The organism is Amycolatopsis sp. NPDC114505, assembly GCF_055633615.1.
The window spans coordinates 221,706-333,080 of the sequence record NZ_JBVKDV010000002.1 but is presented as its reverse complement, the minus strand read 5'-3'; the positions used below and the strand labels follow the sequence as shown (position 1 = coordinate 333,080).

Genomic DNA, 111,375 nt, shown 5'->3' with positions numbered 1-111,375 from the left:
CCGCGAGGACGCCCATCGCCAGCAGCAGCCCGCCACCGCCGAAGTCGCCGACGAGGTTGAGCGGCGGCACCGGCCGCTCGCCCGCGCGCCCGATCGGCTCGAGCGCGCCGGCGATGCCGATGTAGTTGATGTCGTGCCCCGCCGCGGTCGCCAGCGGACCGTCCTGGCCCCACCCGGTCATCCGGCCGTAGACCAGCCGCGGGTTGCGGGCGTGCACGACGTCGGGGCCGAGCCCGATCCGCTCGGCGACGCCCGGGCGGAACGGCTCGATGAGGACGTCGGCGGTCTCGCACAGCTTCAGCACCAGTTCGACGCCCTCGGGGGTCTTGGTGTTGATGCCCACCGACCGGCGGCCGCGGCCGAGCGGGTCGGCCGGGATGCCGAGCACGTCCTCCCCCGGCGTCGCGCGGTCCACGCGGACCACGTCGGCGCCGAGGTCGGCGAGGATCATCGTGGCGAACGGCCCGGGCGCGAGCCCGGCCAGCTCCACCACCTTCAGGCCGCCGAGCGGACCTGCCTTCATGTCGGGTCCTTTCAGAGCGAGCGGGAGATGATTTCCTTCATGATCTCGCTGGTACCGCCGAAGATCCGCGAGATCCGGACGTCGGCCCAGGCCCGCGCGATCGGGTACTCCGTCATGTAGCCGTAGCCGCCGAAGAGCTGCACGCAGTCGTCGATCACCTTGTTGACGCGCTCGGTGGTCCACAGCTTCGCCATCGCCGCGCCCTGGACGTCGAGCTCGCCCTTGAGGTGCCGTTCGATGCACTGGTCGAGGAACGCCCGCGCGACGGCGGCCTCGGTCGCCGCCTCGGCGAGCTTGAACTTGGTGTTCTGGAAGGAAAAGATCGGCCGGCCGAACGCCGTGCGCTCCTTCGTGTACTCCAGCGTGAGGTCGACCGCCGCCTCCAGCCCGGCCACCGCGGTGACGGCGATGATCAGCCGTTCCTGCGGCAGCTGCAGCATCAGCTGGAAGAAGCCCTGGCCTTCGGCGTCGCCGAGGAGGTTGGCGGCGGGCACGCGGACGTCGTCGAAGAACAGCTCGGCGGTGTCCTGGCCCTTGAGGCCGACCTTGTCGAGCACGCGGCCGCGGCGGAAGCCCGGGGTGTCGGTCTCGACGACGATCAGCGAGACGCCCTGCGCGCCCGCGTCCGGGTCGGTCTTGCACGCGACGACGACCAGGCCGGCGTGCAACCCGTTGGTGATGAAGGTCTTCGCGCCGTTGATGACGTAGTGGTCACCGTCGCGCACCGCGCGGGTCTTGATGCCCTGCAGGTCGGAGCCGGTGCCGGGCTCGGTCATCGCGATCGCGCCGACGAGCTCGCCGCTGGCCATCTTCGGCAGCCACTCGCGCTTCTTCTCTTCGGAGGCGTACGCGCTCAGGTAGTGCGCGACGATTCCGTTGTGGACGGTCACGCCCCACGCGCTGTCGCCCGAGCGGGCCTGCTCCTCGTAGAGCACGGCTTCGTGGGCGAAGGTGCCGCCGCCCCCGCCGTACTCCTCGGGGATGGAGAGGCAGAGCAGGCCGACGTCGCCGGCCTTGGTCCACAGCTCGCGGTCGACCTTCTTCTCGGCCGCCCAGCGTTCCTGGTGCGGCACGGCCTCCTTCTGCAGGAACGACCGCGACAGCTCGCGGAGGTCTTCGAGCTCGGTCGTGCTCCAGGAGCTCTTCGGGAGTTGAAGCGGCACGGGACCCTCCTGCTGGAAAACATGACGAACAGCATGTAAGTTCTCTGCGGAATGTACATCCGTACCGGCCTGTAGGTAAAGCAGGGAGGCCGAAGTGACCTCGACGGCGCACCGGACCCAGGCGCAGCGGCGCGAACAGACCCGCACGGCGCTGCTCGACGCCACCATCGACTGCCTCGTGGACGTCGGGTACGCGCGCACGTCGGTGCAGGAGATCTGCGCCCGCGCCGGCGTCTCGAAGGGCGCGGTGCAGCACCACTTCACCGCGAAGGCCGAGCTGATGGCGGCCGCCGTCGAGCACCTCACGACGAAGCTGCGCCGCCAGCTCGCCGCGTCGCTCGACGACCTGCCCAGCGGCGGCACGGGTGTCGCCGCGGCGATCGACCTGCTCTGGACCGGCTACTCCGGCACGCTGTCGACCGCCGTCACCGAACTGTGGGTCGCCGCCCGCACCGACCCCGAGCTGCGCGCGGCCATCCGGCCGGTCGACCGCGCGCTCGGCCGGGCGACGCTCGAACACGTCACCCAGGTCGCCGGCGAACTGCCGCCCGAGCGCGCGGAGATGTTGTTCTGGCTCACCGTGAACCTGACCCGCGGACTGGCGCTGGACGCCGAGCTCGGCGGCGACCCGAACCGGCGGCGGCAGCTGCTCGAGGAGTGGAAGCGGATCGCGGTCCTGCTCTACCAGGACGCAGCCACTGCGCCAAGCTGACCAGCCGGGCACCGCAAGGGCGGTAATGCCCCTTATCCCGCAGGCGGATTCGTGGTCCAATCCCCGGAAAGAGGGGAGCTTCCATGACCGCGAGCCCGTACCAGAACCCGTACGGCCCTCCCCCGGTACAGCAGCAGCGACCGCCAGGGCAGCCGGCCGACGCCGGCGCGCGCCTCCGGCTGATCGCCGGGATCGTCGGCGCCGTCGCCGCGGTGGTCGTGCTGGCCGGGTCGTTCCTCCCGCAGACGAAGTTCGAGCAGGCCGTCGGCGGCAAGACCGAGAGCAGCCAGACGATCAGCGCCTGGACGCGCTCGTTCGGCGTCGAACCCAGCGAGGAGGCGAAGAAGTTCTACGAGAACACCCACGTCGCGCGCTACGGGATCCCGCTGTCGGCCGGCGCGCTGGTGCTGCTGGCCGGGGCCGGTCTGGCGTTCGCGGGGGCGCGGCGTTCGGCGGGCACCGGGGTGCGCGCGGGCGCCCGGACGGCACTGGTGGCCGGCGGCGCGGGGGTGGCCGCGGCCGTGTGGATGCTCGGCATGGACGTCTCGGCGACCTTGAGCTACGAGTCCGACGACGACTCGCTCACCTCGCTCTACTCGACCGGCATCGGGTTCTGGATCCTGCTCGGCGGCGGCGCGCTCGCCGCCGTGACGCTGGTCCTCGCGACGCTCGCCGGACGGCGGCCGGCCGCCGGACCGCCGGGACCGCCGCCGGGGCCGTACGGCCAGCCCTACCAGCAGCAGCAGTCGAGGCCGTATCCCGTTCCGCCGCAGCAGTTCGCAGGGTATCCGGGTGCGCCGCCTTACCCGGGCGGGCCGCAGCCGTACCCGGGCGCGCCGCAGTCGCAGCCGTTCCCGGCGCAGGGCGGCCCGGTTTCGCAGCCCTTCCCGGCGCAGGGCGCGCCGGCCTCGCAGCCCTTCCCGGCGCAGAGCGGGCCCGCTTCGCAGCCGTTCCCCGCGCAGTCCGGCGAGGTGCCGACGCCCGCCGACTCCGGGCTGTCGCCGCGGCTCGACGATCCCTACGGCGGCGCGACGCAGGCCCATCCGCCGCCCAGCCGGCAGGAGCCGTCGCCGACCGAACCGACCTACCAGCTCCCGCCGCTGAACCCACCCAATACGTGAAACTTTTTCACATCAGACTGGACAACTGACGTACCGACGGTATGGTGTACTCGTCGGTAACCTCTGCGCGGCATCGCGCGGACTCCGGACGCCGCGGAACGGAGACGTCATGACCAGCACCACCCCCGCGAACGCCGTCGAGGACACGCCTTTGCCGCCGACGGTCGGCGGCATCGCCGGGGCGCCCGGCTCGGCGCGGGCGGCCGAGCTCGTCGCCCGCGCGGCCGGTGGCGCGGACTCGGCACCCATCCGCATGAACGCCCCCTTCACCGGACTGCCGATCGCGACGCTGCCCCAGGCCACTGACGCCGACGTCCGCGCGGTGTTCGCCGGCGCGCGGACGGCCCAGCGGGCCTGGGCGGAACGCTCCCCCGCCGAGCGCGCCCGCGTCCTCACCCGGCTGCACGACCTGGTGCTCGCCCGCCAGGACGAGGTGCTCGACCTGGTCCAGACCGAGGCGGGCAAGGCGCGGCTCGACGCGTTCGACGAGGTCAGCGCGACCGCGCTGGTCGCGGCCTACTACGGCAAGCACGCCGCCAAGATCCTCGCTCCCCGCCGCGTCGCCGGCGTCATCCCGGGGCTGACCCGCGCCGGCGAGATCCGGCACCCCAAGGGCGTCGTCGGCGTCATCTCGCCGTGGAACTACCCCCTGGCGCTCACCGCGATGGACGTCTTCCCGGCGCTGGCGGCCGGCAACGCCGTGGTGCAGAAGCCGGACAACCAGACCGCGCTTTCCGCGCTGTGGCTGCACGAGCTCGCCGAGGAGGCCGGGCTGCCGGCCGGGACCTGGCAGATCGTGCTCGGCCGCGGCTCGAAGATCGGCACCGCGCTGGTCGAGGAGTCGGACTACCTGTGCTTCACCGGGTCCACGCCGACCGGCAAGGAGCTGGCCGGGCAGGTGGCGAAGCGGCTGACGTCGTACTCGCTGGAGCTCGGCGGCAAGAACCCGATGATCGTGCTGCCCGACGCCGACGTCGCGAAGGCCGCGACGGGCGCGGTGACGGCGTGCTTCTCCTCGGCCGGGCAGCTGTGCGTGTCGGTCGAGCGGATCTACGTCCACGAGGACATCCGCGACGAGTTCACCCGTGCGTTCGTCGCGCGGACCGCGGCGGTGAAGCTCGGCGGCGCGCTGGACTACCACGCGGGGATGGGGTCGCTGACGTCGGAGGATCAGCTCGCGACGGTGTCGGCCCACGTCGAGGACGCCCGCGCGAAGGGCGCGTCGGTGCTCACCGGCGGCCGCGCCCGCCCCGACCTCGGCCCGCTGTTCTACGAGCCGACGGTGCTTTCCGGCGTCACGCCGGACATGCTGCCGTTCGCGGAGGAGACGTTCGGGCCCGTGGTCTCGATCTACGGCTACACCGACGTCACCGAGGCCATCGACCGGGCCAACGACACGCCGTTCGGGCTCAACGCCAGCGTCTGGTCGCGCAACGGCCGCGCGGGCTGGGAGGTCGCGGCGCGGCTCAAGGCCGGGACGGTCAACGTCAACGAGGGCTACGCGGCGACGTTCGGCAGCGTCGGCGTCCCGATGGGCGGCATGAAGGACTCGGGCGTCGGCCGCCGCAACGGCGCCGAGGGCCTGCTGAAGTACACGGAGTCCCAGTCGATCGCCCTGCAGCGCGGGCTGGCTTTGCGGCCGCCTCGCGGGGTTTCGGGTTCGCTGTGGTCCCGCGGCATGACCCTCGGCCTCAAAGCCCTCCGCCGCCTCCCCCGCTGACGGGCATCACGCGTGATCAGGCGGGCATCACGTGTGATTGCAGGGGCATCACTCCCGATGCCCGGCCCATCACGCGTGATGCCCCGCTGATCACGTGAGATGCCTCTTTCGTCACGCGTGTTCGGCGGTGGGGGCGGTCAGGAGGCCGCGGTCGTAGGCGATCGCGACCGCTTCCGCGCGGCGGCTCGCGCCGAGTTTCGCCATCACGCGGGACAGGTGGACGCTGACCGTCTTCTCGCTGATGTACAGCTCTTCGCCGACCTGGCGGTTCGTACGGCCCAGTGCCACGCGCTCGAGGACGTCGCGCTCGCGGTCGGTCAGCGGGTCGGTGACCGCGCGGACCGGCGCCTGCGGTTCGACGCCCGGCAGCTCGACCCGGGCACGGTGCGCCAGGTCGCGGACGGCGTCGCGCAGCGGGACCGCGCCCAGGCGCATCGCCACCGCGTGGGCCGCTTCGAGCGCCGCGCGCGCGTCTTCGTCCGCGGCCAGCAGGGCTTCGGCCTCGTGCCAGTGGCAGATCGCCTGCTCGTACACGGCGCCGTAGCCGAACGCCTCCGCCGCGGCGGCCCACAGCTTCGCGTCGCCCCGGCCGGTCAGGCAGGTCGCCGCCGCCTCCAGCCGGGCCAGCCACGCCTGGCCCTCCGGCCCGAGCGTCCCCGACCGCGGCTGCCCGACGACCGAGCTCATCCGGCCGTGCGCCAGCATCCGCTCGCCCGCGGCGATGGCGGCTTCGGCCGCGGCCTGGTCGCCGCGGACGCGGGCGTCGGCGGCCTGCGCGGCCGCGGCGGTCACGCCGACCGCGGCCACCCGGATTCCGGCCAGCAGGCCGGGTTCGATCCGCTCCAGCCAGCCGATGAGGTCCTCGGTGCGGCGCACCGCCTCGGCGTGGTCGCCCCGCCAGTACGCCAGCTGGATGCCGGCGTCCCCGACCGACAGCGGGATCTGCATGTCGGCCGTCCAGTGCTGACGCAGCCCGGTGACGAGCTTCGCGGCTTCGTCGAACCGGCCGCGCGCGACGACGAACAGCGACCAGATCGCCAGGATCCGCGCGGCGACCGCGCTGGACACCCCGCGCCCGGCCCGGCTCGCGCTCTCGTCCGGCCAGTCGCCCATCAGGTACCGCAGGGTCAACTGCCGCGCGCGCAGCTCCAGCCCGTAGACGCTCCAGCTGAGCCCGGCCGCTTCGGCCCGGGCGACGCCGCTCGCGACGTGCTCCAGAGCTTCGGCGAAGTCGGCGTGGTCGTCGTAGCTCAGCGCGAGGAAGTAGGTCGCGCGGATCTCGGTGTTCGGCGCGTTCGCGTCCCGCGCCTTCCGCTGCGCCTTGCGCAACCATTCACGCGCCTCGGCGGGATCGCCCGCGGAGTCGGCGAGCGTGCCCAGGGTGATCAGGGCCGCGGCCTCGGCGGCCGCCGCCCCCACCGCCTGTGCGTCGGAGACCGCCGTGCGCGCGCTCTCCAGCGCCGCCTCCGGCTGTTCGAGGATCCGGAGGAATCCGGCGCGGCCCGCGAGCACCCAGGCGCGCGTCCCGCTCGGCTCGCTGTCCTTCACCAGGTCCCAGGCCCGGTCGATCGCCGCGGTCGCCTCGTCGAGGGTGCCTTCCAGCGCCAGCAGGGCCTCGGCCAGCCGCCGCCACGTCTTCGCCGCGCGATCGGCCGCCGTGTCCGGCTTCAACGCCTGCGTGGCCGACCGCGCGAAGGCCGCTGCGCGCTCGGGCTCACCGGACGTGCCCGCGAAGTAGGACGCTTCGTGCAGCAGCCGCAGCTCGTCGAACCCCTCGGGCCGATCCGCCGCCGCGACGGCGTCCCAGATGGACAGTGCCTGTTCGACGTGCTGCAGCGCCGACCCGGGCGCGCCGAGCTTCTCGGCCTCGTCCATCGCGCGCAGCAACGCCGGCAGCGCGGTGACCAGGTCGCTGCTCTGCATCGAGTGGTAGGCCAGCTTCGCGTCGTGGCCGCGGCCCTGCGGCCGCGACTGGATCCGGGCCGCGTACGCCGCGTGCGTGCGCGACCGCTCCCCCGGCAGCAGGTCGCCGTACACCGCTTCCTGCAGCAACGCGTGCCGGAACGTGTAGGAGCCGTCCGGCAGCACCACTAGGACGTGGTGCTGGACGGCTTCGCGCAACGCCTCGTCGAGCTCCAGCTCCCCGACGCCGGAGACCTCGGCGAGCGCGGCGTGCATGACCGGCTCGTTCGCGACCGAGATCACCCTGGCCACGCGGCGGGTGTCCGGCGAGAGCCGCTCGAGCCGGGACAGCAGCACCTCGGCGAGCCCGGCGGGCAGGTCGTTGCACTCGGTCTGGGTGGCGAGGAGCTCCTCGGCGAAGAACGGGTTGCCCTCGGACCGGGCGACGATGTCGGCCACGACGTCCGCCGGCATCGGCTCGTCGGCCAGCGCCTCGACGAACTTCCGGGCGTCGGCGGCGCCGAAGGGGTGCAGGTCGACGCGCTCGACGGTGGCGAGCCGGACCAGCTCCGACAGCACGCCGCGCAGCGGGTGGCGCCGGTGGACGTCCTCCTCGCGGTAGCTGCCCACGACCAGCAGCCGTTGCGCCCGCAGCCTGCTGAGCAGGAAGGACAGCAGGTTGCGGGTCGAGGCGTCGGCCCAGTGGAGATCCTCCAGCAGGATCACCACCGGGCGCGCCTGGGCGATCTCGGTCAGCACCCCCAGTACCGCGTCGAACAACTGCAGCTGACCGAGATCCTGCTCGGGCCGGGGACGCACCATGGTCTCCCGGTCGTTCGAGGTCATCGGCGGGTGTTCCACCTCGCGGGGCTCCTCGACACCCGCGCCCTGCGGCAGCAGCCGCCCGAGCGCGGGCCGGAGCCGCACCGCGGCGGCCACCGCCTGGTCCGCCGAGCTGCCCAGCGGGGCGAGCGCTTCGGCGAACGGAAGATAAGGAAGACCGCCTTCGCGGACGTCGATGCAGCGGCCGGTCAGCAGCAGCCCACCGCCCGCCTCGACGTGCTCGCCGAGCGCGGTCAGCAGCCGGGTCTTGCCGACCCCGGCGTCCCCCGAGAGCAGCACCGCGCCGGCCTCGCCACGTTCAGCCCTGGCGAAGGCGGCGCGGAGCCGCCGCATCTCGTGGGTACGGGCGACGAGCGGGATTCCGGAGCCGAGTCGGGGCACAAGGAGCATTCTGACCTACCCCACCGACATATTTTCGGGGGTTCGGGTGGCGAAGCCCCCGACCTGGGGCGATGCCCCAGATGTCACCGACAAGTTCCGCACGCTTATCGCCTTGGACACCATCACCCGCCCCTACCGGGCGGTCTCGCCGACACCGGCGGTTTCCCGCGCGGCTTCGCGGCGCTCCTGCGCCGGCACGTCGACGTCGGTGCGCGCGGCCCGCAGGTGGCGGACGGCGCGACGGGCGCGGGCGGCCCAGACGCTGCGCCCGGCCTTCCGCAGTTCCTCGGCCCGGTAAGCCGCTTCGGCCCGGACCGCGTCGAGCATCAAATCGCTGTGCATCGTGTTCCCCTGGTTCCCGAGTTCTCCGGTTGGTAGCACTCAGGTTCGTCCTGAGGGGACACCTCAGGCATCGGGTGATCACGCAGCCCTGACCGTGAAAAGACCCCTTACTCCCGGCCGAGCCCAGCTCGGCGGGGGTAAGGGGTCTTCGAAACCGCCTCAGTCGTGCGCCGGGCCGCCGGGCCGCACCGCGGCCAGCAGCCCCCGCCAACCGGATGCGGGCAGGCGGAACGCACCACCCTCGGGGTCCTTCGAGTCGCGCAGCGCGGCGCCCCCGGCGACGAACGCGACCTCGACGCAGTCGTTCCCGCCGCCGCTGTGGCTGCTCTTGCGCCACCGCAAGCCGGACAGCGACTCCGAGAAATCGTTTTCCATGGTCCCCAACTCCCTTACTGTGTTCTCGGTTCCAGGTGGTGCACCGGAGCCGGTACGGCCGCCTGTTCGGCGAACCGCCCGGCCGCCTCGGCGATCAGCTCCACCGAGTCGTCCGGTTTCAGTGCGGCCGCGCGCAGATGGTCGAACATCAGCCCGTAGCGCCGCACGTCTGTGGGTTCCTCCAGGTAGAGGCCGCTGGACGTGCTGTCGTCGACGTAGACGACGTCCGGGTCGGCCTGCTCGGGGAAGCCCATGATCAGGAAGGGACCCTCCATGCCGGGGTGCGCGCCGGCTCCGAACGGCACGACCTGGATGGTCACGTTCGGCTTCTCGGCGACCGCGAGCATGCGGTAGAGCTGCTCGGCCATCACCTCGGGACCGTCGACGACCCGGCGCAGCACGGCTTCGTCCATCACCGCCCAGTACTCCGGCGGCGGGGTGTCGGACAGCAGCTCCTGGCGCGCCATGCGGGCGGCGATGCGACGGCGGATCTCGGCGTCGTCGGCGTCCGGCCGCAGCGCCCGGATCACCGCGCGGGCGTAGCGCTCGGTCTGCAGCAGGCCGGGGACCAGCAGCGCCTGGAACGCGCGCAGCGAGCTGGCGTCGGCCTCGAGCCCGACGAACGTCCCGGTGAAGACTTCGTTGTAGGCGTGCCACCAGCCGCGTTTGCGGGCCTCCCTGGCCAGCTGGACGAGCGCCTCCTGCTCGTCGCCGGTGATGCCGTAGAGGGCCAGCATGTCCCGCGCGTCCCGCGGGGTGACCCCGACGTGGCCGGTCTCGATGCGGCTGACCTTCGACGCCGAGCACTCGAGTTTCTCGCCCACCTCGTCGATGGTGAGGTCCGCGGCTTCGCGCAGCCTGCGCAGCTCTCCCGCGAGCCGCCGGCGGCGAACCGTGGGGCTCTGTCCCCTTGCCATCGCGCACCTCCGGATGTCGACGGCGCCGTAGCCGTTCGCTTGCTCCCAGTATCTAACAGGGACGTTCGAGTAATCGCACGGTACCGATTACCGCCACGCGACCCGCGTCGTATCTGCAATTTGCAGAATGCTTCTGTATGCTCGCATCCTGCACTGCGACAGGACGCGGCAAGTGCGGGCCGGGCCTCGGCCTCCCCCGCTGCCGGAAGCCTGTGAGCAGGGTAATCGATGACTTCGCGGTCCGCCGCGTGGTCGTCGGGAGAAGAGGTCCGGGGCCGTCCCCCGATCGGCCCCGGCCCTCTTCCGCAAGTCAGCCGCCCTATTGGCAGATTGATTATTCCGCCATTCGTCGCCCGCAAGGGTGATTTCCGGACGGACTTTTCAGAGGACCCGCAGAAGTCCTTCTTGGACGACCGTCGCGATGAGGGTGCCGTCCGCGCCGAAGAACCGGCCCGTGGCGAGGCCGCGCGCACCGGAGGCGGTCGGCGACGCGCTGTCGTAGAGGAACCACTCGTCGGCGCGGAAGGGCCGGTGGAACCAGAGCGCGTGGTCGAGGCTCGCGCCGAGCACCTTGTCGGTGTCCCAGTAGACGCCGTGGCGCGCGAGCACCGAGTCGAGCAGGGTCATGTCCGAGGCGTAGGTCAGCACGCAGACGTGCAGCAGCTGCTGGTCGGGCAGCTTCCCGTCGGCGCGCATCCACACCTGGTTGCGCGCGGGCCGCTCCCCCGTCTCGCGGGTGACCCACGGCGGCTCGTTGACGTACCGCACGTCGATCGGGCGCGGCCGGCTGTGCGCGCCGATCGCGTAGCCCTCGGCGCGTTCCATCAGCGTCGGCAGCGTTTCGGGCGCCGGGACGCCCTCGGGCATCTCCTCGGCGTGCTCGATGCCCGGTTCGTCCTTCTGGAACGACGCCGACAGCGAGAAGATCGCCTTGCCGTGCTGGATCGCGATGACGCGGCGCGTGGTGAACGACCGGCCGTCCCGGATGCGGTCGACCTCGTAGATGATCGGGACGCTCGGGTCGCCGCCGCGGATGAAGTACGCGTGCAGCGAGTGGACCCGGCGTTCCTCGGGGACCGTGCGCCCGGCCGCGACCAGCGCCTGGCCGGCGACCTGCCCGCCGAACACCCGCACCGGCGAGTGGGCGGGCGATACGCCGCGGAAGATGTTCTCTTCGATCTTCTCCAGGTCCAGCAGCGCGATCAGGCGGTCCAGCACCGGCTGGCCGCCACCCGGGATCTCCAGTTCGGTGGCGGCCGTCCTGGCCATTTCAGTCATGGCCAGACCCTATGTGCTGCGGGGGCAGGACGTCCCTTATGCGTGGTCGTCTTCACCGAGGCGGTGCACGTGGATCAGGTTCGTCGAGCCCACGGTGCCCGGCGGGGAGCCGGCCACGATGACGACCAGGTCGCCCTTCTGGTACTTGCCCATCTCGAGCATCGCGTGGTCGACCTGCTGGATCATCTGGTCGGTCGAGTCCACCCGCGGCACGATGTGGGTGTTGGTGCCCCACGTCATCGACAGCTGGCTGCGGACGCAGTCCTCCGGCGTGAACGCCAGCAGCGGCAGCCGCGTGTGCAGCCGGGCCAGGCGGCGCACGGTGTCACCGGACTGGGTGAACGCGACCAGCGCCTTCGCGTTGAGCCGCTCGCCGATGTCGCGGGCGGCGTAGGAGATCACGCCGCGCTTGGTGCGCGGGACGTGCGTCAGCGGCGGCACGATCGGCGAGTCGGTCTCGACCGCCTCGATGATCCGGCCCATCGTCTGGACGACCTCGATCGCGTACCGGCCGACGCTGGTCTCGCCGGACAGCATCAGCGCGTCGGCACCGTCGAGGACCGCGTTCGCGACGTCGGAGGCCTCGGCGCGGGTCGGCCGGGAGTTGTTGATCATCGACTCGAGCATCTGCGTCGCGACGATGACCGGCTTCGCGTTCTCGCGGCAGATCTGGATGGCGCGCTTCTGGACCAGCGGGACCTGCTCCAGCGGCAGCTCGACGCCCAGGTCGCCGCGGGCGACCATCACCGCGTCGAAGGCCAGCACGATGGCCTCGAGGTTGTAGACGGCCTCGGGCTTCTCGATCTTGGCGACGACCGGCAGGCGTCCCTTGCCGACGCGGTCCATCACCTGGTGGACCAGGTCGATGTCGGCGGGCGAGCGGACGAAGGACAGGGCGATGAAGTCGACGCCCAGCTCGAGCGCGAACTCGAGGTCCTCGATGTCCTTCTCGGACATCGCGGGCACGGACACGTCCATGCCGGGCAGCGAGACGCCCTTGTTGTTGCTGACGGGACCGCCCTCGGTCACCTCGCAGACCACGTCCGGGCCCTCGACGCCCTTGACCACCAGGCCGACCTTGCCGTCGTCGACGAGCAGGCGGTCACCGGGCTTGGCGTCCTTCGCCAGGCCCTTGTAGGTGGTCGAGACGCGGTCGTGGGTGCCGGCGACGTCCTCGATGGTGATCCGGACGATGTCGCCGTTGTGCCACTCGACCGGGCCACCGGCGAACGTGCCGAGACGGATCTTCGGGCCCTGCAGGTCGGCGAGGATGCCGACCGCCCGGCCGCTCTCGGCGGCCGCGGCCCGGATGAGGTCGTAGACCTCCTTGTGGTCGCCGTGGCTGCCGTGGCTGAAGTTCATCCTGGCCACGTCCATGCCAGCGTCGACGAGGGCCCGCATCTTCTCCGGCGTTGCGGTGGCAGGGCCCAGGGTACAAACGATCTTCGCGCGTCGGCTCACGTTCGCACAGCGTAGTCCCTCCCCGCGCGTTCGTCTGTACCGATCCCGAAAAGTTCAAGAAAACTGTTCAGAAACCTGCGGGGTCAGATCCCGCTAGCGGCGCGGCTGTTCACTGGGTCCGACCCGGTCACGGGCCCATTCGTTGAACTCGCGCAGCTGCCGCCAGGCCTTCCGGACCCGTTCGAGGGTGCCCCGCTCGTGCAGGACGTCGTCCGGCTCCCAGACGCGGACCGCGTACACCGAGCGGTAGCGCAGCAGGTCGAGGCGGGGGTGGTCGGCGTCGAAGCCCCGCGGCTTCGACTTCAGCCGGTCACCCCGGACCTCCCAGCCGGCCTTCTCGAGCTTCTTGATGATCTTCGCGAGCGCTTCGCCGTGCAACTCGGTGTCGACGGCCGAGCGGAAGCGGGCGATCTGGTCGGACGCGAGGTGGAAGCAGCCGCCGCCGGCGCGCAGCCCCTCCGGGCCGACCTCGACGTAGTACGCGCCGCCGCCGCGGCCCTGCTCGATCACGGCGCCGCAGTGGGTCTTGTACGGCGTCTTGTCCTTGGCGAAGCGGACGTCGCGGTAGGGGCGGAACACCTTGGGCTCGCCGAAGCCGTCGGAGAACTCCGGGGCGAGCTCGGCGAGCAGCGCCTCCATCGGGGCCCGGACGTCGGTCTTGTAGGTCTCGACGTGGTCGTCCCAGTAGGGCTTCGAGTTGTCTTCCACGAGGCCGTCGTAGAAGTCGACGGCGTACTCGCCGAATCCGCTGAACGTCACGGGGTGGACCCTAATCCCGCGCACCGACAGGAATTGTCGGTCCCCCGGCGTAGCGTCCCGCCGCATGACGCACGAGGAGTACTTCGCGGCGCTCGCCGAACCTCGGCGGGGCGAGCTGCGGGCGTTGCACGCGTTGATCCGCGAGTCGGCGCCGGATCTGGCGCCGACGATGGAGTTCGGCCTGCCCGGCTACGGCCGCTACCACTACCGGTACGCCTCGGGCCGGGAAGGCGATGCGGCGACCGTGTCGCTGGCCAGCCGCAAGAACCACATCTCGCTGTACGTCTCGTGCGTGGCCGGCGACCGGTACCTGCCGGAGCTGTTCGCCGACCGGCTCACCGGGGCGTCGGTCGGGAAGAGCTGCGTCCGGTTCAAGCACCTGTCCGATGTGGACATCGGCGTGCTCGGGGAGCTGCTGCGGGCCGCGGCGGAGACGCCACCCGCCGGGGCGGTGTGAAACCCGGTGCGACCGGCACGCCGCGCGCGGCCGGTCGCACCGGGAGCCCTTACTTCGCGACGGCGCCGATCAGCTCGCCGTCGGTGGTGTCACCGGAGAGCTCCCAGAACATCGCGCCCCCGAGCCCCTGCTGCTTGGCGTAGTCCACCTTGCCGCCAATGGTCGACGGGGTGTCGTAGCTCCACCAGTCGTTGCCGCACTTGGCGTACGCGGTGCCGGCGACGGTCCCGGTCGACGGGCACGACGTCTTGAGCACCTTGTAGTCCTCGATGCCCGGCTCGTACTTGGCCGGCGCCGCACCGGTCGCGGTGCCGCCCGGGGCGTCCTGGGTGACGCCGGTCCAGCCGCGGCCGTAGAAACCGATGCCCAGCAGCAGCTTGCTCGCCGGGACGCCCTTGCTCTTGAGTTTCTGGATGGCAGCGTCGGAGTAGAAGCCGGCCGTCGGGATGCCGTCGTAGCTCGTCAGCGGCGAGTGCGGGGCGGTCGGGCCCTGCGCGGCGAACGCGCCGAAGTAGTCGTAGGTCATCACGTTGTACCAGTCGACGTACTGCGCGGCACCCGCGTAGTCGGCCGCGTCGATCTTGCCGCCGTCGGTGCCGTCCGCGGTGATCGCGGAGGTGACGAGCTGCGAGCCGAACTTGGCGCGCAGGGCGCCCATCAGGTTCTTGTACGCCGCCGCGCCGCTGGTGTCGCAGCTCAGGCCGCAGGCGTTGGGGTACTCCCAGTCGATGTCGATGCCGTCGAAGACGCCGGCCCAGCGCGGGTCGTTGACCAGGTTGTAGCAGGAGTCCGCGAACGCCGCGGGGTTCTGCGCGGCCTGCCCGAAGCCGCCCGACCAGGTCCAGCCGCCGAACGACCAGATCACCTTGAGGCCGGGATGCTTGGCCTTGAGCTTCTTGAGCTGGTTGAAGCTGCCGGCGACGGGCTGGTCCCAGGTGTCGGCGACGCCGTCGACACTGCCCGCGGCGTCGTAGGTCTTCTGGTAGTCGGCGTAGGCGTCGCCGATCGAGCAGCCGCCGTTCGTCACGTTGCCGAACGCGTAGTTGATGTGGGTCAGCTTGCTCGCCGAGCCCGACGTCTCGATGTTCTTGACGTGGTAGTTGCGGTCGTAGACCCCCCATTCGGTGAAGTAGCCGACGACCTTGCCGACGGAGGCCTGCGCGGTCTCGGTGGCGGCGGTGGCCGCCGGGACGGTCGCGGCTCCCGCGACCAGGCCCGCGGCGGCCGCCACGGTCAGCAGCGCCGAGAAGCTCTTCCTGCGAAAACGGGACACGCCTGCTCCCTCCGGAGAATTACTCACGGCCACGGTGCCGGAGTGGTGGGGACCACACCACCGTAAGTGGACTAGACCATTAGGTCAATGGTTCAGACCAAGAAGCTCTAGGCCGAGCGGCCCAGCGGGCCGGTCGTGCGTGCCTTGACAGGAATATGCCGTCCGGAGCACATTTCAAGGGTGATGCAGACCTTCGAGGTGCTGGCCGAGCCCCGCCGCCGCACGATCCTGGACCTGCTGCGCGCCGGCGAGCGCTCGGTGGGCGAGCTGGTCGACGAGCTGTCCCTCAGCCAGCCCGCGGTGTCCAAGCACCTGCGGGTGCTGCGGGAGGCCGGGCTCGTGACGGTGCGGGTGGCGGCCCAGCGGAGGTGCTACGCGCTGCGGCCGGAGCCGCTGGCCGAGGTCGATGCCTGGCTGGCGCCCTACCGCGCGTTCTGGGAGGGCCGGCTGGACGCGCTGGAGCGCCGTTTGGACGAGACGGACCCGCGCTAGACCTCCGGCTCGAACGTGATCCCCGCGTCCGCCGCGCGGCGCTCGCCCCACTCGTACAGCGCCGTCAACGCCGGGCGCAGCTCCTCCCCCACCTCCGTCAGGTGGTACTCGACGTGCGGCACCCGGCCGTCGAGCTCGAGGCGCCGGACGATCCCGTCCGCGGCCAGCTCGCGCAGCTGCTGCGTCAGCATCTTCTCGCTCACCCCCGGCATCCGGCGCCGCAGCTCGCCGTAGCGGTGCGCGCCCTCCTTCAGGTGCGCCAGGATCACCGGCTTCCACTTGCCGCCGATCAGGTCGACCGCCAGCTCCACCGCGCAGTGGTACCGCTTCATCCCATTCCCCCTACGCACCGGAAAGTACGTGGTTGCCCGGCCGGAGCACCACTGGTTGCCTGACCGGGTGATCGTGCCAGAAAACCCACCCGCGACCCCGACCCTCTACGACTGGGCCGGCGGCCGCGAAGCCCTCGTGAAGCTGCTGACGATCTTCTACGGCCACGTCCTCGAAGACCCGCTGCTCGAACCGGTGTTCCGCGGCATGGACCCGGACCACCCGAAGCACGTCGCGGTCTGGCTCGGTGAGGTCTTCGGCGGGCCGGCCGACTACTCCGCGAGCCACGGCGGCCACGCCCACATGGTCGGCCGCCACCTCGGCCGCGCCATCACCGAGCAGCAGCGCCGCCGGTGGGTGACCCTGCTGCTCGACGCCGCCGACGAGGCCGGCCTGCCCGGCGACCCCGAGTTCCGCGCCGCTTTCGCCGGTTACCTCGAGTGGGGCAGCCGCCTGGCCGTCGTGTTCTCGGCGCCCGGAGCCGAGCCGAACCTCCACGAACCGGTACCGCATTGGGACTGGCCGATGCCGCCCTGGCAGCCCCCCGCGCCCTAGCCGCATAGTGAGGGCAGCCGGAAAGGAGGCTGCCCGTGATCCGGGTCGACGGCCGGACCCTGCGGTGCGCGGACGTGGTGACCGCGGCGCACACCGGGGGCCCGCTGCGCATCGACGTCTCGATCGCCGCGCTGCGCGGTGCCGAGAACGCGTGGAAGCTCGCCGAGGAGCTGAGCACCCGGCGGCTGGTCTACGGCCGCACGACCGGCGTCGGGGCCAACAAGGACGACACCGTCGAGAGCTCGCGGGAGCACGGCCGGCGCCTGCTGCGCAGCCACGCGGGCGGCAGCGGCGACCCGATGCCGCCCGGCCAGGTGCGCGCGATGATGCTGATCCGCCTGAACCAGCTGCTGGCCGGGCGGTCCGGGATCAGCCCCGAGCTGATCGGCGCGCTGGCCGAAGCGGTCCGGGTCGGCGCGCTGCCGCTGGTGCACCGGCTCGGCGCGATCGGCACCGGCGACCTCGCGCCGCTGGCCGAGACGGCGCTCGCGCTCACCGGGGAACGCGCGTGGGTCGAGGGGCACGTGCCGCCGGTGGCGGTGCACGCCGGCGACGCGCTGGCGTTCATGAGCAGCAACGCCGCGACGCTCGCCGAAGCGACCCTCGCGACGATGCGGCTCGACGCGCTGACCCGGGCGAGCCACGCGGTCGCGGCGCTGACGTACGTCGCGCTCGACGGCAACCCCGAGGCGTACGCGACGCCGGTGCACGAAGCGCGTCCGCACGCGGGCCAGGTCGCGTGCGCGGCGGAGATGCGGCGCCTGCTCGGCATGCACCAGACGCCGAAACCGGGCCGGCGGATCCAGGACCCGTTCGGGCTGCGGGCGTTCCCGCAGGTGCAGGGCCCCGCGCTGGACGCGATCCACTACCTGCGCGACGTCCTCGCCGTGGAGATCAACGCCAGCACCGAGAACCCGATGATCTCGACGGTCCACGGCGACGCCTACCACCACGCGCACTTCCACACGGCGTACGTCTCGACGGCGCTGGACCAGGCGCGGGCGACCGTGCACCAGGTGGCGGAGCTGTCGGTGGCGCGGCTCGGCGACCTGGTCGAGCCGGAGTTCACCGGGCTGCGGCCGTTCCTCGCGGCGGGCCCGGCGGGCAGCTCCGGCGTGATGATCCTGGAGTACGTCGCCCACGACGCGCTCACCGAACTGCGCCAGGCGGCCCTCCCGGCGACGCTCGGCACGGCGGTCGTCTCCCGCGGCATCGAGGACCACGCGAGCTTCTCGACGCAGGCGGCCCGCGCGGCGACGGCGGCGTGCTCGGCCTACCAGCAGGTGCTGGGCTGTGAGCTGGTCGCGGCGGTCCGCGCGCTGCGGATGCGGGACGCGGACCTGGTGGACCTCCCGGTCCGCGACGCCTTCGAAGCGGCGTCGGCGGTGCTGGACCACAGCGTCGACGACCGGCCGCTCACCGACGACATCGCCGCCGCGGTCGGCGTCCTGGACACCCTCGCCCGGATCTAGCGTGAACCCGAACCGCCCGATCCGCCAATAACGGGAGCAGGTGGCGGACGACAGGCAGGCGGTTCATGAGCTCACCAGGCGCGGCCGACGCGGAGATCATCGCGGCGTCACTGCGGCACCCCGAGCGGTTCTCGGCGGTCTTCGACCGCCACGCCGCGCACATCCACCGGTATCTGGCCCGCCGGCTCGGCGGCCAGCTCGCCGACGACGTCCTGGGCGAGACGTTCCTGATCGCCTTCACCGGCCGCGGCCGCTACGACCCGGCCTTCCCGGACGCGCGGCCGTGGCTCTACGGAATCGCCACCAACCTGGTCGGCAAGCGCCGTCGCGAGGAGGCGCGCGAGTACCGGCTGCGCGCCGCGCTCGGGCCGCCCGCCGCCCAGGAGGGTCACGCGGACCGGGTGGCCGCGCGGGTGAGCGCGCAGGCGATGAACGACCGGCTCGCCGCCGCGCTGGCCGGGCTCTCCCCCGGCGATCGCGACGTCCTGCTGCTGATCGCCTGGGAAAGCCTGGCCTACGACGAAGTCGCGGCCGCGCTGGGCATCCCCGTCGGCACCGTCCGGTCGCGCCTGAACCGGGCTCGCAAGAAGGTCCGCGCGGAGCTCGCGCCCGCCGAGGAGGTTTCGAACCGTGGATGAGATGCAGCTGCTGCGCGACTTCGCCGGGCCGGCGGAGCTCCCGGCGCGTGACGACCTGGCCCGGCGGCGAGCCGATCTGCTCGCCGCCACGACCGCGCGACGACCGCGTCGGCGCCGGGTGTGGGGCTCGGTCGCCGCCGCCGGGCTCGCCGCGGCCGCCACCGCCGTCTTCACGCTCACCCCGACCGTCCCGGAGGCTCCGCCGGCGGTCGCCGGCCCCGCGGAAATCCTGTACCGGGCCGCCGCGGCGGCGCGCGCCCTGCCGGACGTCGAGCCGCGGCCGGACCAGTTCCTCTACAGCAGGACGCGGCTCGCGGACGGCCGGGAGAACGAGAGCTGGGCGTCGGTGGACGGGACCCACGACGGGCTCCGGATCCTCTTCGGTCACGAGACCGAGGTGGCGGGCTGCCGCGACGGGAAGCGGGTGCAGAAGGAGGGTCACGGGCGGACGGTGACCAGCCGGTGCGAGCCGCGTCCGGCCGTCCACCCGGACCTGCCCACGGACGCCGACGCCATGCTCGCGTACCTGCACAAGAGCACGTACGGCGAAGGCGACACCCTGCACGACCTCGGCACCGAGGTCGTCGGGCTGGCCGGAGACCACCTGCGTCCCGCGGCGCGGGCCGCGCTCTACGAAGCCGTCGCGAAGGTGCCCGGGCTGGTCGCCCGCGCGGACGCGAAGGACGCCGCGGGCCGGGCCGTCCTCGGGATCACCTGGGACAGCACGACCGCCCACGCGATCGGCAACCAGGACGAGTTCCTGTTCGACCCGGTGACCTTCGCCTACCTCGGGTCCGGGACGACCGGCGCGGTGGTGAGCCAGGGCGTCGTCGACGCCGTGCGGCAGCGGCCCTGAACGCACGAAGGGCCGCTCCGGAGTTCCGGAGCGGCCCTTCGTGGCAGAGACTCAGCCGAAGAAGACTTCGGCTTCCTGGTAGCGCTCGGCCGGGACCGTCTTCAGCTCGGCCGTCGCCTCGGACAGCTTCACGCGGACGATGTCCGTGCCCTTCAGCGCCACCATCACGCCGAAGTCGCCGTCGGCCACCGCGTCGACCGCGTGCAGGCCGAAGCGGGTCGCGAGGACGCGGTCGTACGCCGTCGGAGTGCCGCCGCGCTGGACGTGGCCCAGGACCACCGCGCGGGACTCCTTGCCGGTGCGGTGGGCGATCTCGTCGGCCAGCCAGGTGCCGATGCCGCCGAGGCGGACGTGCCCGAAGGCGTCCTTCTCGCCGGTGAGCAGCCGCTCCTCGCCGCCCTCGGGCAGCGCGCCCTCGGCGACGACGATGATCGGCGCGAACTCCTTCTCGAAGCGGCTCTCGACGTAGGAGACGACCTGGTCGACGTTGAAGTGCCGCTCCGGCACCAGGATCACGCTCGCGCCGCCGGCGAGGCCGGAGTGCAGCGCGATCCAGCCGGCGTGGCGGCCCATGACCTCGACGACCAGCGCGCGGTGGTGCGACTCGGCGGTGGTGTGCAGCCGGTCGATCGCTTCGGTCGCGATGGAGACCGCGGTGTCGAAGCCGAAGGTGTAGTCGGTGGCGCCCAGGTCGTTGTCGATCGTCTTGGGCACGCCCACGACGCCGATGCCGTCGTCGGTGAGCCGCTTCGCGACGCCGAGGGTGTCTTCGCCGCCGATCGCGACCAGCGCGTCGACGCCCTGGTCAGCCAGGACCTGCTTGATCTTCTCGACTCCACCCTCGACCTTGTAGGGGTTGGTGCGCGAGGACCGCAGGATGGTGCCGCCGCGGGTGAGGATGTCTTCGACGTCGTTGAGGCCGAGCGGACGGCTGTCCCCGGTCAGCGGGCCGTTCCAGCCGTTGCGGAAGCCGACGAGGTCCCAGCCGTGGACCTCGATGCCCTTACGCACCACCGCGCGGATGACCGCGTTGAGCCCCGGGCAGTCGCCGCCGCCGGTCAGCACACCGACACGCATGAGAAGCCTCCGTCTGTTCTCTGGAGATGACAGTCACATTTCGTCGTCCGCCAGAGTAGCGGCTCTCGTCTTGATCGGTGCAGCCCGTACCACCTGCCGAATCGGTCCGGCTCCGGTGTGTGCTAACTTGGCCACGTGCAGCGCTATTACTGGTTTACGAAGCCGGCCCCGGGTGGGCACGGCGGCGTGAACCTGCGCTGACCTCCACCCCCGAGCCGGATTTCCAACCGGCTCGGCGAGGGTCCCCCGCGCGGGTCGGTGTCCACCAGGAAGGAACACCCCCGCGATGACGCTCTCCGCCGGACCCGCCACCATCGGCGACCTCGACGCCGCGCGCACCACGTCGATCAGTCCGCTCATTTCGCCCGCGATGCTGCGCGAAGACCATCCCGCCGACGCCGCCGTCGCCAAGGTCGTGCGGCAGGGCCGCGCCGAGACGGTCGACATCCTCGACGGCCGGGACGACCGGCTGCTCGTGGTCGTCGGCCCGTGCTCGGTGCACGACCCCGAAGCCGCGCTCGACTACGCCCGCCGGCTGGCCGCGAAGGCCGAGGAACTGCGCGGCGAGCTGCACATCGTGATGCGCGTGTACTTCGAGAAGCCGCGCACCACGCTGGGCTGGAAGGGCCTGATCAACGACCCGGACCTCGACGGCACGTTCGCCGTCAACAAGGGCCTGCGGATGGCGCGGAAGCTGCTGCTCGACGTCTCCGCGCTCGGCCTGCCGGTCGGGTGCGAGTTCCTCGACCCGATCACGCCGCAGTTCATCGCCGACATCGTGACGTGGGGATCGATCGGCGCGCGGACCGCGGCGAGCCAGGTGCACCGCCAGCTGTGCAGCGCGCTGTCGATGCCGGTGGGCATCAAGAACTCCACCGAGGGCGACGTCCAGGTGGCGGTCGACGCGACCCGCGCGGCCGCGGCGAGCCACGTGTTCCCGGGCATCAACACCGACGGCCTGGCGGCGCTGCTGACGACGTCGGGCAACCCGGACTGCCACGTGATCCTCCGCGGCCACAACGGCGGCCCGAACTACGACGCCGGGACGGTCACCGACACCCTCGCCCGCCTGGCGAAGTCGGGACTGCCGGAGCGCGTGATCATCGACGCATCGCACGGGAACAGCGGCAAGGACCACGTGCGGCAGGGTGAAGTGGTGCGCGAGCTGGCCGCGCGGATCGGCGGCGGCGAGCGCGGGATCGCCGGGCTGATGATGGAGAGCTTCCTGGCGGCGGGGAGGCAGGAACTCGACCTGGGGCACCCGGAGAAGCTGACGTACGGCCAGTCGATCACGGACGCGTGCCTGGCCTGGGACGACACGGCCCCGCTGCTGGACGAGCTGGCCGCCGCGGTCCGCGCGCGCCGCTGAGAGGTCCCCGGCCAGGGGGTCCCCCGGATTTCACGTTACCGGGGAGGTCCGACAGTTCCGGGCCTCGCGGAGGCCGGCGGCGCGAACGGTCCGTTCGCGCCGCCGGCGCCGGGAAAGATGCGGGCAATCGTGCGGCTGCGATGGCACAAACGGCCCGGGCCGGTCCAGATCGGCGGCCGGCTCGGCCTGCCCACATCCACGGTGCACGGCGGTCTTGGTGCGCTGCCGGATCAACCGGCTCACGCGTCTCGACCGGACGTGAACGGCGAACGCGTCCTGTCCGACAACGGCTCCGCCTACCGATCCCACGCCGGGCACGAGGGCCGCACGAGCCAAGAACAGGCCCGGCGGCAAGCCCACCGGTGGGTCAGCGCAGCAGCGGAAGCGACCCGACCAGCCGGTCGACGCGCTTGCGTGGGCCGTGCAGGGCGACGCCGACGCTGTCGAGGTCCGCCGTGGCCGTGGCCGCCATCCGGGCTGTGTACTCGTCGTACGTCCGGCAGCTCTGGGCCAACGCACTGAAAGCGACGAAGAAGAGCTCGCCGTCTTCGGTGGCCGCCCGGACGATGGCCGCCACGTCCGCGCGCGGGGCCTTCAGGATCGGCAGGGGCACGTTGATGATCCCCGGGTGCGCGACGCCGTCGGCGTCCGCCACGTCGGCGCCGACCAGGCCGCCGATCCGGTGCCCGAGGGTCACCGAAAGCACCCCCGCGGCGTTGGCCGCCAGGCCCGCGGGTAGCTCCGCGCCGACCACGACCGCACACTTGTCTGCCATCGCTTCCTTCGTTTCCGTCGACCGACGGGTTTCCGTGATCATGGCGCGAGCCTAAACAGCGAACGAGGAGATCCCGACGACTGCCGTGGCGGATTCGGTAAAATAAACCCAACACCGAATTCTCCACCACCGCGGAAGGACCGAACAGCCCGATGGACGAACTGGATTCGGCGTTGCTGACCCTGCTGCAGGAAGACGCCAAGCAGACCAACAAGGAGCTCGCCGCCAAGCTGCACATCGCGCAGTCGACGTGCCTCGAACGCGTGCGGGAGCTGACCCGGCGCGGGATCGTGCGCGGGCACCACGTCGACGTCGACCTGAAGAAGATCGGCCGGCCGGTGCAGGCGATGGTCGCGGTGCGGCTGCGCCCGCCCGACCGCGCGGTCATCGAGTCGTTCCGCGCCTTCGTGGCGGGGCTGCCCGAGGTGCTGTCGGTGTTCGTGATGTCCGGCAGCGACGACTTCCTGTTGCACATCGCCGTCGCCGACAACGATCACCTGAGCGGCTTCGTCCTCGACCGGCTGACCCAGCGCAAGGAGATCGTCGACGTGCGGACGTCGGTGATCTTCAACCACTTCCGCCGCACGGTCGTCACCCCGGTCGAATAAAACTCAGCGGCGCCGGAAGTACTCCTCGATGATCTCCCAGCGCGCGAGGTTGTGCTTCGCGTCCGCGAGGGCGTCGTGCTGGTCGGTGGGGGCCGACGGCAGCTTCGGCTTGCCCGCGTCCTCCCACCGCTGACGCAGGTCGCGCGTGAACCGCGGCAGCTGCCGCGGCAGGGCCGGCATCGGACCCCACAGCTGGGCGAGCGCGACGTGGTCGTACGCGGCGAACCACGCCCACAGCTCGATCCCGCCCGGCGGCTTGCCGAAGAACTCCAGCAGGTCGGCGCGGATCTTCTCGCGGCTGCGCCACGCGCGGTCGGCCGGCGACGGCAGCTTGTTCAGGACGTTGTCCCGGACCCATTGGCCGGCCTTCGCCGGGTCGAACTCGGTCGAGACCGCGTAGAACTCGCGGCCCCGTTCGTCAACGACACCGATGGACACCAGATCGATGGTCACGCCGTCTTCGATGAATTCGGTGTCGTAGAAAAAACGCACTGGTGAACAGTAGTGGGTCAGCCGACCTTCGTTTCGGGCACCCGGGCCGCGTCCGATGCGGACGGCTGCACCGGCACCTTCGGCTTGACCCCGGCGGCCTCCGCGGCCAGCAGTTCCTTGGCCTTCGCCGCGTAGATGTCGACGTACTCCTGGCCGGACAGCTCCATGAGCGCGTACATGATCTCGTCGGTGATCGACCGCTCGATGAACCGGTCGCCCGCGAGGCCCTCGTACCGCGAAAAGTCCAGCGGCTTGCCGAAGCGGACCTCGAGCCGGCGCGGCCACCACATCTTGGAGCCGATCGGGTTGACCTTGTCCGTGCCGATCATCGCCACCGGGACGACGACGCCGCCGGACTCCAGCGCGATCCGGGCGACGCCGGTCTTGCCCTTGTACAGCCTGCCGTCCGGGGAGCGCGTGCCCTCGGGGTAGATGCCGAGCAGGTGGCCGGCCTTGACCAGGCGGGTCGCCGTGTCGAGCGCGGCCTGGGCGGCGTTGCCGCCGGAACGGTCGATCGGGAACTGGCCGACGCCGGTGAAGAACCACTTCTTGAGCAGGCCCTTGAAGCCGGGCTCGGTGAAGTATTCGGACTTGGCCGGGAAGGTCACCTTGCGCTTGACCCGCAGCGGCATGAAGAACGAGTCCGCGACCGCCAGGTGGTTGCCGGCCAGGATCGCGCCGCCGTCCTCGGGGATGTTCTCCGCCCCCACGACTTTCGTCGGCCACAGCGTCTTGAGCAGCGGACCGATGAAAATCCACTTCATGACCCAGTACAGCACCGGCGCCTCAGCCCTCCATCGCAGCTCAACCCCTGTAACCCGCGCCGAACAGCCTACGAACCCAGGTGGCCGCCGCACAACGGAGACCACCCGGTTACCACCCGGCAGCGATCGATCTCACAGCGAAGTCCGGGTCCGGGCGGAGCCCCACAACGTCCGCGAGCCGTGAGAGCATGGACGAATCCACCGCTCACACGGAAGGCGATCGCATGGGCGTGCTCGCCGGCGCGGAACCGTTCGGCCACACCGGTTCGGCCGACACCGGGTTCCTGCTCTGCCACGGGTTCACCGGTACTCCGGGGAGCATGCGGGCCTGGGGTGACCACCTGGCCGGGGCCGGGTTCACGGTGCGCTGCCCGCTGCTGCCGGGCCACGGCACCCGCTGGCCGGACCTCAACCGCACGACGTGGGAAGACTGGTACGGCGCCGTCCGCGAGGCGCTGCTCGAGCTGCTGTCCACGTGCAAGACCGTGTTCGTCGGCGGCCTCTCGATGGGCGGGACGCTCACCCTGCGCCTCGCCGAGGAGTTCGGTGACCGGATCGCCGGGATCGTCCTGGTCAACCCGTCGGTGACGCGGCTGAAGTGGGACACGAAGCTGCTGCCGGTGCTGGGCCGGATCGTGCCGTCGGTGCCGGCGATCGCGAACGACATCAAGAAGCCGGGCGAGAAGGAGCTGGCCTACCCGCGGACCCCGGTGCGGGCCGCGGCGAGCCTGGCGAAGCTGTGGGCTCTCGTGCGCGCGGACCTGGGCAAGGTCACGCAGCCGGTGCTGCTGCTGCACTCGTCGGTCGACCACGTCGTGGAGCCGGAGAACTCGCGGCTGGTGCTGGCGGGGGTTTCGAGCACGGACGTCACCGAGGTGGTGCTGGAGAACAGCTACCACGTCGCGACGCAGGACAACGACGCCGAGGTCATCTTCACGCGTAGCGTCGAGTTCGCGAAGGCGCACGCCACCCAGCCTGAGGAGACCGCATGAGCCGGGGGAAGGACGGGCCGGAGGACGTCGACGCGACGTTCGCCGAGATCGTCGCCGACCTTCGGGCCGACGGGTTCGGGCTCCCCGAAAGCGACACCGCGGACACCGCCGACACGACGGGAAGCGCCGGCGGTGGCGTGGGGTCGTCCGGAGCCGGCGCGGAGACCGAGTCGCGGCGGAAGCCGGACCGGCCCGCCGAGCCGCCGGCCGTGGACACCCCGCCGGAGCCCGGCTGGCGGTCCGGGGGCACGTCGTGGGACGCGACGATGTTCTCCGACGACCCGGCCGGCGATGACGAGCACTACGTCCCGCCGGAGCCGCCGCCGCTGCCGCGGCCGAAGATGGGCGCGTTCCTCATCCTGCTGCTGTTCCTGGCCGGGCTGTTCCTGCTGATCCTGCCGAACGCGATCGGCGTGGGCCCGACGGTGGCGACGCCGCTGGGCATCCTCGCGCTCGCGACGTCGATCGCGTTGCTGCTGCTGCGCGTCCGGCAGGGCCCGCCGCCCGGCGCCGACCCCAGCAACGGCGCCCAGGTCTGATCCGACGGCGATGAACATCGAGTTCAGCCCTTCGCGGCGATCGACCGTCGGCGCGGAATGGGAGCTCGGCCTGGTCGACCGGCGCAGCGGCGAGCTGTCGTCGGTCGCCGGGCGGATCCTCGAGGCGGTCCGCCCGGACGGCGCGGCCGAGCACCCGAAGATCAAGCAGGAGCTGCTGCTCAACACCATCGAGATCATCACCGGCGTCTGCACGACGATCGCCGAGGTCAAGGCCGACCTGGCGGAGTCCCTCGACGTCGTGCACGGCGTCGCCGACCCGCTCGGCGTCGAGATGTTCTCGGCCGGGACGCACCCCTTCTCGAACTGGTACCAGCAGAAGGTCACCGATAAGGAGCGGTACGCCAAGCTGATCGACCGGACCCAGTGGTGGGGCCGCCAGATGCTGATCTACGGCGTGCACGTCCACGTCGGGGTCGACCACCGCGACAAGGTGCTGCCGATCCTGGACGCGTTGCTGAACTACGCGCCGCACCTGCAGGCGCTGTCGGCGTCGTCGCCGTACTGGGGCGCCGAGGACACCGGGTACGCGTCGAACCGGGCGCTGATGTTCCAGCAGCTGCCGACGGCCGGGCTGCCGTTCCAGTTCCGGAAGTGGGCCGAGCTGGAGGCCTACACCGAGGACATGTTCACCACCGGCGTGATCGACTCGTTCTCGGAGATCCGCTGGGACATCCGGCCGGCGCCGCACCTGGGCACGATCGAGATGCGCGTCTGCGACGGGCTGCCGACGCTCGAGGAGGTCGGCGCGATCTCGGCGTTGACGCAGTGCCTGGTCGACGACTTCAGCGAGCGCCTCGACGACGGCGAGATCCTGCCGTCACTGCCGCCGTGGCACGTCCAGGAGAACAAGTGGCGCGCGGCGCGCTACGGCACCGACGCGATCGTCATCCTCGACGCGGCCGGCCGCGAGCGGCTGGTCACCGAGGACATCGCCGACCTGCTCGACCGGCTGGAGCCGGTGGCCCGCCGGCTGGACTGCGTGACCGAGCTGCGCGACGTCGAAACGATCCTGCGGTACGGCCCGAGCTACCGGCGGCAGCGAGCGGTCGCGGAGGCGCACAAGGGCAGCCTGAAGGCCGTGACGGCGTCGCTGGTCGCCGAGATGCGCGACGGCATCCTGAAGGGCTAGAGCCGGTCAAGCTGGGTGCGAAGCGTGCCGGGGCCGAGGATCGACGCGCCGAGGGCGGTCACCCGCCCGCGCAGTTCGCGGTCGGCCGTCACGACCAGGACTTTGGCTTTCTGCTGCGCGACGACCTCGACGATCTTCGAGTCGCCGTCGGTGTCCGCGGCGACGACCTCCACGCCCGGGACACCGGTGACGTGCTTGGCCTTGCCTTCGACGACCAGGACGATCCGCGGCCACCAGGTGACGGCGGCGTCGTCCGGGTCCGGCACGCCGGCCTCGGCGAGTTTCGCGAGCTGGTCACGGAGACGTTCGGCGGCACCGTGCCGATCGCGCCACCAGCCGTCCGGCCGCGAGCCGACGACGTTGGCGCCATCGACGACGAGCACCAGCTCCTGCCCGACGCGATCGCGCAGGTCCGGCCAGGCGGCGGCGAAGTCGCGGTGCAGCCGGTAGGAGGGCACGTCATCGGGGTCCACCCAGCGCACCTCCGCACTTTCTGTGTTGGCAACCCGCGCCTCTGCCCCATCGGCCAGGGCGAGAACGGTGGTGTAGCTCCACTCCCCATGGTCCACCAAGGACGCCGACACCGCGCGGAAGGCCTCAGCCGGAACGGAGGCTTCTTCGAACGCTTCGCGGGCGGCGGCGGTCACCGCGGTCTCACCGGCTTCGATGGCACCACCGGGCAAGGCCCAGGTCCGACCGTGGTGCACCCACCAGGCCCGGCGCTGGAGGAGGACGCCGCGAGCGGGATCGACGAGCAGGAGGCCGGCAGCGCCGTACCGGCCCCAGTGCAGGTGCCCGCAGGAGCACTTGACGAAGACGCTGGCGGAGAGGGCACTCACCAGTCCAGCCTGTCACAGGTCGCCGCGGATCACGTCTCAGCGGAAGCCGACGCTCGCTCCCGGCGCCGCGAGCGAAGAGCAGCGGGAAAGGCCACGGCAGCAGACAGACCGCAACATGAACGGGGCCCACACCCCCCGCAACCCCGATCCGAAGCCAGAACCCGGCCGGCAGTGCCGGGTCAAGGCATCTTTCCCGCCTTGACGCGGTGCGGCCGGCCGTAGTCACAATCAGGCTTCGGGGTGGCGCGGAAGACCACCGAAGGAGGTCGGCGACGAACGACGTCAAACCGGTGTCTTGGCCGCTTCCAAAGCCAGCGCAGCGGCACCCACGATCGCCGTGTCGTCACCCAGGTGCGCGGTCCGGATCCGAGCCAACGGCCGGTGCCGAGCCCCCGTGATCGCGCCCGCGTAGTGCTCGCGGGCCTCGTCCAGGAAAAGCGGAGCCGACTCCGACACTCCCCCACCGATCACGATGATCTCCGGGTCGAACACATCCGCCACCAGGGCCAGGCCCTCACCCAGCCACTTGGCCAGCTCGGCCATCGCCAGCTGTGCGATCGGGTCGCCATCACGCGCCGCGCCGGCCACCCGGCGGCCGGTCACCGAGCCCGGGTCGCCCGCGACCTGCGGGGCCAGCACCGTCGAACGGCCCGGGTGGCGGGCCAGCAGCTCCACCGCCGTCGCCGCCAACGCCGTTCCGCTGCAGTAGCGCTCCCAGCAGCCGTACTTGCCGCACGGGCACGGCCGCCCGCCGCGGACCACCGTCAGGTGCCCCAGCTCCGGGGCCACGCCGTACGCGCCGCGGAACAGCTTGCCGTCCAGCAGCAGGCCCGCGCCGATGCCCGTGCCCAGCGCCACCAGCGCCGCCACGTGGGCGCCGCGGGCCGCGCCGAAGCGGTGCTCGCCGACCATCGCCGCGTTGACGTCGTGCTCCAGCAGCACCGGGAGGCCGACGCGCTTCTCGATCCGGTCGGCGACCGGCGCGCCGCGCCACGCCAGGTGCGGCGCGAACATCACCGACCGGCGGTCGCGCGCCACGAACCCGGCCACGGCCAGCCCGACGCCCACCACCTCGTGCCGGTTGCGCAGCCCCTCGACGACGCCCGCGATGGCGTCCTCGAGGGCGCCCTCCTCGCTCGGCGTCGCGACGCGTGCCGTGTCGAGCAGCGAACCGCGCTCGTCCACCACGCCGGCCCGGACACTCGTCCCGCCGACGTCCACCCCTATCGTCCGCAAGTCAGCTCTCCCACTCGTCGCGCCGGCGGACGGCGATGTGCTGCACCCGCACCGACGCGGTGGCGTCCACCGGTGGCCGCGGCGCGGGCCGGAACCCGGGCATGTGGACGCCCTCATCCGGTTCCCAGCGGTCCGCGAGCACCGCTCGGAGCAACGCCACGAGCTGCGCCAGCTGTTCCAGCAAGCGGGCGACGAACTCCGGGCGTTCACCCTGCACCACGGCGACGATCGCACACAGCGGGCACCAGCCGCACGCCGAGCCGTCCGGTTTCGCCTGGTCAGGGTCCCCGTGGCCGGCGGCGACGACCCCTTCGAGCCACGGCGCCGCCTTCTCCACGACCATCTCGGCGAGCAGGCGGATCTCCTCCGCGAGCCGCGGTCCGGCCGCCTCGTCCTCTTCGCTCACCCGCGTCCCCGGTTCCCGGCCAGGTTCACGACCAGGCCGTCGGCGTCGGATTCCGCGCCGGTGATCCGGCACGGCCGCAGCGACTCCGGCAGGGCGATGAGCCTGCGGAAGCCGTCCACGGTGATCGCCAGGTCGTCGTCGACGCGGGCGAGGTCGACCTCGGTGTCCCGCGCGAGCGGGATCGCGATGCGCAGCGTGTACCCGTCCGGCGCCGGGCGGACGCGCAGCAGCGGGGTGACCGGGGTGCCGTCACCCGCCAGGGGGTCGCCGTCGCGGTAGAGCTCGGCGGCGATCTCCAGCAGGGCGGGCAGCCCGACCGGTTCGACGGCCCGGTGCTCGACACGCGACACCGCCTTGAACCCGGCACCGGAGAGCTCGGCCAGCACGGCGTCCTGCTGTGTCCGGCGGGTGCGCAGCCACGTCCCGGCGCCGCCGCGCCAGAACCCGGGCGCGGGCATCAGCCGGTTGGCGATCAGGCCGTCGACGGCGATCCCGCGCAGGGCCAGGGAGCTGAGCGTGCGCCGCGCTTCGGCGACGACCACCCGCTCGGGGGTCAGGACGAGCCGGACGGTGGTCACCGATGGCTCGGTGAGCAGCGCGCGCAGGCCGTCGAGGTGGGTGCCGAGGCGGCGCACCGACTCGGTGACCCGGCCGCGGCGGCCGAAGACGCGGGTCAGGTAGCCGGAGACGGCTTCGGGCAGGGCGAGCAGCCGCAGCGTCTCGGCCGTCGGCCCGCAGTCGACGACGATGGTCTCCCACGGCCCGTCTTCGGCGAGCCGCCGGACTTCGGTGAGCGCGAGCAGCTCGTCGACGCCGGGCAGCACGGTCAGCTCTTCGGCGTCCAGGGTGTCGAGCCCCGCGCCGGACAGGGCCGCCTGCAGCTCGGCCCGCAGCCGGTGCCAGGTGGTGTCCACCAGCGTCCGCGAGTCGATCTGGACGGCGGAGAGCAGAGCGTCCACTTCGGACGGTTCGGCGCCGAGGCCGCGCCCGAACGCGTCGCCGAGCGAGTGCGCCGGGTCCGTGGACACGACGAGCGTCTTCCTGCCGCGGGCGGCCAGGGCGGCGCCGGTGGCCGCGGCCAGCGTGGTCTTCCCGACACCCCCCTTGCCGGTGAACAGCAGGATCCGCACGCGGCTACCCCTCGGCCCGCTTCTTGAGCTCCTTCAGCGCGGTGTCCATGACCATCTTCTCGGCCTTGCGGCGCAGCAGGCCGATCATCGGCAGCGCCAGCTCGACCGACAGCGTGTAGGTGACCCGGGTGCGGCCACCGAGGTCCTCCAGCGCGTAGCGGCCGTTCTGCGCCTTCTGCATCTGCCCCTTGACCAGGTGCCAGCTGACGCCGAGGCCGTCCGCGTCCCAGTCGTACTCCAGGGTGTAGACGTCCTTGATCGGGCCCGCGTCGAGGGTGAGCTTGACCTGCTTGGCCCGCCCGTCACCGTCGGTGTCGAGGACCTCGGTCTGCCGGACGGCCTTGGCCCATTCCGGGTACGCGGGGAAGTCGGCGATCACGGCCATCACCCGGCTGGGCTCGGCGTCGACCTCGATGGACTGTGTGGACTGCTCGGCCATGGGACGAAGCGTAGCCGCCGCGGTCGGTCACCAGCGCAGCACGTACGGCTGCCCGGTCTCCTTGAAGTGACCGACGTTACGGCACTCGGTCAGGCCGACCCGGGCGCGCGGCGCCAGGGGCTGGTGCACGTGCCCGAACACCGACCAGCGCGGCCGCTGGGCGTGGATCAGCTCCAGCAGCGCCGTCGAGCCGATCTCGCTGCGGCGCGCCACGACGTCGTAGGTCAGCTCGGGCAGCGCCGGCGGGCCGTGCGTGCAGAGGACGTCGACCTCGGTGAGCTGGGCCACGCTCGCGTCGTAGTCCTCGCGAACCCGCAGGTAGGGACGCCAGGCGGCACCCGGGCGCGGGCGCGGGACGACACCGTCGGGCAGCAGCGCGCCGCCGACGAACCCGAACCGCAGGCCGCCGATCTCGGCCACCTCGCCGTCGAGCACCTGGATGCCCTCGCCGGCGAACTCGGGCCAGAGCGCCGGGGTGTCGACGTTGCCGGGGGTGGCGTAGGTGGGCGCGGTCATCGCCGAAAAGAGCGCCGCGTACTGGGTGCGGATGGCCTCGTCGACGGCGCCGGCCGGGTCGTCGAGGCTCGCCCAGAGCGTCCGCGAGAAGGCAACGGTTTCGTCACGGGTGCCCTCGCGGCGCAGGCGGGCGAACTCGGCCACCTTCTCCGGGCCGAACAGGGCGCCCATGATGCCCTTCTCGTGGTCGCGATAGTCGACGAAGTCGACCAGGTCGCCGAGCACGACCAGGGCGTCGGCCCCGTCCCCCGCGCGCTTCAACCCGTCGACGTTGCCGTGCACGTCCGAGACGACGTGTACCCGCACCCCTGGCCCCCTCTAGCTTTCGCGCGGAGGAACGCCGGGCTCGCGCCCGTCCTCCAGGATCTCCTTGAGCCCGAGTGCGATCACCTTCGCCGCGCGGGCCCGCCGGTCGAACTCCCGGCGCAGGTCGCGTGGCGCCAGCACCCGGGGCGTCCCGGCCGCGTCGGCGGGGGTCGCCCGCAGGAAGTAGTGCAGCAGGGTGCCGTCGAGCACCGGCTCGAGCCAGACCTCCATCGTACCGACGAGCGCGCCCCGCACGGTCCAGCGCAGGCCCTTGTCGCCCCGGTCGGTGTAGACCTCGAGCACCAGGTCGGGCCAGTAGCGCCGCCAGGAGGCCGGTTCGGCGAAGACCGCGGCCACGGTGGCCGGCGGAACGGCGAGGAACGTCTCGTCGACGACGTCGAGTGAGGGTGGCGCGTTCACGTGCGAAGAATGTCACGCCCTCGCCGTGCGACGGCGATCAGCATGGTCTTAAGGTGCTCACCACGCTAAGTTGACTGGCGGGTAACAGCGGTGTCGCCCACCGCACGCGTTGAACACGGAGGTCCACGTGCGCGAATACAGCGCTCCCGCCGGCAAGCCGGTGGCCGACGACGAGAACATGTCCGACGTCGTCTGGGCGAACGCCGAGCGGTTCTCGGATGTGGTGAGCTTCCGCCGCCAGGTCGACGGAACCTGGCTGGACGTCACGGCCAAGGAGTTCGCCGGCCAGGTGCTGGCGGTGGCCAAGGGCATGGCCCAGGCCGGGATCGGCCGCGGCGACCGCGTCGCCATCATGTCGAAGACCCGCTACGAGTGGACGCTGATCGACTTCGCGATCTGGGCCGCGGGCGCGGTGACGGTGCCGATCTACGACACGTCGTCACCCGAGCAGGTGTACTGGATCCTCTCCGACTCGGCCGCGAAGGGCGTGTTCGTCGAGACGAACGCCCACGCCGGGGCCGTCGACGAGATCCGGGACCGGCTCACCGAGCTGGACCACACCTGGCAGATCGAGGGCGACTCCCCCGCCGTCGAGGAGCTGGCCGCGATCGGCGCGCAGCTCTCCGACGACGAGCTGCACGAGCGCCGCCGCGAGGTGCGCGCGAGCGAGCTCGCCACGATCGTCTACACCTCGGGCACCACCGGCCGCCCCAAGGGCGTCGAGCTGACCCACCGCAACCTGCTGGCCGAGATCCGCGCCGACATCGAGGCGTTCCCGCAGCTCATGGAGCAGGGCAACTCGCTGCTGGTGTTCCTGCCGCTGGCGCACGTGCTGGCCCGCGCGATCGCGGTGACCGCGCTGTCCGCGCGGGTGACGCTGGGGCACACCCCGGACGTCAAGAACCTGGTCGCCGACCTGGGCACGTTCCGGCCGACGTTCGTCGTCGCGGTGCCGCGTGTGTTCGAGAAGGTCTACAACTCGGCGAAGCAGAAGGCCCACGGCGACGGCAAGGGCAAGATCTTCGACGCCGCCGAGGCGGTCGCGGTCGCCTACAGCGAGGCGCAGGACAAGGGCGGCGCCGGGGTCGGGCTCAAGCTCAAGCACCTGGCGTTCGACAAGCTCGTCTACGGCAAGCTGCGCGCGGCCCTCGGCGGCCGTTGTGTCGCGGCGGTGTCCGGCGGCGCGCCGCTGGGTGCGCGGCTGGCGCACTTCTTCCGCGGCATCGGCGTCCCGGTGTTCGAGGGCTACGGCCTGACCGAGACGTCCGCGGCGGCGAACGTCAACACGCAGACGGCGTTCCGCGTCGGCACGGTCGGCAAGCCGGTCAACGGCACGTCGGTCCGCATCGCCGACGACGGCGAGGTCATGCTCAAGGGCGACGTCGTGTTCGGCGCGTACTTCAACAACCCGCAGGCGACGGCGGAGTCCCTCACCGACGGCTGGTTCCACACCGGCGACCTGGGCGAGCTCGACTCCGAAGGCTTCCTCAAGATCACCGGCCGCAAGAAGGAGATCATCGTCACGGCGGGCGGCAAGAACGTCGCCCCGTCCGGCCTCGAGGACACGATCAAGGCGGCCCCGCTGGTGAGCCAGGCGATGGTGGTCGGCGACCAGCGCCCGTTCATCGCGGCGCTGGTGACGGTGGACGAGGAGTACTTCCCGTCCTGGAAGTCCCAGCACGGCAAGCCCGCCGCCGCTTCGGTCGCCGACCTTTCCTCGGACGCCGACCTGCTGGCCGAGATCCAGGCGGCGGTGGACGAGGCGAACAAGCAGGTGTCCAAGGCCGAGGCGATCAAGAAGTTCACGGTGCTGGCCAACGACTTCACCGAAGCCGGTGGCGAGATCACGCCGAGCCTGAAGCTGAAGCGCAACGTGGTCACGAAGAACTACGCCACCGACATCGAGAGCCTGTACAAGAAGTAGGTCAGCCGAGCCGCTGGGCCGCGATGTGGTCGCGGTACCAGCGGAAACTCGCCCTCGGCGTGCGCTCCTGGGTCGTGTAGTCCACGTGCACCAGCCCGAACCGGTGCTTGTACCCGTGGGCCCACTCGAAGTTGTCCAGCAGCGACCAGCAGAAGTACCCCCTCAGGTCCACCCCCGCCGACGCCGCCGTGCGCGCCGCCTCGATGTGCTCGTTCAGGAACGAAATGCGCTCGTAGTCGGCGAAATCGCTTCGGTCCGCGTACACACATCCGTTCTCGGTCACGTACATCGGCGGCAGCCCCGGATAACGGTTGTGCAGGCCGACCAGGGCTTCCGTCAGGCCCTCCGGCTCCACCGGCCAGCCCATGCCCGTGCGCGGGACCGCCGGCTGGCGCGTCGTGTCCACGCCGATGTCGGTCACCGTGCGGCGCGCCGGGTCCGGCTCGCGGTGGGGCGCGTCCGCGACGTGCAGCCGGTAGTAGTAGTTGACGCCCAGGTAGTCCAGGCGCGTGCCGATCGTCTCCAGGTCGCCGTCGTGGCGGAACGAGAAGTCCGAGACGCCGTCGAACATCACCGCAAGCCCCGGTGCGTACCGGCCGCCGAACAGCGGGTCGGTGAACTGGCGGCGCAGCAGCGTGTCCTGGCGGGCCGACGCCGCGGCGTCGGCGGCCGAGTCCGTCACCGGCACCGTCGGCGACTGGTTGAGCACGATCCCGAACTGGTGCTGCGGCGCGGCCTGCGCGCGCATCGCCCGCACCGCCAGGCCGTGGCCGAGCAGCAGGTGGTGGGCGGCGGCGAGCGCGCCGTGCCCTTCCCGCGCACCCGGGGCGTGCCGACCTTCGCCGTACCCCGCGACCGCGCACGGGTACGGCTCGTTCAGCGTCGTCCAGTGGTCGACGACGTCGCCGAGCTCCGCGTGCACCAGCGCCGCGTACTCGGCGAAGCGCGACGCCGTGTCGCGCGAACGCCAGCCGCCGTCGTCCTCGAGTGCCTGCGGCAGGTCCCAGTGGTACAGCGTGAGGAACGGCTCGATGTTCTGCTCCCGCAGCGCTTCCACCAGCCGCCGGTAGAAGTCGAGGCCCCGCTGTTCGGCGCGCCGGCCGTCCGGCTGGATCCGCGGCCACGACACCGAGAAGCGGTACGAGTCGACGCCGAGGTCGGCCAGCAGGTCGAGGTCGGCGCGCCAGCGGTGGTAGTGGTCCGCCGCCGGCTCGCCGGTGTCACCCCCGGCCACCGCGCCGGGGACCGTCGCGAAGGTGTCCCAGATGGACGGTCCGCGGCCGTCCGCGGTGGTGGCGCCCTCGATCTGGAACGCCGAGGTGGCGACGCCCCAGCGGAAGCCGGGCGGGAAACTGGTGGTCACGGTCATCTCCGGGAGGTCAGCCCTTGAGCGCGCCCTGCATGATGCCGCCGACGATCTGGCGGCCGAACAGCAGGAACACGAGGAGGACGGGGACGGTGCCGATGGTGGCGGCGGTGAGCACGAGGGTGTAGTCGGTCGTGTAGCCACTGGCCAAAGTGGACAGTGCGGTCTGGACGGTCGGGTTCTCCGGCGTCAGCACGACCAGCGGCCAGAAGAAGTCGTTCCACGCCTGCATGAACGTGAACAGCCCGAGCACCGCCGCGGCCGGGCGGGCGGCCGGCAGCGCGACGTGCCAGAACAGCCGCAGCGAGCCGCAGCCGTCCATCCGCCCGGCTTCGAGCAGCTCCAGCGGCAGCGCCCGTTCGAAGTACTGGCGCATGAAGAACACGCCGAACGCCGTGACCAGGCCGGGCACGATGACCGCCTGCAGCTGCCCGGCCCAGCCGAAGTCGGCCATCATCATGTAGAGCGGCACGACGCCCAGCTCGGTCGGGATCGCCTGGGTGGCGACCACGAGCAGCAGCAGGAACGTCCGGCCGCGGAACTTCATCTTGGCGAAGGCGAACCCGGCCAGCGTCGAGAACAGCACCACGGACACGGTGATCGTGCCCGCGACGATCACCGAGTTCGCCAGTGCCAGCGCGAACTCCGACTCGTCGAAGACGCGGGCGATGTTCTCGAACAGGTGCCCGCCCGGAACGAGCACGGGCGGGACGCTGCCGACGGCTTCCGTCGTCTGCGAAGCCACGACGAACGACCAGTACACGGGGAACGCCGAGCCGGCCAGGATCGCGATCAGCGCGGCGTAGGTCCACGGGCTCGCGACCCGGCGCACGAGGCGCCGGGCCCGCCCGGGTGCCGCCGGCGGCGCGGGCGCGGCCGGGGTCAGCACGGTGGTCATGTCCGCTCCTCAGTCCGTTTGGATGCGCCGGGTCACCAGGTACGACAGGCCCGCGACGAGCATCGTGACGACGGCCAGGATCAGCGCGATCGCCGAGCTGTACCCGAAGTCGTACTTGGTGAAGCCCTGCTCGTAGAGGTAGAGCGCGGCGGTCTGGAACTGCCGGTCCGACCCGCCGGTGGCCGCGGCGGTGCCGGGGTTGAACAGCAGCGGCTCGGCGAGCAGCCGCATGTTCCCGGTCGTCGCGATCACCGTCGAGAAGATGATCTGCGGGCGCAGCAGCGGCACGGTGATCCGCCAGAACTGCTGCCACCCCTTGGCGCCGTCGAGGGTGGCCGCCTCGTACATCGTCGAGGGGATCGCCTGCATCGACGCGAGGAAGATCAGCGCGTGGTAGCCGGTCCAGCGCCACACCACCATCGCCGCGATGGCGGTGTGCGAGCTGGCCGTGCCGGCCTGCCAGTCGACGTGCCCGCCGCCGAACCAGCTCAGTACCCAGTTCACCAGCCCGAAGTCCCGGCCGAAGAGCTGCGCGAAGATGATCGTCACCGCCGCCACCGAGGTGATGTTCGGCAGGATCATCCCCATCCGGAACAGCGTCCGCCCGCGCAGCCTGCGGTTGAGCAGGTGCGCGATGCCGAGCGCGAACAGGATCTGCGGGATCGTGGTCAGCAGCCACAGGCTGACCGTGTTCCCCATCGAGTTCCAGAAGTACGGGTCGTGGAACAGCAGCTGCTCGTAGTTGCCGAACCCGATGAACGTCGCGCCGTCGGCGTCGAGCAGGTTGCGCTTCTGCAGCGACACGAAAGCCGTGTACAGCAGCGGGAACAGCCCGAAGACGCCGAAGATCAGGAAGTACGGGCTGATGAAGCCGAACGGCGACAGCTTGACGTCCCACTTGTGCCGCCGGTCGGCGAAGGTGAGGGCCATTACTTGATCTTCGCGACGTCACCGACCAGCTGCTGCCAGGCCGCCGCGCCGTCCTGCTTGCCCTGCTCGACGCGCTGCATCGCGTTGCCGAACTCCGTCTGGACGTCGCCGGCCTTCGGGCCCTGGTACTGCGGGTTCAGCTTCTTCGCCGCGTCGGTGAAGAGCTTGCCGACGGGCGCGTTGTTGAAGAACGGGTTGGTGTAGGCCGTGATCTTCGGGTCGGTGTAGAGCGACGGCGTCGACGGGAGCAGGCCCTGGCTGGTGAAGACCTTCGCCTGCTGCTCGGGCGCGGTCAGCCACGCGGCGAGGTCGGTGGCTTCCTTGGTGTGCTTGCCCTGCTTGGGGACGGTCAGGTACGAGCCGCCCCAGTTGCCGCCCCCGCCGGGCACGGCCGCGACGTCCCACTTGCCCGAGGTGTCCGGCGCCTGGTCCTTGATCTTGGTCATCATCCAGGCCGGGCAGGTGACGGTGGCGAACTGGCCCTGGGTGAAGCCGGTGTTCCAGGTCGGCGTGCTGTAGAGCAGGCCGGCGGAGAGGTTCGCCTTGACGGCGTCGACGACCTGGTCCCAGCCGGTCCGCAGCGCCGGGTTGCTCGCGACGACGATCTGGTCGCTCTGGTCGTAGTAGCCGACCGGGGCCTGGCCGAAGATCGCGTTGAGCACGGTCGGGCCGCCGTCCATCCACTTGACGCCGTTGGGCGCCTTGGCCTGGAAGCGCTTGCCCGCGTCGAAGAACGCCTGCCAGGTCGGCCAGAGCGCGGAGACGGCGTCGCGGTCGGCGGGCAGCTGGGCCTGCTCGAACAGGTCACGCCGGTAGCAGATGGCCAGGCCGCCGACGTCGGTGCCGTAGCCGATCTGCTGGCCGCCCTTGGCCAGCGAAGCCGACCACTTCCAGCTCAGCCAGCGGTCCTTGAGCTTGTCGCCGCCGACGGTGTTCAGGTCGACGAACTTGTCCGGCGTCGCCTTGAACTGGGCGACGTACCCGGTGTCGATCGCTTCGATGTCCGCGGCGCCGCCGCCGGTGGCCAGGTGCGCGGCGAGGTTCTTGTGGTGGTCGGAGTAGGACGCCGTCCGCTCGGTGATCTCGATGTCCGGGTGTGCGGCCTGGTATTCCTTGATCAGGTCGGTGTAGCCGAAGTTGCCGAAGAGGCCGAGGCTGAGCTTGACCTTCCCGCCGCTGCCGGCGTCGCTGCTGCCGCAGGCGCTCAACGCGGTGACCGCGGCGAGGCCGGCGCACACCGCGCCGGCGATCAGGCGGAACCGGCGGGTTGTCGTTTTCGGGCGCATGAGATCTCCGTTGTTCTGCGGGCCGATCGGAAAACGCGGGACCTATGAGAGCGCTCCCAGTACTCATTCGTCAAGTAACGAAATAGTAACGCGACTCGGCGTTTATCCAGTCAGAGATCATGTGCTAGGAATGTAACCGGTTACAAGTAGGAGGTCGCCATGGTCACCGCGCGCGAGATCGCCCAGCTCTGCGGGGTTTCGGTCGCGACCGTCTCGCGGGTCTTCAACCGCCCCGCCACGGTCAGCCCGGCGACGCGCGAGAACGTCGAGCGCGTCGCCCGGGAGCTCGACTTCTCGCCGAACGAGTCGGCGCGGGCGCTGTCACGGCAGCGCTCGGCGATGGTCGGGCTCGTCTGGGACACCGACCACCGGCGGCCCGGCTGGCGGCACCCGTTCCTGCAGGACCTGTTGCTGGGCCTCAAGTCCGCGCTCAGCTCGCACGGCTACCACCTGCTGATGCTCGCGACGAGCGACGACGCCCGCGACCGCAACCCGGGCGTGTCACTGGCCGACCCGATCGGGTACGTGAGCATGACCCGGCGCCACCACCTGGCCGGGCTGGTGCTGATCGACAGCGGCACCGACGCCGACGCGTTCACCGCGTTCGCCCAGTCCGGGCTGCCGTGCGTGGCGTTCGACGTGGCGTTGTCGGGGCCGCGCGCGACCTACGTGACCTCGGACAACGCCGCGGGCGCGGCGGAGGCCGTCCGGCACCTGGCCGCCCTCGGGCACGACCGGATCGCGACGATCACCGGCCCCCGCGGCAACGCGCCCGCCGCCGCCCGCACCGAGGGCTACCGGCGCGGGCTGGCCGAGGCCGGCCTGCCGGCGCGCGAGGACTTCGTGGTCACCGGGGACTTCTACCGGGAGAGCGGGTTCGTCGGGATGCGCCGGCTGCTGGCCCGCAAGGACCCGCCGACGGCGGTGTTCGCGGCCAGCGACGAGATGGCGGTCGGCGCCCTGCTGGCCGCGCGCGCGGCCGGGCTGCGGGTGCCGGCGGACCTGGCCGTTGTCGGCTTCGACGACATCGAGGTGGCGTCCCTGGTCGACCCGGCGCTGACGACGGTGGCCCAGGACAAACCGGGCTTCGGCACCGCGGCGGCCGGCGCCCTGCTGGCGATGATCGACAACCAGGGCGCGCCGGAACCCGTGCACCTGCCGACGAAACTGGTGGTCCGCGACTCCTGCGGCGCTACCCGGTGATCTTCGCGTCCCAGTCGATGTGGTGCTCGTAGACCCAGCCCGGCTTTTCGCCGACGTCCTGCCCGGAGCTCGACGCGACCAGCTTCTCGACGCGCTCGCGGCGAAGTTCTTCGTACGCCGCGAACGCCGACGCCGGATCCGGCAGGTCACGCAGGCACTGCGCGAGCACCACGCTGTCCTCGATCGCCATCGACGCGCCCTGCGCGTCCGCCGGGGCCGCGGCGTGCGCGGCGTCGCCGACGAGCACCATCTCCGGCGTCGACCACACGCGCGTCTCGGGGACGTCGTAGGAGTGGCCGCCGAACACCTCGTCGCCCGTCGCGGCGATGATGTCCGCGCAGGGCAACAGTTCTCCGGCGAACGCGGCGTGCGCGAACTCGCGCCAGCCCGCGGAGGTGACCGCCGCGATCTCTTCGCGGGACCGCTCTGGATCGGGAATGCGGGCGAACCAGAACGTCGCGCCGTCCGGGCCGGTCGTGAACCCGAAGGCCGCCTTGCTGCCGCGGACCATCCGGTAGATCCCGGGCGCCGGCGGCAGCCCGGGCGCGCGCGTGTAGCCGTAGACGATGGTCTGGCCCGTGTAGCGCGGTTCGTCGGCGGCCGGGTCGATCAGCTTCCGGACCGTCGAGCGCAACCCGTCCGCGCCGACCAGCACGTCACCCGTTTCGGCGGTGCCGTCGGCGAACTCGGCCGTGACGCCGCCCGGGCCGGACTTCGCGCTCACCAGGCGCTTGCCGCGTTCGAGCGGGACACCGCGGCGCGCGGCCTCCTCCTGCAGGACGCGGTAGAGCGTCGCGCGGGTGAGCGTGCGCGGCGCGTCGAGGCCTTCGGTGCCGAACTCCCGGCGCCCGACGGTCTCCCCGTTCGGGGCGACCAGCTCGACGCCGACCGCCGCGAAGGACGCGTCGATCACCGGCTGATCGGCGCCGATCGCGCGCAGGGCGTCCATGCCGTTGTGCATGATCGTGAGGAACGCGCCGGTGTCGTCCCGGCCGGCCGGATAAGCCTCGAAGACCACCGGTTCGTGGCACGCCAGCTTCGCCGCCATCGCCGTGACCGTGCCGGAAATCCCGCCACCCGCGACCAGTACTCGCACCTTCGCTCCCCCTCGTGAACCCGCGTGCCGCCGCTCACGACGTTACCGTGACGGCGGCACGCGGTGCTCACTCCTTGGCGCCACTGGTGGCGATGTCGCCGTTGAGGCCGCGGGGGTAGAAACCGCCCGAGGAGACCTTGTCCGGGTTGAGGTAGGCGATGTTGAGGACGCGGTCGGCCGAGCGCCCGAACGCGATGCCGTTGGCGTCCGCCGGGACGAGGTTCGCCTTGCCGTCCTTGAGCACGCCTTCGTCGTCGTCCGCCTTGCCGTCGAGGCTGTCGCGGGCGTCGGAGATCTTGTTGGTGATGTCGCCGAGACCGCGTTCGAACAGCTGTCCGCGCACGATGCCCGCGTGGTAGGCCTCGACCGCGAGGATGCCCGCCGCCGCGTCGAGGAACGTCTTGTTGTTCACCAGCGGCGCCGCGCCCTTGTAGGCGGACACGCCGACGTCTTCGAACAGGAACGCGGCGAGCAGGAAGTTGTTCTCGCTCGCGAACGGGTCGAAGGTCTGGCCTTCCTTGATCACCCCGGCGGCCTGCATGGCCGCGGTGAAGCTGTTCTGGAAGTCGATCTCGGGCTGCGCGACGGCGGCCTTGTCGAGCGCCTTGCGCAGGAACGTCACGTGCGCGACCTCGTCGCCGGCGATCTCCTGGACGATCTGCTTGGTGTGCTCGCTCTTGAACTTCACCGCGTGCCCACCGGAGACCTTGCCGAGGTTGCCGACGCCGTTGACGTACTTCTCGTTCAGCCCGTAGCCGTAGACGGCGAACGAGTACAGGTTCGCCTCGAGGTACTCCAGGTTGAGCGCGAAGTTCAGCACCGCGGCGTCGCTGGCGGCGGCGTCCTGCGCGTTCTGCTCCGGGTACTGCGAAGTCGCGCCTGCCGAGCCGAGGCCCAGCGAGAGCGCGGTTCCGAGCGCGCCGGCACCCGCGACACCGAGTCCCGCCGCTCCCGCAGCCTTGAGGAAGCGGCGGCGGTCGGTCGCGTTCTCCGCGCTGCGCTCGACGAGCTGCTGTGTGTAGCGTTTTCCGAACACCGGGGGACGTCCTCTCGTGACGAGTTCGTCCACCTCACCCACCGGTCATACGTACCCGGACGGCCCCCGGCTCGGTCAAATCGGAAAAAAGTTCTTGCCGATTTCGTTTCCGCAGGTCAGGCGCGTTCGGCCGCGGCGAGCCGGACGCACACGGCGAGCGCGCGGACGGCCTCTTCGACGTCGGCGAGCACCGGGAAGGTCGGCGCGATGCGGATGACGGCGTCGGCCGGGTCGTCGCCGTGCGGGTGCGTCGCCCCGGCGGGGGTCAGCGCGACGCCGGCCTCCTTCGCCAGCCGCACGACCTCCTTCGCGGTGCCCTCGGGCACGGTGAGCGACACGAAGTACCCGCCGGTCGGCTTGGTCCAGGACGCGAGGCCCGAGTCGCCCAGCTCCTCGGTGAGGATGCGGTCGACGGCCGCGAACTTCGGGCCGATGATCTCGGCGTGCTTGCGCATGTGCGCGCGGACGCCATCCTCGTCCTTGAGGAAGAGGGCGTGGCGCAGCTGGTTGACCTTGTCCGGGCCGATGGTGCGCTTGCCGATGTTGCCGACCCACCAGGCGAGGTTGGCCTCGGACGCGCCGAAGAAGCCGACGCCGGCGCCCGCGTAGGTGATCTTGGAGGTCGAGCCGAAGACGAACACGCGGTCGGCGTTCCCGGCCTCGGTGGCCAGCGCGAGGACGTCGGCCAGGGCCGGCTCGTCGTCGGTCAGGTGGTGCACGGCGTAGGCGTTGTCCCAGAAGATCCGGAAGTCGGGCGCCGCGGTGGTCATGGTGGCGAGCCGCTTGACGACGTCGTCACTGAACGTGACACCGGTCGGGTTGCTGTACTTCGGCACGCACCAGATGCCCTTGACGGCGGAGTCCTCGGCGACGAGGCGCTCGACGACGTCCATGTCGGGGCCCTGGTCGGTCATCGGCACGGGGACGAGCTCGATGCCGAAGCGCTCGGTGAGCGCGAAGTGGCGGTCGTAGCCCGGGACGGGCGCGAGGAACTTGAGGGTGGGCTCATCGGCCCAGCGGCGCTCGGCCCCGGGGAGCTTCGACAGCAGCGCCTGGACGACGGCGTCGTGCATCAGCTCGAGGCTGGAGTTGCCGGCGGCGAGCAGCTGCCCGGCCGGGACCTGCAGGGCGTCCGCGAAGATGCGGCGCAGCTCCGGCAGGCCCTTGAGGCCGCCGTAGTTGCGGACGTCGGTGCCGTCCTCGGCCTTGAAGGTGCCGTCGCCGGGGAGGTCCAGCAGGCCGTTCGCGAGGTCGAGCTGCTGGGGCGAGGGCTTGCCGCGGGTGATGTCGAGGGAGAGGCCGCGCTCGACCAGAGCGGCGTAGTCGCGGCGGGCGGTGTCGACGTCGACGGAAGCAGTGGTCATGGCGTCAACGCTAAACCCGGCGTCGATACCATTTCGGGGCGGGTCCTGGCTAGGGTGGTTGGTGTGCACTTGGTAGTCCACGCCGACCAGCGTCAGTTCTCGTTGCGCGACTCCGCATCCCGGCTGGACGGCAGCGGCTGGACGTCTCTCGCCGTGGAGTCCCACCGGATAGCGTCGGAGCCGGGCGGCCTCGCGGTCGCCACAGCGCGGTCGGACCTGGTGGAGTCGTCGATCACGCTGCTTCCGGCACCACCGGCGTTGACGGCTGACGCGGAGCACGTCGTGGAAGCGGATCTTCCGGTTCCGAGCGGGAAAGTCGTGATTTCCGGGCCCGCGGACTATCCGTCACAGAAAAAGTTCTTTTCGGTGTTGCCGGGGTTGTATCGGGCGCGGGTGTCGTATGTGCCGGCCGGGCCGCCGTCGGTGGACTGGAACGACCACGAGTACGGGGAGCATTACCGGTACGAGGTGGAGATGTGGCCGGTGGTGTCGGGGGCGGGGGTCGAGGTGCTGAAGCAGGGCGCCGCCGTCTGGGACGGTTAGAGAGCCGTCAGGGTCGCCAGTTTCCAGCGACCGTCGATCCGCTTGGCGGTAACAGCAAGTTGAGCGACAGAGGAAGACGGCGCACCCCCGCCCTGGGTCACCGTCTGCTGGTCCAAGAACAACAGCAGCGAAGCATCGTCACCCACCAGAGTCCGCACCCCCACCGCCCGGACCGTGGTCGTCCGCACCAGCTTCTCCGCCGAAGCTCGCGTACGCGCCGAAGCGAACTGGTCCCGGTACTGCCCGACCGCCTCCCCGGTCAAGACCTCCGAAGCCGCCCGCTCGGTGCGAGCCAGGTTCCCGTAGTCATACGAAAACACCGCCTTCACCGCATCACTCACCTCGGCGGAAACCGAAGCCGTAGCAGAAGTATCGACCAAAGCAGCATTGTCCCCAGGAGACAACGAAGCCGTCTCGATGCCGAACCACACCGCGCAGCCCAACGCCACCACCACGACCGCCGCCAGCACTCTCCTCATGAGCCCGCCGCCTGGACGCCCGAGATCTTCCACCCGGACGGAGAACGCGCGACGTCCACCGTCAGCCGGTTCAGGCGTGGGGTGACAGCACCGCCGCCCGTCGACACCCGTACGTCCAGGACCGCCAGCAACCGGGCCGAATCGTCGGCAATCTCCGTCACCGCCGCCTGTACCAGGGACGCGGAAGAAACCGTGCGCGCCGTCGTCGCCCGGTCGATCTGCACCTGACGGTCGCCCGCGAGGTCCTTTCCATACTGGCCCGTCGTCGCCGCTATCCAGCGGTCCACCGCCGCTCCCGCCGAGCGGTAGTCGATCGTGTTCAGCGTGACCAGTTCCGGGCCCGCCGCCGCCAGCACCGCGTCGCGGTCGCGGCCCCGGGCGAGTGAATCGTCGGACGCGGCCCGCCACCACGACCAGCCCGTGAAACCGGCCGCCAGCACCGACAGCACCGCCGCCACCACCAGCACCTTCACGGCGCGCCCAGCAGCTTGCCCAGCCCGCCCGCCGACGGTCCGGTCAGCAGGCTCAACATTCCGGGAAGCTGTTGCGGAGCCGACGCAGCCTGCTGCTGAGGCGCCGCCGGGATCGCCGGCGGCTTGCCCGCGTACGGCGCGTTCTGCGACCCGCGCACCCCCGTCGGGCTGCCCGGCGGCTCGGCGCAGTACGCGTTCATGTTCACCGGCGCCTCGGACTCGTCGTTCGCCGGACGCTGCTTCGTCCCTTCGTAGCCCTTCGTGCACGAAGCCGGGTCGAAGAAGTTCAGCACCACGCCCAGGTGCCCGGTGCCGTCCGGGGACGTCGACGGCGAGAACGCCGAGATGATCGGGTACGCCACCAGCAGCTCCTCGATGGCGTCCTTGCGCGACGTCGTGATCTGCGCGGTGGTCAGCAGGTTCGCGAACAGCATGCCCAGATCCGTCCCGGACGCGGCGAGCACGTCACTGATCTGCCGGCTCAGCTGCGGCGCCTGCGCGATCACCCGCCGCAGGTCCGGATCGGACGTCTTGAGCTGCCCGGCGATCGTCTTCAACCCGGACGCGAAGTCGGTGATGTTCGCCGCCTGACGTTCCTGCGTGTCCAGCACGACGCGCGAGTTCGCCAGCAGGCCCTGCGTTTCCGGGATGTACTGCGTGGCCACGGACGTCAGCGACTTCGTGCTGTCCAGCAGCTGCTGCAGTTCCGGGCCCGCACCCGCGAACGCGTTGTACGTCTCGTCGACGACCGTCCGCAGCGAGTCCGGGTGCACGCTCGCGACCAGGTCGTCGAGGTGGGTCAGCACGGTGTCCGGCGACGGCGGCAGCGACGTCTTGTCCGGTGTGATCACCGAGCCGTCCTTCAGGAACGGCCCGCCGTCGTGCAACGGAAGGAGGTCGACGAACTGCTCCCCCACCGCCGACCGGTTCGCCACCTGCGCGTGCGCGTCGGCCGGGATGTCCGGGGCGCCGGCGTCGATGTCGAGCGCGACGTCGACGCCGTGCTCGGTCAGCGTCATCCCGGTCACGCGCCCGACCGTGACGCCGCGGTAGGCGACCTCGGAGTTGACGAAGATGCCGCCGGAGTCGGTCAGCTGCGCGGTGACGACGTAGCCGCGGTTGCCGAAGAGCCGGTCCAGCCCGGCGTACCGGCCGCCCGCGTAGACGACCGACACCACCGCGATGACGACGAACGCGATCAGCTGGATGCGGACCTTGCGCGTGGTCATTTCCCGCCCCCGATCAGCCCGAGCAGGCCGCCGAGCAGGTTCGGGCCCGCGGCCTGCGGGACCGAACCGAGGTCGGGCAGCGGCAGCGGCGGCGCGACCGCGGGAGTCTGCCCGGACGGCAGCGCGATCGGCGGCTGCGACGAGTTCGTGAAGTTCGAGATCAGCGTGTCCAGGTCGAGGTTCACGTTCGCCTCGACGTTCGCGTAGTCGCCCTTGATCACGTTGCCCGCGTAGTCCGGGAACGGGTACGTGAGCAGGATCTGCAACGCGTTGGGCAGGTTCGACCCGGCCTCGCCGAGCTTCGTCAGCGTCGGCTGCAAGGCCTTGAGGTTCGCGACCAGCTGGTCGCGGCTCTTCGTGACCGTGTCGGTGGCGACGCCGGAGAGCGTGTTCAGCGCGTTCAGCATGCCGACGAGCTGATCGCGCTGGTCGGTGACGATCTTCAGGCCCGGCGCGAGGTCGTCGAGCGCGGTGGACAGGTTCTGCGTCTGGCCGGTCAGGGTGTGGGACAGCTTCCCGAGCCCGTCGATCGCCCGCAGGATCTCGGTCCGGTGCCCGTCGAGCTGGGTCGCCAGTTCGTCCACTCGCGACAGCAGCGCGCGGATCTCCGGCTCGTTGCCCGACAGCGCGTCGTTCAGCTCGTGGCTGATCTTCTGGATCTGCTCGACGCCGCCGCCGTTGAGCAGCAGCGAAAGCGCGCCGAGCACCTCCTCGACCTCGGGGTTGCGGTTGGTGCGCCCGAGCGGGATCTGCGCGCCGTCGCCGAGGTGACCGGACGCCGGCTCGGCGGTCGGCACGCTCAGCTCGACGAACTTCTCGCCCAGCAGCGAAGACTGCTTCAGCTCGGCGTGGGCGTTGGCGGGCAGCGCGATGTCGCCGTTGACGGTCATCGCGACCAGCGCGGACCGCGTGTCCGGCGTCAGGCTGATCTTGTCGACCCGCCCGACCGCGACGTCGTTGACCTTGACGCTCGACTGCGGCACCAGGTCGAGCACGTCGGTGAACAGCGCGGTGACGTGGTACGGGTGGTCGCCGACGTCGGCGCCGCCCGGCAGCGGCGTGCCGTAGAGGCCGTTGAACCCGCCGTCGCTGCAGGCCGCCAGCACGAGCACGCCGGCGAGCACTCCCGCGAGCCGCTTCACTTCGCACCGCCCGCGAGTTGCTCCATGACGTCGACGAGCGGGAGCGGCAACGGCGGAAGCGTCCCGTTCTGCAGGGAGTTGAGCACCTGCGGGATCGTCGGCAGCTTCAGCACGCCGTCGAGGACCGGTGCCAGCTGCTTGCAGATGTTCCCCAGCGTGTCCGGGATTTCCTTCGGCGTGCCCGCGCTGATCAGCCGGCACACGGTGAGGATCGGCGGGTTGGTGAGCTCGTTGAGGTTGTCGCGAACGGCGATCGTGCCCGACGCGGCGTCGTAGGAGTTGATGAAGTTGGTGGCGCCGGTCGGCGCGATGTCGAGCACCTCGGCCAGCGACGCGCGCTGGTCGACGAGCACCTTCGACAGCGACGCCAGTTTGTCCACATTGGACTCCAGAGCGCCCTTGTTGTCGTTGACGAACTGCTGGACGTCACCGAGCGCCCCGCCCAGGGACTGCAGCGCGGCCCCGACGTCGGAGGAGTCGGCGGCGAGGAACTGGCTGACGTCGGCGACGCGGCCATAGAACTCGTTGAGCTGCTGGTCGCTCTGGGCCAGCGCACCGGTGAAGGAGTTCAGGTTCTGCACGGTCGAGAACAGGTCGTCCTTCGAGCCGTCGAGGGTCTTCGCGAGGTCGGCGAGCTGCCCGACCGTCGAGTTCAGCGAAGCGCCGTTGCCCTTCAACGCGTCGGCGGCGGTGTCCAGGACACCCGAAAGCGCGCCGTCCTTGTTCGCGCCGTTGGGACCCAGAGCCGTCGACAGCTTGTCGAGGCTGGAATAGAGGTCGTCCAGCTCCACCGGCGTCGCCGTGCGGTCCTTCGCGAGGACTGTGCCGGTGGCCAGCGTCGGGCCGCTGTCGTAGGCCGGGGTCAGCTGGACGTACCGGTCGCTGACCAGGCTGGGCGCGACGACGACCGCGCCGACGCCGGCCGGCAGCTGGACGTCGTCGACCTGCATGTCCACCCGCACCGCGTCACCCTGCGGCGTCACGTCGGTGACCCGCCCGACCGGCACGCCGAGCACCCGCACCGACGAACCCGCGTAGAGCCCGACGGTCTTGCCGAAGTACGCCGACAGCGTCGTGCCGGTGGACGCGCGGAACACCAGGAACAGCCCGGCGGTGAGGAGCAGCGCGAGGACGCAGGCGAACGCCAGCCACGTCACCAGGCCGCGGCCGCGGTAGGTCCGGATGGTCATCGGCCGCCCACCCCCTGGTTCGGCGCCGCGATCGGCGGGGTGCAGCCTTCGGGGTTGATGTGCAGCCCGGCCGCGGTGATCGTCGGCGGCAGCAGCCCGCACAGGTAGCCCTCGAACCAGCGGCCGTTGCCGGTGGCGTTCGCGCCGACGCGGGCGAACGGCGCCATCAGCTGCAGGCTCTTGTCGAGGTTGCCCTGGTTGCGCTGCAGGATGTCGGTCACCTTGCTCAGTTTGTCCAGCGTCGGCTTGAGCTGCGCGCGGTTGTCCGCGACGAGCCCGGACAGCTGCTGCGAAAGCTGCTGGGTGCCGGTGAGCAGCGCGTGGATCGCGGTCTTGCGGTTCTGCAGCTCGGTGAGCAGCAGGTTGCCGTCGCTGATCACGCGTTGCAGCTGCGCGTTGCGGTCGGACAGCGTCTTCGAGACCTGGCTCGTGTTGGCCAGCAGCGTGTGCAGGTCGTTGTCGCGGGACGACACCGTCTTAGCCAGCGAAGACAGCCCGTTGAGGGTGTCCTTCAGGTACTGCGGGCTGTCCTTGAGGCTGTCGGACAACGCGTTGAAGCTGTCCGCGAGCTGCTTCGTGTCGATGTCGCCGACCGTCGTCGACAGCTGCTCGAAGGCGTCCTGCAGCTGGAACGGCGTGCGCGTGCGGGCCTGCGGGATCGTCGCGTCCGGCTCCTGCGCGCCGCCGCCCTTCGGGTCGAGCGCGAGGTACTTCTCCCCCAGCAGCGTCTTGATCTCGATGGACGCCGTCGTCGCGTCGCCGACGCGGACGTCCTTGACGCGGAAGCGCACCAGCACCTGCTTGCCCGCGAGCTTCACCGACGACACCGTGCCGACCTTGACGCCGGCGACCTCGACCTCGTTGTCGGGCGCCAAACCGGCGGACTCGCCGAAGTAGGCCGAGTACGTCGTGCCGTTGCCGAAGAACGGGAGCTGGTCGGAGAAGTACGTCGTGGCCGTGACGAGCACGATCAGCACGAGCGTGACCGCGCCGACTCCCGCCTGGTTGCGATCCTTCAGCCGCTTCACGGACCACACCTCTCCGCGCGTTGCGTGCCGGGAATGGGGATGATCGGCAGGGTGATGTCGAGCGAGGAAATGCCGATGGTGCCGGTGATCCCGCACAGGTAGTAGTTGAACCAGCTGCCGTAGCTGAGCGTCCGGGTGAACTTCTCCAGGTTGCCCGGCAGCACCTCGAGCAGGTGGTTGAGCAGTTCGCCGGAGTCGCCGAGGTTCTGCGACAGCACGCCGAGCTGCGCGACGTCGTCCTTCAGCGCGGGACGCGCGTCGGCGAGCAGGCCCGTCGTGGACACCGCGAGGTCGCCGAGCGCGCTGACCGCGTCACCGATCGGCTTGCGCTGCTCGGCCAGCCCGCTGACGAGCTTCTGGGTCTGCTCGATGAGGTCGCCCAGCTGCGGGCCGTGGGCGTTGACCACGCCGAGCACGGTGTTGAGGTTCGCGATGACCTGCCCGATCACCTGGTCCTTGCTCGCGATCGCCGTGGTGAGCGACGCCGTGTGCTGCAGCAGGCTGGTGATCGTGCCGCCCTCGCCCTGGAAGACGCTGATGATCTCGGCCGAAAGCTGGTTGACGTCCTTCGGGCTCAACGCCTTGAACAGCGGCTTGAAGCCGTTGAACAGCACGGTGAGGTTCAACGCGGGTTTCGTGCGCTCGGGCGGGATCGTGCCGCCGTCGGCCAGCGCGCGCTCGCCCGGGACGTCGGTGCCGAGCGCGAGGTAGCGCTGGCCGACGAGGTTGCGGTACTTGATCGTCGCCGTCACCGTCTCGGGCAGCCGGTAGGCGTGCTCGACGTCAAACCGCACCTGGGCGAGGTTCTGCTCGCCTTCGACGACTTCGATCGCGTCGACCTGGCCGACCTTGACGCCGGCGATGCGGACGTCGTCGCCTTCCTTGAGGCCGGACGCGTCGGTGAACTTCGCGAAGTAGCCGGACGTCTCGCCGAAGTTGGTGTTCGCGATGGTGGCTGCGAGGACACCGGTGAGCAGCACGGTGACGACGGCGAACACCGTGAGCTTGATGAGCGACGGGATGAAGCTCCTCATTTCAGCTCCACCTCCGCCCCGCGGTAGAGCGGCCCCACGAGCAGGCCGGCCCAGCCGGGCACGGCACCGGGGGACGTCCCGAGCGCGGGCGACGCGAGTAGGTCGATCAGGTCCTTTTCGTAGGACGAGCCGACGATCGAGCCGTCGCCGCCGACGGCACCGCCACCGGCGGGCAGCTCACCGGACGGCGACTTCGGCGGCGCGGGCTTGCTGGAGCCGTCCTTGATCGCGCCGTCGGGCGGGTACTGCGGCCACACGCCGGGCTTCGGGACCTGCGGGTAGCAGCGCGGCCCGCGCTTGTCCTCGTACTTCGGCTCGTCGACGCCGGGCAGGTACTTGCCGCGGCTGGCGGCGAACTCGATGGTGACCCGGCTGACCTCGGGGTGCGCGGTGCCCTTGCCGAATGCCAGCTCGGCCGGCGCGACCTCCCCCGCGAGCTGCTCGAGCAGGCACGGGTATTCGGGCGCGTACTTGGCGAGCACGTCCAGCGTCGGCTGGACCGCCGTGGTGAGCCGGATCAGGTTGTCCTTGTTGACCTGCAGGAAGCTCGTCAGGTCGACCGAAGCCGCGGTGACCGTGGCGTAGAGGTCGCTCAGCCGGTCGCGCTGGTCGACGATCGTGCGGGTCGTCGTCGTGAGGTCGGACAGCGCCTGCAGCAGATCCGGCGCCGCCTTGTCGTAGGTGTCCGCGACGTTCGCGAGCCTGGTGATGTCGGCCTTGACGTCCGGCAGCGACGGGTTCAGCTTGCCGAGGTAGTCGCTCAGCTGCACGAGGGTCTGGCCGAGCTGCTTGCCGCGGCCCTCGAGCGCGGTCGACACCGCCGTCAGCGTGCTCGACAGCTTCTCCGGCTGGACCGCCTGTAGCAGCGGCATCACGTCGTCGAGGACCTTCTGCAGCTCGATCGCGGTGCTGCTGCGGTCCTGCGGGATGACGTCACCCGCCTTGATCGGGCCTTGCGACGTTGCGGGGAGCTGGAGCGAAACGTACCGCTCGCCGAAGAGCGTTTTCGGCAGCAGCCGCGCCGACACGTTCGCCGGGATGACGTGCGTCTTGTCCGGGTCGAGCGCCAGCTCCAGCTCGGCGTGGTCGCCCTTCGCCAGCACGGACCGGACCTCGCCGACGAGCATGCCGCGGACCTTGACGTCGCCGCCGGTGCGCAGCTGGCTGCCGACGTGGTCGGTCTCGACCTTCACGAGCGTCACCGGCGTGAAGGCCTTGTTGTAGACGGCGAGCGTGAGCGCGATGAACAGCGCGGCCACGAGCAGGAAGGCGAGCCCCAGCACCTGGTACCGGAGCCGCTGCCGGAGCTCGCGCGTCATCCGGAGATCCTCACCGTCGTGTTGGCGCCCCAGATCGCCAGGCTGAGGAAGAAGTCCAGGACCGAGATCAGCACGATCGACGTCCGCACCGCGCGGCCGACCGCCACGCCGACCCCGGCCGGGCCGCCGCTGGCGTTGAAGCCGTAATAACAATGGGAAAGGATCACGAGCACGCTGAAGACGATCACCTTCCCGAACGACCACAGGACGTCGCCGGGGGGCAAGAAGAGCGTGAAGTAGTGGTCGTAGGTGCCCGCGGACTGGCCGTAGAGCCAGATGGTGATCTGCCGCGACGCGAGGTAGCTCGAGAGCAGGCCGACCGCGTACAGCGGGATCACCGCGGCGACGCCGGCGAGCACCCGGGTCGTCACCAGGTAGGGCATGCTCGGCACGCCCATGACTTCCAGCGCGTCGATCTCCTCGGAGATCCGCATCGCGCCGAGCTGCGCGGTGAAACCGCAGCCGACGGTCGCGGACAGCGCGAGCCCGGCCGAGAGCGGCGCGACCTCGCGCGTGTTGAAGTAGGCGGAGATGAACCCGGTGAGCGCGGCCGTGCCGAGCTGGTTCAGTGCGGAGTAGCCCTGGAGACCGACGATGAGACCGGTGAACAGCGTCATCCCGATCATCACGCCGAGCGTGCCGCCGATGACGGCGAGGCCGCCGGTGCCGAAGCAGACTTCGGTGAGCAGCCGCAGCGTTTCCCGGCTGTAGCGGCGGATCGTGCGTGGCGACCACGCGAGCGCCTTCGCAGCGAAGGCGAGCTGCTTACCGAGGCCTTCCAGGCTCTGGCCGGGGCGCGCGATGTATTCGAGCGTCCGTTCGTGCTCCAGGGGTTCCGCCGTCATCACATGGCCTTCGGCGGGATGATCCGCAGGTAGATCGCGGTCAGCACGACGTTGATGAGGAACAGCAGCAGGAACGTGATGACGACGGCCTGGTTGACGGCGTCACCGACGCCCTTCGGGCCGGGCGGCGGGTTCAGCCCGCGGAACGCCGCGACCACGCCGGCGACGAAGCCGTACAGCAGCGCCTTGATCTCGCTGACCCAGAGGTCCGGCACCTGGGCCAGCGCGTTGAAGCTGGCCAGGTACGCGCCGGGCGTGCCGCCTTGGAGGACGACGTTGAAGAAGTAGCCGCCGAGCACGCCGACGACGCTGACCAAGCCGTTGAGCAGCACCGAAACGACCATCGCGGCGAGCACGCGCGGCACGATCAGGCGCTGGATCGGGTTGACGCCGAGGACCTCCATGGCGTCGATCTCTTCGCGGATCTTGCGCGCGCCGATGTCCGCGCAGACCGCGCTGCCGCCGGCACCCGCGACCAGCAACGCCGTGATCAACGGGCTGGCCTGCTGGACGATGGCGAGCGCGGAGGCCGCGCCGGTGAACGACTGCGCGCCGATCTGCGCGGTCAGCGAGCCGAGCTGCAGCGCGATCACCGCGCCGAACGGGATGGCGACCAGCGCGGTCGGCAGGATCGTGACGCTGGCGAAGAACCAGCACTGCTGGATCCACTCGCGGGTCTGGAAGGGGCGCTTGAAGATCGCGCGCAGGACCTCCCACGAGAGCGTCGCGAGCCGCCCGACCTGGGTGAGCGCCGCGGTTCCCGGGAGCGTGCCCGTGCTCTCGCTCACCACACCTCCCAGTAGGTCGTCGCTGACCTCCGAGTGTTCTCCATACCCGGTGCCCGATTTTCGTTAGCGGTGTTAACTGATCGTCAGAAACTCAGGTTGAGGGCGTGCGAGGCCGTGGCACCGCCGTCCGCCACGAACTCCGCTCCCGTGCAGTACGCGCTTTCGTCGCTGGCGAGGAACAGCACCAGTTTCGCGACGTCTTCGGGTTGCCCGACGCGCCCGAGCGCGACCTTCTTCCCGACGTACGACATGTCGACTTTCTGCCCACCGGCGGCGGTCTCGACCATCTGCGTGTCGATGGCGCCGGGGTGGACCGAGTTGACGCGGATGTGCTTCTTGCCGAGCTCCATCGCCGCGACCTTGGTCATCCCGCGGATGGCGAACTTGCTCGCGGTGTACGCGACGAGGTAGGGCATCCCGGCCAGACCCTCCACAGAGGACACGTTGACGATGGAGCCACCGCCGGCGGCGGTCATCGGTTCAACGACCGAGCGCATCCCGAGAAACGCCCCGATCTGGTTCACCCGGATGACGCGTTCGTAATCGGCCAGCTTCGTCTTGCCCAGTTCCGAGAAATGGAGGATGCCCGCGTTGTTGACCAGCACGTTCGGCGCGCCGAACTCGGTGGTCACGCGGTCGAGGGCGGTGACCCAGCCGTCTTCGTCGCCGACGTCGAGGTGCTGGTAGACGGCCTGCTCCCCCAGTTCGGCGGCGAGCTGCTTGCCCTCGTCGTCGAGGATGTCGGCGATCAGCACCTTCGCGCCCTCGGCGACGAACGCGCGTGCGGCGGCCTCGCCCTGGCCGCGCGCGGCGCCGGTGATCAGGGCGATCTTCCCGTCCAGCCTCATGACTCTCCCAGGATCTCGGTGGCGGCGAACATCCGGCCGGGGTCGCGTTCGGCGAAGAACGCGCTGACCGACGTCTCGAGCTCGTCGAGGGACCAGCGCTGCTCGATCCGCGGCGCCTCGACCAGCGACACCGTGCCGCCGTGGACGATGAACACCTGGCCGTTGACGTGCTCGGCCGCGGGCGAGGCGAGGTAGGCGACGAAGGGTGCGACGTGTTCGACCGAGAGCGGGTCGGCGCCCTCGGCGGGAGGAGCACCGAACACGCCCTCGGTCATCGCCGTCCGCGCGCGCGGGCAGATCGCGTTGGCGCGGACGCCGTACTTGGCCAGGCCGCGGGCGGCCGACATGGTGAGCGCGGTGATGCCGGCTTTGGCGGCGGCGTAGTTGGGCTGGCCGGGCGAGCCGATGAGGAACGCCTCGGACGCGGTGTTGACCAGCCGACCGTACACCGGCTGTCCGTCCGCTTTGGACTTGTCGCGCCAGTACTTCGTGGCGTTGCGGGACAACAGGAAGTGGCCGCGAAGGTGGACGCGGAGCACGGTGTCCCAGTCGTCGTCGGACATCGAGAAGAGCATCTTGTCGCGCAGTACGCCCGCGTTGTTCACGACGATGTCGAGCCCGCCGAGGTCGAGCGCGGCGGTCACGAGCGCGTCCGCGGTGGCCCGCTCGCCCACGTCGCCGGCGACCGCGACGGCCTTGCCACCGGCGGCTTCGATCTCTTCGACGACGTCCTTGGGCTCGCCGATGTCGTTGACGACGACGGTGGCGCCCTGCCCGGCCAGGGCGAGCGCTTCCGCCCGGCCCAGTCCCGCGGCGGCGCCGGTGACGATCGCTGTCCTGCCGGTCAGGCTCACGCGAGGCCTCCTCATCGAGTCCTGTGACGGCGCCTACACTAGAATCTGTTCTCGCTGAGGGCAAGCCCTTGAGTAAACACCGCTAACCAGCGATGAACAGGGCGTTCTTAGGACAACCTTTCACGGCGTCTGTAACATGTTCTACCCGATTGTCCGGAACCGGTCCCGGCTGGATGACGAGCTCTTCGTCGTCGTCCAGGTCGAAGACGTCCGGCGCGAACCCCACGCACACCGCATTCGCCTCGCAGAGCGAACGATCGACGCCGATCTCCATGCTTCCTCCGCCGCGTGAGTCCTGGTACAACTAGAACAGGTTCTACTATAACGCCGGATCGAGGTGACGGGTGCGGATCGACTACACACCGGAGCAGCGGGCACTGGCCGCGGAGCTCCGGGAGTACTTCGCCGAGCTGATGACGCCGGAGCGTCGTGACGGCCTGCGCGGCGCCGAGTACGGCGACGGCGTGGCGTACAAGGAGATCGTCCGCCAGCTGGGCAAGGACGGCTGGCTGGCGCTCGGCTGGCCGGAAGAGTACGGCGGGCAGGGCCGGCCGATGCTCGACCAGCTCATCTTCACCGACGAAGCGGCGGTCGCCGGGGTGCCGGTCCCGTTCCTCACGGTGAACACCGTCGGGCCGACCATCATGCGGTACGGCACCGACGAGCAGAAGGCGTTCTACCTGCCGAAGATCGCGGCGGGCGAGCTGCACTTCTCGATCGGCTACTCCGAGCCGGAGGCCGGCACGGACCTCGCGTCGCTGCGGACGCGCGCGGTGCGCGACGGCGACGAGTACGTCGTCACCGGGCAGAAGATGTGGACCAGCCTGATCGAGCACGCCGACTACGTGTGGCTCGCGGTCCGGACCGACCCCGAGGCGAAGAAGCACCGCGGGCTGTCGATCCTGATCGTGCCGACGTCCGCGCCCGGGTTTTCCTGGACCAAGGTGCACACCGTCGCGGGGGCGGGCACCAGCGCGACGTACTACGACGAGGTGCGCGTGCCGGTGTCGGCGCGCGTCGCCGAGGAGAACGCGGGCTGGCCGCTGATCACCAACCAGCTCAACCACGAACGCGTCGCGCTGACGTCGTCGGCGCCGGTGCGCAAGGCGCTCGCGGACGTCGTCGCGTGGGCGAAGGAAACCGGCGCCATCGAGCAGGAATGGGTGCGGCTGCACCTCGCGCGGGTGCACGCCGGCGCGGAGTACCTGAAGCTGCGGAACTGGCGGATCGCCTGGGCGGCCGCCGCCAGCGAGCTCGGCCCGGCGGAGGCGTCGGCGACGAAGGTGTACGGCACGGAGTTCGCGATCGAGGCCTACCGCCTGCTGATGGAGGTGCTGGGCGCGGCCGCCGTCGTCCGCGACGGTTCGCCGGGCGCGCTGCTGGCCGGGCGGATCGAGCGGCTGCACCGGTCCGCGCTGATCCTCACCTTCGGCGGCGGCACCAACGAGATCCAGCGGGACATGATCGCCGCGACCGCCCTCGGCCTGCCCGTCACGCGCTAGGAGCGTCTTCATGGACTTCACCCCCTCCGAGGCGTCGGCCGACCTGGCCGCGCTGACCCGGCGGATCCTCGCCGACAAGGCCACGCACGACCCGCACGGCACCGGCGGCTTCGACGCTCCACTGTGGACGGCCCTCGGCCAGGCGGGTGTACTGGACGCGGCCCTGCCGTCGTCACTGGGCGGCGGCGGGTTCGGCCTGCTGGAGCAGTGCGCGGTGCTGACCGAGATCGGCCGCGCGGTGGCGGCGGTCCCGTACCTGCCGTCGATCACGATGGCGGCGTCGGCGCTGGCCGAGTTCGGCACGCCGGAGCTGGTGGACCGCTGGGTGCTGCCGGTGCTGCGAGGAGAACGCGTTCTAGCGGTGGCGCTGTCCGGTTTCACGGCCGCGAACGGTCTCGTGTCGGGCACGCAGACGGCGGTGCACTTCGGCGCGTTCGCCCACGGGTTCCTCGTGGCGGCGTCCGGCGAGGTCTACCTGGTCGACGCGGCCGCACCGGGCGTCTCGGTCCGCCCCCAGCAGACGACCGACCACGCGGAGGCTTGCCTGCTGGAGCTGTCCGAGGTGCCGGGGACGTCGCTGGGCGACATCGGCGAGTGGCTGCGCCTGCGCGGAACGGTGGGGGTGTGCGCGCAGCAGCTCGGCGTGGTCGAGCGGGCGTTGGAGCTGACGGCGTCGTACGCGGCCGAGCGCAAGCAGTTCGACCACGTGATCGGCGGGTTCCAGGCGGTCCGCCAGCGCTTGGCGGACGCGTACGTGGACGTGGAGGCGGTGCGGCTGACGTCCCTGCAGGCGGCCTGGCGGCTGGCGTCGGACCTCCCGTCGGCGGAGGCGGTGGCAACGGCCAAGTTCTGGGCAGCGGAGGCGGGCCACCGGGTGGCCCACACGACGGTCCACGTCCACGGCGGAGTGGGCATCGACGTGGACCACGAGGTCCACCGGTATTTCACGGCGGCGAAGCGCCTGGAGTTCCTGCTGGGCGGAGCGACGCCGCAGCTCTTGGCCCTTGGCGACGAGCTGGCCGCGGACGCCTGACGGCGGCGGCTCCGGGGCGCTGGCGTGAGGCGGCCGGCGACGAACACGCGGACGGCCGCCGGTTCGCGCGGCCGCCGCACCCGACGCCCGACTCGCGCGGGCCGCCACCGGCTCGCGCAGGCCACCGCACCCAGCGCCGACTCGCGCGGGCGGCCGCCGGTTCCAGCGAGTCACCACGTCCGGCCCCCGATTCGCGCAGGCGGCCACCGGTTCACGCGGCCGCCACGCCCAGCGCCCAACTCGCGCAGGCCACCACACCCGGCGCCCGACTCGCGCGGGCCGCCACCGGTTCGCGCGGGCGGCCATGCCCGGCGTCTGGTTCGCGCAGGCAGCCGCCGACTCGCGCAGGCCACCGCACCCAGCGCCGACTCGCGCGGGCGGCCACGCCCAGCCCCCGACTCGCGCAGGCCGTCGCCGCCGGTGCTACTTCGCCGCGTACGTCCAGAACTCGCGCATCAGCCCGGTCGGTTCCGGGCTGCGCAGCTCGACCTGGGTCAGCAGGATCGTCACCGTGCCCGTCGCCGCCGGTGCTACTTCGCCGCGTACGTCCAGACCTCGCGCATCAGCCCGGTCGGTTCCGGGCTGCGCAGCTCGACCTGGGTCAGCAGGATCGTCACCGTGCCCGTCGCCGGGAGCAGGTGCCAGGCCGTGCCCGCGCCGCCGACCCAGCCGTAGCGCCCCGGGACCTCCCACGGCCGCTTCGCCTCGACGTCGACCGAAGCGCCGTAGCCCCAGCCCTGGCCGTGCAGGAACACTCGCCCGGCCTCGCGCTGGGCCGGTGTCAGGTGGTCGGCCGTCATCCGGTGGACCGACTCCTGCGTCAGCAGCCGGTGGTCGCCCGCCGTTCCGCCGGCCAGCAGGAACCGGGCGAACGCCAGCAGGTCGTCGGCCGTCGACACCAGCCCCGCCGCGCCCGACGGGAACCGCGGCGCGGCGCTCCAGCGGCCCTCCGGCGAGTCGACCAGCTGCAGCCCCACCCCACCCGGCCGGTACGCGCTCGTGAACCGGCCCAGCGCCGCGGTCGGCACGGCGAAGCCGGTGTCGGCCATGCCCAGCGGCTCGAACAGCCGCTCCGCCAGGAACTCCGGCAGCGGCCGGCCCGACACCCGCGCGACCAGCACGCCCTGGATGTCCGACCCGGTGTCGTAGAGCCACGCCTCCCCCGGCTGGTGCAGCAGCGGCACCTGCGCCAACGCCGCCGTCCACTCGTCCGGCGCCAGTGCCCGCGGTGCCGCCGCCGGGTGACCCAGCACCTGCAGCAGCAGGTCGACCGCGGGCAGCGTCATGTCCGCCGCGAGGCCGTACCCGCAGCGGAACGTGAGCAGGTCGGCCACCGTGATCGGGCGGATGGCGGGCACGACGTCATCGACCGGCCCGGCCGGCGTCCGCACCACCACCGGCGACGCCAGCTCCGGCAGCCACCGGGCGATCGGGTCGTCCAGCGCGAGCTCGCCGTCGTCGACGAGCAGCATGACCGCCGCGGCGATGATCGGCTTGGTCAGCGACGCGATGCGGAACAGCGAGTCCCGCGCCATCGGCACGGTGCCCTCCGCGTCGGCCGAGCCCACGGCCGCCGCCTCGACCTGGTCGCCGTGCGCGACGAGGGCCACCGCGCCGGGCACGTCCGCGGCGTGCTGCTTCAGCAGTTCGGTCAGCACGTTCAGTCCAGGGGGTTGATGGCGCGCAGGCGCCGCGGGCCGGTGTCGGGCCGCGACGGCGGCGGCCCCAGCACGAGCCGGGCGTTGGCGACGAACGCGCCGTCCGGCGACGCGAGGATCGGGTCCAGCACCAGTGACCGCACCTCCGGGTTGTCCTCGGCGAGCGCGGCGACGCGCAGCACCATGTCCTGCAAGGCGGCCAGGTCGGCGGGCTCGTCGCCGCGGTAGCCGGTGAGCAGCGGCGCCGTCCGGGGCTCGCGCAGCAGCGTCGCCGCGTCGACGTCGGTGAGCGGCACCGCCCGGTAGGCGCGGTCCCCCAGCAGCGTGCTGACCAGCCCGGACAGCCCGAACGACACGAGCGTGCCGAACGACGGGTCGTCCTGCAGCCCGATCACGCACGACAGGCCCTTCGGGGCCATCCGCTGGACGTACACGTCGTCGTCATCGGAGATCTCACGCAGCGTTTCGTAGGCGGTGCGCACCGAGTCAGCTGACGCGAGGTCGAGCCGCACGCCGGCCAGGTCGGGGCGGCCGCGCAGTCGCTCGTCGACGGCCTTGAGCGTCACCGGGTACCCCAGCTCGGCCGCCGCGGCGACGGCTTCGTCCACAGTGGACGCGACGCGGAACGGGACGACGTCGATGCCGTAGCAGCCCAGCAACCGCACGACGTCGGTGTCGGACAGCAGTGTCGTCTTGCCGTTCTCGGCGTCGAGGAACTCGCGCACGATGCCCTGCGCCTGCTCGGTGTGGATCCCCGGCGGCGTCACGAGCGTGCCCTGCGGGCGCTGCCGCCACGCCGCGTACCGGATGACCCTGGCGAGGGCGTTCACCGCGCGTTCCGGGCTCGGGTACGACGGGATCGAGCCGCGCGTCGGCGTCCCTTCGTCGGTCAGGACGGCGAGCTCGTCCGGCACGCCTTCGGCGGCGAGGAACGTCGAGACGATCGGCTTGCGCTGCCCCAGTTCGACGACGGTTTCACGCAGGGCGCGCGCGTAGGCGGTGCCGGGGATGGCCACCGGCGGCGCGAACACGACGACCAGCGCGTCGGTCTCCGGCGAGGTGAGGGCCTCACCGACCGCCTTGGCGAAGTCGTCCGGCCCGGCCTGCGGGCCGACGTCCACCGGGTCGAACGCCAGCCGCAGTCCCTGCATCCGCGCGGTGTCGGCGGCCAGCAGCCCGATCGCGCTGGAGTTGCCGACGATCGCGACCCGCGGCCCGGCGGGCAGCGGCTGGTGGGCGAACACGAGCGCGGAGTCGAACAGCTGCGCCAGCGACTCGACGCGGACGACACCGGCCTGCTCGAACAGGGCCTGGACACTGGCTTCGTCGATCTCCGTCGACGTCGCGGCCAGCTGCGGGCGAACGGCGTGCCGCCCCGACTTCACCGCGACGATCGGCTTCGTCCGCGCGAGCCGCCTGGCCAGCCGCGCGAACTTGCGCGGGTTGCCGAAGGACTCGAGGTAGAGCAGGACGAGGTCGGTGTCCGGGTCGGTTTCCCAGTACTGGAGCAGGTCGTTGCCGGAGACGTCGGCACGGTTGCCGGCCGAGACGAACGTCGACAGGCCGAGGCCGCGAGACTCGGCGTCGGCGAGGATCGCGGTGCCCAGCGCGCCGGACTGGCAGAAGAACCCGGTGCGCCCGCGCACGGGCAGGCGCGGCGCGAGGGTGGCGTTGAGCCGGATGTCGGGCGCGGTGTTCAGCACGCCGAGCGCGTTCGGGCCGACGACGCGCATGCCGTGCGCCCGCGCCTCGCCGACCAGCCGCAGCTCGGCGTGCAGGCCGTGTGGCCCGGCTTCGGCGAAGCCGCTCGAGAGGATCAGCAGCGTCTTGACGCCCTTCGCGAGGCAAGCGTCCAAAACGGACTCGACGGACTCGGCGGGCACCGCGACGACGGCCAAGTCGACCGGGTCCGGGATGTCCAGCACCGACGGGTACGCGCGGACGCCGCGGACCGAGCGGTGGTCCCGGTTGACCGGGTAGACGGTCCCGGTGAACGCCGCGGCCAGGAGGTTCACGAAGGCGACGTGGCCGACCTTGCCCGGCTCGGCGGACGCGCCGATCACCGCCACCGACGACGGGTGCAGCAGGTTGTGCACGCTGCGCGCCTCGGCCGCCTGCTCCCGCGAGCGGGCCACGGCGAGGGACTCCTCGGTCGGGTCGATGTCGAACTCCAGGTGCAGCACGCCTTCCTCGAACTCGCGGCTGACCTGGTAGCCGGCGTCGCGGAAGACCCGCACCATGGCGGCGTTCTCGGCGAGGACCTCGGCGACGAACCGGCGCAACCCGCATTCCGACGCCGCCGCGGCGAGGTGCTCCAGCAGGATCGAGCCGACCCCGCGGCCCTGGTGCGCGTCGCTCACGACGAAGGCGACCTCGGCCGACGGCCCGTGGTCGAGCCGTTCGTACCGGCCGACCGCGACGATGTCGTCGCCCAGGAAGGCGGCGAACGCGACCCGGTCGTGGTGGTCGACGGTGGAGAACCGCTTCAGGTCCTTCTCCGGGATCCGCGGGTAGGCGCCGAAGTAGCGGAAGTAGCGGGTGCGCTCGGACAGCTTGCCGTGGAAGGCGACGAGGCCGTCGGCGTCGGTGGGGACGACCGGGCGCAGGTGGACGGTGCCGCCGTCGGACAGCACGACGTCGGCTTCCCAGTCGCGGGGGTAGTCGAAGGGGTCCCGGCCGGCCATCGTCAGTCCCTGGGGTCGTCCGGGTCGAGCCCGTGCAGGGGGAAGACGGCCCGGCGGGTGTCCCGGACGACGACGTCGACCGGGTCGTCCTCGCCGTCGCCCCACGGCTTGAACGCGGTTTCGCGGTCGTCGGTCATCGCCCGCGGCAGTTCGGCGTTCGGGGCGGCCTTGGAGACGGTTTCGACCCAGCCGGGCGGCAGCGGCGTCGCGGGGGCGACGTCCCGGTCGAGGACGGTGGCGATCAGGTGCGTCCACGACCGCGGGACGACCCGGATCAGCTGGTACCCGCCCCCGCCGACGGCGATCCACTTGCCGCCGGCGTAGGTCTCGGCGAGGTCGCGAAGGGTGGCGTAGATGGTGCGGTGGCCGTCGACGGACAGCGAGAGGTCGGCCAGCGGGTCTTCCTCGTGCGAGTCGACGCCGCACTGGGTGAACAGCAGCTGCGGTTCGAAGTCGGCGAGCAGGGAGGGGACGACGGCGTTGAAGGCCCGCAACCACCCGGGGTCCCGCGTCCGCGGCGGCAGCGGGACGTTGACGGAGGTGCCGTCGGCCTTCCCGCGCCCGGTTTCGGCGGAGTAGCCGGTGCCCGGCCAGAGCGTGAAGGGGTGCTGGTGCATCGAGATGGTGAGGACGCGCGGGTCGTCGTAGAAGGCGGCCTGGACGCCGTCGCCGTGGTGGACGTCGGTGTCGATGTAGGCGATCCGCTCGAAGCCGTGGTCGAGCAGCCACGAGATGGCGACGGCGCAGTCGTTGTAGACGCAGAACCCGGACGCCTGGTCGCGCATGGCGTGGTGCAGGCCCCCGGCGATGTTGACGGCCCGGGTGGCCTCGCCTTCGGCGATCTTCCGGGCGGCGAGCAGCGTCGAGCCGACGACGAGCGCGGAGGCATCGTGCATGTCGGAGAAGACGGGGTTGTCGGAGGTCCCGAGCCCATGCCCGACATCCCACCCGACGAGCGGCGCCTCCCGCACGGCGGCGATGTATTCGGGGGCGTGGATGCGGAGGAGTTCTTCGTCTCCGGCGCTGGTGGGGACGAGGAGCGGGACGTCGTCGAGCACGCCGAGCTCGGTGGCCAGCCGGACGGTGAGCTCCAGCCGGACGGGGTTGAACGGATGGTCCCCGCCCAGGTCATAACCGAGCAGAGCGGAGTCCCAAACAACAGCCGGCGACATGCGGTCGACTGTAGTGCCGATCGGGGGAATCCGTGGACCGGAAGTGGCGCGGCCTGCTCGGTCCGCCGGCGCCTCCCGGGCCGCGGCGGCTACCTCCGGCGCCGGGTGTGGGAGGGCGACGCCAGGCTGAGGCCCCGCGACGCCCGCCCGCGCCGCGGAAGGCACACCGCGGCCGCGCGCGGCACGTAGACGGCCCGCCCGAGGCGAGGAGTCGCGGACGCATGCCGCGGGCGGGAGCCGCCGGCCTTTTCGAGCCTCCGATCAGCCGGGGAGGGTGCCCGTCGCCGCGGGGCGGTGGGGGTCTCGGGACCAGTGGGACCAGGAGCCCGCGTACAGGCCCGCGCCCGGGTGGCCGGCCAGCTCCAGGGCCAGTACCACCGAACTCGCCGTCACTCCCGAGCCGCAGTACGCGCCGACCGGCTCGCCTGGGCGCAGACCCAGGTCCGCGAAGCGGGCGGCCAACTCCTCGGGTGCCCGCCAGTGGCCGTTGCCGTCCGTGTGGCCGGCGAACGGGGCGTTCACCGCGCCCGGGATGTGCCCGGCCCGCGGGTCGACCGGCTCGGTCTCGCCCGTGTAGCGCGGCGTCGCGCGGGCGTCGAGCAGGAGGCCGTCGCGAGCCAGCGCTGCCGCTTCGTCCGCGTCGAGCACCGGCATGCCGCCCGGGCGGACCGTGACGTCGCCCGGCTCCGGCCGGGCCGGTTCCGTGCTCACCGGGTGGGCGCCGGCCGTCCACGCAGCGTAACCGCCGTCGAGTACCGCCACCTCGTCGTGGCCGGCCCAGCGCAGCAGCCACCACGCCCGCGCCGCCACCGAGCCGTCGGCGTCGTCGTAGACCACCACCGGCGCACCCGCCCGCACGCCGGCCGCACGCAGGTCGCGCTGCAGATCGGCCGGGTCGGGCAGCGGGTGGCGGCCGCCTTCGCCCGGCTCGCCCGCGAGCACGCGGTCGAGGTCGGTGAAGACCGCGCCGGGCACGTGGCCTTCGCGGTACGAATCGGCGCCGGGCGGGCCGGCTAGCCGCCAGCGGACGTCGAGGACGACGGGCCGGTCGCCGGCCGGGCCGGCCAGTGCGGCGGCGAGGTCGGTGGTGCTGATCAGCGGACGCATGCCTCCCATCTTGCAGCGGCCGCCCGCCCGGCCGCGCCGGGGTGCGGACATATCCGTCACCGGCGGGTTGTCCCCGATCCGGCCCAAAACAGGCGAAGACGGACCGCGGCGGATCCGGTTCCGCGGTGGCGGCCCGTCTTATCGGTAACCATCGGCGCGGTATCGCGAAGGCCCGCCGCCGCTGTCGGGGTCAACGACTACGATGAGCAACGCGGACGAAGGGGACAGCGTGAACGATCTCATCGACACCACCGAGATGTACTTGCGTACGATCTACGAACTCGAAGAAGAAGGTGTCGTCCCGCTGCGTGCCCGCATCGCCGAGCGCCTGCAGCAGAGCGGCCCCACCGTGAGCCAGACCGTCGCCCGGATGGAGCGCGACGGGCTGGTCGTCGTGGCCGACGACCGGCACCTCCAGCTGACCGACCACGGCCGCGAACTGGCGATCGCGGTCATGCGCAAGCACCGGCTGGCCGAACGCCTCCTCGTCGACGTGATCGGCCTCGAGTGGGAGCACGTCCACAACGAGGCCTGCCGCTGGGAACACGTGATGAGCGAGGCCGTCGAGCGCAAGCTGGTCAAGCTGCTCGACCACCCGACCACCTCGCCCTACGGCAACCCGATCCCCGGCCTGGACAAGCTGGGCGACGGCGACCCCGCGCCGCCCGCGGAGGCCGACCTGGTCCGGCTCGACGAGTTCGCCCGCACCGGCGGCGGCCGCGTCGAGATCCGGCGCATCGCCGAGCACGTCCAGCTGGACGAGTCGCTGATGACCGAGCTCAAGTCCGTCGGGATCGTGCCGGGCGGCACGGTCACCATCGGCCGGTCCAACGGCGGCACCATCGAGGTCACCGGCGGCGACAACACCGCTCAGGTCGCCAGCTCCGCGCTGCACGCCGTCCTGGCGCTGGCCAGGTGAGCCCGGCCTCCGAGGCCGCTTCGGCGTTCCGCACGGTGCACGGCCGCGAGCCCGCCGGCGTGTGGTCCGCGCCGGGCCGGGTCAACCTGATCGGCGAGCACACCGACTACAACGACGGCTTCGTGCTGCCGTTCGCCCTGCCGCACCGCCTGGCCGCGGCGGCCTCGCCCCGCGAGGACGGCATCCTGTCCGTGGCCACCCTGGGTGACGACGGCCAGCTCCAGCGCTCCGGCGAGCTCGAGATCGCCGACCTGGCGCCGGGCACCGTCGACGGGTGGGCCGCGTACCCGGCGGGCGTCGCCTGGGTGCTGCGTGACCAGGGCTTTCCGGCCGGGGCCGACCTGGTCATCGCCGGCGATGTGCCCTCGGGCGCCGGTCTGTCCTCCTCCCACGCGCTCGAGTGCGCGGTGTCGCTGGCGTTGCTGGGCCTGGCCGGGCTGGAGCTGGGCGCGCCCGGCGACCGCGTGCCGACGAGGCCCGAGGTCGCGCGGTGGGTCCAGCGGTCGGAGAACGACTTCGTCGGCGCGCCCACGGGCCTGCTCGACCAGACGGCGTCCCTCTGCTGCACCGAGTCCTGCGTGCTCTTCCTCGACGTCCGGTCGGGCGAGCAGGAGCAGGTGCCGTTCGGCCTGGCCGACGCCGGGCTGCAAGTGCTGATCATGGACACCCGCACGAAGCACTCGCACGCCGAGGGCGGGTACGGCGAGCGCCGCCGCGGCACCGAACGGGCCGCCGAGCTGCTCGGCGTCAAGGCGCTGCGCGACATCACCGTCGAAGGGCTCTCCGCGGCCCTCGACCGGCTGCCCGAGGACCTGGTGCCGCTCGTGCGGCACGTCGTCACCGAGAACCAGCGGGTGCTCGAAGTGGTCGAGCTGCTGCGCGCCGGCCGACTGGCCGACATCGGCCCGTACCTGGACGCCTCGCACGTCAGCATGCGCGACGACTACCGGATCTCCACGGCCGAGCTGGACCTCGCGGTCGACTCGGCCCGGGCGGCCGGCGCCCTCGGCTCCCGGATGACCGGCGGCGGGTTCGGCGGCTCGGCGATCGCGCTGGTCCGCGACGCCGACCTGGACGGGGTCAAGACGGCCGTCGAAACGGCGTACGAGAAGGCCGGCTACCGGCGGCCGCGGATGTTCACCGCGGTGCCCTCCCGCGGCGCCGGGCGCGACCAGCTCTGAGGCCGCGCGGGTCCGGCCGGGGCAACCCCCGCCCGGACCCGCGCGTCGCCATGAGGGAAGACTGTGGCGCACAGTCACCCTCGACAGGAAGGCCTGGACGTGTCGGAGCAGAGCAACGCCCTGAAGCTGGTCGTCACGGGCGGGGCCGGGTACGTCGGCAGTGTCTGCGCCGCCCGGCTGATCGAGGCCGGGCACCAGGTCACCGTCGTCGACGACCTGTCCACCGGCCACGCCGACGCCGTCCACCCGGACGCGCGGTTCGTCGAAGGTGACGCGGCCGAGGTGGCGGGCAGCCTGCTGCGCGAGGGCTTCGACGGCGTGCTGCACTTCGCGGCCAAGTCGCTGGTCGGCGAGTCGATGACGGAGCCGGCGAAGTACTGGGAAGGCAACGTCGTCACGTCGCTGCGGCTGCTCGAGGCCATGCGCGAGCACGGCACGCCGCGACTGGTGTTCTCCTCGACCGCGGCGACCTACGGCGAGCCGGAGCAGTCGCCGATCCCGGAGTCCGCGCCGGCCCGGCCGACCAACACCTACGGTGCGACGAAGCTCGCCATCGACCACGCGATCACCAGCTTCGCCGGCGCGCACGGGCTGGCGGCGGTGAGCCTGCGGTACTTCAACGTCGCGGGCGCGTACGGCGCGTTCGGGGAGCGCCACACCACGGAAACCCATCTGATTCCCCTCGTTCTCCAGGTCGCCACGGGCGACCGCGAACAGATCAAGATCTTCGGCGACGACTACCCGACGCCCGACCACACGGCGATCCGCGACTACATCCACGTCGTGGACCTCGCCGACGCGCACCTGCTGGCGCTGAAGCACGCCACGGCGGGTACGCACCGCATCTACAACCTGGGCAGTGGCACGGGGTTCTCCGTCCTCGAGGTGATCGAAGCGTGCCGCGAGGTCACCGGCCACGCGATCCCGGCCGAGGTGGCACCGCGCCGGGCCGGGGACCCCTCGGTGCTCGTGGCGGCCAGCGACCGGGCCCGTGAAGAGCTGGGCTGGAAGCCGGAGCGCACCGATCTGACCGGGATCGTCCGGGACGCCTGGGAGTTCACCCAGGCCCGGCAGGGCTGAGACGGAGGCCGCGGCGGGCGCACTCAGGGTTGCTCGCCCGGCGCCTCCGAGTGTCCACAAGCGACGAACTCCCCGGCTTCGTCGAAGTCCGGTGGGGTCAGCCCGAAACCGGACAACCCGGTCGGGTCCGCGGCCAGTGCCAGGCCCAGCAGCTGCGCCGGCGGCATGCCGTGGTTCAGCACCGTCCACAACAGCCCGGCCAGCACGTGGTTCGGCTTCGCCGCCAGCGCGTTCTCCAGGGCCATCCCCGCGAACGTGCCGTCGCCGCGCATGAAGGCGGTGTAGCCCAGCAGGGCCGCCGCTTCCGCGCGTTCCGGAGCCGGGAGCTCCTGGACGAGTGTCAGCCACAGGCGCTCCGCCTCGCGGGCGGGCGGGGCGTGGGGTGGGACCGCCATCGCCAGGCACACGTCCCGGATCTCCGGGACCTTCAGGGCGTACGCCAGCAGGACCGCTTCCTCGTCCGTCGGCGGCCCCGAGCCGCGCCGCTGACGCTCGAACGCCGCTCGGATCACCGAGGCCGCCTCGGACACGCAGGTCGCGTCGGGCCAGGGCAGCGAAGGTGCCATCGACTCGGCTCGGCGAGCGATGGCCTCCGGGGAACGCGGGGCCAGCAGCGCCTCCAGCTCGTGGCGGCTGTCGAACGCCACCGAGCCGCCTTCCGTCGCCATCGCCGCCATCACGGTCGCCCGGGGGTCCGGCAGCTCGCCGCCGCATTCCGGGTCCGTGTAGCAGCCCCACGGCGCGTCTTCGGCGATGTCCGCCACCCACATCGCGTGCAGCACCGGGAGGCCGAACTCGCCCAGTGCGTCCGTCAGCTGCTCGACGAAGCCCGCGTGCGGTGGCGGGCTGCCGGGTCTTCGGCGGCCGCCGACCACCACCAGCGTTACGCCGGTGTGCGGGACGAGGGCGAACCGCGGGGCGAGCGCCCGGGCCTGCTGGGCGCGGTCTTCACAACACGGGAGGTCGCCACGCAGCACCAGGCCCGGGCGGTCACCGCGGTGCCCGAGCAGGACGACGGAGTTCGCGGGCCGGAACCCGATCAGGTGAGGGAGCGCGGCCAGCAGCTGCGCGGGGCTTCGGAGGTCGACCGGCGGCCGGCCGGTCGGGGTGGCGGTGGTCATGCCTCCACCTTGGGGCCGGCCGGGGGCCGGTGGGGGCGGTGGCGGCAAATCTGTGGATGGCCGGGACCGATGTGGACGGATCCGGCCGGGAGCCGCCCGGTCGGCGGTTTCTTGTCGGTGGGGCGGGCTATGCTGCCCGGCCCCACCGACCGGCCCGGCTCAGCCGCAGTGCTCGAAGCCGCTTTCGTAGGTGTTGCTGCCCACCGAGCCGCCCCACTTCACGCAGGTAGCCTCGGCGGTCTTCTTCACGGGCCCGGCGTAGTAGGTGAAGCTGCCGGAGTCGGTCACCCGCGCCGCGCCCTGGACCTCGAGGAACGCCGAGACGGGGCTCGCCGTGCCCAGCGACGTCGCCTTCAGCGTCGTCACGCAGTTCGCCTTGGTCGAGGCGTTGTACAGCAGGTAGGTCGTGCCGGACGAGCCGGCCAGCGCCTGCTGGTCGACGACGGAGAAGCCCGAGCCGCAGACCTCTTCGGCGGAGTAGGGGTTGCCGCCGCAGTTGTTCTTGCTGGTGAAGTCCGTGTGCCCGTAGTACGGCACGGCGACGCCGTTCAGCTTCGCCTTCTGCACCACGCCGTTCAGCCGCTCTTCGAAGTGCAGGTGCGGGCCGGTGACCCCGCCGGTCGCGCCCGCCTTGCCGAGCTCCTTGCCGCCGGCGACCGACTGCCCGACCGAAACCTCCTGCGCCGACAGGTGCGCGTACCGGGTGCGCCAGCCGCTGCCGTGGTCGACCTCGATCCACTTGCCGTAGCTCGTGCTGCCCTCGTCGGCGACCCGCGTCACCGTGCCGGACGCCGCGGCCAGCACCGGCATGCCCGTGATGCCGGACTTCTGGAAGTCGACCGAGTACTCGGGGCTGTGGCCGCTGAACGTCGCCGCGGTCACGGTGACCCCGCACTTGAACGGCACCTGGAAGTTCGGCGCGGCCGACGCGGTCGCCGAGCCGGCGAGGGTGAGGCCGAGCGCGGGCAGCGCCGCGGCGGCGGCGAACACGGCGAGCCGTCGCAACCTGGACATGGGCGAACCTCCTGACGAAGGGGACATCTCGACACCGCACAGCGAAGCCCGCGTCGGTACATTTTCCGTACAAGCACCCAGCGGAGGACACTGATGATCGCCACACGACCCGGGCGCCCCCAGGCCCAGGACTGGGTGCGCTGGGGGTTCGTCGCGGTGCCGATGTTCGCCGCGATGCCCCGGGCGAACACGCTCGCGTGGATCCTGATCGGGATCACCCTGGTCCTGTCGCTCCCTCTGCTGTGGATCTTCGACGCGGGCGGCAGCCGCTTCCTGCCGGTCTTCAGCATCACCGTGATCGCGGCCGCGGGCACTCTGTGGGCGATCGTGCCGAACAGCTGGGCGTCGGTGACGATGTTCAGCACCACGTTCTTCGTCGTGCTCTGGCAGCCGAAGCTGCCGATCTTCCTCGCCGTCGGCATCGACCTGGCCGCGATCACGTTCTGGGCGGGTTACCACCACGCCTGGGACGGCGCGCTGCCGACGTACGCGATCGTCGCCGTGATCGTGCTGCTCGGGCTGAACCGGCGGACCCGGCTGGCCCGGATCGAGCAGACCGAGCTGGCCCTGGCCCGCGCGCAGACGGCGACGGAAGAGCACGCCCGCGCGGCGGCGCTGGCCGAACGCACCCGCATCGCCCGCGAGCTGCACGACGTCCTGGCGCACTCGCTGGCCGGGCTGTCGCTCAACCTGCAGGGCGCGCGGCTCATGCTGGTGCGCGACGGGGCGAGCCCGGACGCCGTCGCGCAGATCGAACGGGCGCAGAAGCTCGCGTCGGACGGCCTCGCCGAAGCCCGCAAGGCCGTCGCCGCGCTGCGCGAGGACGCCGTCCCGGTCGAACGCACGATCGCGGACCTCCTCGCCGCCTACCGGCTGGACAGCGGGGCCCGGGCGGACCTGACGATCGAGGGCGAGCCGCGCGAGCTCGCCCCGGCGGTCGGCACCGCGCTGGTCCGCGCGGTGCAAGAAGCCCTGGCCAACACGCGCAAGCACGCCGCGCGGGCCGAGGTCGACGTCACCCTGGACTACGGCTCCGGGAGCGTCGACCTGACCGTCGCCGACCGGCAGGGCAGGCGCCCGCCGGACGCGCCGGCGGCAGGCTACGGTTTGCGCGGGATGAGCGAACGGGTCGCGCTGCTCGACGGGCGGTTCGAGAGCGGGCCGGGGGAGGACGGATGGCGGATTCACCTGACGGTGCCGGCGTGACGCTGCGCGTGGTGCTGGCCGACGACCAGGCGGTGGTCCGGGAAGGCCTGGTCACACTGCTCGGGCTGCTCCCGGGCGTCGAGGTGGTGGGCGCCGCCGCCGACGGCCTGGCCGCCCTCGACCTCGTCGCCGAGCACCACCCCGACGTCGTGCTGGTCGACCTGCGGATGCCGCGCTGCGACGGCGTCGAGACCACCGAGCGGATCCGCGCCGAGCACCCGGGCACCGAGGTCGTCGTGCTGACCACGTACGCCGACGACGAGTCGCTGCTGGCCGCGTTGCGCGCCGGCGCCCGCGGCTTCCTCACGAAGGACGCCGACGCCGAGGCGATCGCCAGGGCGCTGCGCTCGGCGGCCGCCGGCCAGTCCACAGTGGACGGCGAGCTGCAGCGCCGGCTCGTCGAGGCCGCCACCCGCAGCACGCCCCAGCGGGTCAAGGAGATCGAAGGCCTGACCGCCCGGGAGATCGAGGTGCTGCGGCTGATCGCGGCGGGCCTGTCGAACACGGAGATCGCGCGCACGCTCGTGGTGAGCGAGGCGACCGTGAAGACCCACGTGAACCACCTGTTCACCAAGGCCCGGCTGCGGGATCGGGCACAGGCGGTCGCCTTCGCCTATCGGACGGGCATCGCGGACTGACTCACCCGGCAGGCGAGGTGGCGCCGCCGCGCTCCTGTCTCGCGGCGATCTCCGCGACGAGCTGGAACGCGGAGTCCCGGCCCTGGTCGTCCGCCACTTTCGAGACCAGGAAGTTGGCGAAATACAGGTGGTGGGTGGCCACCAGCCGGTCATGGAACGTGCCGATGGACTTCACGGTCTCCGTGAACATCCGGAGATAGACGACGGCGATGAAGTTGCCGAGGATCCCACCGATCGCCCCGAGCGCCGCCACCAGGATCTTCTCAAGCGCCCCAGTCGGGTCCATGGAGCGGAGCAGGGCGAACGCGACCGCGATGACCGAGAACCCGGCGACGATGCAGAAGATCCCGGTCAAGAAGATCAGCCCGCGCTGCCGGAGTGCCTGGTCGTAATACCGCTTCAGCTGCTGGCTGTGCACCTGGAACAGTTTCATCGCCCGAGGCTCCAGCTCCTCGTCCTGGAGTGATTCGACGATCTCCTCCTGGTCGCGGATCGCTGCGATGTCTTGGAACAGCGAGAGTGCTTTCGCCCGACCCCACGCGCCATACGCCAGTAGTACAGCGCCGCAAAGCACAGTCAACGCAAAGACTCTCGCGGAGCCGGTCAAAGCGAACGCGAACCCGCCGCCCACAATGCAGAGCACGGCCACCAAGATCGTCGCGGCCGAAAGCCACCTCAGCCGATGCCGTCGTCTATCCATCCGGCGTACTCGATGGTCGATCGCAGCAGAGTCAGCGGAGAGAACCGGGTCGGTCTTCTCCACCTCCAGATCGCAGCCCGGACTCCAGCCGGCTGTTACCCGAAGGGTCCGTTCGAGCAGCATTTCGCCGCGATGTTTCAGCGCTGGGATGAAGACCTTCAGCAACGCGAGGACTTTCACTTCGAACCGCGTGCCCACCGTAAGTCGACTGAACCTGCCCAAGTTCAGTCGTCCGTAAGCGTAGAGCCTGGCGGTGATGACCACGCTCTTCGCGTCGAGCTCGAGAGTGGCGCTTCGGACGTCCTTGAACTGTTGCCGCGCCGCGTGCAGGAGCAGCTTCTCCCCTCCGCTCACGAGCGCGCCGAGCTTGGACGTGGCAAGGGGTGCCCCGTCCGCGGCCCGGAGGGTCAACCTGACCGAGATCATTTCTCCCGAGGAGAGAACGAAATCAGTCGCTGCCCGGAGTTCCTCCAGTTTCACCATGGCTTCCTCCTCGGCGGTCTCGGCCGTCGCCACCGGGGTCGAAATCCGAGCGATCGGCGTTACTCGCCGGAGACGAAGTTCAGAGCAGTCGTTGCGTGAACCCCGCCGCGGCCAGGCGGCCGAACGCGCCCTCCACGACGTCCGGGACGTGCTGCGGGATCGCGAAACCCCGCGCCGCGTACTCGGTGATGCGCTGTGTCTCGCCGACCAGCATGCTGATCACCCGGTCGACGTCTTCTTCGCCGGTGAGGTGGTCCTCGAACGACACCGCCCTCGACGCGCACACGATGTCGACGCCGGGCCAGAGCCGCTTCGCCGTCGCGTACGCCCGCCGCTGCTGGTACGGCCGCGTCACCAGCGTCACCGACCGGATCTCCCGACCGGCGAGCAGCGCGCGGGTGAACACGATGTTCTCCCCCGTGTTGCGCGCACCGGGCTCGACCAGGATCGCCTCGTCGGGCACGCCGAGCTCCAGCGCGATTTCGCGGTAGTGGACCGCTTCGCCACGCGGGAAGCGCTCCACCGTCGTCGGCGCGTTGGCGCCGGTGAACACCACCAGCGGGAAGCGCCCCGCGTGGAACAGCTCCGCCGTGTGGACGGCGACACCGGGATCGCGGCTGCCCAGCCCGATCCCGGCGTCGGAACGCCGTGGCTCGTGCCGCAGGTCGTGGTAGTCCCACAGCGTGCGGACGTCGGCGTCCAGGTGCTCCGGCAGCATCAGCCGAACGCGGCTCGCAGGGCCGGCTTGCCGCCCGTGACCGGGAGCGTCACCGACGTCTTGGTCAGGTCGAGCGCCAGCCCCGCGCCCGGCTTCGGCCGCAGCGTGTAGTCGTGGTCGCTGGACGCCAGCAGGAACTCCAGCCGGTGCCCCGCCGCGAGGATGTAGTCCTTCGGCATCAGCTCGACGCCGATCTTGTACGTCTGCCCGGGCGTGATCGGCTCGGTCCGGGCCGGTGACGTGCGGTTCTGCGGGTCGGTCCAGCCGCGGCTGATGATGTGGGACGTGCCGTCGGGGGCGCGGTCGAGCAGGATCGCGGAGACGTTCGCCGCGGGCCGGTCGAACGCCAGCGCCAAGTCGGCGCGCGCGGTGCCCGAGAGACGTACGGACTGCTTCGCCGCCGAAGTCGCGTACAGCAGCCGGTTACCCGACGAGGCGAGTCCGGCCAGCTGCTCGATCGTCTTCGACGAGTCGTCGGCGAGGGTTTCGACGGCCGCGGTGCCCGGGACGGGGTTGCGGGTGTCGATGGTGCCCTTCGCCTTGCCTCCGGGCCACGGGTAGACGCGCACGTCGGCCGTCGTGGGCGCCGGCCAGTCGGCTTCGTCGACCCACGACAGGTCTTCGCGCTGGATCGTCGCCTTCGGCTCGTTCTGGATGCCGTTGGCGATGCCGTAGAGGTAGTGCGACATCCACTTGTTCAGCGTCGTGAGCCAGACGTCGCGCCGCAGCGAGTACGGGTCCGCGTGGCCGGACTGGTGCAGCCAGATCTTGTGCTCGACGCCGTGCGCCTTCAGCGCGTCGTACCACTCGGCGACCTGGTCGGTCTTGACGTTCCAGTCGTTGAGGCCGTGCACCGCGAGCACCGACGCGTGCACCTTCGCGACGTCGTTGCGGTAGTTGCGGACGTCCCAGAACGGCGTGTAGTCGCCGGTCACGCGGTCCTGGTCGCGGGTCAGGCCGTCGATGACCGGGCGGCAGACCTGCCGGTCTTCGCGGGTGTAGACGTACTCGGCGAGCACGTCGGCGTCTTCGCCCTGGTAGCCGCCGGCCGCGACGACGGCGCCGTCATTGCGGTAGTACTGGTACCAGCTGGAGATGGCGGCGATCGGCACGATCGTCTCGAGGCCTTCGACGCCGGTGCTCGCGACGGCGTTGGGCAGCGTCCCGTTGTAGGACACGCCCATCATGCCGGTCTTGCCGGTGCTCCAGTCGGCCTTCGCCGCGGCGCCGGCGGCGTCGCGGGCGGGCGTCCGGCCGTTGAGCCAGTCGACGACCGAGCGCGCGCCGATCGTCTCGTTGACGTCACCCGTGGTCGGGCAGCCGGTCGAGAGGCCGGAACCGAGCGACTCGCCGTAGACGACGGCGAACCCGCGCGCGGTGAAGTAGTCCTGGTAGCGCCAGGTGATCGGGGTGGCCGGGCCGACACCGTGCGCGGCGACGCGCGGGCCTTCCGGGCCGCGGGCGTACCCGGGCGCGTAGAGCTCGACGTCGACGTCGTGGTTCGCGATGTCGTTGCCGCCGGCGTAGTACGGGCTGGCCTGGTAGACGACGGGGACCTTCAGGCCCTGCTGCGTCGCGCGCGGGCGCACGACCTGGGCGTGGACGAGGTCGTCCCGGCCGTCGTGGTCGCTGTCGACGGGCGCGGTGACCCAGACGTCCTCGCGGATGACGTCGGCCGGGTTGAAGACCGGCTGTGCCTGGCCGCCGGTGAAGACCGGGCCGGGCGGGTCGGCGGCTTCGGCGGTGACCGCCGTGAGCGGCAGGGTCGCCAGTGCGAGGAGCAGGACTGCGGTTCGTGCGGCTTTCACTCAAACCCCCAAGCCGGGCGAAGCGGACGACTGTCGAGACTTCCGCTCCGGCCTCGGGAGTGTCAAGAGACTAACGTCGGGGGCATGCCGACCGTGGAAGCGCCGATCGCCGCCGTGACCGTCTACCCGCAGCAGGCCCGGATCACCCGCCGGGGCAAGGCCCCGCTCGACGGCGGGCCGCGCCTGACCTTCGCCGGGCTCCCCCTGTCGCTCGACCCGGGCTCGGTGCGCGTCACCGGGACCGGTCCCGCACTGATCACGGGCGTCGACGTGCGCACCGAACGGCACGCCTCGCCGGCCGACGCGGCGTTGCGCGTTCTGGTGGAGCAGCGACGCGCGGACCAGGCGACCCTCGACGGCGTCGTGGACGACGAAGCGGCCGAAGCGATGAAGGTGGATCTGCTGACTTCGCTCGCGAAGCGCAGCGGCGGCAGCTTCGCGAAGGCGCTGGCGGCCGGGACCGCCGAGCCGTCGCGCGTCGCTGAAGTGACCGACGCGCTGAGTGAGCGGCTGGCTTCGGCCTTGAAGGCGCGACGGGTGCTCGTGGATCGGATCACGCGGCTGCGCGAGGACCTCGCCGCTTTGGATCGGCGGATCGAGTCGCATAGCGCGCGGTCCGAAGAGGACAGTACGTCGGTGGTGGTGGAGCTGGAGATCTCGGACCCGTCAGGGTCGGCCGAGCTGGAACTGTCCTATGTGGTACCCGGGGCGAGCTGGGAGCCGGGGTACGACGTCCGGGTGCGCGACACTTCCGTCACGGTGATGTCGTACGGGTTGGTCAGCCAGCACACGGGCGAGGACTGGCCGGAGTGCGAGCTGGCTTTGTCGACGGCGCGGCCGGCGATTTCGGTGGTCGTGCCGGAGCTTTCGCCGTGGTATCTGGACCGCGTCCACCCGGTCCCGCCGGCGCCGGCGGGGGCGTACGGCGGTTCCGGTGGCGGGATTCCGGAGGGTGCGCGGATGAGGGGTTTCTCCGCTGCTGCCGCAAATATGGCGCCGAAGTTCGCCACCGTCGAACAGGGGACGACGGCGGTGACGTACCGGCCGTCGCGTCCGGTGGCGGTGCCGTCGGGGGCGCAGGGGCATCGGACGACGTTGGCCGAGCTTTCGCTGACGGCTGAGTTGGGTTACGTGACCGCGCCGGTGTTGGCCGAGGAGGCTTATCTGCGGGCTGTCGTGGTGAATACGTCTTCGTTTGCGTTGCGGCCGGGGCGGGCTTCGGTGTTCCACGACGCCGAGTTCGTGGGGACGACTTCTTTGGAGGCATGGGCGCCCGGGGAGGAACTGGAGCTGGCGTTGGGAGTGGACGACCGGATCCGGGTCGAGCGGGAGCTGGTTCGGCGGACCGCGTCGAAGGCGACTTTGTCGGGGCAGAAGCGGCGTGAGGCGGAGTATCGGATTTCCGTGGCCAACCACGGGCCGCGTTCCGCGGTGGTGACGGTGCTTGACCAGGCGCCGGTTTCCCGGGACGACGCGGTGACGGTTCGGGATGTGAAGACATCGCCGGAGCCGGTCGAGACTTCGGAGCTGGGCGAGTTCACGTGGAAACTGACCGTGGCGGCGGGTGAGACCGGCGAGGTGAAGCTGTCTTACCGGGTGGATGTGGCGAAGGGCGTGGAACTCTCCGGCTGGCGGGAGTGAGACATGGCCGAGGGCCGGCCACCCGTCGTCGGGTGAACCGGCCCTCGTGTCCAGCCGACTTCTAGCCCTGGGAGATGTATGCCTCCAGCTGTTCCTGGCTCTTCTCCAACTGCTCCATCCGGTTCTTCACCACGTCCCCGATGGAGATGATCCCCGCGAGCCGACCGTCCACCAGGACCGGGACGTGCCGGATGCGGCGCTCCGTCATCAGGACCGACAGCTGGTCCACCGAGTCCTCCGGACCGCAACTCGCCACCAGCTTGGTCATGATCTCCGATACCGGCCCGTCCAGCAGGCCCGGGCCGTGCTCGTTCAAGCGGCGTACCACGTCGCGCTCGGAGACGATGCCCGCTATCGAACCTTCCGGGGACACCACCACCATCGCGCCCACGTTGTTCTCGGCCAGGCCGGCCAGCAGCGCGGTCACCGTGGTCTCCGGGGTGACCGTTGCGACCGCCGACCCCTTCTTGCGCAGCAGATCCGCAATCCGCATGGCGATCCTTCCCGTCGGTGAGCTGGATCACCACAGGGTAAGGGCACCGGGACCGGCGCGAAAGTCCGGCAAACGGGGCGAATTCGTGGTAATGAAAAAGATTCAGGCTAGGCGTTCGGCCAGGCCGTCCAGGGCCAGGCGGAGGCCGGCCGCGTAGTCGTCGTCGCACAGGGCGTCCAGCCGGGCTCGAGCCAGCTCGAGCTGCTCGCGAGCCGCCTCGGCGTCACCCAGTTTGCGGTAGTCCTCGCCCAGGTTGAGGTGCAGGGACGGGTAGAACCCGCGGGCGGTCGCCGAGTCGGTCATCGCGCCTGCCGCCGCCAGTGCGCGCAAGTCCCACTCCAGCTCCTCCGCCGGGTCGTCGCACACGTCGGCCATGTGGTGCGCCAGCGCGACGCGGTGCAGCGGCTCGCCGTCCGGCCCGATCGACGCCCACAACGCCGTGAACGTCGCGTACGCGCCCGCGCGGTCGCCGCCGATGTGCTGCCGCAGGCCGGCGTCGATCGCCACCAGCACGTCGTCGGTCATGCCGCTCCCTCGTCCGCCAGCGCCCGCAGCCGGGCCAGCCCCGGCCCGATCCGCTCGGCCGCGACCGCACCGTAACCGAAGACGAGCCCGTGCCGCCGCTCCCCCACGGCGAAGTCCCCCAGCGAGTACAGCCGGACGCCGTCGCGGCGGGCGCGACGGACCAAAGTCGACAGATCCGCCGGTGAGGTCGCGCTCAGGTGCAGGCCCGCGGAAGACGGCAACGGCGTCAGGAAATCCGCGAACGACTCGGTGAGCAATCGCGACAGCAGCTCGTGCCGCACACGGTAGACCTTCCGCATCCGCCGGACGTGCCGCGCGAAGCCGCCCTCGGCCATGAACGCCGCCAGGGCCGCCTGCTCGACGTTCGGCGCGTGCCAGTCGGTCAGGTACCGGGCCTTCACCAGAGCCGGCACCAGCGACGGCGGCGCGACGAGGAACCCCAGCCGCAGCGCGGGCGAAAGGACCTTCGAGAACGAGCCGACATACACGACCCGGCCGCGGGAATCCAAGCTGTGCAACGGTTCCAGGGGCCGTCCGGTGTAGCGGAACTCGGTGTCGTAGTCGTCCTCGACGAGCACCGCGTCGTTTCGCTCGGCCCAGTCCAGCAGCTCGAGACGCCGCTCCAGCGACATCGACAGCCCCAGCGGGTACTGGTGCGACGGCGTCACGTACACCAGCCGCGTCCCCGCCGGAATGGCGCCGACGACGATCCCGGACGCGTCCACCGGCACCGGCGCGACCCGCACCCCGCGCGCGGCCAGCACCAGCCGCGGCGGCGGGTAGCCGGGGTCCTCGACGGCGGCCACATCCCCCGCCCTCAGCAGCACGCGCCCGACCAGGTCCGTCGTCTGCTGGGCTCCGGCGGTGACGACGACCTGGGCCGCGCTCGCCCGCACGTCCCGCGACACCCCGATGTGCCGCGCGATCTCGGCGCGCAACGCAGCGTGTCCCTGCGGGTCGCCGTAGGTCATCAGGTCGGCCTGGCCGGCGCGCAGCCGCTGCGTCACGAGCCGGCGCCAGGTGTCGAACGGGAACCGCGTCAGGTCCGGGACGCCGGGCCGGAAGTCGAACTCCGGCGCCGGGGCGAACGGCGCGGGCGGCGACGGCACCGCGTCCCACTCCGGCAGCGGCCGCACCCCCGAAACCGACGACGGCACGGGGCGGGTCAGGGAGGAATCCGTGACGAACGTGCCCGCGCCGACGCGCCCGGCGAGGAACCCCTCCGCGGTGAGCCGGTCGTAGGCCGCGCTGACCGTCGTCCGCGAGACCGCCAGCCGCTGCGCCAGCTCCCGCGTGGGCGGCAGCGCCTCGCCGGACCGGATCCGGCCGTCCAGGATCGCCGCCCGCAGCTGCCGGTAGATCGCGTCGCGGTGCCCGCGCGTCCCGGTCAGGTCGATGTGCACGTCCACCGCTCCAGATTGGCACACCTGAAGTGCCGTGGATTTGGCACTGTCCGTGGTCCGCTCCCCCGCCTAGCGTGCGAAGCATGGATCTCCGCGAACTCGACCGCCGCAGCCTGCTCGTGCTCGACAAGCTCGTCGCCACCGCCACGCCCGCCGACCTCGCCCGCCCGACGCCGTGCGCCGGCTGGACCCTGGCTGACCTCCTCCGCCACCAGGTCAGCGAGAACCACGCCTTCGCGACCGCAGCCCGCGAAGGCTCGGCGCCGAACTGGGACGCCGGCGATCTCGGCGACGACGCCCGGGCCGCCTACCAGGCGTCCGTCGACGACTTCCTCGATGCCATGGCCGACGACGCCGTGCTGGACCGGCAGCTCACGATCAACCACTTCGGCACGTTCCCCGGCACGATCGCCGCGCACATGCACCTCGTCGACACCGTCGCGCACGGCTGGGACCTGGCCCGGACGCTCGGCCTGCCCTACGAGCCGGACGCCGAAGCCGTGCACGTCGCGCTGCGGCTGGCCGAAAACATCCCGGACGAGGGACGCGAGAAGAACGGCTCGTTCGCCCACCGCGTCGAGACCGAAACAGACGCCAGCGAGCTCGACCGGTTCCTCGCCCTCCTCGGCCGCGACCCGGCGTGGACCGTCAGCTGATGTCGGCGGGCGCCGCGCTCCACGTGTCGCACGCCTTCGTCGTCTTCACGTCGTAGCCCGTCTTCGCCCACGACAGCTGGTGCGCGCGCGAGCCGTGGGTGTCGCTGTCGTTGGCGCGGCCGTAGTCGGCGACCGCGGCGTTCGCCAGCGACCGGCTGACCGAGCCGGAACCCGCGACCGCCGCCAGGAACAGCGCCCCGAAGCAGTTCGCCTGCAGCTCGATCCGGCGGACGACCTCCTTGTCGGCGGCGCTGTCCTCCTTCGGCGAGGTCATCTTGTCCGCCGCCGCGGCCAGGATCCCGCTCTCGCGCTGCACGTGGTGGCCGTACTCGTGGGCGATCGTCGCGACGTGGCGGGCCTTGTTGAGCCCGGCGTCCGCCAGCATCCAGTCGGTCGGGGCGTAGATCGTGGTGTCGCCGCCGCAGTAGTAGGCGACGGCTTCGTTCTCCGTCGGCGCTTCGCCGCACGCGCTGTGCTCGGGCAGGGTCACCGAGATGGTGGCGGTCAGCGTCGGCTCGTTCGCCTTCTGCAGCGCCGGGCGCCAGGACTGCTCCAGGCAGTCGACGAGCGCCCCGTAGTAGGCCTTGAGCTGCTCGGCGGCCCGGCCGAGGTCCGGCAGCGAGCACGTGGCGGGCCCAGGCGTGATGCTGTCGGAGAGCAGCGGGTTGCGAGCCAGCTCCTGCACGGGCTTCGCGGGCTTGCCGTCCGAGCCGCCGCCGTACGCGCGGCCGGTGTCGACGCCCTGCGCGACGAACGCGTGGCCGTCGACGCGGTGCGGGATGGTGGCCGCGATCAGCGAGATCGCCAGCACCACGATCATGACTCCGGCGACGGCGCCCCAGAGCCGGCTGTGCGGCGGGGCGATCGGGACGGGCGGCGCGGCGGCCCAGTTCGGTGCCCAGGGGTTCGGCTCGGGCACCCACGCGGGTTCCGGGGACCGGGCCCCGGACGGCAGCGCGGGAAAACCGGGCTCTGCGTCGTCGTTCACGTTCTCCCCCTGCTTCGTGTGACCAGCATACGGACCGGGCGAGAGGGCCGGATCACGAAACGAAAACGCCGCCCGGTGGCCACCAGGACCGTGAGCAAGCGAAACTGTCGGGATGAGTGACCCGTACCTGTGGCTGGAAGACGTGACCGGCGACGACGCGCTCGGCTGGGTGCGCGCCCGCAACGACGAAACGCTGACCGAGCTGACCCGCGGCGCGCGGTTCGCCGAGCTGCGTGACGAGCTGCGCGAGGTGCTCGACGCCGACGACCGGATCCCGTACGTGCGCCGCCGCGGCGAGCTCCTCTACAACTTCTGGCAGGACGCGAGCCACCCGCGCGGCCTGTGGCGCCGGACGACGCTGGAGTCCTACCGCCGGGCCGAGCCCGAGTGGGAGCTGCTGCTCGACGTCGACGCGCTGGCCGAGGCCGAGGGCGAGAACTGGGTCTGGCAGGGCGCGACCGTGCTGCGGCCGGACTACCGGCGCGGCCTGGTCGAGCTGTCCCGCGGCGGCGCGGACGCCACGGTCGTGCGCGAGTTCGACCTCGACGCGCACGAGTTCGTCGACGGCGGTTTCACCCTGCCGGAGGCGAAGACGCGGATCGGCTGGATCGACGAGGACCGCGTCTACGTCGGCACCGACTTCGGCGAGGGCACGCTGACCAGCTCCGGGTATCCGCGGCTGGCCAAGGAGTGGCGCCGCGGCACCCCGATCGAGGCCGCGACCCTGGTGTACGAAGGCAAGCCCGAAGACGTCTCGATCGGCGCGTCCCACGACCCGACCGAAGGCTTCGAACGCGACTTCGTCAGCCGCTCCGTCGACTTCTACCGCTCCGAGCTGTACCTGCGGACGCCCGAAGCGCTGGTCAAGATCGACGTGCCGGACGACGCGAGCGCGTCCGTCCACCGCGAATGGCTGCTGGTCCGGCCGCGCACGGCGTGGACGACCGGCGGCACCGAGCACCCGGCCGGCTCGCTGATCGGCATCCGGTTCGACGACTTCATGGCCGGCGACCGTGCCTTCACGACACTCTTCACCCCCGACGAGCACACCTCGCTCGACTACTGGGCCTGGACGCGCAACCACCTGCTGCTCGGCACGCTGCGCGACGTCCGCACCGAGCTGCGCACCTTGACGCCGGGCCCGGACGGCTGGGCCGAAGAGCCGCTGTCCGGCGGGCCGGAGTTCGGCAGCGCGGACATCTTCGACACCGATCCCGACGTCAGCGACGAGTACCTGCTCAACTCCAGCGGCTTCCTCCAGCCGTCGACGCTGAGCTACGGACACGTCGGCGAAGAGGTCGAAGTGCTGAAGCAGGCTCCGGCGTTCTTCGACGCTTCGGGCATGGACGTCGCGCAGTACTTCGCGACGTCGGAGGACGGCACGAAGATCCCGTACTTCGTCGTCCGGCCCTCGGGCGCCGAAGGCGGGCCGACGCTGCTGACCGGCTACGGCGGCTTCGAGGTCTCGCTGACGCCGTCCTACAGCGGGATGATCGGCCGCGGCTGGCTCGCGCGCGGCGGCACGTACGTCGTCGCGAACATCCGCGGCGGCGGCGAGTACGGGCCGGGCTGGCACACACAGGCGATCAAGGCGCACCGCCACCGCGTCTACGAGGACTTCGCCGCGGTGGCCACGGATCTCGCCGAGCGCGGCATCACGACGCCGGAGCAGCTCGGCATCCAGGGCGGCAGCAACGGCGGCCTGCTGATGGGCGTCATGCTGACGCGCTACCCGGAGCGGTTCGGCGCGATCGTCAGCCAGGTGCCGCTGCTGGACATGCGCCGCTACCACCTGCTGCTGGCCGGCGCGTCGTGGATGGCCGAGTACGGCGACCCGGACGAAGCCGCCGAATGGGAGTACATCTCGAAGTACTCGCCCTACCAGAACGTCCACAGTGGACGCGCGTACCCGCCTTCGCTGTTCGTGACGTCCACGCGCGACGACCGCGTGCACCCCGCCCACGCCCGCAAGATGGTGGCGCTCATGCGTGAGCAGGGGCACGACGTCCGCTACCACGAGAACATCGAAGGCGGCCACGGCGCCGCGGCGGACAACGAGCAGCTGGCGTTCAAGTGGGCGCTGGTGTTCGAGTTCCTGTGGGAGCAGCTCACGAAGTACTGAGCCGTCGGTTACTAATCCGACCACAGTCACGGCCGGATGGCTTTCGTGGCAACGGTTGCCTGCCGCTCAGGGGCCGGCCTACTTTTGGTCGGATTAGTAACGGGCGCGAGCACGACGCCGCCGACGATCAGGGCCAGCGCGGCCACCCGGCCGACGCTGAGCGGGTTCCTTGCTCACGACAGGTAGACGGCAGCCCGGCGAAGACGAGCGTCACCCAGCCCATGAGACGCCTTCGAGGGCCTGACGACGGGAAGCCACGCGGTCGGCTTCGCGGGCGGCGAGGTGCGGGTCGACCAGGGCGTTGGTCAGCTCGGCGTGCACGAACCGGACGTCGTCGACGTCGTAGTGCCCGGCGATGAAGTCGCGCAGGTAGCGCTCGTGGTGGTCGAACGGTGCTCTCGGCGTCCCCGGCGCGTACGTCCCTCCGCGGGCGCCGGCGATGACGAATGCCTTGCCCTTCAACGACATCCGCGGGAACGTCACCTGGTCGATCCACGTCTTGAGCGCGGCCGGGATCGAGAAGTTGTACATCGGCGCGCCGATCAGGACGACGTCGGCTTCGAGCAGCTCGGCCAGCAGTGGCTCGACGATCGCCCAAGCCTGCTTCTGCGCTGGGGTCTCGACGATGTCGGCGTAGTGCGCGGGATCGGTGATGCTCGCGGTCAGGAGTGCGTCGCAGATTTCGGTCCAGGCTTCGCCGATCACCGGGACCGGGTCGGCGGCGAGGTCGCGGTAGGTGCGGGTGCCCTCCCAGGTCGAGGCGTAGCGCGCGGACAGCTCGCGCGAGAACGACGTGCGGCGGGCGCTGGAGTCGAGGTGCAGCAGGTGGCTCACGATTCCTCCTCAAGTGGACGCGGTGTCCACTTGAGGCCAACTGGACGCTGCGTCCGCTTATTCCCTAGGCTCGCGCCATGCCCGAACGCGCCGACGCGGCCCGCAACCGCGCGAAGATCCTCGCGGCGGCCGACGAGCTGTTCACCGCCCACGGCGCCGCCGGCGTGACGATGGAGGACATCGCCCGCGCGGCCGGCGTCGGCCGCGGCACGCTCTACCGCCGCTACCCGGACCGCGCGTCGATCGCCGTGGCCCTGCTGGACGAGCACGAGCGCCGGCTGCAGGAGTCGCTGATCCGCGGCGACCCGCCACTGGGCCCGGGCGCACCGCCGGCCGAGCGGCTGGCGGCGTTCTACGCGGCGATGGTGGACCTGCTGGAGCGGCACGCGCACCTGGTGCTGGGCACGGAGGTGGGCCACTCCCGCTTCACGACGGGCGCGTACGGCTTCTGGCGCACCCACGTCCGCGTGCTGGCGGCGGGCACCGCCGATCCCGACGTCCTGGCCGACATCCTGCTGGCACCCCTCGCACCGGAGCTGTACCTGCACCAGCGGGCGCGGGGCGTGTCGCCGGAGCGGATCACCGCGTCGCTGCGGGAGCTGGCGAGCCTCCTCTAGTCGAGCCCACGCGGCCGAGCCCGCTTCGGGACGTACACCCGCCTCGGTTTCGGCTCTTCGCCGCGGATCCGCGCGAGGGCGACCTCGAAGGCGGTGAACACGTCGGCGACGAAGACGAGCCGTCCGATGCCGAGCCGGTGCAACGCGGGCCCGTGGTCGGCGGCGACCGTGACCGCGACGCCGAGCAGCAGCACCCGCCAGGCCCCGAACACCGCCGCCCGGACCGGCCGGGCGAGGCCCGCGAACCCGATCCGCAGCCGGTCGCAGTGGAAGGGCACGTGCCGCTCCTCGTCGGCGAGGATGCGGGCGGCGACCTGCGTGACCAGCGGGTCGTCGGCGCCGTCGCGCAGGGCGCGGTAGTACCGCAGCGCGACGACCTCGGCGATGAGCAGCACCATCAGCTCCAGCCGCAGCCCGAGGGCCCGCCGCAACCACACGAACACGGTGTCGGACCAGTGTTTCTCGATGGTCGGTACCCCGGCGGCGGCGAGGAGTTCGGCCAGCATCCGTGCGTGGTTCTGTTCCTCGGCGACGAAGAGCCTGACCGCGGCGAGGTAGTCGCCGTCGCCGGCCTTGGCGATGAGGTTGGCGCCGTCGCCGGCTTCACCGACCTGGAACCGTTGAATGCTGCGCGCGACGTCGGGATGCAGCCGGGCGCCGCGTGCCCAGGGCGGGTCCTCTCGACCCCGTCGCCGCTCCGCTTCCGCCTCGAACTCCCGCAACCAGTTCATCGGGCCCGATCCTGCCGCGCGGTCGTGGATTTCCCGAGCGCCTCCGGTGGAGATCCGGTGAAGGTTGACGCGCTACCAAGTTAGGATGCTAGCATTCTGTCATGGCGGACAAGGACGTCAAGCAGTTCAACGTGTACCTCCCCGTGGACCTGATCCGCGAGGTCAAGCACCACGCCGTCGACACCGGGCAGTCGCTGTCGGCGCTCGTCACCGAGGCGCTTCGCCAGTACCTCGCCACCGAAGGAGAACAGCCGTGACCATCGAAGCCGTGTACGTCGAGACGCACAACTGGGGCAAGACAGCCAAGTTCTTCCAGGCCCTCGGGTTCGAGCTCGACTTCGCGACCGACCACAACTCGGGACTGCTGCGCAACGGCGACGGGCCCTACGTCTTCGTCGCCGAAGTGCCCGAGAGCCGGCCGACCGGGATGAAGCTCGTCGTCAAGACCCCGGACGACGCGACACCCGACGTCGACGTCGTCTCCCCCTTCGAGGACACCCACTTCGGGACCCGCGAGATGACCGTCCGCGATCCCGACGGGCGCGAGTGGATCCTCCAAGCCGGCAGCTGAGGGCCGGGCTCAGCGCGGCGCGCGGGCCGCGATGCCGTCCAGGACACAGCCCAAGCCGAACTCGAAGACCTCCTCCGCGCTCCGGTCCGCCCCCTCGATCACCCGGCGCGAGAACTGCGGGTACTCGCCGCTCGCGATGACGTCGCGGATGTACGGACCGACGCTCGCCTGCCACTGTTCCTTCGTCAGGCCCGACCGGCGCTGGGCCTGCAGCTCCGCCAGCTCCTGCGTCACCGTGCCGAAGACGTACGCCAGCACGACGTCCACCGCCCCCGCGACGAACGTGATGTCCCCGGCCAGCGGCGCCGCCGCCGCGAGCGCGGCCTCGTGGCGACGCAGCGAGTTCGCCCCCAGTGCCGGGCGGCCGGGGATCTCGCCGCTTAGCCAGGGGTGCCGCAGCAGCGTCGCGCGGACCTGGCGGGCGATGTTCGCCAGGTCCGCGCGCCAGTCGCCGGTGGGCTCGGTCGTCTCGGCGCCCTTGACCTCGTCGATCATCAGGTCCAGCAGGTCGTCGCGGCTCGCGACGTAGCGGTAGAGCGACGCCGTGCCCGAGCCGAGGTCGGCCGCGACCCGGCGCATCGACAGCGCGGGCAGCCCTTCGGTGTCGGCGATCGTGATCGCCGTCCGCACGATCTGCTCGACGCTCGGGGCCTGACGCCGCGGACTGCGCCGCTCCTTCGCCCAGACCAGCGCCGGCTCGTCCGCCATCGTCGTCCTCCCGGGGGTTCGTTGCGAACAGCGTACCTGATTGGCTACGGTGTATCCGTAGTGAGAACACCGTAGCCACTGGGGGCAAGCATGACTCGCGTACTCATCGCCGGCGGCGGCACCGTCGGCCTGTCCACCGCACTCTTCCTCGCCCACCACGGCGTGGCCGCGCTCGTCGTCGAACGCGCGGACGGCCCGTCCGCGCACCCGCGCGCCACCGGCCTCGGCTTCCGCACCCTGGAGCTCTTCCGCCAGGCGGGGATCGCCGACGCCGTCGAGGCGGTCGCCGTCCGGCGCACCGCCAGCCTCGGCAAGATCTACGCCTCCACGCTGGCGGCGGCGGACCTGCCCGACACGCCGCCCGCCGTGCCGAACAGCCCGAACGTCGCCGCGTCGCGGCACAGCCCGAGCGTGCTGCGCGGCACCTGCCCGCAGGACCGGCTCGACTCGGTGCTCCTCACCGCGGCCCGCGAACGCGGCGCGACCGTCGCGTACTCGACGACGCTCGTTTCGTTCGAGCAGGACGACAGCGGCGTCACCGCGGTCCTCGACGGCCCGGACGGACGGCGGACGGAGCGCGCCGACTACCTGGTCGCGGCCGACGGCGGCCGCAGCGAGGTGCGGGCCGCGCTCGGCATCGGCACGACGGGCCCGGGCGCGCTGGGGCAGCCCCTGCTCAACATCCTCTTCCGCGCCGACCTGACGCCGTACACGAAGGGCCACCACTTCGCGAACTGCACGATCACGACCCCCGAGTCGCCCGGGATGCTGGTGACCGTCGACGCCGAGAAGGACTGGATCTTCCACACCGAGCTCGGCGACGAGCCGGCGGACACTTTCCCGCCGTCGCGCTGCGCCGCGCTGATCCGGGCCGCGGTCGGCGTCCCGGACCTCGCGGTGGAGGTGCTGAGCGTGCTGCCGTGGCGGGTGCGCGGGCTGCTGGCCGACCGCTTCCGCGCCGGCCGCGTTCTTCTCGCCGGCGACGCGGCGCACGCGGTGCCGCCGCTCGGCGCGTTCGGGGCGAACACCGGCATCGCCGACGCGCACAACCTGGCGTGGAAGCTGGCCGCGGTCCTCGACGGCACCGCGGGTCCGGCACTGCTCGACACCTACGAAGCCGAACGCCGTCCGGTGGCGGCACTGGCGCTCGACCAGGCACTGCGACGGCTCGAGGACCCGCGCCTGCACTGGGAGCAGGGCCCCGCCGCGGCGGCGGCCCGCGCCGCGGCCGGCGTCGTCAACGCCCCGGTCGTCCACCTCGGCTACCGCTACGAGTCGGCGGCGGTGCTCGACGCGCGGCCCGGGCTGCCGTCCACCGAGGACGTCGTGCTCGACGGGACACCCGGGTCACGGGTCCCGCACGCCTGGCTCGCCGACGACTTGTCTACTTTGGACCTGATCGGGCGCCGGCTCACCCTGCTCATGGGCCCCGGCGAACCGCCGGCGGGCGACTTCGACGTCCACGTCGTCGAGGACGAAGGTTGGCTGCGGGAAACGGGAATCGAGGACGGCGGCGCGGTACTGGTGCGCCCGGACCACTTCATCGCCTGGCGCGGGCGGCCGGCCGACCTCGATGGGGCGGTGGACCGCATCCTGGCCCGCTGACCATTGTCCGCCGGCCCTCGCGGGAGGAAGGTGGACGCATGACGACCGCCGACGTGTTCCGGGCACTGCACGACCGGCCCGAGCCCCTCCTGCTGCCGAACCCGTGGGACGCCGGAACGGCCCGGCTGCTGGCCGGGCTCGGCTACGAGGCGTTGGCCACGACGAGCCTCGGCGTGGCCAACGTGGTGGGCCGGACCCGCGCGACCCGGGCGGAAATCCTGGCCAACGTCCGGGAGATCGCCGAGGCGACGCCCCTGCCGGTCAACGCGGATCTCGAGAACGGCTTCGCCGACGACCCGGCCGAAGCGGCGAAGATGATCGACGCGGCGGCCGACGCGGGCGCGGCCGGCGTGTCGATCGAGGACCAGTCGAGCGACCCGGACGCGCCGATCTACGACTTCGGCCTGGCGGTCGACCGCGTCCGCGCGGCGGTCGAGACGGCACGGGCGCGTTCGGTGGTGCTCACGGCCCGCACCGAGAACCAGCTGTGGGGCGCGAACGACTTCGCCGACACGATCAAGCGCCTGCAGGCATTCGAAGAAGCGGGCGCCGACGTGCTGTACGCGCCGGGGTTGCGGACTTTGTCGGAGATGCGCGCGGTGGTGTCGTCGGTGGGCAAGCCGGTCAACGTCGTGATGGGCTTCGCGGACCCGTCGATCACCCTGGACCAGCTGGCCGCGATCGGCGTCCGCCGCGTCAGCATCGGCGCGGCCTTGTCGCGGCTCGCGTTGAAGTCCTTCATGGACGGAGCTCGCGAAATGCTCGCGGGCCGGTTCGAGTTCGTCGGCGACCTGCCGCCGGTTTCCGAGCTGCAGCAGGCGTTCGACTGAACGCCTGCCGCAGCTCGACCGTCAGCTACAACCGGACGTCGCGCCGCAGCCTTCGCAGGCGTAGCACGAGCCTGCCGGGCGCATCTTCGTTCCGCACGTCATGCACAGCGGGGCGTCCGCCGCCTTGCCGAGGCGGAGCTCCATCAGCTCCGTCGTCGTCTGGGCTTCGCGGTGCGGGTGCAGGGGCTCCTCCGCGTGCGGCTCCGGCGAGGAGTCCACTGTGGACCTCAGGGTTTCGAGGTCCGGTGTGCCGTAGCTCGCCTCCACCTCCGCCGAGCGCTCGTCCGCCGACAGGATGCCCAGCTGCGAACGCTTCTCGTGCGGCAGGTAGTCCAGCGCCAGGCGGCGGAACAGGTAGTCCATCACGCTCGTCGCGATGCGGATGTCCGGGTCGTCGGTCATGCCCGCCGGCTCGAAGCGCAGGTTCGAGAACTTCGAGACGTAGAACTCGAGCGGGATGCCGTGCTGCAGGCCCACCGAGATCGACATCGAGAACGCGTCCATCACGCCCGCGAGGGTCGAGCCCTGCTTGCCCAGCTTGACGAAGATCTCGCCGAGGCCGTCGTCCGGGTACGACCCCGCCGTCAGGTAGCCCTCCGCGCCGCCGACGGTGAACGACACCGTCTGGCTCGGGCGCTTCTTCGGCAGGCGCTTGCGCACCGGCCGGTACTCGACGACCTTCTCCGGCTCCGCGACGGCCTTGTCCTTCTTGGCCGTCGACAGCGGCTGGCCGACCTTGCAGTTGTCGCGGTAGATCGCCAGCGCCTTGAGACCGAGCTTCCAGCCCTGGAAGTAGATCTCCTCGACCTCTTCGACCGTCGCCGTCTCCGGCATGTTGACCGTCTTCGAGATGGCACCCGACAGGAACGGCTGCACCGCCGCCATCATCCGGACGTGCCCCATCGGCGCGATCGAGCGCTCGCCGACCGCGCAGTCGAACACCTCGTAGTGCTCGGGACGCAGCCCCGGCGCGTCGACGACGTGACCGTTCTGCGCGACGAACTCGACGATCGCCTCGACCTGCTCCGCCTGGTAGCCCAGCGCTTCGAGCGCCCGCGGCACCGTCTGGTTGACGATCTGCATCGAGCCGCCGCCGACGAGCTTCTTGAACTTCACCAGCGAGAAGTCCGGCTCGATGCCGGTGGTGTCGCAGTCCATCATGAAGCCGATGGTGCCGGTGGGCGCGAGCACGGACGCCTGCGCGTTGCGCCAGCCGTGCTTCGTGCCGATGTCGATGCCCTTCTTCCACTCCTGCGTCGCCAGCGCGCGAACCGCGGCGTCGTTCGAGTGGTAGGTGCGGACGAGCTCGTTCGCCGCCGCGTGCTTGCGCATCACGCGCTGGTGCGACTCGGCGTTGCGCGCGTAACCCTCGTACGCGCCGACCGCCTGGGCCATCTCCGCCGAGCGCCGGTACGAAACACCGGTCATCAGCGACGTGATCGCCGCCGCGAGCGCGCGGCCGCCGTCGGAGTCGTACGCGTGGCCGAGCGCCATCAGCAGCGCGCCCAGGTTGGCGTACCCGATGCCGAGCTGGCGGAACTTCCGCGTGGTGTCGGCGATCGGCTCGGTCGGGAAGTCCGCGAAGCAGATCGAGACGTCCATCGCGGTGATGATGAACTCGACGGCGCGCGCGAACAGCGGCGCGTCGAACGTGCCCTCGGGCGTGACGAACTTGAGCAGGTTCAGCGACGCGAGGTTGCAGCTCGAGTTGTCGAGGTGCATGTACTCACTGCACGGGTTCGACGCGGTGATCCGGCCCGACTCCGGGCAGGTGTGCCAGTCGTTGATCGTGCCGTCGTACTGGATGCCGGGGTCGGCGCACTCCCACGCGGCCTGGGCGACGCCGCGGAACAGCTTCTTCGCGTCGGTCCGGTCGATCACCTCGCCGGTGAGCCGGGCGCGCAGGCCGAAGTCGGTGCCGTTCTCGACCGCCTGCATGAACTCGTCGGACACGCGGACCGAGTTGTTCGCGTTCTGGTACTGCACCGAGGAGATGTCCGCGCCGGAGAGGTCCATGTCGAACCCGGCGTCGCGCAGGACCTTGATCTTCTCCTCTTCCCGCGCCTTCGTCCGGACGAACTCCTCGATGTCCGGGTGGTCGATGTCGAGCACGACCATCTTCGCCGCGCGCCGGGTGGCGCCGCCGGACTTGATGGTGCCCGCGGACGCGTCGGCGCCGCGCATGAACGAGACCGGGCCGGACGCGGTGCCGCCGGAGGTGAGCAGCTCCTTCGAGGAGCGGATGCGCGAGAGGTTCAGGCCGGCGCCCGAGCCGCCCTTGAAGATGAGGCCCTCTTCGCGATACCAGTTGAGGATCGACTCCATCGTGTCGTCGACGGCGAGGATGAAACACGCCGAGACCTGCTGCTTCGACGTCGTGCCGACGTTGAACCAGACCGGGGAGTTGAAGCTGAAGACCTGGTGCAGCAGCATCCAGGTGAGCTCGTGCTCGAAGATCTCGAGGTCCTGCGGTGCGGCAAAGTAGCCGTGGTCGCGCGCGGCCTTGACGTACGTCTTCACGACGCGGTCGATGAGCTGCTTGAGGCTGCGCTCGCGCTGCGGGCTGCCGACGGCACCGCGGAAGTACTTGCTGGTGACGATGTTCGTGGCGTTGACCGACCAGGACGCGGGGAACTCCACACCGCGCTGTTCGAAGTTGACCGAGCCGTCGCGCCAGTTCGTCATCACGACGTCGCGCTGTTCCCAGGTCACCTGGTCGTAGGGGTGCTTCCCCTCGGTCGTGAAGACGCGCTTCACGCTCAGGCCGCCGGTGGCCTTGCTCTTCTTGCCGGCGGCCGCGCCGGCCCCGGTTCCCACGGTTTCGGTCATCGGTCGATCCCTCACTCCCGCAGCGGGACGGTCAGTCACCGTCGTCGCGCTGATCGCTCTCCTCCGGGGCAGCAGAACCCGCCATGGCCTCACGGAGATCGGAGATCTCCTTCTCGAAGTCTTCGACCGACGAGAAGGAGCGGTAGACACTGGCGAACCGGAGGTAGGCGACCCCGTCGAGGTCACGCAGCGGGCCCAGGATGGCCAGGCCGACCTCGTGACTCGGGATCTCCGCCAGACCGGCGGAGCGGATCGACTCCTCCACGCGCTGCGCGAGCTGCTGCAGCGCGTCGTCGTCGACCGGCCTGCCCTGGCAGGCGCGGCGGACGCCGCTCACCACCTTGTCCCGGCTGAACTGTTCGGTGACCCCGGACCGCTTGACGACGGCGAGCACCATCGTCTCCGAAGTCGTGAACCGCCGTCCGCACGACGCGCACGAGCGCCGCCGGCGGATCGCCTGGCCTTCATCCACCTCTCGGGAGTCGACGACCCGGGAGTCCGCATGCCGGCAGAACGGGCACCTCATCCGCCGATCACCTTCCCCTCACGGCCGACCGCCCCGGTCGACGTCCGCCGGCCACCACGCACCCCTGCACCTGGTGATCGTTTTGTGGACATCCGGTGGGTAAGAGCCGACCAGCTGTGGACAACTGCTGTCCAGTCTACCCCAACCTGTGGACCAACTACAGCGGTGTAACTACTACATATAGCGGGCGAGCGTAGAACTCGGCGGGGGCGTGCGCAAGCGACACGGCCGCGGCCGACCCCGCCCGGGTGAGAACCGAACGGACCATCCCGCGGCGACGCTGGCGTTCACCGGTTCGGCCCAGCGGAAGGTTCACCGGAGCGAGTGATCTTCGTCCGGCCGGTCCGCGGGCATCACGGCGCGGGGACGGCACCGGCGACCGGCACCGTCAGCGGCAGCCCGGGCACCAGGACGGCCTCGTCCAGGCGGTTGAGCTCCTTGATCCGGGCGACGACCGCGCTCGAGTCGCTGTCCGGCGCGAACCGCGCGGCCAGCGAAGAAAGGGTGTCACCCTGACCGACCGACACCGTGGCCGTCTGTTCCGGCACGGGCGCGCTCGCGGCGCCGCCACCACCGAAAACGCCGAGCCCGGTGACCACGAGGCAGCTCGCGACGGCGAGCGCGGCGAGCCACGGCCACCGCACCGGCACCCGGCGCGGTGCCGCGCACGGGGAACCGGCCGGGCGACGACCCGCGACGACGCGTGCGCGTGTCGGCGGGCGCTGCACCTCGCCGCGGCGCCCGCGCAGGACGCGCACGGGCCGGGGTGGCGCCGGGACCGGGATCGCCGGGCGGGCCTGCCCGCGTTCGGCCAGAATGGACATCCGAACCTCCTCGAAACCCTGGTGTCCGCCTGTTTCCGGGGCCGGGGCCGGCCCGTGGATCAAGGTCGAACAGGCGTTCTATCGAACGCCCGTGCGAAGGTCTACCACCTGCCACCGACAAAATCGAGCGGACACGGCGTGTCGATCGAACAGATGTTTGAAATCGTCGTGCCCGGGGGCTAACGTCGGTGACCAGGGCATCTGCCGGGCAGATGCCGCCGGCGAGGCTGCCCGCACCCGGCGGGCGGCAGCCGGCGCGCGATACGTGCAGCGAACGTCTGGGAGGCGACGCAGTGGCGAAGGAGAACAAGGCGGGCAGGACCAGTGGGTCCCCCGGGGGCAGTGTGCACTCCATGCCGGAGGTGTACGACGTGGACGAGACCCTCACCGTCCGCCAGCAGCAGGTCCTCGACGTCATCCGCGGCTGGGTGAGCCGCTTCGGCTACCCGCCGAGCGTGCGCGAGATCGGGGAGGCGGTCGGGCTGACGTCGACGTCGTCGGTCTCGCACCAGCTGCGTGCCCTGCAGCGCAAGGGTTATCTGCGGCGGGACGCGAACCGTCCCCGCGCGGTCGGTGTGCTCTCGGCGACCGACGACAACCCCATGGGCATCGAGATGGACCAGCAGCCGGTCATGCCGAAGGCGGCGTACGTGCCGCTGGTCGGCCGGATCGCCGCCGGTGGCCCGGTGCTGGCCGAGCAGGCCATCGAGGACGTCTTCCCGCTGCCGCGGGAGATCGTCGGCGAGGGTGAGCTGTTCCTGCTGAAGGTCACCGGCGACTCGATGATCGACGCGGCCATCACCGACGGCGACTGGGTCGTGGTCCGGCAGCAGCCGGACGCGGACAACGGCGAGATCGTCGCGGCGATGATCGACGGCGAGGCCACGGTCAAGACGTTCAAGCGCAAGGGCGGCCACATCTGGCTGATGCCGCACAACGAGGCGTACGAGCCGATCCCCGGCGACGACGCGACGGTGCTCGGCAAGGTCGTCGCCGTGCTGCGACGCCTTTGAGGGGTGCCCTCCGGGCTATCGCACGGCCCGGGAGGTTCACCGGATCGGATGATCTTGGCCGTGGGGAGCCGAGATCGGCAGCGGAGCCACCGCGGGCGTGATCCCGCCGGCGGGCAGGACGGGAAGCCCGGCCCCGTCCCCCGCCGAGCCGGACGACGTGCTCGTGTTCGCCCCTCCGTGCGATGCGCAGGACGCGCGGCCACGCCGGCCGCGCCCCGCACCGCTCGGAGGGGCCGGCCGTCCGCCGGACGGCGACCGCGTCAGGCGCGGCGGCGGCGCAGCCTGGTGAAGCCGAACCAGCCGAGGCCCACCACGGCGACCGCGATCCCCGCCGCCGGCAGCACCGGCACTCCCCCGCCGTCCGACGCACCGCCGCTCGCACTCGACGCGGGCTTGCCGTCCGCCGAAGCCGACACGGGAGGAGCCAGCGCCGCCGCGCCCTTCACCGCGCGGATCGGCTCGCCGACCCCCTCACTGCCCGAAAGCAGCGTCCCGTCGGGGTCGAACGCGATCGCCTCGCCCTGCTTCTCCCCCGGCAGCGGGATCCGGACCGGCGTCCGCTGCAGCGCGGCCAGCACGTCGCCGTCGGGAACCGCGTACACGTACGCGTCGGTGTAAGTCCGCAGCGCCACGACGTTTCCGTCGGCCGAAGACGCGCCGCCCGTCACGAGCACCGAGCCGAACGAACCCACCGGGCCGCCCGGCGTGTCGGTCTCGGAGATCTTCACCGTGCCGACCTTCTCCAGGTTGGTCGGCCCGGGACTGGCCAGCGGCCCCGAAGGCCGGTACACCTTGGCCTCGCCGAGGATGTCCTTGGTGATCAGGTACGGCGTTCCCGCCTTGTCCATGATCAGCGCTTCGGTGTCGTGCTGGCCGTCCGGGTACGTGAGCCGGTGCACGGTCACCTTGCCCGCCGGGCTCATCTCCAGGAGGGCGACCGTCAGCCGGCCCTTCTTGTTGTCGCCGGTGTCGGACAGCCAGAGCGTCCCGTCGGGGGTGCGGGCCAGGTCTTCGACGTCGAACGGGTCCGTCTTGTCGGACAGGACCTTCTGGACCTTGCAGTCCCGGCCCAGGACGAACACCTGGACCTTGGTGCCGCCGTCGTTGATCGCGTAGAGCTTCGAGCCGTCGGAAACCAGGCCGGACAGCTCGCCGATGCGCGAGTCCTTCACCGAGCACAACGGCTGCGGCGTTTCCGCCGCCGACGCCGGTGAAGGCCCGCTCGACAACGCCAAGAACCCCGCCGCCGTCGCGACCACCCAGCGCACCCAGCCACCTCCGAAAACATTCCAGTGTGCGATCACGCCGATCGCACACTGGAATGTAGACGTCTCAGGCCCGGGTCGAGTTGGTCTCGTACTCCCGCAAAGCCGCGGCGAGATCCGGGCGGACCCGCGCCAGCAGGCGCGTGCCGTCCTCGGCGTGCTCCTCTTCGAGCACCTCGCCTTCCGCGTGCACCCGCGCGACCAGCTCGCCGCGCGCGTAGGGCACGAGGGCGTCGACCGTGACCTCCGGCCGGGGCAGTCGCTCGGCGATCACCTCGACGAGCTCCGCGATGCCCGCCCCGGTCCGCGCCGAGACCGGCACCGAGCCGGCCAGCGCGTGCCGCAGCCGGGCGAGGCTGACCTCGTCGGACGCGTCGATCTTGTTGATCACCAGCAGCTCCGGCGGGAGCGGCTCGTTGCGCTTGCGCGTGATCTCGCCGAGCACCTCGCGCACGGCGCTGACCTGCTCCTCCGGCGCCGGGTCGGCCCCGTCCACCACGTGCACGAGCAGGTCGGCGTCCGCCGCCTCCTCGAGCGTCGAGCGGAACGCGTCCACCAGCTGGTGCGGCAGGTGCCGCACGAACCCGACGGTGTCGGTCAGCGTGTAACCACGCCCGTCCGCGGTCTGCGCGCGCCGCGTGGTCGGGTCGAGGGTGGCGAACAAGGCGTCCTCCACCAGCACCCCGGCCCCGGTCAGCGCGTTGAGCAGGCTCGACTTGCCGGCGTTGGTGTAGCCGACGATCGCCACGCTGGGCACCTCGTTGGCCAGCCGCCGCCCGCGCTTGGTCTCGCGGATGGTGTCCATGGCGGCGATCTCCCGGCGCAGCTTCGCCACGCGCTTGTTGATCCGCCGCCGGTCGGTCTCGAGCTTGGTCTCACCGGGACCACGCAGGCCCACGCCGCCGTTCGCGCCACCGGCGCGGCCACCGGCCTGCCGGGACAGCGACGCACCCCACCCGCGCAGCCGCGGGATCAGGTACTGCAGCTGGGCCAGCTCGACCTGCGCCTTGCCCTCCTTGGACCGGGCGTGCTGGGCGAAGATGTCGAGGATCAGGGCGGTCCGGTCGATGACCTTGACCTTGACCTTCTCCTCGAGCTGCCGCAGCTGGCCCGGCGAGAGCTCGCCATCGCAGATCACGGTGTCGGCGCCGGTCGAAACGACGATGTCGCGGACTTCCCGCACCTTGCCCGAGCCGATGTAGGTGGCCGGGTCCGGCTTGGTCCGCCGCTGGATGAGCCCTTCGAGGACTTCCGAGCCCGCCGTCTCGGCCAGGCGCGCCAGCTCGGCCAGCGACGCCTCGGACTGCAGGGCGGTGCCCTCGGTCCACACGCCGACCAGTACGACGCGTTCGAGCCGCAGTTGCCGGTACTCGACCTCGGTGACGTCGTCGAGCTCGGTGGACAGTCCCGCGACGCGCCGCAGGGACGCGCGGTCCTCGAGCTCCATCTCGCCTGTCGACGGGTCGTACAGGTCGTCGTCGTGGTCTTCGGTGTGTGTCAGTTCTGTCATCGTGCCTCCATGTTCCCACGATTCGCCGCGGGAACCGAACTTTTACGTGCTGGGATAGGTGGCGAGGTAGACCGCGGTGCGCTCGGCGCCGGGACGGCGGGGGCGCGCGCGGAACTCCTCGAACAGGGCGTCGAGCCGGGTTTCCAGCTCTTCCCGCTCCTCAGGGGCCACCTGGACGACGAGGCGCGTCTGACGCACTTCCTCGAGACCGGTATCGGCGATCTCGGCCAGATAGGCCTCGAGCGCCGCCTGCTTCACACCCTGATCACCGCATGAGTCGAGTGTCCACGACAGCCCCGTCGAAAGATACGGAATTTCCTTCGCGCCCCGGGCTCCGCGGCGCGGCGGCTGCGCGGCCAGGAACCCGGTCTCGACGAGCTTGCGCACGTGGTGCAGGGTGGTCGCCGGGTCCCGCCCGAGCCGCTCGGCGAGCTCCTTGTTCGTGAGCGCCTCCGAGAAGGTCAACCGGATGATGCGCAGCCGTATTCCGGAGGCCAGGGCGGCGGCCTCGGCTTCGCTGGCGGTACGTCGTTTCTCGGGCGGCACGCGCACAGCCTAGAGCGAACAGTGATTGACACTTTCCAATCACTCGGGCCAGACTCGGGAGCCATGCACAGGGGGTCACTCTTCCGCCACGCCGACTTCAGGCGGCTCTTCGCCGGCGACACGGCCAGTCAGCTCGGCACGTTCGTCGGCAACACCGCCGTCCCGCTGCTGGCCGCGGTGACACTGGCCGCGACGCCGTTCGAGATGGGTCTGCTGGCCGCGGCCGAGACGCTCGCCTTCCTGCTGCTCGGGCTGCCCGCCGGGGTGTGGGTCGACCGGTTGAGCCGCCGCCGGGTGATGCTCACCGCCGACTTCACCCGGTTCGCGCTGCTGCTGAGCGTGCCGATCGCCTGGTGGGCGGGCGTGCTGACGCTCGCGCAGCTGCTGGTGGTCGTCCTGCTCGTCGGCATCGCGACGCTGTTCTTCGACATCGCGTACCAGTCGTACCTGCCTTCGCTCGTCGGCCGGGAGCGCCTGGTGGAGGGCAACGCGAAGCTGCAGGCCGTCCAGTCGACCGCGCAGATCGCCGGGCCGAGCGCGGCCGGCGTGCTGGTCCAGCTCATCAGCGCGGCGAACACGGTGCTCGTCACCGGCCTCGGCTTCCTGACGTCGGCGCTGTGCCTGCTCCGCATCCGCGCGAGGGACCCCGAGCCGGACCGCGGCGTCCACGCCCGGCTGCTCCCGCAGATCGTCGAGGGGCTGCGGTTCGTCTTCTCCGACAAGCCGTTGCGCGCGATCGTGGCGTGCACGGCGACGGCGAACTTCTTCGGCGGCGCGCTCGCCGCCGTGCAGGTGTTGTTCCTGACGCGGGTCGCCGGGCTGCCGCCGGCCGCGGTCGGCGTGCTGCTGGCGGCCGGCGGCGCGGGCGGGATCCTCGGCGCGCTCTGCTCCGGCGCGGTCACCCGGCGGCTCGGCCAGGCGCGGGCGATCTGGCTGGTCCCGCTGTTCACCTGGCCCGGCCAGCTCATGCTCGCCCTCGCCGCGCCGGGCTGGCGCCTCGTGCTCGCCGGGGCCGGCCTGGTCCTCGGCGGGTTCGGCCTCGTCACCTACAACGTCGCGCAGGTCTCCTACCGGCAGGCGATCTGCCCGGACCGGCTGCTCGGCCGGATGAACGCGAGCGTCCGGTTCGTCGTCTGGGGCACGATCCCGCTCGGCGGCCTGCTGGGCGGCGCGCTCGGCGAAGTGCTCGGGCTGCACGGCGCGCTGTGGGTGGCGCTCGCCGGCGAGGTGGCCTCGGCGTTGTGGGTGGTGTGCTCGCCCCTGCGGCACATGCGCGATCTGCCGACCGCGGCGAAAAGCGGTTCTCCCGCCGCCTAGAGTTGGTTCATGAGTACTCCCTACGAGCGCCCGCGAGTCCCGGACAAGGTCGGTGTCGACGGTCTGGAGGCCCAGTGGGTACCCGTATGGGAGTCCACCGGCGCCTACCGCTTCGACCGCACGAAGACGCGCGAAGAGGTCTACTCGATCGACACGCCGCCGCCGACGGTCAGCGGGTCGCTGCACATCGGGCACGTCTTCTCCTTCACCCACACCGACGTTCTCGCGCGGTTCAAGCGGATGCGCGGGCTCGAGGTGTTCTACCCGATGGGGTGGGACGACAACGGCCTGCCGACCGAACGTCGCGTGCAGAACCACTTCGGCGTCCGCTGCGATCCGTCGCTGCCCTACGACCCGGCCTTCCGCGCCCCGGAGAAGCCGGGCAAGGACGTGGTCTCGATCTCGCGGCGGAACTTCGTCGAGCTGTGCGAAACCCTGACCGTGACCGACGAGAAGGCGTTCGAGGCGTTGTGGCGGCAGCTCGGGCTGTCGGTCGACTGGACGATGACCTACCAGACGATCGGCCACGACTCGCGGCTGATCTCGCAGCGCGCGTTCCTGCGCAACCTCGGACGGGGTGAGGCGTACCAGGCCGAAGCGCCGACGCTCTGGGACATCAGCTTCCGCACCGCCGTCGCACAAGCCGAACTGGAGGACCGCGAACGCCCCGGTGCGTTCCACGACCTCGCGTTCACGGCCGAGGACGGCTCGGACGTCGTGATCGCGACGACCCGGCCGGAGCTGCTGCCCGCGTGCGTCGCGCTGGTCGCGCACCCGGACGACGAGCGCTTCAAGCCGCTGTTCGGGAAGTCCGTGCGGTCGCCGGTGTTCGGAGTCGAGGTGCCGGTGGTGGCACACCACTTGGCGGATCCCGAAAAGGGCCGCGGCATCGCGATGGTCTGCACCTTCGGCGACATCACCGACATCACGTGGTGGCGCGAGCTGCGCCTGGCGACGCGGGTGGTCCTGGGGCGCGACGGCCGGTTCCTGCCCGACGCGCCGCACGGCGTGCCGGCGGAGGCGTACGCGCCGCTGGTCGGCAAGACCGTCCACACGGGACGCGAGATCATGGTCCGGCTGCTGCGCGAATCCGGTGCCCTGCACGGGGAACCGCGGCCGATCACGCACTCGGTGAAGTTCTACGAACAGGGCGACCGGCCGCTGGAGATCGTGGCCAGCCGGCAGTGGTACCTGCGCAACGGCGGCACCGACGAGGCGTTCCGGAGCCGCATGCTGGCCCGCGGCGAAGAGCTGAACTGGGTGCCGAAGCACATGAAGGTGCGCTACTCGTCGTGGGTCGAGAACCTGGCCGGCGACTGGCTGGTCAGCCGCCAGCGGTTCTTCGGCGTGCCGATCCCGTTGTGGTACCGGGTCGATCCCCATGGTGAGCCGGATTACGACGCGCGTCTGCTGCCGGACGACACCGCGTTGCCGGTCGACCCGAGCAGCGACGTCCCGCCGGGCTTCACCGAAGACCAGCGCGGCGTGCCGGGCGGGTTCGTCGCCGAGGCGGACGTGATGGACACGTGGGCGACGTCGTCGCTGACGCCGCAGATCGTCGGCCGCTGGAGCCTCGACGACGACCTGTTCGAGCGGGTCTTCCCGATGGACCTGCGGCCGCAGGCGCACGAGATCATCCGCACCTGGCTGTTTTCGACGGCGGTGCGTGCGGAGCTGGAGCACCGCGTGCTGCCGTGGCGGGCGGCGTCGATCGCGGGCTGGGTGCTCGACCCGGACCGCAAGAAGATGTCGAAGTCCAAGGGCAACGTGACGACACCGGTGGACCTGCTGGAGCGCTTCGGCTCCGACGCGGTGCGGTACTGGGCGGCGAGCGCGCGCCCCGGCGTCGACACGGCGGTGGACGAAGGCCAGATGAAGGTCGGCCGCCGCCTGGCGACGAAGCTGCTCAACGCGAGCCGGTTCGTGCTCGGTCTCGGCGTGCCGACGCCGGACGCGGTCGCCACGGAGCCGCTGGACCGGGCGCTGCTGGCTTCACTGGCCGTCGTCGTCGAGCAGGCGACGGCGGCGTTGGAGGCACTGGACTACGCGCGGGCGCTGCAGGTGACGGAGACGTTCTTCTGGACGTTCTGCGACGACTACGTCGAGCTGGTGAAGGGCCGCGCGTACGGCGACAGCGGGCCGGCGGGAGCGCAGTCGGCCCAGGCCGCGCTGGTGACGGCGTTGTCGGCGGTGCTGCGGCTGTTCGCGCCGTTCCTGCCGTTCGCGACCGAGGAGGTCTGGTCGTGGTGGCAGGAGGGTTCGGTGCACCGGGCGTCCTGGCCCGCGGCGTCGGCGTCCGAGGGCGATCCGGAACTGCTGACGCTGGCCGGCGAGGTGATCGCCGCGGTGCGCCGGGCGAAGACGGACGCGAAGGTGTCGATGCGGACGGCGGTGGAGACGCTGACGGTGACCGGCCCGGCCGAGGTGCTGGCCCGGTTCGCGGGCATCGAGCCGGACATCCGTCTCGCGGGCGCGATCACGTCGGTGGAGACGCGCGAAGGCGACTTCTCGGTGCAAGCGAAGATCTGACGCCGGTGGGCCCGGCGGAATTCCTGCCGCGGAAACGGGAATTCCGCCGGGCCGGACCGTTAATCTCTCGCCATGAGTACGGATGCGCCGGGCGGGGAGCGTCCCGCGGCGACCGGAGACGAGTTCGTGTTCGCCGTCGCTGACCTGCTGCGACCGTTCCGGCCCTTGGTCCAACCGGCTGCGGCCGAGCCGGCCCCCGAGCCCACGCAGCAGCTGGCGGACTCCATCGGACGCGCGATCGACGGGTTCTGGCCCTGGGTCGAACGAACGGCCAGGGCCTCGGGCAAGAGGGTCGACGAGCTCCATCGGCGGGCCGCTCCGCCGAACTGGGTCTCCGATGGCAAGGCGGACGTCGACTACTTCGCGGCCGTCCGGCTCTCGTTGGCGCACGGCGTTCCCCTGGCCTGGGTGCCCGACCCGGAAACCGTCAAGCTGCTCCTGGCCGCCCACGACGACGAAACAGCCTCGGTCCACGCCGTTCTCGACGACCGCCGCGAGCCGATCCTCGACCACTGCGACAGCCGCCTGGACGAGGTGGACCGGGCCCCCGCGGCGGCACCGTCGGTCCGGGTCGCCCGGGAAGCGGTCCGGGCACTTCGTCTCGATCTTCCGGCACCGGCTCAGTCGGCGGCCGCGAACCTCATCGACGAGCTTGCCCGCACCGCGTTCACGATCGTCTACGGCGATCGGCACAGCCACGCCCCGGCGCCGAGCCGCGTCCAGACGTTGTCGGAACGAGCCCGCAGCGCGGGGTTGTCCTTCTTCGCTTCGCTCGGCATCTTGCGCGAACTGGCCACCGTGATGCCCTTGCTGAACGCCATGACACCGTGGTCGCCGGGCAGCGGAGCGCCCGCCCCGACGAGTTTCAGCCAGCAGGTGACCAGCCACCACATCACCGCGCCGGGCCAGGTCACGCACACCAACGCGCTCGTGGCGGTGCTGACCGCCGTTTCCTTGCTCTGTCAGGAGCACGACTCGCACTGGCACACCTGGAAGATCCTGAACGCCCTCGAAACCGGCTGACGCCGTCACGAACCGGCGGCGGCCCACCAGGCTTCGTCGAGCTCGCCGCGCGCCACGATCTCCGCGGGCCCGGACAGCGTCGACTCGCCGCGCGCCACCGTCACCTCGAGCCGTCCGCCCGGGATGTCCACCGTGGACGCTCCCGTGTCCGTGCCCGCCAGGTGCAGCGCCGCCGCCACCGCGGCCACCGTGCCCGTGCCGCACGCCCGGGTCTCCCCCACGCCGCGCTCGTGCACGCGCATCCGCAGCGCGCCCTCGCCGATGCGGTTGACGAACTCGAGGTTGACCCCGTGCGGGAAGACGTCGTGGTCGAAGTCGGGCTGGTCGCGCAGATCGAGGTCGGCGACGTCGACGTCGTCGAGCACCGACACCAGGTGCGGGTTGCCGACGTTCACCGCCACACCCGAGAACGGCCGGCCGGCCACCACCGTCACCGACGTGCCGGTGATCGTCGCCGGTCCCATCCACACCGTCACCGAACGGTCCGGGTGCACCACCACCGGGCGGTCGCCGGCCCGGGTGCCGATGACGAACTCGCCCTCGGTCGCGAGACCGGCGTCGACGAGGTAGCGGGCGAAGACCCGCACGCCGTTGCCGCACATCTCGGCGATCGACCCGTCGGCGTTGCGGTAGTCCATGAACCACTCGCCCTCGGACGGGATGTCCAGCGCCGCGGCGCGGACGACGCGGAGCACACCGTCGGCCCCGAGGCCGCGCTGGCGGTCGCACAGCGCGGCGACCCTCGCCTCGGTCAGCTCGAGGCGGCCCGCCGGGTCGGGGAGCAGCACGAAGTCGTTCTGCGTGCCGTGCCCCTTGAGGAACTCGATTCCGCCCATAGGGGCAAGATTACCGGCCCAGGGTATCCAGGACGCGTGCGGCCAGCCCGGTTTCCGCGCCGTCGTACCAATGGATCCGTTTGTCGCGCCGGAACCAGGACCGTTGCTTCCGGACGAAGCGCCGGGTGGCCTGCGCCGTCGCCGCGGCGGCCGCCTCGAAGTCGCCTTCGCCGTCCAGCTCGGCGAGCACCTGCTGGTACCCCAGCGCCCGTGACGCCGTCTTGCCTTCGCGCAGACCCCGCTCCAGGAGCGCGCGGACTTCATCGACCAGTCCGGCGGCGAACATCCGCCGGACGCGTTCGTCGACGCGCTCGTCGAGCTCGCCCGCTTCCCGGTCGACGCCGATCACGACCGTGTCGTAGCGGGCCGGGCCGGGCTTCGGCAGGTTCGCCGAGAACGGCGCGCCGGTGATCTCGATGACCTCGAGCGCGCGCACGATCCGGCGTGTGTTGGTCGGCAGGATCGCGGCCGCGGCGGCCGGGTCGCGTTCACTCAACCGGGTGTAGAGGGCGGGAGTGCCGGCTTCGACGGCTTCGGCGTCCAGCCGGGCGCGCACCACCGGGTCGGTGCCCGGGAACCGCAGGTCGTCGAGCACCGCCTGGACGTAGAGCCCGGACCCGCCGGTCAGCACCGGCACCTTGCCCCCGGCCAGGAGCCGCTCGATCTCGGCGCGCGCGTCGCGCTGGTAGGCCGCGACGGACGCCGTCTCGGTCACATCCAGCACGTCGAGGAGGTGGTGCGGGACGCCGCGGCGCTCGGCTTCGGTGGCTTTCGCGGTGCCGATGTCCATGCCGCGGTAGAGCTGGAGCGCGTCGGCGTTGACGACTTCGCCGCCCAGTTCGAGGGCCAGCTCGACGGCGAGCGCGGTCTTGCCGGTGGCCGTCGGCCCGACCACCGCGACCGGGACGATCTGGCTGTTCACGGCGGCTGACGATACCGGCGGGCCGCCACGGAGCGTCCACCGGAAGTAGGATCACGAGCTTCGAGTGGCCCATCCAGTACCACGGTGCGCGCTGAGCTGCTTGAATGCCGCGAGGGGCCGTAGCATCCGAGCACGGCCCGTGACGACCGCACTACCCGGCCCCGCTTCCGCGGCGGGGCGCCCGCACCAGCGGGCGTACAGGCGATAAGGAGCCTGCGATGGCCCAGGAGAACACTTCCACCGGTACCCCGGCCCCGCACCCGGTGCCGCACGCGCTGCACGCCGGGCACGCCGCCCCGCCCGTGCCGCTCGCCGAGACCACCCCGTCCACCTGGGGCCGCATCGACGAAGAGGGCACCGTCTACGTCACCACCGCCGAGGGCGAGCGCGCGGTCGGCGTCTGGCAGGCAGGCAGTCCCGACGAGGGCCTGGTGCACTACGCCCGCCGCTTCGACGACGTGCGCACCGAGGTCGAGCTGCTGGAGACCCGGCTGGCCTCCGGCGCCGGCGACCCGAAGCACGCGCTGTCGAGCGCCACCCAGATCCGCGACGGCCTGGCCGAAGCCGCGGTGGTCGGCGACTTGGCCGCGCTCGCCGCGCGCCTGGAGTACGTCATCGGGCACGCCGAGAAGGCGCTGGCCAGCGCGAAGCAGGAGCGCGAGGTGGCCCGCGCGGCCGCCGTCGCCCGGAAGCAGGAGCTGGCCGAAGAAGCCGAGAAGATCGCCGCCGACTCCACCCAGTGGAAGGCCGCGGGCGACCGGCTGCGCACGATCCTCGACGAGTGGAAGACGGTCAAGGGCGTCGACCGCAAGACCGACGACGAGCTGTGGAAGCGGTTCTCCAAGGCCCGCGAAGGCTTCAACCGGCGGCGCGGGTCGCACTTCGCCGAGCTCGACAAGCAGCGCGCGTCAGCGAAGACGCGCAAGGAAGAGCTCATCGCCGAGGCCGAGGCCATCAGCGAGTCCGAGGACTGGGGCGAGACCGCGGGCCGCTACAAGGACCTGATGACGGAGTGGAAGGCCGCCGGCCGGGCGCCGAAGGACAGCGACGAAGCGCTGTGGCAGCGGTTCCGCGCGGCGCAGGACAAGTTCTTCGCCCGCCGCTCCTCGGTGTTCTCCGAGCGCGACGCGGAGTTCTCACAGAACGCGTCCCGCAAGGAGGAGCTGCTGGTCGAGGCCGAGAAGATCGACGCGGCCGCGAACCTGGAGGCGGCGAAGAACGCGCTGCGCAAGATCCAGGAGCAGTGGGACGAGATCGGCAAGGTCCCCCGCGAGCGGATCCGCGAGCTCGACGGCCGCCTGAAGGCGGTCCAGGACACGGTCAAGTCCGCCGAAGACAGCCGCTGGCGCCGCACCGACCCGGAGGCCCAGGCCCGCGCGGCCCAGTTCCGCGAGCGAGTGGAGCAGTTCGAGTCCCAGGCGGCCAAGGCTCGGGCGGCCGGGGATGAGCGTAGGGCGAAGAAGGCGGATGAGCAGGCCGCCCAGTGGCGTGAGTGGCTGCAGGCCGCGGAGGCTGCGGTAGCGGACCGCTGAGGTTTCGCCGGCCGGCGGCCGTGGTCGCCGGCCACTGAGGTTTCGCCGGTCGGCGGCCATGGTCGCCGGCCACTGAGGTTTGGCTGACTGGCGGCCGCGGTCGCCGGCCACTGAAGTTTCGCCGGCCGGCAGCCATGGTCGCCAGCCACGGAGGTTTCGCCGGCCGACGGCCGTGCTCGCCGACCGCTGAGCTTCAGCTGGCGGTCGTGGTCGCTTGCCGCTGAGGTTCTTTCGGCCTGCGGCCGTGGTCGCTTACCGCCGAGTTCGTTCGGCCTGCGGCCGTGGTCGCCGGCCACTGAGGCCGCTGTCGCCGACCGCTCAGGCCGCCAAGGCCTTGGTCGCCGACCGCTCCAAGGCCGTGGTCACCTACCGCTGAGCTTCCACCGGCCGGCTTGTCCACAGCACCGCCGTGATGTGGACAAGCCGGCCGCTCGGCGCCGGTTGCGGCGGTCCCGTCGGTGGGCGCCGATACGCTGGAAGCGGGGGCAGCCCCCAGGGAGGGCGGGCCGCGCGCGGGCCCCGGATCCGGCTCGCTCCACCACCGGCCGGCAGTTCGGGCGAGGCCGCGAATACCCCACTGGAAGCGATTGAGTCAGTGGGGACAGCGGCAAGTCGCCACTCGCCGCGGAGCAGGCAGCGCCTGACACCCCGGGCCACGCACACGCGCAAGCCAGTCGGCAAGCGGACGGTTAACGCGTCACCCGGAGGGGGCGGTCCCACGTCACGACCGGGGGCTTTCCGGCGCTTTCCCGCCGCGCCGGTGCTCCACTTCGATCATGAGCAAGCCATCGAACCTCGTGTCCGCACTGGTCATCGCCTGCACCGTCGCGCTCGCCGCGCCGACCGTCGCTCTGGCGGCCGCTGGTCCCGCTCCCGCCGCCGTTCAGGGCAAGAAGAAGCACAAGGCCAAGCTCGAGGCGAAGGCCGACAAGACCCGCGTCAAGGTCGGCGAAGAGACGAAGATCAAGGGCTCGTTCGCCGACCTGGGCGGGCAGGAGAGCGTCTCCGGTGGCGAACCGGTGATCGTGCAGCAGCTCAAAGCCGGCGTCTGGGTCGACCTGACCACCGGTACCTGCAAGCCCAACGGTGTGTTCCGGTTCAGCGTGAGCTTCCGGATCCGCGCGAACGTCACGCTGCGGGTCTTCCACCCCGAAACCGAGCTCTACGTCGGCGTCGTGTCGAGCCTGATCGGCATCGTCGTGATCTGACTCAGTTCCGCGAGAACGCCGTCCGCATCCACGACACCGCGAGGCAGATCGTCGCGATCCAGCCGATGATCAGGCCGTACCCGGGTCCGCCGCCCGCGGCTCCGCTCGCGTGCGACGACTGCTGCGACCAGATGGCCAGCAGCCCGTCCACCGACGCGAACCAGCCGCCGGCGGCGCACACCCAGGCCAGCCACCAGCGGCGCGTCACCAGTGCCAGCGCCGACGCGATGATGCCGACGCCGGTCGACGTCGCCGCGAACAGCTGCGGGATGCCGCCGCCCTCGCCGGCCAGCACCCGCCAGCCCGCGTACTCGCCGACCCACGGCAGGAGCAGGCAGATCAGCAGCACGAACGAGAACACCGCGATGGTGAACCCGCGCCGGCCCAGCTCCACCGTGCGCGACGCGCGGTCGCCCACCTCGTCGATCTCGGCGGCCAGCTCGGCCAGCTCGCCGTTGCCCTTGGACTCCGTCACAGCGCACACCCGCTCACCGGCTCAGGCTGCGCGGCCGGGGCACCGAAGCCCGGCAAGCCCAGCGTGACGCCGCTCGTCTTCGGCCGGAGCCCCGCCTCCGCGTTGTCGCCGGCGCGCGTGCGCCGGTGGGACAGCAGGTCGCCGTCGGCGACCAGGTGGTGCGGGGCGCCGTAGGTCACGACCGTCTCGACGACGTCACCGGGACGGACCTGGGCGTCGCCCGGGGTGAAGTGCACCAGGCGGCCGTCACGGGCCCGGCCGCTCATCCGGTGCGTCTCGGCGTCCTTGCGCCCCTCACCCGCGGCGACGAGCAGCTCGACCCGGCGGCCGACGATCTTCTTGTTCTCTTCCCAGGAGATCGCGTTCTGCAGCTCGACCAGGCGTTCGTAGCGCTCCTGCACGACGGCCTTGGGCAGCTGGTCCGGCATCGTCGCGGCCGGCGTGCCGGGGCGAATCGAGTACTGGAAGGTGAAGGCGCTGGAGAACCTCGCCTGCTCGACGACGTCGAGCGTGGCCTGGAAGTCCTCCTCGGTCTCGCCGGGGAAGCCGACGATGATGTCGGTGGTGATGGCCGCGTCCGGCATCGCCGCGCGGACCTCGTCGAGGATCTTCAGGAACCGCGCCGAGCGGTAGGACCGCTTCATCTCGCGCAGCACGCGGTCGGAGCCGGACTGCAGCGGCATGTGCAGCTGGTGGCACACGTTCGGCGTCTCGGCCATGGCCTCGATGACGTCGGTGGTGAAGGACGCCGGGTGCGGCGAGGTGAAGCGCACGCGCTCCAGGCCGTCGATGGTGCCGGCCGCGCGCAGCAGCTTCCCGAAGGCCAGCCGGTCGCCGAACTCGACGCCGTAGGAGTTCACGTTCTGGCCGAGCAGCGTGACTTCGAGCACGCCCTCGGCGACGAGCGCCTCGACCTCGGCGAGGATCTCGCCGGGCCGCCGGTCGCGTTCCTTGCCGCGCAGCGCCGGGACGATGCAGAAGGTGCAGGTGTTGTTGCACCCGACCGAAACGGACACCCAGCTCGCGTAGGACGACTCGCGCCGCGCGGGCAGCGTCGAGGGGAAGGTCTCGAGCGATTCGAGGATCTCGACCTCGGCCTCGGCGTTGTGCCGCGCGCGCTCCAGCAGCGTCGGCAGCGACCCGATGTTGTGGGTCCCGAAGACGACGTCGACCCACGGCGCCCGCTTGACGATCTCCCCGCGGTCCTTCTGCGCGAGACACCCCCCGACGGCGATCTGCAGCTCGGGGTTGGCGATCTTGTCCGGCCGCAGGTGCCCGAGGGTGCCGTAGAGCTTGTTGTCCGCGTTCTCCCGGACGGCGCAGGTGTTGAACACGATGAGGTCGGGCTTGGCCCCGTGGTCGACGGGGACGTACCCGGCGTCTTCGAGCTGCCCGGCGAGCCGCTCGGAGTCGTGCACGTTCATCTGGCAGCCGAAGGTGCGGATCTGGTACGCCCTGGGTGCCTGTGTCTCGGTCATCACCGATCAGGGTAGACCTGGTCCCACCTGCTGCTCGGCCCCGGTCAGCAGGGCGGCCATGCTGTGGGGCGCGTCATCGCCGAACATGACGGCGTAGATGTCCTCGTCGCCCGCTTCGGCCGCCGCGCGCTCGAACATCCGCCCTTCGTACTCCGCCAGCGCGGTCTCGACGTCGTCCGGGTGCGCCGCGAGGGCCTGACCGAGCTCGGCGCCGTCCAGCATGGCCAGGTTGGCTCCTTCGCCGTTCGGGGGCATGAGGTGGGCCGCGTCGCCGAGGAGGGTCACGCCCGGTGCCCGGTCCCAGCGGTGTCCGGCCGGCAGGGTGAACAGGCGGCGCAGGACCGGCGGTACGTCGCTGTCGGTGATCAGGGCCGTCAGCTCGGGGGCCCAGCCGGCGAACTCGTCGACGACCCGCGCGGGATCGACACCGTCCAGCCAGTCCGCGGGCTTCCGGAGCTGCGTGTACGCGTGCAGGGTCCCGCCGCTTTCCCGGTGGGCCAGGATTCCCTTGCCCGGCGCCAGCGCGAACAGCGACCCGGCGCCGACCACTTTCGCGGCGGCCGGATGCCGGGTGTCGCCGTCGAAGAGGAACGTCTCGACGACGGAAAACCCGACGTAGGCAGGAATGGCGTCGGAAACCACCGGACGCACCCGCGACCACGCGCCGTCCGCGCCGACGAGCAGGCTCGTGACGACGGTGGTGCCGTCGGCCAGGCTCACCTTGTGCTTCCCCTCGCCGAGGGCCCGCACACCGGTGACCTTGTGTCCCCAGTGGACGGTGCCGGGCGGCAGCGCGTCGAGCAGCAGCTGCCGCAGCTCGCCGCGCTGCACCTCGGGGCGCTCGCCGGTGCCGTCGTCGGGCCGGTCGGCCAGCACGGCCCCGGTGCGGTCGACGACCCGGTAGGACTCGCGGCCCGTCAGGACGAGTTCGCGGAATCCCTCGAGCAGGCCCGCCGCCTCGAGCGCCTGCTGGCCGTTCCAGGGGTGGATGTCGAGCATCCCGCCCTGGCGGCGCGCGGCCGGCGACGGCTCGGCCTCGTAGACCGTCGCCGGGATGCCGTGGAGGTGGAGGACGCGGGCCAGCACCAGGCCGCCGAGGCCTGCTCCGATGATCGTCACAGGATTTTGGATCGTCATTCCAACCACGCTAGCACGACTTTGGATCGCCGATCCAACCGTGCGATACTGCACCCATGACGAAGCGGCGCACCGACGGCCTGTCGAAGGACTTGATCGTCAAGGCCGCGAAGGACCTCCTCGACGCCGGCGGCGAGGGCGCGCTGACCTTCCGGGCCCTCACCACCCACCTGAGCACCGGCTACGGCGCGATCTACCACCACGTCGCGAACAAGAGCGACCTGCTCGCGGCGGCCACCGACGACGTCATCGCGGACGTCATGACCGGCGACGTCGCGGTCGCGGAACCCCGGGAAGCGCTGCGCACCGTCGCACTCGGCCTGTTCGACGCGATCGACGCCCACCCCTGGGTCGGCGCGCAGCTCTCGCGGGAGCCATGGCGCCCCGCGCTCCTGGCGATCTACGAGCGCATCGGCGGGCTGCTCGACGCGCTGGGCGTTCCCGAGCGGACGCTCTTCGACGCCGCGGGCGCGCTCGTGAACTACGTCCTCGGCGTCGCCGGGCAGAACGCCGCCAACGCCCGGCTCCTCACCGCCGGCGACGCCGACCGGTCGGCCTTCCTGGCCGAGGTCGCGGCCCAGTGGGACGACCTCGACCCGGAGCGGTACCCGTTCGTGCGCAAGGCCGCGGCACGGCTGCGCGACCACGACGACCGCGAGCAGTTCCTGGCCGGCATCGACATCTTCCTGGCCGGCCTGGGGCAAACCCCGGCGTGACGGCCCGGAAGCCGCCACACCGGGGACCGGTCACCAGCCGACCGCCACCAGGAGCCACTGCGGGTCGCCGTGGGAGACGAACGAGGACTGGCCCGCCACGTCGTCGTACGGGAACCCGTACGCCAGGTTGTTGATGCCGTGGTCGTGCCAGTACTTCGCGTAGTAGTTCGCCGGCGCCGCCTTGTAGTAGTTCGCCGGGTCCTGCTGCTGCGACGCGGGCAGCTGCGCCGTGTGGCGGTTCAGCGCCGCGCACATGTTCGGGTTGCCCGCCAGCGAACCCGCGCAGCCGGTGATGTTCGACGTCGGCTCGTTGACGCCCACCGACTGCGCGTAGGCGGTGAAGTAGTTCGCGTACCGGCCGCCCGCGCGGAAGTCCGGCGCGCTGCCCGGAGCCGGGATCCGGTACGGCGCGTTCACCGTCGCCAGGCCCTTGAACTC

The 111,375-nt window shown here is 71.4% G+C and carries 109 protein-coding genes and 1 pseudogene (2 of these 110 running past the window's edge); 40 read left to right on the top strand and 70 right to left on the bottom strand.

Annotated features, from left to right (window positions below; translation table 11 throughout):
- Positions 1–523, bottom strand: the 5' portion of a protein-coding gene (locus tag ACZ7OU_RS19610) for a CaiB/BaiF CoA transferase family protein (RefSeq protein ID WP_470256144.1). It extends 614 nt beyond the left edge of the window; only the first 523 of its 1,137 coding nucleotides appear in the window; the start codon lies at positions 521–523; its stop codon lies off the left edge, out of view.
- Between the two features lie 11 nt (positions 524–534).
- On the bottom strand, positions 535–1,686 hold the full coding sequence (locus ACZ7OU_RS19605) for an acyl-CoA dehydrogenase family protein (RefSeq protein WP_470238638.1): 1,152 nt from the start codon (positions 1,684–1,686) through the stop codon (positions 535–537).
- Between the two features lie 94 nt (positions 1,687–1,780).
- Between ACZ7OU_RS19605 and ACZ7OU_RS19600 the strand changes: the two genes are divergently transcribed.
- The 3 genes from ACZ7OU_RS19600 (at position 1,781) to ACZ7OU_RS19590 (ending at position 5,239) form a co-directional block, all read left to right on the top strand.
- Positions 1,781–2,398 (top strand): TetR/AcrR family transcriptional regulator, encoded by a 618-nt coding sequence (locus ACZ7OU_RS19600; protein ID WP_470238639.1) that lies wholly within the window; start codon positions 1,781–1,783, stop codon positions 2,396–2,398.
- Between the two features lie 83 nt (positions 2,399–2,481).
- Entirely contained in the window at positions 2,482–3,519 is a 1,038-nt protein-coding gene (locus ACZ7OU_RS19595; protein ID WP_470256143.1) for a hypothetical protein, read from the top strand.
- 109 nt (positions 3,520–3,628) lie between these two features.
- Positions 3,629–5,239, top strand: a complete 1,611-nt coding sequence (locus tag ACZ7OU_RS19590; RefSeq protein ID WP_470256142.1) for a succinic semialdehyde dehydrogenase — start codon at positions 3,629–3,631, stop codon at positions 5,237–5,239.
- A gap of 111 nt (positions 5,240–5,350) precedes the next feature.
- On the opposite strand, the gene ACZ7OU_RS19585 is transcribed toward ACZ7OU_RS19590, so the two are convergent.
- From ACZ7OU_RS19585 to ACZ7OU_RS19555, 7 genes are all read right to left on the bottom strand, one after another.
- On the bottom strand, positions 5,351–8,374 hold the full coding sequence (locus tag ACZ7OU_RS19585) for a helix-turn-helix transcriptional regulator (protein WP_470256141.1): 3,024 nt from the start codon (positions 8,372–8,374) through the stop codon (positions 5,351–5,353).
- A gap of 123 nt (positions 8,375–8,497) precedes the next feature.
- Positions 8,498–8,707, bottom strand: coding sequence for a hypothetical protein (locus ACZ7OU_RS19580; RefSeq protein WP_364625084.1), 210 nt, complete (start codon positions 8,705–8,707; stop codon positions 8,498–8,500).
- 159 nt (positions 8,708–8,866) lie between these two features.
- Positions 8,867–9,082, bottom strand: a complete 216-nt coding sequence (locus tag ACZ7OU_RS19575) for a DUF397 domain-containing protein (RefSeq protein ID WP_470256140.1) — start codon at positions 9,080–9,082, stop codon at positions 8,867–8,869.
- Between the two features lie 14 nt (positions 9,083–9,096).
- Complete coding sequence (locus ACZ7OU_RS19570) at positions 9,097–9,999, bottom strand: helix-turn-helix domain-containing protein (protein WP_470238644.1); 903 nt, start codon at positions 9,997–9,999, stop codon at positions 9,097–9,099.
- 381 nt (positions 10,000–10,380) lie between these two features.
- Positions 10,381–11,277, bottom strand: a complete 897-nt coding sequence (locus tag ACZ7OU_RS19565; protein ID WP_284741190.1) for an acyl-CoA thioesterase — start codon at positions 11,275–11,277, stop codon at positions 10,381–10,383.
- 36 nt (positions 11,278–11,313) lie between these two features.
- Entirely contained in the window at positions 11,314–12,738 is a 1,425-nt protein-coding gene (pyk, locus tag ACZ7OU_RS19560) for a pyruvate kinase (RefSeq protein ID WP_470238645.1), read from the bottom strand.
- Positions 12,739–12,831: 93 nt separating this feature from the next.
- Positions 12,832–13,497 carry a DUF2461 domain-containing protein gene (locus tag ACZ7OU_RS19555; RefSeq protein ID WP_470256139.1) on the bottom strand — a complete coding sequence of 222 codons (666 nt, stop codon included), beginning with the start codon at positions 13,495–13,497 and terminating at the stop codon, positions 12,832–12,834.
- A gap of 64 nt (positions 13,498–13,561) precedes the next feature.
- Here ACZ7OU_RS19555 and ACZ7OU_RS19550 point away from each other — a divergent pair, with 64 nt between their 5' ends.
- Positions 13,562–13,954 (top strand): iron chaperone, encoded by a 393-nt coding sequence (locus ACZ7OU_RS19550; RefSeq protein ID WP_470256138.1) that lies wholly within the window; start codon positions 13,562–13,564, stop codon positions 13,952–13,954.
- A 49-nt stretch (positions 13,955–14,003) separates the two neighbouring features.
- Here ACZ7OU_RS19550 and ACZ7OU_RS19545 read toward each other — a convergent pair whose 3' ends face one another.
- Entirely contained in the window at positions 14,004–15,227 is a 1,224-nt protein-coding gene (locus tag ACZ7OU_RS19545) for a glycoside hydrolase family 18 protein (protein ID WP_470238648.1), read from the bottom strand.
- Positions 15,228–15,410: 183 nt separating this feature from the next.
- On the opposite strand from ACZ7OU_RS19545, the gene ACZ7OU_RS19540 reads away from it, so the two are divergent.
- Complete coding sequence (locus tag ACZ7OU_RS19540; protein WP_470239027.1) at positions 15,411–15,719, top strand: ArsR/SmtB family transcription factor; 309 nt, start codon at positions 15,411–15,413, stop codon at positions 15,717–15,719.
- Here ACZ7OU_RS19540 and ACZ7OU_RS19535 read toward each other — a convergent pair.
- On the bottom strand, positions 15,716–16,051 hold the full coding sequence (locus ACZ7OU_RS19535) for a winged helix-turn-helix transcriptional regulator (protein ID WP_470238649.1): 336 nt from the start codon (positions 16,049–16,051) through the stop codon (positions 15,716–15,718). The genes ACZ7OU_RS19540 and ACZ7OU_RS19535 overlap by 4 nt on opposite strands.
- Positions 16,052–16,118: 67 nt before the next feature.
- Here ACZ7OU_RS19535 and ACZ7OU_RS19530 point away from each other — a divergent pair, with 67 nt between their 5' ends.
- From ACZ7OU_RS19530 to ACZ7OU_RS19515, 4 genes are all read left to right on the top strand, one after another.
- On the top strand, positions 16,119–16,604 hold the full coding sequence (locus ACZ7OU_RS19530) for a group II truncated hemoglobin (protein ID WP_470238650.1): 486 nt from the start codon (positions 16,119–16,121) through the stop codon (positions 16,602–16,604).
- A gap of 35 nt (positions 16,605–16,639) precedes the next feature.
- Complete coding sequence (locus tag ACZ7OU_RS19525) at positions 16,640–18,076, top strand: aromatic amino acid ammonia-lyase (protein WP_470238651.1); 1,437 nt, start codon at positions 16,640–16,642, stop codon at positions 18,074–18,076.
- 65 nt (positions 18,077–18,141) lie between these two features.
- Entirely contained in the window at positions 18,142–18,714 is a 573-nt protein-coding gene (locus tag ACZ7OU_RS19520; protein WP_470238652.1) for an RNA polymerase sigma factor, read from the top strand.
- A 1-nt stretch (position 18,715) separates the two neighbouring features.
- A complete protein-coding gene (locus tag ACZ7OU_RS19515; protein WP_470239028.1) occupies positions 18,716–19,570 on the top strand; it encodes a CU044_5270 family protein in 855 nt (284 codons plus the stop codon).
- Between the two features lie 51 nt (positions 19,571–19,621).
- On the opposite strand, the gene ACZ7OU_RS19510 is transcribed toward ACZ7OU_RS19515, so the two are convergent.
- Positions 19,622–20,647 (bottom strand): 6-phosphofructokinase, encoded by a 1,026-nt coding sequence (locus ACZ7OU_RS19510; protein WP_470238653.1) that lies wholly within the window; start codon positions 20,645–20,647, stop codon positions 19,622–19,624.
- Between the two features lie 286 nt (positions 20,648–20,933).
- Between ACZ7OU_RS19510 and ACZ7OU_RS19505 the strand changes: the two genes are divergently transcribed.
- Together ACZ7OU_RS19505 and ACZ7OU_RS19500 are read left to right on the top strand one after the other, a co-directional pair.
- On the top strand, positions 20,934–22,016 hold the full coding sequence (locus tag ACZ7OU_RS19505; protein WP_470238654.1) for a 3-deoxy-7-phosphoheptulonate synthase: 1,083 nt from the start codon (positions 20,934–20,936) through the stop codon (positions 22,014–22,016).
- 120 nt (positions 22,017–22,136) lie between these two features.
- Positions 22,137–22,272: pseudogene (locus tag ACZ7OU_RS19500) on the top strand (IS481 family transposase); the annotation flags it as partial.
- A 111-nt stretch (positions 22,273–22,383) separates the two neighbouring features.
- Here ACZ7OU_RS19500 and ACZ7OU_RS19495 read toward each other — a convergent pair.
- Positions 22,384–22,791, bottom strand: coding sequence for a DUF2000 domain-containing protein (locus ACZ7OU_RS19495; protein ID WP_470256137.1), 408 nt, complete (start codon positions 22,789–22,791; stop codon positions 22,384–22,386).
- Between the two features lie 152 nt (positions 22,792–22,943).
- Between ACZ7OU_RS19495 and ACZ7OU_RS19490 the strand changes: the two genes are divergently transcribed.
- Entirely contained in the window at positions 22,944–23,399 is a 456-nt protein-coding gene (locus ACZ7OU_RS19490; protein ID WP_470238656.1) for an Lrp/AsnC family transcriptional regulator, read from the top strand.
- A gap of 3 nt (positions 23,400–23,402) precedes the next feature.
- Here ACZ7OU_RS19490 and ACZ7OU_RS19485 read toward each other — a convergent pair whose 3' ends face one another.
- Positions 23,403–23,891, bottom strand: a complete 489-nt coding sequence (locus tag ACZ7OU_RS19485; RefSeq protein WP_155542138.1) for a polyadenylate-specific 3'-exoribonuclease AS — start codon at positions 23,889–23,891, stop codon at positions 23,403–23,405.
- Positions 23,892–23,908: 17 nt separating this feature from the next.
- The gene (locus ACZ7OU_RS19480) at positions 23,909–24,670 is read right to left on the bottom strand and encodes a lysophospholipid acyltransferase family protein (protein WP_470238657.1); all 762 of its coding nucleotides are present in this window, start codon (positions 24,668–24,670) and stop codon (positions 23,909–23,911) included.
- 209 nt (positions 24,671–24,879) lie between these two features.
- On the opposite strand from ACZ7OU_RS19480, the gene ACZ7OU_RS19475 reads away from it, so the two are divergent.
- Genes ACZ7OU_RS19475 through ACZ7OU_RS19465 form a run of 3 tightly spaced genes read left to right on the top strand, consistent with a single transcriptional unit; the run spans position 24,880 to position 27,336 of the window.
- Entirely contained in the window at positions 24,880–25,647 is a 768-nt protein-coding gene (locus tag ACZ7OU_RS19475; protein WP_470256136.1) for an alpha/beta hydrolase, read from the top strand.
- Complete coding sequence (locus tag ACZ7OU_RS19470; RefSeq protein ID WP_470238659.1) at positions 25,644–26,186, top strand: hypothetical protein; 543 nt, start codon at positions 25,644–25,646, stop codon at positions 26,184–26,186. The genes ACZ7OU_RS19475 and ACZ7OU_RS19470 overlap by 4 nt, the downstream gene beginning before the upstream one ends.
- Before the next feature lie 10 nt (positions 26,187–26,196).
- Positions 26,197–27,336, top strand: coding sequence for a glutamate--cysteine ligase (locus tag ACZ7OU_RS19465; RefSeq protein WP_470238660.1), 1,140 nt, complete (start codon positions 26,197–26,199; stop codon positions 27,334–27,336).
- On the opposite strand, the gene ACZ7OU_RS19460 is transcribed toward ACZ7OU_RS19465, so the two are convergent.
- The 7 genes from ACZ7OU_RS19460 to ACZ7OU_RS19430 form a co-directional block, all read right to left on the bottom strand.
- Positions 27,333–28,175 carry an NUDIX domain-containing protein gene (locus tag ACZ7OU_RS19460; RefSeq protein ID WP_470256135.1) on the bottom strand — a complete coding sequence of 281 codons (843 nt, stop codon included), beginning with the start codon at positions 28,173–28,175 and terminating at the stop codon, positions 27,333–27,335. The two genes, ACZ7OU_RS19465 and ACZ7OU_RS19460, sit on opposite strands and share 4 nt — an antisense overlap.
- 282 nt (positions 28,176–28,457) lie before the next feature.
- Complete coding sequence (locus ACZ7OU_RS19455; protein ID WP_470239029.1) at positions 28,458–29,396, bottom strand: ROK family protein; 939 nt, start codon at positions 29,394–29,396, stop codon at positions 28,458–28,460.
- Between the two features lie 16 nt (positions 29,397–29,412).
- The gene (locus tag ACZ7OU_RS19450; protein ID WP_470238662.1) at positions 29,413–29,817 is read right to left on the bottom strand and encodes a hypothetical protein; all 405 of its coding nucleotides are present in this window, start codon (positions 29,815–29,817) and stop codon (positions 29,413–29,415) included.
- Entirely contained in the window at positions 29,814–30,947 is a 1,134-nt protein-coding gene (locus ACZ7OU_RS19445; RefSeq protein WP_470238663.1) for an ArsA family ATPase, read from the bottom strand. Before ACZ7OU_RS19445 ends, ACZ7OU_RS19450 begins: the two co-directional genes overlap by 4 nt.
- Before the next feature lie 4 nt (positions 30,948–30,951).
- Positions 30,952–31,386: an SRPBCC family protein gene (locus ACZ7OU_RS19440; RefSeq protein ID WP_410668972.1), complete on the bottom strand. Its 435-nt coding sequence runs from the start codon at positions 31,384–31,386 to the stop codon at positions 30,952–30,954.
- A 27-nt stretch (positions 31,387–31,413) separates the two neighbouring features.
- Complete coding sequence (locus tag ACZ7OU_RS19435; RefSeq protein ID WP_470238664.1) at positions 31,414–32,208, bottom strand: metallophosphoesterase family protein; 795 nt, start codon at positions 32,206–32,208, stop codon at positions 31,414–31,416.
- A gap of 12 nt (positions 32,209–32,220) precedes the next feature.
- Positions 32,221–32,628 carry a polyketide cyclase / dehydrase and lipid transport gene (locus ACZ7OU_RS19430; protein WP_470238665.1) on the bottom strand — a complete coding sequence of 136 codons (408 nt, stop codon included), beginning with the start codon at positions 32,626–32,628 and terminating at the stop codon, positions 32,221–32,223.
- A gap of 127 nt (positions 32,629–32,755) precedes the next feature.
- On the opposite strand from ACZ7OU_RS19430, the gene ACZ7OU_RS19425 reads away from it, so the two are divergent.
- Positions 32,756–34,552, top strand: a complete 1,797-nt coding sequence (locus ACZ7OU_RS19425; protein WP_470256134.1) for an AMP-dependent synthetase/ligase — start codon at positions 32,756–32,758, stop codon at positions 34,550–34,552.
- 1 nt (position 34,553) lies between these two features.
- Here the strand turns inward: ACZ7OU_RS19425 and ACZ7OU_RS19420 are convergent, their stop codons facing one another.
- Genes ACZ7OU_RS19420 through ACZ7OU_RS19405 form a run of 4 tightly spaced genes read right to left on the bottom strand, consistent with a single transcriptional unit; the run spans position 34,554 to position 39,032 of the window.
- Positions 34,554–35,915, bottom strand: coding sequence for a GH1 family beta-glucosidase (locus ACZ7OU_RS19420; protein WP_470256133.1), 1,362 nt, complete (start codon positions 35,913–35,915; stop codon positions 34,554–34,556).
- A gap of 16 nt (positions 35,916–35,931) precedes the next feature.
- Positions 35,932–36,816 (bottom strand): carbohydrate ABC transporter permease, encoded by an 885-nt coding sequence (locus ACZ7OU_RS19415; RefSeq protein WP_470238668.1) that lies wholly within the window; start codon positions 36,814–36,816, stop codon positions 35,932–35,934.
- 9 nt (positions 36,817–36,825) lie between these two features.
- Positions 36,826–37,746 carry a carbohydrate ABC transporter permease gene (locus tag ACZ7OU_RS19410; RefSeq protein WP_470238669.1) on the bottom strand — a complete coding sequence of 307 codons (921 nt, stop codon included), beginning with the start codon at positions 37,744–37,746 and terminating at the stop codon, positions 36,826–36,828.
- Positions 37,746–39,032, bottom strand: coding sequence for an ABC transporter substrate-binding protein (locus ACZ7OU_RS19405; protein ID WP_470256132.1), 1,287 nt, complete (start codon positions 39,030–39,032; stop codon positions 37,746–37,748). Before ACZ7OU_RS19405 ends, ACZ7OU_RS19410 begins: the two co-directional genes overlap by 1 nt.
- A 159-nt stretch (positions 39,033–39,191) precedes the next feature.
- Here ACZ7OU_RS19405 and ACZ7OU_RS19400 point away from each other — a divergent pair, with 159 nt between their 5' ends.
- A complete protein-coding gene (locus tag ACZ7OU_RS19400) occupies positions 39,192–40,235 on the top strand; it encodes a LacI family DNA-binding transcriptional regulator (RefSeq protein ID WP_470256131.1) in 1,044 nt (347 codons plus the stop codon).
- Here ACZ7OU_RS19400 and ACZ7OU_RS19395 read toward each other — a convergent pair.
- From ACZ7OU_RS19395 to ACZ7OU_RS19385, 3 genes are all read right to left on the bottom strand, one after another.
- The gene (locus ACZ7OU_RS19395) at positions 40,225–41,331 is read right to left on the bottom strand and encodes an FAD-dependent monooxygenase (protein WP_470256130.1); all 1,107 of its coding nucleotides are present in this window, start codon (positions 41,329–41,331) and stop codon (positions 40,225–40,227) included. The genes ACZ7OU_RS19400 and ACZ7OU_RS19395 overlap by 11 nt on opposite strands.
- A gap of 67 nt (positions 41,332–41,398) precedes the next feature.
- Positions 41,399–42,367 carry a ferritin-like domain-containing protein gene (locus ACZ7OU_RS19390; RefSeq protein ID WP_285483367.1) on the bottom strand — a complete coding sequence of 323 codons (969 nt, stop codon included), beginning with the start codon at positions 42,365–42,367 and terminating at the stop codon, positions 41,399–41,401.
- Positions 42,368–42,483: 116 nt separating this feature from the next.
- Positions 42,484–43,731 (bottom strand): aspartate aminotransferase type Ic, encoded by a 1,248-nt coding sequence (locus ACZ7OU_RS19385; protein ID WP_470256129.1) that lies wholly within the window; start codon positions 43,729–43,731, stop codon positions 42,484–42,486.
- Between the two features lie 102 nt (positions 43,732–43,833).
- Here ACZ7OU_RS19385 and ACZ7OU_RS19380 point away from each other — a divergent pair, with 102 nt between their 5' ends.
- A complete protein-coding gene (locus tag ACZ7OU_RS19380; protein WP_470256128.1) occupies positions 43,834–44,274 on the top strand; it encodes a hypothetical protein in 441 nt (146 codons plus the stop codon).
- Here ACZ7OU_RS19380 and ACZ7OU_RS19375 read toward each other — a convergent pair.
- The 13 genes from ACZ7OU_RS19375 to ACZ7OU_RS19315 all read right to left on the bottom strand — a co-directional run bounded on the left by ACZ7OU_RS19375 (position 44,271) and on the right by ACZ7OU_RS19315 (position 55,777).
- Positions 44,271–44,753, bottom strand: a complete 483-nt coding sequence (locus ACZ7OU_RS19375; protein ID WP_470256127.1) for a hypothetical protein — start codon at positions 44,751–44,753, stop codon at positions 44,271–44,273. The genes ACZ7OU_RS19380 and ACZ7OU_RS19375 overlap by 4 nt on opposite strands.
- The gene (locus ACZ7OU_RS19370) at positions 44,750–45,226 is read right to left on the bottom strand and encodes a hypothetical protein (RefSeq protein ID WP_470256126.1); all 477 of its coding nucleotides are present in this window, start codon (positions 45,224–45,226) and stop codon (positions 44,750–44,752) included. The genes ACZ7OU_RS19375 and ACZ7OU_RS19370 overlap by 4 nt, the downstream gene beginning before the upstream one ends.
- Entirely contained in the window at positions 45,223–46,455 is a 1,233-nt protein-coding gene (locus ACZ7OU_RS19365; protein WP_470256125.1) for an MCE family protein, read from the bottom strand. Before ACZ7OU_RS19365 ends, ACZ7OU_RS19370 begins: the two co-directional genes overlap by 4 nt.
- Positions 46,452–47,597 carry an MCE family protein gene (locus tag ACZ7OU_RS19360; protein WP_470238679.1) on the bottom strand — a complete coding sequence of 382 codons (1,146 nt, stop codon included), beginning with the start codon at positions 47,595–47,597 and terminating at the stop codon, positions 46,452–46,454. The genes ACZ7OU_RS19365 and ACZ7OU_RS19360 overlap by 4 nt, the downstream gene beginning before the upstream one ends.
- Complete coding sequence (locus tag ACZ7OU_RS19355) at positions 47,594–48,787, bottom strand: MCE family protein (RefSeq protein WP_470256124.1); 1,194 nt, start codon at positions 48,785–48,787, stop codon at positions 47,594–47,596. Before ACZ7OU_RS19355 ends, ACZ7OU_RS19360 begins: the two co-directional genes overlap by 4 nt.
- Positions 48,784–49,815 (bottom strand): MlaD family protein, encoded by a 1,032-nt coding sequence (locus tag ACZ7OU_RS19350; protein WP_470256123.1) that lies wholly within the window; start codon positions 49,813–49,815, stop codon positions 48,784–48,786. The genes ACZ7OU_RS19355 and ACZ7OU_RS19350 overlap by 4 nt, the downstream gene beginning before the upstream one ends.
- Positions 49,812–50,849 carry an MCE family protein gene (locus ACZ7OU_RS19345; RefSeq protein WP_470256122.1) on the bottom strand — a complete coding sequence of 346 codons (1,038 nt, stop codon included), beginning with the start codon at positions 50,847–50,849 and terminating at the stop codon, positions 49,812–49,814. Before ACZ7OU_RS19345 ends, ACZ7OU_RS19350 begins: the two co-directional genes overlap by 4 nt.
- Complete coding sequence (locus ACZ7OU_RS19340) at positions 50,846–52,168, bottom strand: MCE family protein (protein WP_470256121.1); 1,323 nt, start codon at positions 52,166–52,168, stop codon at positions 50,846–50,848. The genes ACZ7OU_RS19345 and ACZ7OU_RS19340 overlap by 4 nt, the downstream gene beginning before the upstream one ends.
- Positions 52,165–53,013, bottom strand: a complete 849-nt coding sequence (locus ACZ7OU_RS19335) for an MlaE family ABC transporter permease (RefSeq protein ID WP_470238684.1) — start codon at positions 53,011–53,013, stop codon at positions 52,165–52,167. Before ACZ7OU_RS19335 ends, ACZ7OU_RS19340 begins: the two co-directional genes overlap by 4 nt.
- Positions 53,013–53,801 (bottom strand): MlaE family ABC transporter permease, encoded by a 789-nt coding sequence (locus tag ACZ7OU_RS19330; protein ID WP_470238685.1) that lies wholly within the window; start codon positions 53,799–53,801, stop codon positions 53,013–53,015. Before ACZ7OU_RS19330 ends, ACZ7OU_RS19335 begins: the two co-directional genes overlap by 1 nt.
- A gap of 83 nt (positions 53,802–53,884) precedes the next feature.
- Complete coding sequence (locus ACZ7OU_RS19325) at positions 53,885–54,649, bottom strand: glucose 1-dehydrogenase (RefSeq protein ID WP_364385166.1); 765 nt, start codon at positions 54,647–54,649, stop codon at positions 53,885–53,887.
- Positions 54,646–55,503: a 3-oxoacyl-ACP reductase gene (locus ACZ7OU_RS19320; RefSeq protein ID WP_470256120.1), complete on the bottom strand. Its 858-nt coding sequence runs from the start codon at positions 55,501–55,503 to the stop codon at positions 54,646–54,648. Before ACZ7OU_RS19320 ends, ACZ7OU_RS19325 begins: the two co-directional genes overlap by 4 nt.
- An 82-nt stretch (positions 55,504–55,585) precedes the next feature.
- Positions 55,586–55,777, bottom strand: coding sequence for a ferredoxin (locus ACZ7OU_RS19315; protein WP_470256119.1), 192 nt, complete (start codon positions 55,775–55,777; stop codon positions 55,586–55,588).
- A gap of 70 nt (positions 55,778–55,847) precedes the next feature.
- On the opposite strand from ACZ7OU_RS19315, the gene ACZ7OU_RS19310 reads away from it, so the two are divergent.
- Both ACZ7OU_RS19310 and ACZ7OU_RS19305 read left to right on the top strand, forming a co-directional pair.
- Entirely contained in the window at positions 55,848–57,005 is a 1,158-nt protein-coding gene (locus tag ACZ7OU_RS19310; RefSeq protein WP_470238688.1) for an acyl-CoA dehydrogenase family protein, read from the top strand.
- 10 nt (positions 57,006–57,015) lie between these two features.
- A complete protein-coding gene (locus tag ACZ7OU_RS19305; RefSeq protein ID WP_470256118.1) occupies positions 57,016–58,038 on the top strand; it encodes an acyl-CoA dehydrogenase family protein in 1,023 nt (340 codons plus the stop codon).
- Between the two features lie 530 nt (positions 58,039–58,568).
- Here the strand turns inward: ACZ7OU_RS19305 and ACZ7OU_RS19300 are convergent.
- The 4 genes from ACZ7OU_RS19300 to ACZ7OU_RS19285 all read right to left on the bottom strand — a co-directional run bounded on the left by ACZ7OU_RS19300 (position 58,569) and on the right by ACZ7OU_RS19285 (position 64,659).
- The gene (locus ACZ7OU_RS19300) at positions 58,569–59,702 is read right to left on the bottom strand and encodes a serine hydrolase domain-containing protein (RefSeq protein WP_470257625.1); all 1,134 of its coding nucleotides are present in this window, start codon (positions 59,700–59,702) and stop codon (positions 58,569–58,571) included.
- Positions 59,699–62,380: a bifunctional acetate--CoA ligase family protein/GNAT family N-acetyltransferase gene (locus ACZ7OU_RS19295; protein WP_470256117.1), complete on the bottom strand. Its 2,682-nt coding sequence runs from the start codon at positions 62,378–62,380 to the stop codon at positions 59,699–59,701. Before ACZ7OU_RS19295 ends, ACZ7OU_RS19300 begins: the two co-directional genes overlap by 4 nt.
- A 2-nt stretch (positions 62,381–62,382) precedes the next feature.
- Positions 62,383–63,552: an acetoin utilization protein AcuC gene (locus tag ACZ7OU_RS19290; RefSeq protein ID WP_470256116.1), complete on the bottom strand. Its 1,170-nt coding sequence runs from the start codon at positions 63,550–63,552 to the stop codon at positions 62,383–62,385.
- A gap of 261 nt (positions 63,553–63,813) precedes the next feature.
- Positions 63,814–64,659, bottom strand: a complete 846-nt coding sequence (locus ACZ7OU_RS19285; protein WP_470256115.1) for a sulfurtransferase — start codon at positions 64,657–64,659, stop codon at positions 63,814–63,816.
- A gap of 202 nt (positions 64,660–64,861) precedes the next feature.
- Here ACZ7OU_RS19285 and ACZ7OU_RS19280 point away from each other — a divergent pair, with 202 nt between their 5' ends.
- The 3 genes from ACZ7OU_RS19280 to galE all read left to right on the top strand — a co-directional run bounded on the left by ACZ7OU_RS19280 (position 64,862) and on the right by galE (position 67,839).
- Positions 64,862–65,578 carry an iron-dependent transcriptional repressor DtxR gene (locus ACZ7OU_RS19280; protein ID WP_470238693.1) on the top strand — a complete coding sequence of 239 codons (717 nt, stop codon included), beginning with the start codon at positions 64,862–64,864 and terminating at the stop codon, positions 65,576–65,578.
- Positions 65,575–66,759, top strand: coding sequence for a galactokinase (gene galK / locus ACZ7OU_RS19275; RefSeq protein WP_470256114.1), 1,185 nt, complete (start codon positions 65,575–65,577; stop codon positions 66,757–66,759). The genes ACZ7OU_RS19280 and galK overlap by 4 nt, the downstream gene beginning before the upstream one ends.
- 99 nt (positions 66,760–66,858) lie before the next feature.
- Positions 66,859–67,839, top strand: a complete 981-nt coding sequence (galE, locus tag ACZ7OU_RS19270; protein WP_470256113.1) for a UDP-glucose 4-epimerase GalE — start codon at positions 66,859–66,861, stop codon at positions 67,837–67,839.
- A 23-nt stretch (positions 67,840–67,862) separates the two neighbouring features.
- Here the strand turns inward: galE and ACZ7OU_RS19265 are convergent, their stop codons facing one another.
- Both ACZ7OU_RS19265 and ACZ7OU_RS19260 read right to left on the bottom strand, forming a co-directional pair.
- Entirely contained in the window at positions 67,863–68,960 is a 1,098-nt protein-coding gene (locus ACZ7OU_RS19265) for a DUF4192 domain-containing protein (protein ID WP_470256112.1), read from the bottom strand.
- A 159-nt stretch (positions 68,961–69,119) separates the two neighbouring features.
- Positions 69,120–69,974 carry a M23 family metallopeptidase gene (locus tag ACZ7OU_RS19260; RefSeq protein WP_470238697.1) on the bottom strand — a complete coding sequence of 285 codons (855 nt, stop codon included), beginning with the start codon at positions 69,972–69,974 and terminating at the stop codon, positions 69,120–69,122.
- A 93-nt stretch (positions 69,975–70,067) separates the two neighbouring features.
- On the opposite strand from ACZ7OU_RS19260, the gene ACZ7OU_RS19255 reads away from it, so the two are divergent.
- Together ACZ7OU_RS19255 and ACZ7OU_RS19250 are read left to right on the top strand one after the other, a co-directional pair.
- Entirely contained in the window at positions 70,068–71,180 is a 1,113-nt protein-coding gene (locus tag ACZ7OU_RS19255; RefSeq protein WP_470256111.1) for a sensor histidine kinase, read from the top strand.
- The gene (locus ACZ7OU_RS19250) at positions 71,177–71,818 is read left to right on the top strand and encodes a response regulator (RefSeq protein WP_284741292.1); all 642 of its coding nucleotides are present in this window, start codon (positions 71,177–71,179) and stop codon (positions 71,816–71,818) included. Before ACZ7OU_RS19255 ends, ACZ7OU_RS19250 begins: the two co-directional genes overlap by 4 nt.
- Before the next feature lies 1 nt (position 71,819).
- On the opposite strand, the gene ACZ7OU_RS19245 is transcribed toward ACZ7OU_RS19250, so the two are convergent.
- The 3 genes from ACZ7OU_RS19245 to ACZ7OU_RS19235 all read right to left on the bottom strand — a co-directional run bounded on the left by ACZ7OU_RS19245 (position 71,820) and on the right by ACZ7OU_RS19235 (position 75,527).
- Positions 71,820–73,001, bottom strand: a complete 1,182-nt coding sequence (locus ACZ7OU_RS19245; RefSeq protein WP_470256110.1) for a TRADD-N-associated membrane domain-containing protein — start codon at positions 72,999–73,001, stop codon at positions 71,820–71,822.
- A 79-nt stretch (positions 73,002–73,080) separates the two neighbouring features.
- On the bottom strand, positions 73,081–73,719 hold the full coding sequence (locus tag ACZ7OU_RS19240) for a YdcF family protein (protein WP_470256109.1): 639 nt from the start codon (positions 73,717–73,719) through the stop codon (positions 73,081–73,083).
- On the bottom strand, positions 73,719–75,527 hold the full coding sequence (locus ACZ7OU_RS19235; RefSeq protein ID WP_470238701.1) for a Xaa-Pro dipeptidyl-peptidase: 1,809 nt from the start codon (positions 75,525–75,527) through the stop codon (positions 73,719–73,721). Before ACZ7OU_RS19235 ends, ACZ7OU_RS19240 begins: the two co-directional genes overlap by 1 nt.
- 84 nt (positions 75,528–75,611) lie before the next feature.
- Here ACZ7OU_RS19235 and ACZ7OU_RS19230 point away from each other — a divergent pair, with 84 nt between their 5' ends.
- Positions 75,612–77,168: a DUF4139 domain-containing protein gene (locus ACZ7OU_RS19230; RefSeq protein WP_470256108.1), complete on the top strand. Its 1,557-nt coding sequence runs from the start codon at positions 75,612–75,614 to the stop codon at positions 77,166–77,168.
- A gap of 61 nt (positions 77,169–77,229) precedes the next feature.
- Here ACZ7OU_RS19230 and ACZ7OU_RS19225 read toward each other — a convergent pair whose 3' ends face one another.
- The 3 genes from ACZ7OU_RS19225 to pdxR all read right to left on the bottom strand — a co-directional run bounded on the left by ACZ7OU_RS19225 (position 77,230) and on the right by pdxR (position 79,595).
- Positions 77,230–77,661 carry a CBS domain-containing protein gene (locus tag ACZ7OU_RS19225; RefSeq protein WP_470238703.1) on the bottom strand — a complete coding sequence of 144 codons (432 nt, stop codon included), beginning with the start codon at positions 77,659–77,661 and terminating at the stop codon, positions 77,230–77,232.
- 102 nt (positions 77,662–77,763) lie between these two features.
- A complete protein-coding gene (locus tag ACZ7OU_RS19220; protein ID WP_470256106.1) occupies positions 77,764–78,186 on the bottom strand; it encodes a hypothetical protein in 423 nt (140 codons plus the stop codon).
- On the bottom strand, positions 78,183–79,595 hold the full coding sequence (gene pdxR, locus ACZ7OU_RS19215; RefSeq protein ID WP_470256105.1) for a MocR-like pyridoxine biosynthesis transcription factor PdxR: 1,413 nt from the start codon (positions 79,593–79,595) through the stop codon (positions 78,183–78,185). Before pdxR ends, ACZ7OU_RS19220 begins: the two co-directional genes overlap by 4 nt.
- 77 nt (positions 79,596–79,672) lie before the next feature.
- On the opposite strand from pdxR, the gene ACZ7OU_RS19210 reads away from it, so the two are divergent.
- The gene (locus ACZ7OU_RS19210) at positions 79,673–80,245 is read left to right on the top strand and encodes a TIGR03086 family metal-binding protein (RefSeq protein WP_470256104.1); all 573 of its coding nucleotides are present in this window, start codon (positions 79,673–79,675) and stop codon (positions 80,243–80,245) included.
- Here the strand turns inward: ACZ7OU_RS19210 and ACZ7OU_RS19205 are convergent.
- The gene (locus ACZ7OU_RS19205) at positions 80,238–81,233 is read right to left on the bottom strand and encodes a neutral zinc metallopeptidase (RefSeq protein WP_470256103.1); all 996 of its coding nucleotides are present in this window, start codon (positions 81,231–81,233) and stop codon (positions 80,238–80,240) included. The genes ACZ7OU_RS19210 and ACZ7OU_RS19205 overlap by 8 nt on opposite strands.
- Before the next feature lie 112 nt (positions 81,234–81,345).
- On the opposite strand from ACZ7OU_RS19205, the gene ACZ7OU_RS19200 reads away from it, so the two are divergent.
- Positions 81,346–83,355 (top strand): prolyl oligopeptidase family serine peptidase, encoded by a 2,010-nt coding sequence (locus ACZ7OU_RS19200; protein WP_470238708.1) that lies wholly within the window; start codon positions 81,346–81,348, stop codon positions 83,353–83,355.
- Between the two features lie 210 nt (positions 83,356–83,565).
- Here the strand turns inward: ACZ7OU_RS19200 and ACZ7OU_RS19195 are convergent, their stop codons facing one another.
- The gene (locus tag ACZ7OU_RS19195; RefSeq protein ID WP_470256102.1) at positions 83,566–84,189 is read right to left on the bottom strand and encodes an FMN-dependent NADH-azoreductase; all 624 of its coding nucleotides are present in this window, start codon (positions 84,187–84,189) and stop codon (positions 83,566–83,568) included.
- A gap of 77 nt (positions 84,190–84,266) precedes the next feature.
- Here ACZ7OU_RS19195 and ACZ7OU_RS19190 point away from each other — a divergent pair, with 77 nt between their 5' ends.
- The gene (locus ACZ7OU_RS19190; RefSeq protein ID WP_470256101.1) at positions 84,267–84,806 is read left to right on the top strand and encodes a TetR/AcrR family transcriptional regulator; all 540 of its coding nucleotides are present in this window, start codon (positions 84,267–84,269) and stop codon (positions 84,804–84,806) included.
- Here ACZ7OU_RS19190 and ACZ7OU_RS19185 read toward each other — a convergent pair.
- A complete protein-coding gene (locus tag ACZ7OU_RS19185; RefSeq protein WP_470256100.1) occupies positions 84,803–85,537 on the bottom strand; it encodes a ferritin-like domain-containing protein in 735 nt (244 codons plus the stop codon). The two genes, ACZ7OU_RS19190 and ACZ7OU_RS19185, sit on opposite strands and share 4 nt — an antisense overlap.
- Positions 85,538–85,638: 101 nt before the next feature.
- Here ACZ7OU_RS19185 and ACZ7OU_RS19180 point away from each other — a divergent pair, with 101 nt between their 5' ends.
- Positions 85,639–85,794, top strand: a complete 156-nt coding sequence (locus ACZ7OU_RS19180; RefSeq protein ID WP_470256099.1) for a ribbon-helix-helix domain-containing protein — start codon at positions 85,639–85,641, stop codon at positions 85,792–85,794.
- Positions 85,791–86,108 carry a VOC family protein gene (locus ACZ7OU_RS19175; protein ID WP_470238713.1) on the top strand — a complete coding sequence of 106 codons (318 nt, stop codon included), beginning with the start codon at positions 85,791–85,793 and terminating at the stop codon, positions 86,106–86,108. The genes ACZ7OU_RS19180 and ACZ7OU_RS19175 overlap by 4 nt, the downstream gene beginning before the upstream one ends.
- A 9-nt stretch (positions 86,109–86,117) precedes the next feature.
- Here the strand turns inward: ACZ7OU_RS19175 and ACZ7OU_RS19170 are convergent, their stop codons facing one another.
- Positions 86,118–86,816, bottom strand: a complete 699-nt coding sequence (locus ACZ7OU_RS19170) for a TetR/AcrR family transcriptional regulator C-terminal domain-containing protein (RefSeq protein WP_470238714.1) — start codon at positions 86,814–86,816, stop codon at positions 86,118–86,120.
- A gap of 90 nt (positions 86,817–86,906) precedes the next feature.
- Here ACZ7OU_RS19170 and ACZ7OU_RS19165 point away from each other — a divergent pair, with 90 nt between their 5' ends.
- Entirely contained in the window at positions 86,907–88,421 is a 1,515-nt protein-coding gene (locus ACZ7OU_RS19165) for an FAD-dependent monooxygenase (RefSeq protein ID WP_470256098.1), read from the top strand.
- A gap of 38 nt (positions 88,422–88,459) precedes the next feature.
- On the top strand, positions 88,460–89,251 hold the full coding sequence (locus tag ACZ7OU_RS19160) for an isocitrate lyase/PEP mutase family protein (protein WP_470256097.1): 792 nt from the start codon (positions 88,460–88,462) through the stop codon (positions 89,249–89,251).
- Between the two features lie 21 nt (positions 89,252–89,272).
- On the opposite strand, the gene ACZ7OU_RS19155 is transcribed toward ACZ7OU_RS19160, so the two are convergent.
- The 3 genes from ACZ7OU_RS19155 to ACZ7OU_RS19145 form a co-directional block, all read right to left on the bottom strand.
- Entirely contained in the window at positions 89,273–92,080 is a 2,808-nt protein-coding gene (locus ACZ7OU_RS19155; protein WP_470238717.1) for a vitamin B12-dependent ribonucleotide reductase, read from the bottom strand.
- A 31-nt stretch (positions 92,081–92,111) separates the two neighbouring features.
- Positions 92,112–92,606 (bottom strand): transcriptional regulator NrdR, encoded by a 495-nt coding sequence (gene nrdR / locus ACZ7OU_RS19150; protein WP_470238718.1) that lies wholly within the window; start codon positions 92,604–92,606, stop codon positions 92,112–92,114.
- 353 nt (positions 92,607–92,959) lie between these two features.
- Positions 92,960–93,430 (bottom strand): LysM peptidoglycan-binding domain-containing protein, encoded by a 471-nt coding sequence (locus tag ACZ7OU_RS19145; RefSeq protein ID WP_470256096.1) that lies wholly within the window; start codon positions 93,428–93,430, stop codon positions 92,960–92,962.
- A gap of 353 nt (positions 93,431–93,783) precedes the next feature.
- Here ACZ7OU_RS19145 and lexA point away from each other — a divergent pair, with 353 nt between their 5' ends.
- Positions 93,784–94,443 (top strand): transcriptional repressor LexA, encoded by a 660-nt coding sequence (lexA, locus tag ACZ7OU_RS19140; protein ID WP_364385062.1) that lies wholly within the window; start codon positions 93,784–93,786, stop codon positions 94,441–94,443.
- Positions 94,444–94,703: 260 nt separating this feature from the next.
- Here lexA and ACZ7OU_RS19135 read toward each other — a convergent pair whose 3' ends face one another.
- From ACZ7OU_RS19135 to ACZ7OU_RS19125, 3 genes are all read right to left on the bottom strand, one after another.
- Positions 94,704–95,711, bottom strand: coding sequence for an NHL repeat-containing protein (locus tag ACZ7OU_RS19135; protein ID WP_470256095.1), 1,008 nt, complete (start codon positions 95,709–95,711; stop codon positions 94,704–94,706).
- Positions 95,712–95,775: 64 nt separating this feature from the next.
- Positions 95,776–97,218: a GTPase HflX gene (hflX, locus tag ACZ7OU_RS19130; RefSeq protein ID WP_470238721.1), complete on the bottom strand. Its 1,443-nt coding sequence runs from the start codon at positions 97,216–97,218 to the stop codon at positions 95,776–95,778.
- Between the two features lie 42 nt (positions 97,219–97,260).
- Positions 97,261–97,764 carry an ArsR/SmtB family transcription factor gene (locus ACZ7OU_RS19125; protein ID WP_470256094.1) on the bottom strand — a complete coding sequence of 168 codons (504 nt, stop codon included), beginning with the start codon at positions 97,762–97,764 and terminating at the stop codon, positions 97,261–97,263.
- Positions 97,765–97,827: 63 nt separating this feature from the next.
- On the opposite strand from ACZ7OU_RS19125, the gene ACZ7OU_RS19120 reads away from it, so the two are divergent.
- From ACZ7OU_RS19120 to ACZ7OU_RS19110, 3 genes are all read left to right on the top strand, one after another.
- Positions 97,828–99,081, top strand: coding sequence for an MFS transporter (locus ACZ7OU_RS19120; RefSeq protein ID WP_470256093.1), 1,254 nt, complete (start codon positions 97,828–97,830; stop codon positions 99,079–99,081).
- A 9-nt stretch (positions 99,082–99,090) separates the two neighbouring features.
- Positions 99,091–101,610, top strand: coding sequence for a valine--tRNA ligase (valS, locus tag ACZ7OU_RS19115; protein ID WP_470256092.1), 2,520 nt, complete (start codon positions 99,091–99,093; stop codon positions 101,608–101,610).
- Positions 101,611–101,682: 72 nt separating this feature from the next.
- The gene (locus ACZ7OU_RS19110; protein ID WP_470238725.1) at positions 101,683–102,633 is read left to right on the top strand and encodes a hypothetical protein; all 951 of its coding nucleotides are present in this window, start codon (positions 101,683–101,685) and stop codon (positions 102,631–102,633) included.
- A gap of 5 nt (positions 102,634–102,638) precedes the next feature.
- On the opposite strand, the gene dapF is transcribed toward ACZ7OU_RS19110, so the two are convergent.
- A complete protein-coding gene (gene dapF / locus ACZ7OU_RS19105; protein WP_470256091.1) occupies positions 102,639–103,469 on the bottom strand; it encodes a diaminopimelate epimerase in 831 nt (276 codons plus the stop codon).
- Between the two features lie 10 nt (positions 103,470–103,479).
- Positions 103,480–104,391, bottom strand: a complete 912-nt coding sequence (gene miaA / locus ACZ7OU_RS19100) for a tRNA (adenosine(37)-N6)-dimethylallyltransferase MiaA (RefSeq protein WP_470238727.1) — start codon at positions 104,389–104,391, stop codon at positions 103,480–103,482.
- Positions 104,392–104,609: 218 nt separating this feature from the next.
- Between miaA and ACZ7OU_RS19095 the strand changes: the two genes are divergently transcribed.
- The gene (locus ACZ7OU_RS19095; RefSeq protein ID WP_470238728.1) at positions 104,610–105,923 is read left to right on the top strand and encodes a DUF349 domain-containing protein; all 1,314 of its coding nucleotides are present in this window, start codon (positions 104,610–104,612) and stop codon (positions 105,921–105,923) included.
- A gap of 776 nt (positions 105,924–106,699) precedes the next feature.
- On the top strand, positions 106,700–107,131 hold the full coding sequence (locus tag ACZ7OU_RS19090; RefSeq protein ID WP_470256090.1) for a hypothetical protein: 432 nt from the start codon (positions 106,700–106,702) through the stop codon (positions 107,129–107,131).
- Between the two features lies 1 nt (position 107,132).
- On the opposite strand, the gene ACZ7OU_RS19085 is transcribed toward ACZ7OU_RS19090, so the two are convergent.
- From ACZ7OU_RS19085 to ACZ7OU_RS19075, 3 genes are read right to left on the bottom strand one after another with little or no spacing between them, the layout of a single operon-like run.
- The gene (locus ACZ7OU_RS19085) at positions 107,133–107,606 is read right to left on the bottom strand and encodes an Rv2732c family membrane protein (RefSeq protein ID WP_470256089.1); all 474 of its coding nucleotides are present in this window, start codon (positions 107,604–107,606) and stop codon (positions 107,133–107,135) included.
- Complete coding sequence (gene miaB, locus ACZ7OU_RS19080) at positions 107,603–109,084, bottom strand: tRNA (N6-isopentenyl adenosine(37)-C2)-methylthiotransferase MiaB (RefSeq protein ID WP_470238731.1); 1,482 nt, start codon at positions 109,082–109,084, stop codon at positions 107,603–107,605. Before miaB ends, ACZ7OU_RS19085 begins: the two co-directional genes overlap by 4 nt.
- A 6-nt stretch (positions 109,085–109,090) precedes the next feature.
- Positions 109,091–110,221: an FAD-dependent oxidoreductase gene (locus ACZ7OU_RS19075; RefSeq protein WP_470256088.1), complete on the bottom strand. Its 1,131-nt coding sequence runs from the start codon at positions 110,219–110,221 to the stop codon at positions 109,091–109,093.
- A 56-nt stretch (positions 110,222–110,277) separates the two neighbouring features.
- Here ACZ7OU_RS19075 and ACZ7OU_RS19070 point away from each other — a divergent pair, with 56 nt between their 5' ends.
- Positions 110,278–110,937: a TetR/AcrR family transcriptional regulator gene (locus ACZ7OU_RS19070; RefSeq protein WP_470256087.1), complete on the top strand. Its 660-nt coding sequence runs from the start codon at positions 110,278–110,280 to the stop codon at positions 110,935–110,937.
- A 30-nt stretch (positions 110,938–110,967) separates the two neighbouring features.
- On the opposite strand, the gene ACZ7OU_RS19065 is transcribed toward ACZ7OU_RS19070, so the two are convergent.
- Positions 110,968–111,375: the final stretch of a beta-1,3-glucanase family protein gene (locus ACZ7OU_RS19065; RefSeq protein WP_470256086.1), read on the bottom strand. 951 nt of this gene lie beyond the right edge of the window; only the last 408 of its 1,359 coding nucleotides appear in the window; its start codon lies beyond the right edge, outside the window — the gene reads right to left on this strand; its stop codon occupies positions 110,968–110,970.

Bases quoted from the DNA above. Each gene is read 5' to 3' on its own strand.
- ACZ7OU_RS19285 (WP_470256115.1), bottom strand. From the start codon at position 64,659: ATGCGTCCGCTGATCAGCACCACCGACCTCGCCGCCGCACTGGCCGGC.
- ACZ7OU_RS19575 (WP_470256140.1), bottom strand. From the start codon at position 9,082: ATGGAAAACGATTTCTCGGAGTCGCTGTCCGGCTTGCGGTGGCGCAAG.
- ACZ7OU_RS19415 (WP_470238668.1), bottom strand. From the start codon at position 36,816: ATGACCACCGTGCTGACCCCGGCCGCGCCCGCGCCGCCGGCGGCACCC.
- ACZ7OU_RS19290 (WP_470256116.1), bottom strand. From the start codon at position 63,552: ATGTCGCCGGCTGTTGTTTGGGACTCCGCTCTGCTCGGTTATGACCTG.
- ACZ7OU_RS19325 (WP_364385166.1), bottom strand. From the start codon at position 54,649: ATGAGGCTGGACGGGAAGATCGCCCTGATCACCGGCGCCGCGCGCGGC.
- ACZ7OU_RS19095 (WP_470238728.1), top strand. From the start codon at position 104,610: ATGGCCCAGGAGAACACTTCCACCGGTACCCCGGCCCCGCACCCGGTG.
- ACZ7OU_RS19340 (WP_470256121.1), bottom strand. From the start codon at position 52,168: ATGACGCGCGAGCTCCGGCAGCGGCTCCGGTACCAGGTGCTGGGGCTC.
- ACZ7OU_RS19550 (WP_470256138.1), top strand. From the start codon at position 13,562: ATGACGCACGAGGAGTACTTCGCGGCGCTCGCCGAACCTCGGCGGGGC.
- ACZ7OU_RS19365 (WP_470256125.1), bottom strand. From the start codon at position 46,455: ATGACCACGCGCAAGGTCCGCATCCAGCTGATCGCGTTCGTCGTCATC.
- ACZ7OU_RS19585 (WP_470256141.1), bottom strand. From the start codon at position 8,374: ATGCTCCTTGTGCCCCGACTCGGCTCCGGAATCCCGCTCGTCGCCCGT.
- ACZ7OU_RS19405 (WP_470256132.1), bottom strand. From the start codon at position 39,032: ATGCGCCCGAAAACGACAACCCGCCGGTTCCGCCTGATCGCCGGCGCG.
- ACZ7OU_RS19245 (WP_470256110.1), bottom strand. From the start codon at position 73,001: ATGGTGAAACTGGAGGAACTCCGGGCAGCGACTGATTTCGTTCTCTCC.
- ACZ7OU_RS19260 (WP_470238697.1), bottom strand. From the start codon at position 69,974: ATGTCCAGGTTGCGACGGCTCGCCGTGTTCGCCGCCGCCGCGGCGCTG.
- ACZ7OU_RS19590 (WP_470256142.1), top strand. From the start codon at position 3,629: ATGACCAGCACCACCCCCGCGAACGCCGTCGAGGACACGCCTTTGCCG.
- ACZ7OU_RS19540 (WP_470239027.1), top strand. From the start codon at position 15,411: ATGCAGACCTTCGAGGTGCTGGCCGAGCCCCGCCGCCGCACGATCCTG.
- nrdR (WP_470238718.1), bottom strand. From the start codon at position 92,606: ATGAGGTGCCCGTTCTGCCGGCATGCGGACTCCCGGGTCGTCGACTCC.
- ACZ7OU_RS19240 (WP_470256109.1), bottom strand. From the start codon at position 73,719: ATGCTGCCGGAGCACCTGGACGCCGACGTCCGCACGCTGTGGGACTAC.
- lexA (WP_364385062.1), top strand. From the start codon at position 93,784: ATGCCGGAGGTGTACGACGTGGACGAGACCCTCACCGTCCGCCAGCAG.
- ACZ7OU_RS19465 (WP_470238660.1), top strand. From the start codon at position 26,197: ATGAACATCGAGTTCAGCCCTTCGCGGCGATCGACCGTCGGCGCGGAA.
- dapF (WP_470256091.1), bottom strand. From the start codon at position 103,469: ATGGGCGGAATCGAGTTCCTCAAGGGGCACGGCACGCAGAACGACTTC.
- ACZ7OU_RS19345 (WP_470256122.1), bottom strand. From the start codon at position 50,849: ATGAGGAGCTTCATCCCGTCGCTCATCAAGCTCACGGTGTTCGCCGTC.
- ACZ7OU_RS19385 (WP_470256129.1), bottom strand. From the start codon at position 43,731: ATGACCACTGCTTCCGTCGACGTCGACACCGCCCGCCGCGACTACGCC.
- ACZ7OU_RS19315 (WP_470256119.1), bottom strand. From the start codon at position 55,777: ATGGAGATCGGCGTCGATCGTTCGCTCTGCGAGGCGAATGCGGTGTGC.
- ACZ7OU_RS19410 (WP_470238669.1), bottom strand. From the start codon at position 37,746: ATGGCCCTCACCTTCGCCGACCGGCGGCACAAGTGGGACGTCAAGCTG.
- ACZ7OU_RS19180 (WP_470256099.1), top strand. From the start codon at position 85,639: ATGGCGGACAAGGACGTCAAGCAGTTCAACGTGTACCTCCCCGTGGAC.
- ACZ7OU_RS19355 (WP_470256124.1), bottom strand. From the start codon at position 48,787: ATGACCATCCGGACCTACCGCGGCCGCGGCCTGGTGACGTGGCTGGCG.
- ACZ7OU_RS19295 (WP_470256117.1), bottom strand. From the start codon at position 62,380: ATGGCCGGCCGGGACCCCTTCGACTACCCCCGCGACTGGGAAGCCGAC.
- ACZ7OU_RS19230 (WP_470256108.1), top strand. From the start codon at position 75,612: ATGCCGACCGTGGAAGCGCCGATCGCCGCCGTGACCGTCTACCCGCAG.
- ACZ7OU_RS19220 (WP_470256106.1), bottom strand. From the start codon at position 78,186: ATGACCGACGACGTGCTGGTGGCGATCGACGCCGGCCTGCGGCAGCAC.
- ACZ7OU_RS19375 (WP_470256127.1), bottom strand. From the start codon at position 44,753: ATGAGGAGAGTGCTGGCGGCGGTCGTGGTGGTGGCGTTGGGCTGCGCG.
- ACZ7OU_RS19400 (WP_470256131.1), top strand. From the start codon at position 39,192: ATGGTCACCGCGCGCGAGATCGCCCAGCTCTGCGGGGTTTCGGTCGCG.
- ACZ7OU_RS19155 (WP_470238717.1), bottom strand. From the start codon at position 92,080: ATGACCGAAACCGTGGGAACCGGGGCCGGCGCGGCCGCCGGCAAGAAG.
- ACZ7OU_RS19075 (WP_470256088.1), bottom strand. From the start codon at position 110,221: ATGACGATCCAAAATCCTGTGACGATCATCGGAGCAGGCCTCGGCGGC.
- ACZ7OU_RS19515 (WP_470239028.1), top strand. From the start codon at position 18,716: ATGCAGCTGCTGCGCGACTTCGCCGGGCCGGCGGAGCTCCCGGCGCGT.
- ACZ7OU_RS19510 (WP_470238653.1), bottom strand. From the start codon at position 20,647: ATGCGTGTCGGTGTGCTGACCGGCGGCGGCGACTGCCCGGGGCTCAAC.
- ACZ7OU_RS19190 (WP_470256101.1), top strand. From the start codon at position 84,267: ATGCCCGAACGCGCCGACGCGGCCCGCAACCGCGCGAAGATCCTCGCG.
- ACZ7OU_RS19535 (WP_470238649.1), bottom strand. From the start codon at position 16,051: ATGAAGCGGTACCACTGCGCGGTGGAGCTGGCGGTCGACCTGATCGGC.
- ACZ7OU_RS19090 (WP_470256090.1), top strand. From the start codon at position 106,700: ATGAGCAAGCCATCGAACCTCGTGTCCGCACTGGTCATCGCCTGCACC.
- miaB (WP_470238731.1), bottom strand. From the start codon at position 109,084: ATGACCGAGACACAGGCACCCAGGGCGTACCAGATCCGCACCTTCGGC.
- ACZ7OU_RS19565 (WP_284741190.1), bottom strand. From the start codon at position 11,277: ATGACTGAAATGGCCAGGACGGCCGCCACCGAACTGGAGATCCCGGGT.
- valS (WP_470256092.1), top strand. From the start codon at position 99,091: ATGAGTACTCCCTACGAGCGCCCGCGAGTCCCGGACAAGGTCGGTGTC.
- ACZ7OU_RS19255 (WP_470256111.1), top strand. From the start codon at position 70,068: ATGATCGCCACACGACCCGGGCGCCCCCAGGCCCAGGACTGGGTGCGC.
- ACZ7OU_RS19265 (WP_470256112.1), bottom strand. From the start codon at position 68,960: ATGACCACCGCCACCCCGACCGGCCGGCCGCCGGTCGACCTCCGAAGC.
- ACZ7OU_RS19570 (WP_470238644.1), bottom strand. From the start codon at position 9,999: ATGGCAAGGGGACAGAGCCCCACGGTTCGCCGCCGGCGGCTCGCGGGA.
- ACZ7OU_RS19520 (WP_470238652.1), top strand. From the start codon at position 18,142: ATGAGCTCACCAGGCGCGGCCGACGCGGAGATCATCGCGGCGTCACTG.
- ACZ7OU_RS19120 (WP_470256093.1), top strand. From the start codon at position 97,828: ATGCACAGGGGGTCACTCTTCCGCCACGCCGACTTCAGGCGGCTCTTC.
- ACZ7OU_RS19210 (WP_470256104.1), top strand. From the start codon at position 79,673: ATGGATCTCCGCGAACTCGACCGCCGCAGCCTGCTCGTGCTCGACAAG.
- ACZ7OU_RS19305 (WP_470256118.1), top strand. From the start codon at position 57,016: ATGGACTTCACCCCCTCCGAGGCGTCGGCCGACCTGGCCGCGCTGACC.
- ACZ7OU_RS19160 (WP_470256097.1), top strand. From the start codon at position 88,460: ATGACGACCGCCGACGTGTTCCGGGCACTGCACGACCGGCCCGAGCCC.
- ACZ7OU_RS19490 (WP_470238656.1), top strand. From the start codon at position 22,944: ATGGACGAACTGGATTCGGCGTTGCTGACCCTGCTGCAGGAAGACGCC.
- ACZ7OU_RS19475 (WP_470256136.1), top strand. From the start codon at position 24,880: ATGGGCGTGCTCGCCGGCGCGGAACCGTTCGGCCACACCGGTTCGGCC.
- ACZ7OU_RS19495 (WP_470256137.1), bottom strand. From the start codon at position 22,791: ATGGCAGACAAGTGTGCGGTCGTGGTCGGCGCGGAGCTACCCGCGGGC.
- ACZ7OU_RS19070 (WP_470256087.1), top strand. From the start codon at position 110,278: ATGACGAAGCGGCGCACCGACGGCCTGTCGAAGGACTTGATCGTCAAG.
- ACZ7OU_RS19595 (WP_470256143.1), top strand. From the start codon at position 2,482: ATGACCGCGAGCCCGTACCAGAACCCGTACGGCCCTCCCCCGGTACAG.
- ACZ7OU_RS19185 (WP_470256100.1), bottom strand. From the start codon at position 85,537: ATGAACTGGTTGCGGGAGTTCGAGGCGGAAGCGGAGCGGCGACGGGGT.
- ACZ7OU_RS19170 (WP_470238714.1), bottom strand. From the start codon at position 86,816: ATGGCGGACGAGCCGGCGCTGGTCTGGGCGAAGGAGCGGCGCAGTCCG.
- ACZ7OU_RS19110 (WP_470238725.1), top strand. From the start codon at position 101,683: ATGAGTACGGATGCGCCGGGCGGGGAGCGTCCCGCGGCGACCGGAGAC.
- ACZ7OU_RS19335 (WP_470238684.1), bottom strand. From the start codon at position 53,013: ATGACGGCGGAACCCCTGGAGCACGAACGGACGCTCGAATACATCGCG.
- ACZ7OU_RS19280 (WP_470238693.1), top strand. From the start codon at position 64,862: ATGAGCAACGCGGACGAAGGGGACAGCGTGAACGATCTCATCGACACC.
- ACZ7OU_RS19200 (WP_470238708.1), top strand. From the start codon at position 81,346: ATGAGTGACCCGTACCTGTGGCTGGAAGACGTGACCGGCGACGACGCG.
- ACZ7OU_RS19440 (WP_410668972.1), bottom strand. From the start codon at position 31,386: ATGGCCGAGCAGTCCACACAGTCCATCGAGGTCGACGCCGAGCCCAGC.
- ACZ7OU_RS19580 (WP_364625084.1), bottom strand. From the start codon at position 8,707: ATGCACAGCGATTTGATGCTCGACGCGGTCCGGGCCGAAGCGGCTTAC.
- hflX (WP_470238721.1), bottom strand. From the start codon at position 97,218: ATGACAGAACTGACACACACCGAAGACCACGACGACGACCTGTACGAC.
- ACZ7OU_RS19165 (WP_470256098.1), top strand. From the start codon at position 86,907: ATGACTCGCGTACTCATCGCCGGCGGCGGCACCGTCGGCCTGTCCACC.
- ACZ7OU_RS19145 (WP_470256096.1), bottom strand. From the start codon at position 93,430: ATGTCCATTCTGGCCGAACGCGGGCAGGCCCGCCCGGCGATCCCGGTC.
- ACZ7OU_RS19225 (WP_470238703.1), bottom strand. From the start codon at position 77,661: ATGCGGATTGCGGATCTGCTGCGCAAGAAGGGGTCGGCGGTCGCAACG.
- ACZ7OU_RS19505 (WP_470238654.1), top strand. From the start codon at position 20,934: ATGACGCTCTCCGCCGGACCCGCCACCATCGGCGACCTCGACGCCGCG.
- ACZ7OU_RS19470 (WP_470238659.1), top strand. From the start codon at position 25,644: ATGAGCCGGGGGAAGGACGGGCCGGAGGACGTCGACGCGACGTTCGCC.